Below are 111,852 nucleotides of genomic sequence, written 5' to 3'. Positions count from 1 at the left end.
GCCTGCGAGACCTTGCGTTCGCGCTTCTTCGGCGCGTACACACCGCCCAGCGCCTCCCTGCGGGCCGTCAGTTCGACTTCCGGCACCAGGAGTTCGATGGTGCGGCCGGGGATGTCGATGCGGATGCGGTCGCCGTCCTCGACGAGGGCGATGGTGCCGCCGGAGGCCGCCTCGGGCGAGGCGTGCCCGATGGACAGGCCGGACGTGCCGCCGGAGAAGCGGCCGTCGGTGACCAGCGCGCACGCCTTGCCCAGGCCGCGGCCCTTGAGGAAGGACGTCGGGTAGAGCATCTCCTGCATACCGGGGCCGCCCTTGGGGCCCTCGTAGCGGATGACGACGACGTCGCCCTCCTTGATCTGCTTGCCGAGGATCTTCTCGACGGCCTCCTCCTGCGACTCGCAGACCACGGCCGGGCCCTCGAACGTCCAGATCGACTCGTCGACGCCCGCGGTCTTCACCACGCAGCCGTCCTCGGCGAGGTTGCCCTTGAGGACCGCCAGGCCGCCGTCGGCGGAGTAGGCGTGGGCGAAGTCGCGGATGCAGCCGCCCGCGGCGTCCACGTCGAGGCTGTCCCAGCGCTCGGACTGGGAGAAGGCGGTGGCGGAGCGCTTGCAGCCGGGGGCCGCGTGCCACAGCTCGACGGCCTCGGGGGACAGTGAGCCCCCGCGCACGTCCCGCCCGTCCGCCGCCCGGCCGCCGTCCCTCAAGGACGTGGCTCCGCCACGGATGTCCCATTTGTCGAGCCAGTCCGCCATCGAGGAGCTGTGCACGGTGTGCACGTCCTCGTTGAGCAGCCCCGCCCGGTACAGCTCACCCAGGATGGCGGGGATGCCACCCGCCCGGTGCACGTCCTCCATGTAGTACGTGCCGCCGGGGGCGACGTTCGGGGCGACCTTGGCCAGGCAGGGCACCCGGCGCGAGACGGCGTTGATGTCGTCCAGGTCGAAGCCGAGACCGGCCTCCTGGGCGGCGGCGAGCAGGTGCAGGATCGTGTTGGTCGAGCCGCCCATGGCGATGTCCAGGGCCATGGCGTTCTCGAAGGCGGCGCGGGAGCCGATGCTGCGCGGCAGCACGGTCGCGTCGTCCTGGTCGTAGTACCGCTTGGTGATCTCCACGACCGTACGGCCGGCGTTCTCGTACAGCGCGCGGCGGGCGGTGTGGGTGGCCAGCACCGTGCCGTTGCCGGGCAGCGACAGGCCGATGGCCTCGGTCAGGCAGTTCATCGAGTTGGCGGTGAACATGCCGGAACAGGAGCCGCAGGTCGGGCAGGCGTTGTCCTCGATACGGAGGATGTCCTCGTCCGAGACGCTCTCGTCGACCGCGTCGGAGATCGCGTTGACCAGGTCCAGCTTGCGGACCGTGCCGTCGACGAGGGTGGCGCGGCCGGCCTCCATGGGGCCGCCGGAGACGAAGACGGCGGGGATGTTCAGCCGCATCGCGGCCATCAGCATCCCCGGGGTGATCTTGTCGCAGTTGGAGATGCAGATCAGCGCGTCCGCGCAGTGCGCCTCGGCCATGTACTCGACGGAGTCGGCGATCAGGTCGCGGGACGGCAGGGAGTAGAGCATCCCGCCGTGGCCCATGGCGATGCCGTCGTCCACCGCGATGGTGTTGAACTCGCGGGCGATGCCGCCGGCCTCCTTGATCGCCTCACTGACGATCCGGCCGACCGGCTGGAGGTGGGTGTGGCCCGGTACGAACTCGGTGAAGCTGTTGGCCACGGCGATGACGGGCTTGCCGAAGTCCTCGCGCGCTACGCCCGACGCCTGCATGAGCGCGCGGGCGCCGGCCATGTTGCGGCCATGGGTGACGGTGCGGGACCTCAGCTCGGGCACGTGGATCCACTCCTCGGGTGCGTCTGACTCCGTGCGCGATGTCTGGTGCGTACGGAGTCCGTCGAGCCTACGCCCCGGCTCCAAGATCTGGACAGGGAATCCGGCATGTGAGACGCGCGACCGCTGTGCGGACAGGGCCGCCGGCGCGCCCGCGGTCCGGCGCGGTGCGCGGGCGCCGGGGGCACGGGCCGTACCCCCGGCGCCCGCGCACCGCGCGTCACATCATCACGAACCGGGCACCCAGGTCGGCGACGCCAGGTGCAGCCGGGTGAAGGCCAGCGCCTCCGCGAGGTCCGCCTCCCGCTCGGCCGCGGACAGAGCGCGCCGGGTGTTGACCTCGACGACGATGTGCCCGTCGAAGCCGGTGGCGGCGAGCCGCTCCAGCAGTTCGGCGCAGGGCTGCGAGCCGCGGCCCGGCACCAGGTGCTCGTCCTTGTTGGAGCCGTTGCCGTCGGCGAGGTGGATGTGCGCCAGGCGCTCGCCCATCCGGTCGACCATGTGCAGGGCGTCGCTGCGCGAGGTGGCGGTGTGCGAGAGGTCGACGGTGAAGTGCCGGTAGTCGTCCTTGGTCGGGTCCCAGTCCGGCGCGTACGCCAGCATCTCGCGGTCCCGGTAGCGCCACGGGTACATGTTCTCGACGGCGAACCGTACGTCCGTCTCGCTCTCCATCCGCCACACTCCGCGTACGAACTCGCGGGCGTAGTTGCGCTGCCACCGGAAGGGCGGATGGACGACCACCGTCGAGGCGCCGAGCTTCTCCGCGGCGTTGCGAGCGCGCTGCAGCTTCACCCAGGGGTCCGTGGACCACACCCGCTGCGTGATCAGCAGGCACGGCGCGTGCACGGCCAGGATCGGCACCCCGTGGTAGTCGGAGAGCCGGCGCAGCGCCTCGATGTCCTGGCTGACCGGGTCGGTCCACACCATGACCTCGACGCCGTCGTAGCCCAGGCGCGCGGCGATCTCGAAGGCCGTCGCCGTCGACTCCGGATACACCGAGGCCGTGGACAGGGCGACCTTCGCATCCGGGATGCGCACCACTGGCTCCGTCACGAGGGACAGGGTACGGGCCGCCGCCGACGGGTGTCGGCCGCGCCCCTACCTCGCGGGCAGGTGGTCGAGGTGGCGCAGGATCACGCCCTCGCGCAGCGCCCACGGGCAGATCTCCAGCGTGCGCACGCCGAACAGGTCCATCCCGGCCTCCGCCACCAGCGCCCCGGCGAGCAACTGGCGCGAGCGGCCCTCGGAGACGCCGGGCAGTGCGGCGCGCTGCGCCCCGGTCATCCCCGCCAGCCGCGGCACCCACTCCGCCAGCGCCTTGCGGTCCAGCTCACGCTGGGCGTAGAGGCCGTCGGCGGCCCGGGCGGCGCCGGCGATACGGGCCAGTTGCTTGAGGGTCTTGGACGTGCCGACGACGTGGTCGGGCGTGCCGAAGCGCGTGAAATCGCTCACCACCCGGGCGATTTCGGCCCGTACGCGCTTGCGCAGCGCCCGTATGTCCTCCGCCTCCGGCGGGTCGCCCGGCAGGTCGGCCGCGGTGAGCCGGCCCGCGCCCAACGGCAGCGACACCGCGGCGTCCGGCTCCTCGTCCAGCCCGTACGCGATCTCCAGCGAGCCGCCGCCGATGTCCAGCACCAGCAGCCGCCCCGCCGACCAGCCGAACCAGCGGCGGGCCGCGAGGAACGTCAGCCGGGCCTCGTCCTCGCCGGACAGCACCCGCAGCCCGACGCCGGTCTCCAGGGCGACCCGGCGCAGCACGTCCTCCCCGTTGGACGCCTCACGCACCGCGGAGGTGGCGAACGGCAGGACGTCCTCGACGCCCTTGTCCTCCGCCACCTCGACCGCGGTCCGCACCGTCGCCACGAGCCGCTCCACCCCCGCGTCGCCGATCGCGCCGTCCTCGTCGAGGAGTTCGGCCAGCCGCAGCTCCGCCTTGTGCGAGTAGGCGGGCAGTGGACGCGCGCCCGGGTGCGCGTCCATCACCAGCAGATGGACCGTGTTCGACCCCACATCGAGGACTCCGAGTCTCATACCGTCGAACCTACTGCGGGCGGCCGGGAACCGACGGCGAGCCCCCGACCACGGGGGCGTCTCGCGGGGCGGTGGCCGCCTTAGGCTGGAGTGGTGGCTAAGACGAACAAGGCGAAGCAGGAAAAAGCCCTGAAGAAGGCGGAAAAGCAGCGTGCTGCGCGTGCGGCGCAGGAGGCGCAAGGGGCTCGGGCCGACGAGGTCGGCGGTCTGGACTTCGCCCGCGCCTGGGTCACCTTCCCCGACCCGGCCGACGACGAGCAGGTCTTCCGCTGCGACCTGACCTGGCTCACCTCCCGCTGGACGTGCATCTTCGGCAGCGGCTGCAAGGGCATCGAGGCGGGGCGCGCGGACGACGGCTGCTGCACGCTCGGGGCGCACTTCTCCGACGAGGAGGACGAGCAGCGGGTCGCGGAACACGTGGCACGCCTCACACCGGACCTGTGGCAGTTCCACGACGTCGGTACGTCCACGGGCTGGACCCAGGAGGACGAGGACGGCGACCGTCAGACCCGGCGCTGGAAGGGCTCGTGCATCTTCCAGAACCGCCCCGGCTTCCCGGCCGGCGCCGGCTGCTCGCTGCACATCCTCGCGCTGCGCGAGGGCCGCGAGCCCCTGGAGACCAAGCCGGACGTCTGCTGGCAGCTCCCGGTCCGCCGCACGTACGACTGGATCGACCGCCCCGACGACACCCGCGTCCTCCAGGTCACCATCGGCGAGTACGACCGCCGCGGCTGGGGCCCCGGCGGCCACGACCTGCACTGGTGGTGCACGTCGGCGACGTCCGCACACGGCGCGGGCGAGCCGGTCTATGTGTCCTACGGGCCCGAACTCACCGAACTGATGGGCAAGGAGGGCTACGACCGCCTCGTGGAACTCTGCCAGGAGCGGATGGCGGCGACGCTCCCGATGGCACCGCACCCGGCGGACCCGAAGTAGCCCGGCCCGGCGGACCCGAAGTGGCCGCTCCCGGATGGGCCGACGTGGTCGCCATCGGCGGGTCCGACGTGGTCGCGATCGGCGGGTCCGACGTGGCTGCGACCAGGTGGCTCGGGGTAGCGGCATCTGGCGGGGCCCTGCCGGGGACGGGGCTCCTGGCGGGGCAGAGGCTGGAGTCCGGGGCAGAGGCTAGGGGCCGGGGCAGGGGCTGGAGTCGGGGACAGAGGCTAAGGGCAGAGGCCGGAGTCCGGGGCAGGGGGACGTACGGAGGTGGCGCGCGGGGGCAGGCGGGACGGTAGCCGGATCTGCGGGCCCGGTGGGGTGGCCGGTGGATCTGGTGGGTCGGCCGGTGGGTCCGGTGGTCCGGTCTGCGGGTCGGGTGGGGCGGCCCGTGAGCGCGGGCGGTCGGGACGCCCGGTCAAGCGGGCGGGCGGGGCGGGCGGTCAAGCGGGCGGTCAGCCGGGCGGTCCGGACGGGCTGGGGGACGGGGACGGCTCCGTCGTCGGTTCCTGCGGGGCGGGCGTGGGGGTCGGTGTGGGGGACGCCGGGGGCTCGCCGGCCGGCTCCCGCGTCGGCTTCGGCGTCGTCGGACCGGGCCGCGGGCCGGATGGCGTCGGCCTCGGGTGCCCCGGCCAGGGGCCGCCGCTCCCCTGGCCCCACCCTTCCAGCGTCACCGTCGTGCCCCCGGGGGCCAGGGTGACCCGCGCGTTCCAGTAGCCGTCCGGCTCCCGGCCGTGGTCGACGGAGACCGTGACCGTGGTGGACTCCCCCGGCCACAGCACGCCTGCCGTGGCGCTCAGCCGGAGCCACGGCGCGCCCGCCCGTGCCGACCAGCGGACCGGCGCGGCGCCGGAGGCAGTGAGGGTGACGGCCGTGCCGCCGCCCCGCGGTGCGGCGGTGACGGTCAGCCGCCCGGGGCCGGTGCCGGAGCGGTCCGGTTCGCCGGGCCGCAGCAGGGTGCCGTCCGCGCCGACGACCTGCACCGAGACGTCGGGGACGTCGGACCAGCCGCTCGCCGACAAGGGGTGTGACGCGGCGGGGGTGCGCGCGCTGCCCGCGTTCTCGTACGGATGGCCGTCGAACGGGGCGGAGCCCGGCTCGCCGGCCGTCACCGCCGGGCTCTCGCTCTCGCCGGTCAGGGGCGCGCCCCGGTAGGCGGCCCACAGGGCGAGCACCGGCGCGGCCAGGACGGTGGCGATCACGGTGGTGGTCACGGCCCGGGTCCGCAGCCGGCGTCTGCGGGCCGCCGGGTCCTTGGGGCGGACGGGGAATCCGCGCCGGTCGTAGCGTGGAGAACCGTTTACGCCACTCGTGCGCCCCGCGCGCCCGGAGCGTACCGGCGCGCCCGCGCCCGCCACCCCTTCGGCACGCCCCGAACGCGAACCCAGCGCCGCCGTCATGGCTGTGTGCACGGCCGCGCGCGGGGCGGTGGCCCACGGCAGCGCGTCGTGGTCGAGGGGCGCGGTGCCCGGCCAGGGCCCGTGGGCGGTGGCCCGCTCGGCCGTACGGCGGCACTCCGCGCAGTCGTCCACATGCCGGACCAGCTCCCGGCGCAGGGCCACGCCGAGCAGCATCTGGGTGTCGGCGGCGAGCTGCGCGACGTCCGGGCAGCGGCCGAACTCGACGACGGCGAGCGCGGCCCGGGTGCGCTCGACCTCGCAGGCGGCGGCGGCCAGGAGGGCGCGGGTGGCGTCGGTGTCGCCGCCGAGGACGGCCGCGACCTCCTCGGGGGACAGGCGGTGGCGTACCGACAGCTCCAGCGCCTCGCGCTGCTCGGGGGTCGTCCCGGCGGCTTCGGGCCAGGCCAGGGCCGCCAGTTCGCGGCGCTGCCGGGCCGCGTCGGCGGACTCGCCGGACGGCCCGCCGCCGGGCGCGGTGCCCAGGCCGGACGATGCTCCGGTGCCGTACGTCGTGCCCGTGCCGGCCGGGGCGCCCGCGCGGGGGGCCCCGGCGGGCTCGCGGTCCGGGCCGCCGTCCTGCGCGCGGTCGGTCAGCCGGCGCAGGCAGGCCCACCGGGCCAGCGCGTACAGCCAGGACCGGTACAGGCCGGGGTCGGGCGGCCGGCGGCCGTGGTGCCGTTCGGCGACGGCGAGCACCTCGCCCAGGACGGCGGTCGCCGCGTCGTGCTCGCACAGGACGGACAGGCAGTAGGTGAACAGCCCGTCGAGGTGGGGCTCGTACCGCTCGGGAAACCACGGCCGGTGGTGGCGCTGAGCACCGTCGTGCGCCCGGTGTGCGCCGGTGGCGTGCATGGGGTGATCGGACCTGCTGCTCATCACCCGGCGACGGTAGGCGGATGGTGCAGGCACAATCGCGCCGCACGGACACTTTTAATCCATACGGGTGACGTTCTCCCTCAAAAGAGGACACGAGAGCCGGGTTTCACGAGCGGTACGGGCCTTCACACCCCGCGCACAGGCCACGAACGGTGCCACGCCACGCCCGCGCACCCGCCGCTCACGGCCCCCCCGGCGGCCACCCGGCCGCGTCCCTTCCGCCCACCACGCCGTGCCTCTCCCGCCCACCGCGCCGCACCTCCCCCGCCCACCGCCGAGCGTTGTCACACCCCGCGACTACGGTGAGCACCATGGCAACTCGTAGATCCTCGGCCAAGGAGCGGCCCTCGTACCGCTGCACCGAATGCGGCTGGACCACCGCGAAGTGGCTCGGCCGCTGCCCGGAGTGCCAGGCGTGGGGCACGGTCGAGGAGTTCGGCGGCGCGCCCGCCGTCCGTACGACCGCGCCGGGCCGCGTCACCACGGCCGCGCTGCCCATCGGCCAGGTCGACGTCCGCCGGGCGACCGCCCGCTCGACCGGCGTCGCCGAGCTGGACCGTGTGCTGGGCGGCGGCCTGGTGCCGGGCGCCGTGGTGCTGCTCGCCGGTGAGCCCGGCGTCGGCAAGTCCACCCTGCTGCTGGACGTGGCCGCCAAGGCGGCGAGCACCGACCACCGCACGCTGTATGTGACGGGTGAGGAGTCCGCGAGCCAGGTGCGGCTGCGCGCCGACCGCATCGGCGCCATCGACGACCACCTCTATCTCGCCGCCGAGACCGACCTGTCCGCCGTCCTGGGCCATCTGGACACGGTCAAGCCGTCGCTGCTGATCGTGGACTCCGTCCAGACCGTGGCCTCGCCCGAGATCGACGGCGCGCCCGGCGGCATGGCCCAGGTCCGCGAGGTCGCGGGCGCCCTGATCCGGGCGTCCAAGGAGCGCGGCATGGCCACCCTGCTGGTGGGCCACGTCACCAAGGACGGCGCCATCGCGGGCCCCCGCCTCCTGGAGCACCTCGTCGACGTCGTACTGAACTTCGAAGGCGACCGGCACGCCCGGCTGCGCCTGGTGCGCGGCGTGAAGAACCGCTACGGCACCACCGACGAGGTCGGCTGCTTCGAGCTGCACGACGAGGGGATCACCGGCCTCGCCGACCCGTCCGGCCTCTTCCTGACCCGCCGCGACGAGCCGGTGCCCGGTACGTGCCTGACGGTCACCCTGGAGGGCCGCCGCCCGCTGGTCGCCGAGGTGCAGGCGCTGACGGTGGACACGCAGATCCCCTCCCCCCGCCGCACCACGTCCGGCCTGGAGACCTCCCGCGTCTCGATGATGCTGGCCGTCCTGGAGCAGCGCGGGCGCATCGCGGCCCTCGGCAAGCGCGACATCTACAGCGCCACGGTCGGCGGTGTGAAGCTGACCGAGCCGGCCGCCGACCTCGCCGTGGCGCTCGCGCTGGCCAGCGCGGCCAGTGACACCCCGCTGCCGAAGAACCTGGTCGCGATCGGCGAGGTGGGCCTGGCGGGCGAGGTCAGGCGGGTGACGGGCGTACAGCGCCGGCTGGCCGAGGCGGCCCGGCTCGGTTTCACCCACGCCCTGGTCCCGGCCGACCCGGGCAAGATCCCGGCGGGGATGCGGGTGCTGGAGGTGGCCGATGTCGGCGAGGCGCTGCGGGTTCTGCCCAAGCGGCCGCGCCGGGAGCCGCCGCGCGAGAAGGCGGCGGCCGAATAGCGCCGGTCTCCGGCGAGGCGCGCGGCGTCCGAGCACCCGTGGACAGGCGCGGGCGCGCGGCAAACCGCCCGCCTCGCGGGCGGCCGCCATGACTTTGCAGACAGCCCCTAGCCTGGGCGCCGGTAGACTTTGCCCCGGTCTCGCCTGTCAATGAAGTCATGCCGTCGGCCCGCGCAGCCCGTGAGCTGCGTGACCAAGGCATCTGCCGGGCGGCCTGCGGCACCGACAGACCTTGCGACGGAGGAGTGCAGTGGCAGCCAACGACCGGGCATCGTCGTCGGGTGGCAGGTCCGGTTGGGGGCCGCCCGCCCGGAGGTCGGGCGACGGCGGTACGGAAGGTCTGATGCGGGCCTCGCTGAGCGCCGTGGCGCCCGGTACGGCGCTGCGCGACGGCCTGGAGCGCATTCTGCGCGGCAACACGGGCGGTCTGATCGTCCTCGGGTTCGACAAGACCGTCGAGTCGATGTGCACCGGTGGCTTCGTGCTGGACGTGGAGTTCTCGGCGACCCGGCTGCGCGAGCTGTGCAAGCTGGACGGCGCGCTGGTCCTGGACAAGGACATCACCAAGATCATGCGGGCCGGTGTGCAGCTCGTCCCGGACGCCTCCATCCCCACCGAGGAGACCGGCACCCGCCACCGCACCGCGCAGCGCGTCTCGATACAGGCCGGTTTCCCGGTCGTCTCGGTCAGCCAGTCGATGCGTCTGATCGCGCTGTACGTGGACGGTGAGCGCCGCGTCCTGGAGGAGTCGGCGGCGATCCTGTCCCGGGCCAACCAGGCGCTGGCGACGCTGGAGCGCTACAAGCTCCGCCTGGACGAGGTCGCCGGCACGCTGTCCGCGCTGGAGATCGAGGACCTGGTCACGGTCCGGGACGTCACCGCGGTGGCCCAGCGGCTGGAGATGGTGCGCCGCATCGCGACCGAGATCGCCGAGTACGTGGTCGAGCTGGGCACGGACGGCCGGCTGCTCTCCCTCCAGTTGGACGAGCTGATCGCGGGCGTCGAGCCGGAGCGCGAGCTGGTCGCCCGCGACTACGTGCCCGAGCCGACCGCCAAGCGTTCCCGTACGGTGCCGGAGGCGCTGTCCGAGCTGGACGCGCTCAGCCACGCGGAGCTGCTGGAACTGCCCATCGTGGCGCGTGCGCTGGGCTACAGCGGCTCGCCCGAGACGCTGGACTCGGCGGTCTCGCCGCGCGGCTTCCGGCTGCTGGCGAAGGTGCCGCGGCTGCCGGGCGCGGTCATCGACCGGCTGGTGGACCACTTCGGCGGGCTGCAGAAGCTGCTCGCGGCGAGCGTGGACGACCTCCAGGCGGTGGACGGGGTCGGCGAGGCCCGCGCCCGGTCCGTGCGCGAGGGCCTGTCCCGGCTGGCGGAGTCGTCGATCCTCGAACGGTACGTGTAGGGCTCGAAGCGGCGGACCGCGTGCGGGCGTCCGTACGCCCGCACGCGGCTGGACGGGGGCCGGGGCCGGGCGACGCACCTTGGTGGTGCGTCCGGCGGTCACCCGCCGCCCGGCCTCACCTCACGCCCGCAGGAACGCTTCTTCCCTCTCCGGCGCCAGCCCGACCGGCTGCCGGGCCCGCAGCGGGGGCGGACCGTCCAGTCCCCGCAGCCACGCCCAGGTGTCGGCCACCGTCTCCGCGACCGGCCGGCAGCGCAGGCCCGCCCCGTGTGCCTTGGTCACGTCGCCGCGGTGGATGGCGTCGTACAGCTCGCCCGGCGGCAGCCAGATGGGCAGCTCCGTCCAGGGGGCCAGGCCGGCTGCGAGGATCTCTTCCGGCCCGGCCCAGCGCAGCTCGGCATCGGATCCGGTGACCTCCACACAGGCCTGGAGCAGCTCGCCCATCGTGGCGTGCCCCGGCTCGCTGATGAGGTTGTACGGGCCGGACAGCCCGGCCTCCGCGGCGTGCAGGATCCACGCGGCCAGGTCACGGGCGTCGATGTACTGAAGGCCCAGGTCCCGCGGGCCCGGCGCGAGCACCGGTCCGCCGCGGGCGATGCGGGTCAGCCACCAGGGGAGCCGGCCGATGTTCTCCCAGGGGCCGAGGATCAGTCCGGCGCGGGCCAGCACCGTCCGGTCGTCGCCGAAGGCCGCGAGCGCGGCCAGTTCCCCGCCGCGCTTGTCCTGCGCGTACGCCACCGCGTCCGCGTCCGGGGAGCCGTCCACCAGCGGGGCGCCCTCGGTGTGCCCGGGCCCGGCCGGGTGTGCGTACACCGACCCGGTGGACACGTACACGTACCGTCCGGCCCGGCCGGCCAGCATCCGGGCGGTGTCGCGCACCGCGGTCGGCGCCCAGGCCCAGGTGTCCACGACGACGTCCCAGGTGCCGTCGGCGAGCGCGGCGAGACCGGCCGCGTCGGTGCGGTCGCCGTGCACGACGGCCGTTCCCGGCACCGGGGCGTGCCGCCCTCGGTGGAAGACCGTGACCTGCCAGCCGCGGGCCAGCGCGGCCTCGGTGACCGCGCGCCCCACGAACTCCGTTCCGCCCAGCATGAGTAGTTTCATGGAGCCGACTGTGCCCGATCATGAGCGGCCGCGGAACGGCTGCACGCTCACAGCGCAATCGCCACCGTCACGGAACCGGACTCCGTTGCCGAGCGGGCCGCTTGGCGGTGGGTCAGCCCTTGGCCAGCTCGAAGGAGGCGCGGACCGCGTCCAGCCCGCCCACCTTGGCCTCGACCTGGTACGTACCGGGCCCGACGGCCTCGGCGGCCGGTGTCGCGCACTCCGAGGTGCTGGGCTTGCGGTCCCATTCCACGGTCCGCTTGACCGAACCGCCCGCCGGCACCTGTACGGGTGCGGTGCCGCCGCTGCCGGCCGGGCAGTCGCCGGAGGACCACACCCGCTCGTCGTCGGCGGGGCCGGTGATGGTGAGGGCGGCGTAGCCGCGCCCCAGGTCCACCTTGCAGGCGCTGTCGGCCGAGTTCTCGATCGTGACCTCGAACGTGGGCCGCTCACCCGGCTCGTACGTCTCCTTGAGGCTGCGCAGCTTCAACTCGGTGGTGCCTGGAGCGCAGTTCGCGAGCGCCGTGCCGGCCGGTACGGTCCCGCCGCCCTCGCCTATGGGCGCACCGTCGCCGGTGCCGGGGGCGCCACCGCTGCCGCCCGCACCGCCGGTGCCGCCCCCGGCGCCGCTGCCGCCCGCGCCGCCGGAGCCGCCGCCACTGCCCGACTCGTCGCGGCCGCCGGGTTTTTGGTCGATCCCGGAATCCGTGGCGTTCGGGCCGGGCGTGATGGACGTCGCGGGCCCCGGCCCGCCCGGGCCCTTGCCCTCGTCGCCGGTCTTCCCGTCGTTGCCGGTCCAGTTGAGGGCCCACACCACCAACAGGACGAGCACGACGAGGACGGCCAGCGCAACGGCCCTCCGCCGCCAATAGATGGAGGAGGGAAGCGGCCCGATCGGATTGCGCAGAGATCCCACGCGGAAACTCTACGAGAGATCAGGTGTCACACCGGCCAGTACCCGCCGCGCGACGCCGCAACTTTTCACATCATCTTCCCGGAACGGGGCCCCGGCGGTGCCGGTGCCGCAGTCACGTGGTGACCCACAGTGGCCCGCTGCCCGGGCCCGCGGCCCCGCCGACCGGCCCGCTTCCGTCAGCAGTACCCCTCGACGATGGTCAGGTGCGGCTTTCCCGTAACAGTCCGTACCGTATGCGTTCATGTACAGCACCGATCTCTATCGCGACGTCACCGACTTCGCGCACGACACTCCCGGCTGGGTCCACTCGCTGGCCGCAGCCGGCACCGAAGGCGGCATCCTGCTGCTCATGGCCCTGGCCGTACTGGCCTGGTGGCGGTCCCGGAAGGGGGAGCAGCGGCTGGTCGCGCTCGCGATCCTGGTGCCGATCGCCACGGCGATCGCGTACCTCGTAAGTGAGATCGTCAAGAGCTTCGTGGACGAGGAGCGGCCCTGCCGGGCCGTGGCGGGCGCCGCCACCTCCATAGTCCAGTGCCCGCCGCCGGGCGACTGGTCCTTCCCGAGCAACCACTCCACGATCGCGGCGGCCCTGGCCGTCGGCATCGTGTTCGCCTGGCGCGCGGCGGCCTGGCTGGTGCTGCCGATCGCCCTGCTGACCGGCTTCTCGCGGGTGTTCGTCGGTGCGCACTACCCGCACGACGTGGTGGCCGGCCTGGCGCTGGGCACCCTGACCGCCACGCTGTGCGTGTCGCTGCTCGCCCGGCCGCTGACCTCCCTGGTCGTACGCGTGGGCACGGGGCGCTGGAAGATGCTGGTACGGGCGTAGCCGGTCCTTGAAGACAGGGGCGCCCCTCGGGGTGCCCCGGCGGGCACGTGCCCGTGGTGGCGCCGTGTCCGTGGCGGCGCGCCGTAACCGTGGCGGCGCCCCGTATCCGTGAAAGCGCCGCGGTCCGAACCCCTTACAGCGCGTGCCATTCCTCCTTGTGCCCGAAGCCGCGGCCGTTGTCGATCAACCGCAGCCAGTCCGGACGGACTTCCCAGAGTGCGGTGCGTTCCAGGGCCGCGGTGAGCCGGCCGTCGGCCGCGACGAACGGGAAGCGCTCCAGATACGTACGCCACCCGGCCGCGCGGTCCGCGCCCGCCAGCCGATGGCAGCGGCCCCGGCCTTGCACCCCGGTCAGCGCGGTCCACTCCTGGCCGTCGCGCTGGGCCGTGAAGGCGACGCGCGCGCCGGTACCGGCGTCGGCGGCCCGCGCGAAGGCCCGGCCGTGCCGGGTCGACTCGGCGGTGACGAGGACGAGCGAGGGCGCCGGCCCGTGCGCGGTGGCGTAGAGCACGGCGCACGCCTGCGGTCCCTCGTCGTCGGTGTACGCGAGGGTCAGCGTCGTGTGCGCGGCCAGGGCCCGGCGGATCGTGCCCGGGCAGTCGCTTGCGGTGGTCATCGCGGTTCTCCCGCCGGTTTTGTGGGTGTCCCCGTCCTGGGGGCATGGGGGGCATGGGGGCATGGGGCCACTGGGGGCATGGGGACATCCTCGTCGCTCCGTCTCGGGGGCCGGCCACCGGCCCGGGGGGGGACAGCGGGCGTTCCGGCCGGAGTGCTCGGGCCGGGACGTTCCGGCCGGGGGCGCGGACGGGCCGGGGCTTTTCGGCCGGGGACTCGGGCGTTCCGACGGGTGCCCGGGCGGGCCGGGGTCTTGGACAGGCGTTCCCGCGAGCGGGTGGGCGCGTCGTGGCGCGCGCCCGGTGCGTTTCACGGCGGAGCGCCGTCGTGCCAGGATCGGCAGTGCCATGACTTCCACTCCTGCCGCCACCGGCGCCGCCGCTGTCACCGCCGTCAACGAAGCCGCCGAAGGGGCCCGGCTGCACGGCCCCGTCACCGACTGGTTCGACGAGCACGCCCGCGATCTGCCCTGGCGCCGCCCCGAGGCGGGCGCCTGGGGCGTGATGGTGAGCGAGTTCATGCTGCAGCAGACGCCGGTCAGCAGAGTGCTGCCCGTGTACGAACAGTGGCTGGCGCGCTGGCCGCGCCCCGCCGACCTGGCCGCCGAGCCGCCCGGTGAGGCGGTGCGCGCCTGGGGCCGCCTCGGCTATCCGCGCCGCGCGCTGCGCCTGCACGCCGCCGCCTCCGCCATACAGGAACGTCACGGCGGGGACGTACCGCGCGAGCACGCCCAGCTCCTGGCGCTGCCGGGCGTCGGTGAGTACACGGCGGCGGCCGTGGCGTCCTTCGCCTACGGGCAGCGGCATGCCGTACTGGACACCAACGTCCGCCGGGTGTTCGCGCGCGCCGTCACCGGACAGCAGTACCCGCCGAACGCCACGACCGCCGCCGAGCGCAAGCTGGCCCGCGCGCTGCTGCCGCAGGACGAGGAGACCGCCGCCAAGTGGGCTGCCGCCACGATGGAGCTGGGCGCGCTGGTGTGCACCGCCCGCGGCCCGGAGTGTGTGCGCTGCCCGATCTCCGCGCAGTGCGCCTGGCGGCTGGCGGGGTCGCCCGCGCATGACGGGCCGCCGCGCCGCGGCCAGACGTACGCCGGTACGGACCGCCAGGTGCGCGGCAAGCTCCTCGCCGTCCTGCGGGAGGCCGTCGGGCCCGTGCCGCAGGCCGTGCTGGACACGGTGTGGGACGAGCCGGTGCAGCGCGCGCGGGCGCTCGACGGTCTCGTCGCGGACGGCCTGGTGGAGCCGCTGTCCGGCGGCATGTACCGCCTGCCGCTCGGCCGGAGCACGTCCTGACGTCGGACCCGCGACGCGGACCGTGACGAGGGCCGTGATGACCGTACGGTGACAACGACGCGGACCGTGACACGGGCCATGACGTGGACCGTGATGACCGTACGGTGACAACGGAGCGGCGCCGCGGGCCGCGTCGCGTCGGACGACGGCGGTCCTAGCTCTTGCGGCCGCCCCCGCTGTCCCCCGGGAGGATGACCCGTTCCGGGCCCCGGTCGGCCGGAGGTATGACCCCCGGCGGGCTGTTACACAACCGACGGTTTTCCGTGCACTCCCTGTGGGGCCCACGCACATTACGCCGCAACACCCCCTCCGTAGCGTCTTCCTCGTGCTGGAGATGACCACCAGCGCGGTCAACGTGGGGAAGCGCAAGCGGATCGGAGGCGTCGGGATGGCGACCAGCGGCGGCAAGGTACTGGACTTCGAAGAGTACGTGCGGACGCGGCAGGAGGCCCTGCTGCGCAGCGCCCGGCGCCTGGTACCCGACCCGGTCGACGCCCAGGACCTGCTCCAGACGGCCCTGGTCCGCACGTACGGGCGCTGGGACGGCATCGCCGACAAGTCGCTCGCCGACGCCTACCTCCGCCGCGTCATGATCAACACCCGTACGGAGTGGTGGCGCGCCCGCAAGCTGGAGGAGGTGCCCACCGAGCAGCTCCCGGACGCCAGCGTCGACGACGGCACCGAGCAGCGCGCCGACCGTGCGCTGCTGATGGACATCCTCGGGGTGCTCGCGCCCAAGCAGCGCAGCGTGGTCGTGCTGCGACACTGGGAGCAGATGAGCACCGAGGAGACCGCGGCGGCGCTGGGCATGTCCACCGGTACGGTCAAGAGCACGCTGCACCGGGCCCTGGCCCGGCTGCGCCAGGAGCTGGAGAATCGCGACATCGACGCGCGGATGCTGGAGCGCGGCGAGCAGGAGCGGGAGCGGTGCGCGGCCTGACCGGCTGCGGTACCGGCGGCTCAGCCAGAGGGACTGTGAGCGGGAGCGGTTTGACCAGGAACAGGCCGGCCGGAAGCAGGTCGGCCCAGAGCACGCCGGCCGGGCCCCCGCCGGCCGGCGGCGCCGTGCCCGGGGCGGGACCCACCCGATTCGTACGGAGGGGAATCGGGCCGGTCGCCGGATGGCGGGCCGGCCTCGGGCGGGCCACCGCCCGGCGGTCCCGGCCGGGCAGGCCGGGACCGGAGCGCCCGGCGCCCGAGCGGGGGCGCCGCGCACCCAGGGGCCGGTTCCGGTCCCGGCGGGCCCGGACCATCCGGACGAGCGGCGGAGCGGCCATCGCATCGGTGGCCGCCCTGTCGCTGTTGCTGGCGGGCTGCAACCCCGGCGGCGAGGGCGTACGGACCGAGGGCACGGCCAGCAGCGCCCCGGCGCCCACGAACAGGTCGGCCCACGCGTCGTCCCCGTCCCCCTCGGCGTCGGCCTCGTACCAGAAGGTTGACGCGGTGGGGCTGATGAAGCGCGATCCGAAGGTCGGCGCCGACGTCAAGAAGTCGCTCGGCAAGCCGTGCGCGGCGGAGGAGTACCCGGTCGAGGTCACCTACGCCCCGCTCACCCACGGCAAGGCGCCCGATGTCGTGGTGAACGTGATGACCTGCGCGGACTCCGTCGGCATCGGCTCGTACGTCTACCGCAAGCAAGGCGGCGCGTACGAGAATGTCTTCGCCGACGAACAGCCTTCGGTCTACGCCGGCGTCAACAAGGGTGAACTTGAGGTCTCCAAGCAGACCTACAACACCGGCGACAAGGTGTGCTGCGCTTCCGGCGAGGATGTGATGACCTACCGCTGGACGGGTAGCCGCTTCGTCGAGTACGCCCGGTACCACACCGACTACAGCAAGACCGGGAACACGGAATCCGCGTTCCCGCAACCAGCACCGGAGGATTGAGAACGCCGCATGGCCGATACCCATGTGCTCTTCGTCGAGGACGACGACGTCATCCGCGAGGCGACGCAGCTCGCCCTGGAGCGGGACGGCTTCGTGGTCACCGCCATGCCCGACGGCCTGGCGGGGCTTGAGGCGTTCCGCGCCGACCGGCCCGACATCGCCCTGCTGGACGTGATGGTGCCGGGCCTGGACGGCGTCAGCCTGTGCCGGCGCATCCGGGACGAGTCGACCGTCCCGGTGATCATGCTGTCGGCGCGGGCCGACTCCATCGACGTGGTGCTGGGCCTGGAGGCCGGTGCCGACGACTACGTCACCAAACCGTTCGACGGCGCCGTGCTGGTCGCCCGCATCCGCGCGGTGCTGCGCCGCTTCGGGCACGCCTCGGGGCCGGACGGCTCGGGCGCCGCCGCCCCGGACGCCGCCGGGCCCGCCGAGGCCGTGCTGCGCTTCGGTGACCTGGAGGTCGACACGGAGGGCATGGAGGTGCGCAAAGGCGGTCAGCCGGTCGCGCTGACGCCCACCGAGATGCGCCTGCTGCTGGAGTTCTCGAACTCGCCCGGCACGGTCCTCTCCCGCGACCGGCTGCTGGAGCGGGTCTGGGACTACGGCTGGGGCGGTGACACCCGGGTCGTGGACGTCCACGTCCAGCGGCTTCGCGGCAAGATCGGCCAGGACCGGATCGAGACGGTCCGCGGCTTCGGTTACAAGCTGAGAGGCTGACTCCTGCGGTGGTCAGGCTCGCCCTGCGTACCGGGCTGAGGTGGAAGCTCAGCGCCGCGATCGCGCTCGTCGGAGCGCTGGTCGCGATCGCGCTGAGCCTCGTCGTGCACAACGCGGCCCGCGGTTCGATGCTGGACAACAGCCGCGACGTGCAGACCGAACGCCTCAACTTCACGCAGAAGATCTACGAATCCACGCACCAGCTCCGCTTCGGCGCCAAGCTGGACGACGCCGCGCTGCCGAAGGAACTCCGGGACGAGGTCACCAAGGGGAAGCGGGCGACATACCTGGAGGACACCGGCCAGACCACGCCCAAGGTGTGGGCCGCGGCGCCGGTCGCGGGCGGCCGGGTGCTGTCCATCCAGGGCTACTTCCCCGACCGGTTCGCCGTCCTCGACGACCTCGACCAGGCGCTGCTGATCGGCTCGACGGCGGTCGTGGTCGGCGGCTGCGCGCTCGGCGTGCTGATCGGCGGACGGCTGTCCCAGCGGCTGCGCAAGGCCGCGGCGGCGGCCGGCAAGCTGGCCGACGGCGACACCTCCGTACGCATCCGCGACGAGGTCGGCGGCCGCATCCGGGACGAGACGGACGACCTGGCCTGGGCGGTGGACGCGATGTCCGACGCGCTCCAAAAGCGCATCGAGGCGGAGCGCCGGGTGACCGCCGACATCGCCCACGAGCTGCGCACCCCGGTCACCGGGCTGCTCACCGCGGCCGAGCTGCTGCCGCCGGGCCGCCCCTCGGAGCTGGTACGGGACCGGGCGCAGGCGATGCGCACCCTCGTGGAGGACGTGCTGGAGGTGGCCCGGCTGGACGGCTACGCGGAGCGGGCCGAACTCCAGGACGTGGCGCTCGGCGAATTCGTCACCCGGCGGGTGCGGGCCCTGAACTCCGACATCAAGATCGAGATCCTGCGGGACGCCGAGGTCTCCACCGACCCGCGGCGCCTGGAACGCATCCTGGGCAATCTCATCGCGAACGCCGCCCGGCACGGCAGGCCGCCGATCGAGGTGACCGTCGAGGGGCGGGTCGTGCGCGTCCGCGACCACGGTCCGGGCTTTCCCGAGGCGCTGCTGCGCGAGGGCCCGAGCCGCTTCCGCACCGGCAGCAGCGACCGGGCCGGGCGCGGCCACGGGCTCGGCCTGACCATCGCGGCGGGCCAGGCCCGGGTGCTGGGCGCCCGGCTGACCTTCCGCAACGCGGACGAGCTGACGGACGGGTCGACCGGAGCGGTGTCCGTGCTGTGGCTGCCGGAGAACGCGCCGACCAACACGGGCAGCTTCCCGGTCATCCAGCTCCCGGACCGGTGACGGGGCGAGGGCCTGGCCGGGCCGGGCGGCGGCCGGTGCCGCCTCTCCCTCCCGTACGGCGCCTGCCCCTCCCGTACGGCGCCAGCGCGCGGCTCACCCCTCCACGCAGTCGCCCCAGTCCTTGCCCAGGTCGAGCTGTTCGTTCTTCTGGGTCAGCGAGAACCAGTTGCCGGAGTCGTCGCGGAATATCGCCTCGATGCCGTACGGGCGCTCCTGCGGCTCCTGGAGGAACTCCACGCCCTTGGCCTTCAGCGCCGTGTAATCGGCCATGACGTCGTCCGTGGCCAGCACCCCGGCGCCCATCAGCCCCTTGCTCACCAGTTGCTTGAGCAGCTCGCCGGCCTCCGGGTCCAGGCCGGGCGGGCCGGGGACCATCAGGGTCAGCTCGACCTCCGGCTGGTCCTTGGCGCCGACGGTCAGCCAGCGCATCCCGCCCTCGCCGCCCATCCGCATGTCCGTACGGACTTCGAGCCCGAGCCGGTCCGTGTAGAACTCCTTCGCCCGGTCCTGGTCGAGGACCCAGACGGTGGTGATGGCAAGTCCCTTGATCATGATGCGCCTCCGTCGTTCACCACGCCGGCCGTGCGCGCCGTCCCGCAGGCCGCCGCCCCGTCGCCGTTCGTCTTCCGATGCTGACACGCACCACTGACAACGGCCCGGCGGCGGCCGCCCGGCCCGTACGGCAGCGGCCCCCGGCGCGTACGCCGGGGGCCGCTGGCCAGGTGATTCCGTACCGGATCAGACGGCTTCCGCCACCGGAGCCCGGCCCTTCACGGCGTCGCCGCCGCTCTACCGGCCCTCGGCCGGCTCGGCGGGGCCGCCGCGCAGCGGCACCTCCTTGAGGAACCAGGCCGCGGCGAAACCGATGACGCTGATCAGCGCGCCCCACAGGAAGACCTGGTGGGTGCCGCCGGAGACCGCGTGCAGGTACGCGTCCTTGACCGCGCCCGGCAGCTTCTCCAGGGCCTTCGGGTCCATCTGGGCACCGCCCGCGGTCGCCTTCGCGCCCGCGGCGCCGAGCCGCTCGGCCATCACGTCCTGCACCCGGTTGTTGAAGATCGCTCCGAAGATCGCGACACCGAAGGAGCCGCCGATCGTACGGAAGAGGGTGGCGGACGAGGAGCCGACGCCCATGTCCTTCATCTCGACGCTGTTCTGCGCGATCAGCATCGTGGTCTGCATCAGGAAGCCCATGCCGGCACCGAGCACCGCCATGTACAGACCCGAGGTGAAGCGGGTGGTGCCGGTGTCCATCAGGGACAGCAGCGCGAGCCCGGCGGTGATCAGCGCGCCGCCGCCCACCACGAAGATCTTGTACTTGCCGGTGCTGGTGGTGACCCGGCCCGCGACCAGCGAGACGGCCATCATCGCGAGCAGCATCGGCAGGAGCAGCAGCCCGGAGTTGGTCGCCGAGGCGCCCTGCACGGTCTGCTGGAACAGCGGCAGGAAGGTCATCGACCCGAACATCACGAAGCCGACCAGGAAGCCGATGACCGTGACGAGGCTGAAGTTGCCGTTGCGGAAGATGTGCAGCGGCAGCACGGGCTCGCGGACCTTGGTCTCGGTGAGGACGAAGGCCAGCAGGGCGACGACGCCGACCGCGCCGAGCCCGATGATCTGGCCCGACAGCCAGTCGTACTCGGTGCCGCCCCAGGTGGTGATGAGCACCAGCGAGGTGATGCCGACGGTGAGCAGGACGGCGCCCACGTAGTCGATGCGCGCCTGCGTCCGCTTCTTGGGCAGGTGGAGCACCGCGGTCACCATGACCAGGGCGATCGCGCCCAGCGGCAGGTTGATGTAGAAGCTCCAGCGCCAGCCGAGGTGGTCGGTGATGGTGCCGCCGACCAGCGGCCCGCCGATCATGGCGACGGCCATGACGCCGGCCATCATGCCCTGGTACTTGCCGCGCTCGCGCGGCGGGACCAGGTCACCGATGATGGCCATGACGCCGACCATCAGACCGCCCGCGCCCAGGCCCTGGACGGCGCGGAAGCCGATCAACTGGCCCATGTCCTGGGCCATGCCGGACAGCGCGGAGCCGATCAGGAAGATCACTATGGACGCCAGGAAGACGCCCTTACGGCCGTAGAGGTCGCCCAGCTTGCCCCAGATCGGGGTCGAGGCGGCGGTCGCGAGCGTGTACGCGGTCACCACCCAGGACAGGTGGCTGAGCCCGCCCAGTTCGCCGACGATCGTGGGCATGGCCGTGCCCACGATCATGTTGTCCAGCATCGCGAGCAGCATCGCGATCATCAGCGCGAACAGCACCATGCGGACGCTGGCCGGCTGCTTCCCAGCGGTTTCCGCCGGTTCGGTTATTTCCCCCGCTGGGGTCGCTTTCGTCTGCGACATCCCCATTTTCGCTTCTCCCACTTACTTGCCGCCCGGCTAGTTCAGTACAGTGAAGAAGGTAAGCAACGAACTAGCCGGGCGTCAAGTAAGTTAATGAGGGCCGCACGGCCACCGGCCCGGACGATCGACGCAGGAGAACAGCAGCATGGGCACACCGCACGCGCGCAGGGGCAACACCCGCCAGCGCATCCAGGACATCGCCCTGGAGCTGTTCGCCGAGCAGGGGTACGAGAAGACCTCGCTGCGCGAGATCGCCGAGCGGCTCGATGTCACGAAGGCGGCGCTCTACTACCACTTCAAGACCAAGGAAGACATCGTCATCAGCCTCTTCCAGGACCTGGCGCGGCCGATCGACGACCTGGTCGAGTGGGCCGGCGCGCAGCCGCGCACCCTGGAGACCAAGCACGAGGTGCTGCGCCGCTACAGCGAGGCCCTGCGCTCCGCCGAGCCCCTCTTCCGCTTCATGCAGGAGAACCAGGCGACCGTACGGGACCTGAGCATCGGCGAGACCTTCAAGCAGCGCATGCTCCGGCTGACCGGGCTGCTCAGGGAGCCGGAGGCGGAGCTGACGGACCAGGTGCGCTGCATCACCGCGATCTTCTCGATGCACGCGGGCCTGTTCGCCATGCAGAACGTCGAAGGCGACCCCGAGGACAAGCGCAAGGCCATCCTGGAGGTCGCCACCGAACTGATCACCGCGGCCCAGCCGCCGCACCTCGGCTAGTACTGCCTGACGGCAGGGGCCACCCGCCGCCTCCCCGACGGCAGGGACCAGGGGCCACCCGCCGCCTCCCCGGTGGGGGGGACCAGGGATCACACGCCGTCGCCGCGCGCCTTCAGGAAGGCGGTCGGCTCGACGCCGGAGCCGTAGTTCGGGCCGGTGCGGACCTCGAAGTGCAGGTGCGGGCCGGTCGAGTTGCCGGTGCTGCCGGACTTCGCGATCTCCTGGCCGGTCTCCACGGTCTGGCCCGGCTTGACCTCGGTGCTGGTCAGGTGCGCGTACTGGGTGTACGTACCGCTGTCGTGCTTGATCACGATCGCGTTGCCGTACGCGGGACCGTCGCCGCCGCCGTTCGGGCCGGCCTTGACCACGGTGCCCCCGTGCACGGCGTGCACGGCGGTGCCGCTGGGCACCACGAAGTCCTGACCGCTGTGGTTGTGGGACCAGTGCTTGCCGGCCAGCCCGAAGGTCATGCCGAGCTTGTAGTCGTCCACCGGCTTCACCCAGGAGCGGGCCTTCTCCTCGGCGGCCTTCTTGGCCTTCTCGGCCTGCTGCTTCTCCGCCTCGGCGGCCTTCTTCTGCGCGTCGGCCTGTGCGGCCACCGAGGAACGGATGTCGGACGTCAGCCCGTCCAGCGCGATCGACTGCGCGTCGCTCCCGGCCGCCACGGCCACCCCGGCGCCCATGGCCGCGGAGATGCCCAGGCCCGCCGCGAGCACGGAGGTGCGGGTACGGAGAACGGACTTCTTCGTCGGGCGGTGCAGGGGGTGGTGCTTCGTCATGCGGGAACTACCTCCGGGAAAAGACGGGGTCCCGGCCGTCGACCGGGATCGCCCCACCTTGGTAACCCGAATCCGACATGCTGCCAATACCCCTATCTACTACCCCATACCGTAGGAAAAGCCGGGGAAACAGAGACCCGCGACTACCCTCACCCCCGGGCCCCAAACCCTGTGGCCACCTCCCCCTTCCGGTCGGTCCACACCCGCGCCATCACCCTCCTGACCTGTGGGTTTTCCCAAGCGTTCGGAGTTGCCGAACACCCCGGGACCCCCCTGGCCGCACCGCGCCGTTCACCGCGCCGCTCCCCGCCCGCCGCACCTGGTGTACCGCCCGCTATTCCTCGTAGTAGGCACCGGAAGGCCTGTGCGGCATGTCACCGCGCCCCGGCTTTCCCCCGCTTCCCGGTGGGCCTTTCGCCTGCCCGCAGCGGGACCAAAGGCCCGTGGGGAAAGGCCGCGTACGCGCTTGGGCCCCGTACGGCCTCGCTCGCCGGTGCGGGCCCCCGGAGCCGCCGTCTCCTCTAGGCTTGAAGTCCACGGCGCCCGGCCCGGCCGGCGTCGACCAGGTGATGGGGGATCACCACATGGACCCGATGATCATCATGGCCCGGCTCCTTCCGAAAGTCGTCGCCCCGCTCATCAAGAAGCTCCTCGTCCGCCCCGGTCCCGGCGCCTTCCTGGTGAACCGGCCCCTACGGATCCGCGGCCTGGTCTCCTTCCGGGGCGAGCACCGCACCCTCCAGGAACGCGACGTACGGCGCATCGCCGCCAAGCTGGTCGACCGGGCCGTGACCCCGCTGCCCGGCGCCACCGGCGCGGAGCTGGAGCGGCCCGTGGCCCCCGACGAGGACCCCGCCGTGGCGGACGCCCTCTTCCGTACGCTCTGGGCGCTCGGCGACATCGACCTGGAGATCGTGCAGAACGCCCGGCTGGAAGCGGCCGAGCTGGCCCGGCGATTACGCCACGCCGCCCCGGACGCCGCCCGCGGCCTGACCGGCGACGGCACCGAACTGCACGGCATCCTGCTGGACACCGCCGCGCTGCACATCCTGGAGTTCTTCACCCGGCTGTCCGGCTTCACCACGCGCACCCTCGTCGAGAACCGGCACGCCCTCGGCAGGCTCGACGACGCCGTCGGCGCGCTGGCCGCCCGGCTGCCGTCCCGCTCCGCCGAGGACGCCGCCTTCGAGGCGCGCTACGCCCACGACACCGCCGTCCTCCACAACCACCTGACCATCTTCGGCATCGATCTCGCGCACTCCCCGGACAGTTGGCCCCTCGACGCCGCCTACCTGGGCCTGCGCTGCGAGGCGGAGCCGGCGGCCGCGGACCGCGGCGGCCCCCCGGAGCCCGCCGTCCCCGCCGAGCACGCCCTGTCCGGCCGGCGCCGGATCCTCGTACGGGGCGTGGCCGGCTCCGGCAAGACCACCCTGCTCCAGTGGCTGGCCGTCGCCACCGCCCGCGGCGAGCTGCCCGCCTCGCTCCGCCCCGCCCTGTACGGCCGTGTGCCCTTCCTCCTGCCGGTGCGCCGCTTCGCCCGGCGCGGCCTGCCCTCCCCCGGCGACTTCCTCGCGGCGGTCGGCTATCCGGGCGCCGAGGCCCAGCCGCCGGGCTGGGCCGACCGCGTCCTGCGGGCCGGCCGGGCGCTGCTGCTGATCGACGGCGTGGACGAGGCACCCGAGGACGAGCGCGAGAGGCTGCGCCGCAAGCTCCGGGACTGGACCGCCCTGTACCCGGGCAACGTCTGGATCGTCACTTCCCGCCCCTCCGCCGTGCGCGCCGACTGGCTGACGGCCGACGGCTTCGCCGAACTGTCGCTGGCCCCGATGAGCCGCGAGGACATCGCCGCGTTCATCCAGCGCTGGCACCGCGCCGCGGCCCAGCCGGACCCGGACGACCTGGACCGCCTCCCGCACTACGAACGGACCCTGCTCAACGCCGTACGCATCACCCGCGACCTGGGCCGGCTCGCCACCAACCCGCTGATGTGCGGCATGCTCTGCGCGCTGCACCGCGACCGCCGGGGCTATCTGCCCGACGGTCGCAAGGAGTTGTACGAGGCCGCCCTGTCGATGCTGCTGGAGCGGCGGGACCGGGAGCGGGCCATGGTCCCCACGGACGGCATCGACCTGCCGCGTCAGCCCAAGATCCAGCTCCTGCAGAAGCTGGCCCACTGGATGCTGGTCAACGGGCACTCGGAGATGGACCGCAAGGTCGCCGTCGACACGCTCGCGCAGCATCTGCCGGCCATCCCCGACGCCGCGCGCCAGGGCGGCGCCGAGGAGGTCTACCGCCACCTGCTGAACCGCACCGGGCTGCTGCGCGAACCGGCCCCGGGCACGGTCGACTTCGTGCACCGCACCTTCCAGGACTTCCTGGCCGCCCGCGCCACCGTCCAGCGCCACGACTTCGGACTGCTGCTCAACCACGCCCATCTCTCCGAGTGGGAGGACGTCATCCGGATGGCCGTGGCGCTGGCCCGCCCCGACGAGTGCGCGGCGCTGCTGAACGGCCTGCTGGCCCCGCGTCCCGGCATCCGGGCCGCGGAGGCCCGGCACCGCAAGCTGCTCGCCGCGGCCTGCGTGGAGCACGCCACCGAACTCGACCCGGAGGTGCGCCAGCGGGTGCGGCGCTTCACCCGCGACATGGTGCGCCCCGGCACCGTGGCCGGGGCCCGCGCGCTGGGCTGGATCGGCCCGATCGTCCTGGAGATGCTGCCGGAGCCGGCCGAGGTCTCGGACGGTGAGGCGTATCTGCTCGCCGTCACGGCCACCTCCATCGCCGACGACATGGCGATCGACTATCTGACCGGGCTGCGCAAGCGCGCGTACCACGACGTACGGGCGCAGCTCGCCGGTGCCTGGCGGCGGTACGACACCGCCCGCTACGCCCGGGAGATCATTGCCCACCTGGACCCGGACGGGCTGTTCTTCCCCGTGGCGGACGCGGAGGAGCTGCACGCCTTGCGGGAACTCGGCGGCCGGCCGTGTCTCCAGGTCGCCGGGGAGTTCACCGCGGCCGAGCTGATCGACGGCATCGTCCCGGCGGACGGCCTGGTCCGGCTCTGGCTGGCGTACGACCTCGGGACATCGATGGAGTGGCTGGCCGCTTTTCCCCGGCTGGAGGAGCTGTGGGTCAGCCGCCGGCTGCCGCCCGTCACCGGCGTACCGGACGGGATCCGCGTCATCGAGCTGTGATATCGCTGCCCTAAAGGGCTGCCGGCCTGCCTTACCGGGCCCCGGTCCACCGCGTCGCCTTGAAGTTCCCGGGTCATCGGAATATCCCGGTCCGTATTCGCGCGGGCACTGCCGGGGCAATCCGGAACGGCGTTTTCCCTTTACACCCGGGGCGCCCGGCGCAATAGCCCGCGCCGCTTCCGCACCGGAGCGGAAGGCCCCGCGTCCCGGCGTTACGGATATCCGCCCGTACCCGGCACGGAAAAACACTTCCGCACGCGCCTCCGGGCGCCCCGTACCACCATCGGATACGACAACGCCGCGGCCCGGAACCTGTTTCCAGGTCCCGGGCCGCGGCGTGAGCCGTACCGGTCAGGCGCGGGGCGCCCGGCCCGCACGGCCGGGCGTCAGGCGTCCTTCGACAGGTCCGGGCCGCCGGCCGCGGACTCGACGGGCGGGGCGTCCGGCAGGGCCGCCTTCTCCTCGCCGCGGAAGGTGAACTTGGCGTTCTCACCCTCACCCTCGATGTCGACGACCACGATGTGGCCGGGGCGCAGCTCGCTGAAGAGGATCTTCTCCGAGAGAGCGTCCTCGATCTCGCGCTGAATGGTCCGGCGCAGCGGGCGGGCGCCCAGCACCGGGTCGTAGCCGCGCTTGGCGAGCAGCTTCTTGGCCTCACCGCTGAGCTCGATGCCCATGTCGCGGTCCTTCAGGCGCTCGTCCACCTTGGCGATCATGAGGTCGACGATCTGGATGATGTCTTCCTCGGTGAGCTGGTGGAAGACCACGGTGTCGTCGACACGGTTGAGGAACTCGGGCCGGAAGTGCTGCTTCAGCTCTTCGTTGACCTTGTTCTTCATCCGCTCATAGCTGCTCTTGGTGTCGCCCTGGGCGGCGAAGCCCAGGTTGAAGCCCTTGGAGATGTCCCGGGTCCCGAGGTTGGTCGTCATGATGATGACCGTGTTCTTGAAGTCCACCACCCGGCCCTGGGAGTCGGTCAGCCGACCGTCCTCCAGGATCTGCAGCAGGGAGTTGAAGATGTCGGGGTGGGCCTTCTCCACCTCGTCGAACAGCACGACCGAGAACGGCTTGCGGCGCACCTTCTCGGTGAGCTGGCCGCCCTCCTCGTAGCCGACGTAGCCGGGAGGCGAGCCGAAGAGCCGGGAGACCGTGTGCTTCTCGCTGAACTCCGACATGTCGAGGGAGATCATCGCGTCCTCGTCGCCGAAGAGGAACTCGGCGAGCGTCTTGGACAGCTCGGTCTTACCGACACCGGACGGACCGGCGAAGATGAACGAGCCACCGGGGCGCTTGGGGTCCTTCAGACCGGCCCGCGTACGGCGGATGGCCTGCGAGAGCGCCTTGATGGCGTCCTTCTGGCCGATGACGCGCTTGTGGAGCTCGTCCTCCATCCGCAGCAGCCGCGAGGACTCCTCCTCGGTGAGCTTGAAGACCGGGATGCCGGTCGCCGTGGCCAGGACCTCGGCGATCAGCTCGCCGTCGACCTCGGCGACGACGTCCATGTCGCCGGCCTTCCACTCCTTCTCCCGCTTCGCCTTCGCGGCCAGGAGCTGCTTCTCCTTGTCGCGCAGGCCCGCGGCCATCTCGAAGTCCTGCGAGTCGATCGCGGACTCCTTCTCCCGGCGCACGTCGGCGATCTTCTCGTCGAACTCGCGGAGGTCCGGCGGCGCGGTCATCCGGCGGATGCGCATCCGGGAACCGGCCTCGTCGATCAGGTCGATCGCCTTGTCCGGCAGGAAGCGGTCGGAGATGTAGCGGTCGGCCAACTGGGCGGCCTGGACCAGGGCCTCGTCCGTGATGGAGACGCGGTGGTGCGCCTCGTAACGGTCGCGCAGGCCCTTGAGGATCTCGATGGTGTGCGGCAGCGACGGCTCCGCGACCTGGATGGGCTGGAAGCGGCGCTCCAGGGCCGCGTCCTTCTCCAGGTACTTGCGGTACTCGTCGAGCGTGGTCGCACCGATGGTCTGCAGCTCGCCTCGCGCCAGCATGGGCTTGAGGATGCTCGCGGCGTCGATCGCGCCCTCGGCGGCGCCCGCACCCACCAGGGTGTGGAGCTCGTCGATGAACAGGATGATGTCGCCGCGGGTGCGGATCTCCTTGAGCACCTTCTTCAGGCGCTCCTCGAAGTCACCGCGGTAGCGGGAGCCGGCGACCAGGGCGCCCAGGTCCAGGGTGTAGAGGTGCTTGTCCTTGAGGGTCTCGGGCACCTCGCCCTTGACGATGGCCTGGGCCAGGCCCTCGACGACCGCCGTCTTGCCGACGCCGGGCTCGCCGATGAGGACCGGGTTGTTCTTGGTACGGCGGGACAGCACCTGCATGACCCGCTCGATCTCCTTCTCGCGCCCGATGACCGGGTCGAGCTTGGTCTCGCGAGCGGCCTGCGTCAGGTTGCGGCCGAACTGGTCCAGGACGAGCGAGGTCGAGGGGGTGCCCTCGGCCGGGCCGCCGGCGGTGGCGGCCTCCTTGCCCTGGTAACCGGAGAGCAACTGGATGACCTGCTGCCGCACCCGGTTCAGATCGGCGCCCAGCTTCACCAGGACCTGGGCGGCGACGCCCTCGCCCTCGCGGATCAGGCCGAGCAGGATGTGCTCCGTACCGATGTAATTGTGGCCGAGCTGAAGGGCCTCGCGGAGCGACAGCTCCAGGACCTTCTTCGCACGGGGGGTGAAGGGGATGTGGCCGGACGGGGCCTGCTGCCCCTGGCCGATGATCTCCTCCACCTGCTGGCGGACCGCCTCGAGCGAAATCCCGAGGCTCTCCAGGGCCTTAGCGGCGACACCCTCACCCTCGTGGATCAGGCCCAGGAGGATGTGCTCGGTGCCGATGTAGTTGTGGTTGAGCATCCGGGCTTCTTCCTGAGCCAGGACGACAACCCGCCGCGCACGGTCGGTGAACCTCTCGAACATCGTTAATCGCTCCTCAGAGCGGTCAGGCAGTTAGGGGTCGGTCCCCTCCCTGTCCTTCCGCATGCTAGTCCCGTGGGACGGGACAGCTCATTCCAACTGCCGACATCCGTCCGGATCACCCCCGCGACGGCGGGGAAATCTGCTGCCGAACAGCCGACATCTGCTCCAACCCGATGGTGCGAGACGATGTTCCCGCAGGCCAGGCATATACGCCCCGGGCCAGTACGCCCGTGGCGAACGCACCCGTCACCGACACGCCCGCCCGGAGCCCGCCGCCGCTCCGCGAAACGCGCTGCGCACGCCCCTGCGCCGTCTCTCCCCACTGGGGGTTTCTTACCCGCCGCCACGGACAGTCCATGCGGCGCGGGCCCGTTCCATCCGCTATGGGCGAACACCCGAGCGCCGGCGAATGCGCCGTCACGCCCCCGCACACCCCCTTCCGTGGCGACAGTACGTACCCGTATGTCAACCAAGCGTAACTTCTCGGGGATTCGCGAGTTGCTCCCGGTATGCCCGTCGCGCTCCCGCGCTCCCGTTTCCCCCTCGCCGCCGTACGGCACTGGTACGAGGACGAGCTGCGCTGGCCGACCACCGGCACGGAGCCGGTGGAGCTGCTGACCGGGGTGCGCTTCGACGCCCTCGACCTGCCCGCCGACGCCGGCCGGGCCGTGCTGGGGCGGGTGGGCCCCACGGGGCCCGTGGCGATCGACCGCAGTGGCTCCGCCGGTCCCAGGATGCTCGTGCTCGTGGCCGCGGGCGCCGCGGAGGAGCTGCCGGAGCTTCTGGAATGGCTGGAATGGGGCTCACTGGGGCTGGATCTGACCGCGCGCGGCACCGGGGACCGGATGCCCGCGCCGGCACCGCCCCCGCCGTCACCGCGGACGAGGTGGCCGTACGGATCCGGTCCACGGGAGGCCGCCGGGTGGGTGCGGCCTCCCGAGCCGGGACGCGAGGTCGAGGCGACTCTGCCCACCACGGGGACAGGGGCAGGGCGCGGGGGCCGCGGTGTTCCCCTCGCGGATCGCCAGGGGCGCGCCCCCGACCTCGTACGACTCGTGAGCGCGGCGGCCACGGAATGCCACCGGGCCCGCTTGTTGCGCGGTCGTCAAGCTCGAAGACAAACGGATTGCGGGTACGACGGTCAGCCGTTCGCCTTCTCGAACGCCTCACGGATCTCCGCGGGCACACGGCCGCGGTCATTGACGTTGTAGCCGTTCTCCTTGGCCCATGCGCGGATCTTCGCGGTGTCCGGGCTGCCGCCGGAAGACGCGCGCGCCTTGCCGCGGCCACCGGAACGGCCACCGGTCTTGCGGCCCGCCTTCACGAACTCGGCCAGCGACTCACGCAGCTTCTGCGCGTTGTCGTCGGACAGGTCGATCTCGTAGGACTTGCCGTCGAGAGCGAACGTCACGGTCTCATGGGCCTCGCCGCCGTTGAGGTCGTCGACAAGAAGAACCTGAACCTTCTGTGCCACCGGTTTCCCTTTCATCGAATGCGGATTACGACGGAAAGCAAACCGCTTTTCCGGGGAAAACACAAACCCCTGGGTAGGGTTCAGTTGCTCCGCAGCCGGGGAACGCTTGCTTCCACAGCTATGAGATAGGGGCGCGATTCGGACATAGAAGGCCGATCACAGGTGCAGAAGCATCCGGCTGTTGCCCAGGGTGTTGGGCTTCACTCGTTCGAGACCGAGGAACTCGGCAACGCCCTCGTCATAGGAACGCAGCAGCTCGCTGTAGACATCCCCGTCGACGGGCGTCTCACCGATCTCCACGAACCCGTGCTTGGCGAAGAAGTCCACTTCGAAGGTGAGGCAGAAAATGCGCCGCACTCCGAGCCAGCCCGCGGTGCGCAGCAGCTTGTCGAGGACTTGGTGACCGACTCCGGTGCCCTTGTGCCGCGGGTGCACCGCCAATGTGCGCACCTCGGCCAGGTCTTCCCACATGACGTGCAGCGCCCCGCAGCCGACGACCTCGGCGTCCTCGTCCCGCTCGGCGACCCAGAACTCCTGGATGTCCTCGTAAAGCGTCACGGTGGCTTTGTCGAGGAGGATGCCGTCCGTGGAGTAGGCGTCGATGAGCCGGCGTACGGCCGGTACATCGCTGGTCCTGGCACGGCGGACGGTGAGTCCATTAGTCAGCGGCGGCATGGCGCGACGCTATCGCCCCGGGTCACCCGATCCCGCCGCGGGTACTTCCCCCGCGTCCGCAGCCGCCTCTTCGGCCTGTTCCGGGGGGCCGGAAGGTTCCCGCGCGCGTTCCGCGGCCGGTTCGCCGGCGCGTTCCCCGGGGGCCGGCCGTTCCGCCGGTACGGGCGGTTCGCGTTCGTCGCGGGCGGCCCGCGGCGGGGCCGGTGCGGGTTCCGCCGGTTCGTCGCCCTGCACCATACGGACGGCATCCCTGAGGGCATGGCGCTGTTCCGGCGACATCATCCCGAAGAAGGCCACCAGGGCCGCCGCGGGGTTGTCACTCGCGGACCACGCTTCGTTCATCAGTGCGGCCGAGTAGGCGGCACGAGTGGAGACCGCCTCATATCGATAGGCGCGCCCTTCGGCTTCCCGCCGCACCCAGCCCTTCTGATGGAGGTTGTCCAATACGGTCATCACCGTTGTGTAGGCGATCGACCGTTCCTTCTGCAGATCTTCCAGGACTTCCCGAACGGTGACCGGGCGGTTCCACTCCCACACCCGCGTCATGACCGCGTCTTCCAGATCACCCAAGCGTCGTGGCACACCAGCACAATAGTGGGAGATGTCGCGAATGCCGGTTCTTACCCGGTTGATTTACCCCGGAAAAAGGCGATACGGCCCGAGATGCGCAATCTCGGGCCGTACAGGACGTGTGCGGTACGCACGGCCGGCCAGGCCGCCGAACGGATGGACGAACACCGTCGGGGTCCGGGGCCGGGCGGGAGCGGCCGGGGCGGGCCCGGCCGGCGCCGGTCAGGCGCTGTGGGCCTTGGGCTCCTGGCGCGCGCCCTCGGCGCGGGCCAGCGCGGCGTCGACCGCCGCGTCCTCCTTGGACTTGTTCTCCCCGCCCTGGCTCTTCACGATCGTCACGATGAGCGCGACGAACGCCACGGCCATCACCATGGGCGGTACCAGCGCTGCGACGTAATCCATGACCAGGGGCCTCCTTCGGGAGTGAGGCTTCCAGAGTACGCAGCGCTCACGCGGACCGGGCCGCGGGGGGCGGCACGGGCTTGCGGCGCGGCGGGAAGACCTCGCCCGGCGTGGGCACGGGGCGGCCGGGGCGCGGCGGCCTCGGCTGCGGGCCCGGCGCGGGCCGCGGGGCGGGCTCGGGCTCCGGCTCGTCCGCGGTCCTGCCTCCCGGGAGGGCGTGCAGACGGGCCCGTACGGAGCGCTCGGCGAGGCTCTCGCAGCGGCGCAGCAGGGCGGTACGGCGCGCGTGCTCGGCCGGCCCCTGCTGCCGCACGCCGCACAGGGAGCGCAGGGCGGCGAGGTCGGCGGGGCCGGGGTCGTAGCCGACCGCCAGGGCCTCCTGGAGCTGCCCCAGATAGCCCTGGGAGGAGCCGGGCAGGGCCTCCCGGTAGCGGGCGAGGTCGGCGAGGAGAAAGGCCCGCAGCCGCCCGCCCTCGCGCGCCGCCTCGTCCACCGCCTCGGCCAGCCGCAGGTACTCCTGGACCTCTTGGGCGCCGTCGGCGTCGTAGCCCGCCGGGGCACCGGTCGTGTGGCGCGTCGGCTGGAGAGCGGCGGCGAGCGCGCGCCGCAGGACGCGCAACTCGTCGGCGCTGAAGGCCATACCGCCGCGTGATCCGTATGGCATAGGCATGGGCCGACCTTACGCCGACGCCGGACAAAATCCGCTTAACACCATTAGAAAGTCGCAAGTGACGCGTAACTCACTTTAAGCAACAAAAGCCACTTCAGGCTGAACGATGCCCATAAGACGCTCGACCGGACATTTCACGCCATGGGTGCGCACGGTCCGGGCGGGCCCACCCGACGGGTCCGCCCGCCCCGTACGGCTCAACCCCGGGGAACGTTGCGCTCGTACACCAGGCGCAGACCGATCAGCGTGAGCCACGGCTCGTGCTCGTCGATGACCGAGGACTCGCCGAGCACCATGGGCGCCAGCCCGCCGGTGGCGATCACCGTCACGTCGTCCGGGTCGTCCGCCAGCTCCCGCGCCATGCGCTGGACGACACCGTCCACCTGCCCCGCGAAGCCGTAAAGGATGCCGGACTGCATGGCCTCGACGGTGTTCTTGCCGATCACGCTGCGCGGCCGGGCCAGCTCGATCTTGCGGAGCTGGGCGCCCTTCACGCCGAGCGCGTCCACCGAGATCTCGATGCCGGGCGCGATCACGCCGCCGACGTACTCGCCGCGCGCGCTGACCGCGTCGAACGTCGTGGCCGTACCGAAGTCGACCACCACGGCCGGACCGCCGTACAGCTCCACGGCCGCCAGCGCGTTGATGATCCGGTCGGCGCCGACCTCCTTCGGGTTGTCCATCAGGATCGGCACGCCCGTCTTGACGCCGGGCTCGACCAGGATGGCCGGGACGTCCCCGTAGTAGCGCCGGGTGACCTCGCGCAGCTCGTGCAGGACCGAGGGGACGGTGGAGCAGATGGCGATGCCCTCGATGCCGTCGCCCAGTTCCTCGCCCAGCAGCGGGTGGGTGCCCATCAGGCCCTGAAGGAGCACCGCGAGTTCGTCGGCGGTGCGGCGGGCGTCGGTGGAGATCCGCCAGTGCTCGACGATCTCCTCGCCGTCGAACAGGCCGAGGACGGTGTGGGTGTTGCCTACGTCGATGGTGAGCAGCATCTGCGTCAGCGCTCCTCACGCAGGTCGAGACCGATGTCGAGGACCGGGGAGGAGTGGGTGAGCGCGCCCACGGCCAGGTAGTCCACACCGGTTTCGGCGTAGCCGCGGGCGGTGTCGAGGGTGAGCCGTCCGGAGGACTCCAGGACCGCCTTCCCGGCCACCAGCGCCACCGCCTCGCGGGTCTGCTCGGGGGTGAAGTTGTCCAGCAGGATCAGGTCGGCGCCCTCGGCGAGGATCGGCGGGATCTGGTCCAGCCGGTCGACCTCCACCTCGATCGGCACGCCCGGGAACCGGTCGCGTACGGCCTTGAACGCCTCGGCCACGCCGCCCGCCGCGACGACGTGGTTGTCCTTGATCAGGGCCGCGTCCGACAGCGACATACGGTGGTTGACGCCGCCGCCGCAGCGCACCGCGAACTTCTCCAGGGCGCGCAGTCCGGGCGTCGTCTTGCGGGTGTCGCGGACCTTGGCGCCGGTGCCCTCCAGGACGTCGGCCCAGGCGCGGGTGGCGGTGGCGATGCCGGACAGGCGGCACAGCAGGTTCAGGGCGCCGCGCTCGCCGGTCAGCAGGTCGCGGGTGCGGGTGGTGACGCTGAGCAGCTTCTGGCCGGCCTCGACGCGGTCGCCGTCCTCGACGTGCCGCTCGACCTCGAACTCCGCGGTGCACACGATGGACAGCACCGCCTCGGCGATCCGCAGTCCGGCCACGGTGCCCGCCTGACGGGCGGTGAAGTCGCCGGTGGCGACGGCGTCTTCGGGGACGGTGGCGACGGTGGTGACGTCCACGCCCCCGTCGAGGTCCTCCTCGACGGCCAGGTGGGCGATGTCCTCGACCTGTACGGGGTCCAGCCCGGAGGCGGCCAGGAGGGCCGCGAGGTCGGGGTCCAGGCCGCAGGCGAGCGGGTCGGGTTCGTACCCGCCGCCGCAGCCGCAGGAGTCGCCGCAGCCGCCTTCCGCGACCGGGTCCGCGTCCTGGCCCGGCCGGTCGATCTGGTGCAGGGAGAGGTCGTCGGGGGTGCTCACTGGGTCGGCTCCGTTTCGGGCGCGGGTGCGGCGGTCGTCGCGGGGAACGCGGCGGTGTCGGTCGTACGGATGTGCAGGCTGTGCGGCAGGCGGTGGGTGACCCGGAAGTGGCGCTGCCAGGTGGCGTCGTCCCGGTCGGCGTGGTCCTCGCGCCAGTGGCAGCCGCGGGTCTCCTCGCGGCGCAGCGCGCCGGCGACCAGCACCCTGGCCACCAGGAGCAGGTTGGTGGCCTCCCACGCCTCGACACCGGGCTCGGCGGGCTTGTGGCCGTCGGTGGGGGCCGGGGTGGTGGCGGGGGCCGGTTCGGCGGTGGCGGTGGCCGGTTCCGGGGCGGTGGCCGCTTCGGCGGTGCGCTGGAGCCGGGCGAGGGCGGTGGCGGCCTCGGCGAGGCTGGCGGCGGAGCGCAGCACGCCGGCGCCCGCGGTCATGATCCGCTGGATCACGGGCCGCGTCTCGGGGGCGAGCAGCGGTACGGGGACGGCGGCGGGCGCGACGGCGGGGCCGGGACGGCGGGCGGGCGCGGCCGTGATGGCGTCCGCGATGCGCTCGGCGAAGACCAGCCCCTCCAGGAGGGAGTTGGAGGCCAGCCGGTTGGCGCCGTGCACGCCGGTGCACGCGACCTCGCCGCACGCGTACAGGCCCGGCACGGTGGTCCGGCCGTACAGGTCGGTCCGTACGCCGCCGGAGGCGTAGTGCGCGGCGGGCGCGACCGGGATCGGCGCGGTGACCGGGTCGATGCCGTGGGCGCGGCAGGCGGCGAGGATGGTCGGGAAGCGCTGCTCCCACATGGCGGCGCCGAAGTGCCGGGCGTCCAGGTACATGTGTTCGGTGCCCTGTTCCTGGGCGCGGCGCGTGATGGCCTTGGCGACGATGTCGCGCGGGGCCAGCTCGGCGAGTTCGTGCTGCCCGAGCATGAAGCGGACGCCGTCGGCGTCCACCAGATGGGCGCCCTCGCCGCGTACCGCCTCCGAGATCAGCGGCTGCTGGCCCTCCGCGTCCGGGCCGAGGTAGAGCACCGTCGGGTGGAACTGGACGAATTCCAGGTCGGAGACCTCGGCGCCGGCGCGCAGCGCGAGGGCGACGCCGTCGCCGGTGGAGACCGCCGGGTTGGTGGTCGCGGCGAAGACCTGGCCCATGCCGCCGGTGGCCAGGACCACCGCGGGGGCGTGCACCGCGCCCACGCCGTCGTGCTGGCCCTCCCCCATCACGTGCAGGGTGACACCTGCCGTACGGCCGTCGGCGTCCGTGAGCAGGTCCAGGACGAGGGCGTTCTCGATGGTGCGCAGGCCCTGGGAGCGGACGGCGTCGACCAGGGCGCGGGAGATCTCGGCGCCGGTCGCGTCGCCGCCCGCGTGCGCTATGCGGCGGCGGTGGTGCCCGCCCTCACGGCCGAGGGCTATGTCGTCGGTGCCGGGCGCGGTGTCGAAGCGCGCGCCGGTGGCGATGAGGCGGCGGACGGCGCCCGGACCTTCGGTGACCAGGACCCGTACGGCGGCCTCGTCGCACAGCCCGGCGCCCGCGACGAGGGTGTCCTCCAGGTGCTGCTCGGGGGTGTCGCCCTCGCCGAGCGCCGCGGCGACGCCGCCCTGGGCCCAGCGCGTGGAGCCGTCGTCCAGGCGGGCCTTGGTCACCACGACGGTACGGCGGCCGGCGGCAGCGCAGCGCAGCGCAGCGGTCAGGCCCGCGACCCCGGAGCCGACCACGACGACATCGGCCTCGATGGACCAGCCGGGGGCGGGCGCCTGGAGGCGGGGGGTGGGGGTGGCGTGGCCGGTGGGGGTGTTGTGATCGGCGGGGTCGGCGGGGTCGGCGGGGTTGGCGGGGTGGCTGGTGGGGTCGGTGCTGTGGTGGGTGCCGGGGCCAGTGGGGCCGGTGTCGGTGCCGTTGGGGCCGGGGCTGGTGGGGCCGGTGCCGTTCATCGGGGCGCTCCGAACGTGAGGCGAATGTTGTCGATGAGGCGGGTGGTGCCGACCTTGGCGGCCACCGCGAGAACGGCCTCCCCCTCGTACGCGTCCGCAACCTCGGTGAAGTCGGACGGGTCGACGAGCGCCACGTAGTCGAGCACCAGCGGCGGGTCGAGACGGGCGGCGTCCTCCAGGACCGTACGGGCCGCCGCGCGCGCCACCGAGGGGCCCCGCGGCGGGGTCGCGGCGGCGTGCGCGAGGGCGTGCGCGTCGGCCGCCGCGCGGTCCTCCCCGAGGGCGGCGAGCGCCGCGGAACGGTCGTGCGCCCGGTGGGCCGGGTGCGCCGCGTACGAGGCACGGTCCCGCAGGGTCTCCTCGGCGGCGAGCCGGTCCCGGGCCGCGAACAGGGCCCGGGACAGCACCGACGCGGTACGCCGCTCCGTCTCCGAGAGGTAGCGGTTGCGGCTGGACAGGGCCAGGCCGTCGTCCTCACGGACGGTGGGGACGCCGACGATCCGTACGTCGAAGTTCAGATCGGCCACCATGCGCTCGACGACGGCCAGTTGCTGCGCGTCCTTCTGGCCGAACAGGGCCACGTCGGGGCGGGTGAGATGCAGCAGTTTGCCGACGACGGTCAGTACGCCGTCGAAGTGGCCGGGCCTGCTGGCCCCTTCCAGAAGGTCACCCATGGGGCCGGCGCTTATTCGGACCTGCGGCGCGCCGCCCGGGTAGACCTCGCCGGCGGAGGGCGCGAAGACGGCGTCCGCGCCGGCCGCGCCGGCCAGCGCGAGGTCCGCCTCCAGGGTGCGCGGATAGCGGTCGAGGTCCTCACCGGCGCCGAACTGGAGCGGGTTGACGAAGACCGTGACGACGACCTGCCCGTCGGGGCCGACCCGCTCGCGGGCGGCGCGGACCAGCGCCGCGTGCCCCTCGTGCAGGGCGCCCATGGTCATGACGACGGCCCGCTGACCGGAGGAGCCGGAGGGGCCGGAGGAGCCGGAGGGGCCGGAGGGGCCGGAGGGGCCGGAGGGGCCGGACAGGGCACGCAGTTCGGCCGCGGTGTGCACCAGACGCGTGCGCGGGGCGTTCATCGGTCGCCTTCTTCGGGGTGGCCGGTGGGGGGATCGTCGGGGCCCGGTCCCTCCTGGCCGCCGGCGGCGGCGTTGCCGACGTTCGCCAGGACGCCCAGCAGGTCCTCGGCCAGCTCCGGCTTCAGCAGGCCGTGCGCCAGGGCGCGGTCGGCCGTCGTACGGGCCATGGCGAGATACCCCGCGACGCTCTGCGGCGCGTGCTTGCGCAACTCCGCGACGTGCGCGGCGACGGTGCCCGCGTCCCCGCGGGCGACCGGACCGGTCAGGGCCGCGTCCCCGGAGCGCAGCGCGTTGTCCAGGGCCGCGCCCAGCAGCGGGCCGAGCATCCGGTCGGGCGCGCCGACCCCGGCCTCCCGCAGCAGTTCCATGGCCTGTGCCACCAGGGTGACCAGGTGGTTCGCGCCGATGGCGAGAGCCGCGTGGTAGAGCGGGCGGGCGCCCTCCTCGATCCACTCCGGTTCCCCGCCCATCTCGATGACCAGCGCCTCGGCGGCCATCCGCAGCGGCTCGGGCGCCGTGATCCCGAAGGAACAGCCGGCCAGCCGCTGCACGTCGACGCGCGTACCGGTGAAGGTCATGGCGGGGTGCAGGGCGAGCGGGAGGGCGCCGGCGCGGGTCGCCGGATCGAGGACGGCCGCCCCGAACCGCCCCGACGTGTGGACGAGCAACTGGCCCGGCCGTACGGCGCCGGTCTCGGCGAGGCCCGCGACGAGTCCCGGCAGGGCGTCGTCGGGCACCGTGAGCAGCACCAATTCGGCGCGCCGGAGCACCTCGGCCGGGGGGACGACCGGCACGTCGGGCAGGAGCGCCGCCGCGCGCCGTACGGAGGCGTCGGAGACACCGGACACGGCGACCGGCCGGTGCCCGGCGAGCTGGAGTGACGCGGCGAGGGCAGGGCCGACGCGACCTGCGCCGACGACTCCGACGGTCAGCCGGGCGGGGCGGTCCTGGGCCTCGGTGGGTGGGGTTGTGTTCACGCGGCGATGGCCTTCCGTTCCAGTCCGCGGGGGGTACCGGACGATTCGTTGGCCATGCTACGCGAGTGTTTCCGGCGCTCTTGAGAGCCGTACGCAGGGTGAGACGGGCGTCTCGAACCGCGCCGCCGGGCGCGTTACCGGCGGTTTTCCACAGGCCCGGCGGAGGCGCGCGAGGGTTGTCCACAGGGGTCGCCGAGACGGGCGGGACCCGGCATGGTGGGTGTGGAGGCGGAAGCGGAGGACGGATCGAGGGGAGGGTGGGACAGCGGCTCGGCCGGGGCGGGGTGGACGGTCCGGTGCGGGGACACGGTCCGGTGCGGGCGGTCGGTCCGGTGAGAGTGAACGGGGCGTACCGGCCGTCGGGCGAGGGCTCGGCGTACGGCACGGCGGATGCGGGCCAGGGGGCGGTCTCCGGGGGCGGTGACCACGGCCTGGAAGCGCAGCCACCGGCGTATCTCCCGTACGACCTGGGCATCGCCGGCACCAGGGAGGACGGGGGCGCTCTCGCCGCGCTGGGCGGCACGGTAGGCGTCGAGCATGTGCTGCTGGGATGCGTTCATGGCCACCACAGTGGGGCTGCCCGGCGGCAGGTGCCCCATCGATTGACGGGAGCCGTCAATCGACGACACCGCAGGTCGTGGGCTCACGCAGGATTGATGCCGGGGGTGGGGTGGGGGGGGAGGGTGGGGAGTGCTGCCCCGGGCGGGTGGCCTGTGCCGGGTGGGCCATCCCGGGCGGGGGGTGGGCTGTGCCGGGCGGGGCGGCTCCGGCGGGTGGCCTGTGTCGGGCGGGTGGGCCACCCCGGGCGGCTCGGGCGGGCTGCCCTGGGCGGGGCGGGGCAGGCTGGGCAGGTCAGGCCGGGGCGAGCTGTGTCCAGGCGAGCTATGCCGGGTGGGGGGGCGGGGTGGGCGAGGGGAGGGGGAGGGGAGGGCCCCGGAAGGCGAGAGTCACGGCCCCCTGAAAACGGGAGTCGAGGGGGCGAGGACCACGGGCGCGCAATGCGAGCGCTCGGGCCGGGACACGAGCCGGACCAGACGTGAGCCGGACCGGACATGGACCGGACCAGACGTGAGCCGGACCGGACATGGACCGGACCAGGCACGGTCCGGACCAGGCACGGTCCGGACCGGACATGGACCGGACCGGCCATGAGCTGAATGACATGTGCGGCATCAATGCCGCACGCGGAGTGGGAACGGGGAGAGATACATGAGTGTGTGGATCGACGTCGCGGGGCTGCCCGCAGAGCGGATGGTGTTCAGCCCTTCGCCGCTCGCCGAGCTGGGTTCCGCCCTGCACGCGCTCGCCGAGCCCGGCCACCACCCCGGTCTGGACGGCTGGACGACCGCGACGGCCGGTGCGCTCAAGCCCGACCTGGCCGACCGGCTGTGCGACGCGGACTTCCTGTGGGGGCCGACATTCTCCGACGTGACGATGCCGTTCGCCGCGCTGGCGGACACCGCCGGGCAGCCCGGCGCGACGCTCACCGAGGACCTGGACCTGCTCGACCGGCTCGACGACGAACTGTTCGTGAACGCCGCGCTGGAGATCAACTGCACCAGCGCGTACTGCCGCGGCGGCCCGTCGCCGCTGGTGGACGCCGAGTCGCGGCAGCGGGCGCTGGAGCGGGCCACCGCGCGCGGCCCCCAGCAGGCCGGCTTCGCGCAGCGGCTGCTCGCCGACCCGCCCGCCGTACGGGCCTGGATCCGCCGGCTGCTGGAGGACTGCGAGCAGGCGTTCTTCGCGGACGTCTGGCAGCGGGTACGCGTCCACCTCGCCGCGGACGCGCGTCACAAGTCCGAGGTGCTGCGCCACAAGGGCCTGGTGGAGGCGCTGGCCGAGGTGTCGTCCGCGGTGACCCTGGACGAGCCGCGGTCGCGCATCGTGGTCGACAAGCTGTCCCACGGCCACGGCACGGCCGTGGACCCGGCGGTCGGCACCGGGATCACCTTCGTCCCCACCTCGTTCGGCTGGCCGCACCTGAGTGTGCTGCACGCGCGGGGCTGGCGCCCGGTGATCCACTACCCCGTCGCGGCCCCCGAGCCGACCGGTTCCGCCTCGGTCGCCCTGGTCGAGTCCCGGCTCGAAGCGCTCGCCCACCCGATGCGGATACGGATGTGCCGCCACCTGGCCCGCACCGCCTACACGACCGGGGAACTGGCCACCGCGCTCGGCATCTCCGCGCCGGAGGTGTCCCGGCACCTCGCCGTCCTCAAGAAGGCCGGACTGCTCCAGACCCGCCGCCGCGGCCGGTACGTCCTGCACCAGTTGGATGTCCGGGTGGTGGCGCGCCTGGGCAGCGACTTCCTGGAGGGCGTGCTGCGCTGACGAGCGGCCGGGGTGGTGCGCCCACGGCTGGGCCCGGGCCCCGGGTGCGCCCACGGCTTGGCCCCCGGTCCCGGCCCGGCACCCGGGCCCGTACGCCCTTACGCCCCCGCGCCGCCCCCGGCCCGTACGAGCCCCGTCTCGTACGCGAGCACCACCGCCTGCACCCGGTCCCGCAGCTCCAACTTGGTGAGGATCCGGCCCACATGCGTCTTGACCGTGGCCTCCGACAGCACGAGCCGCGCCGCGATCTCGCCGTTCGAAAGCCCCTGGGCCACCAGCAGCAGCACCTCCCGCTCGCGCTCGGTGAGCCGTCCGATCTCCGGCCGGACCGGCTCGGCGGCGGTCGTCGGCAGCATCGGCGTGAACCGGTCCAGCAGTCGGCGGGTGGTCGAGGGCGCGACCACCGCGTCGCCGCTCTGGACCGCGCGGATCGCGGCGAGCAGTTCGCTCGGCGGCACGTCCTTCAGCATGAAACCGCTGGCCCCCGCCTTGAGCGCGGAGAAGGCGTACTCGTCCAGGTCGAAGGTGGTCAGGATGAGCACCTTCGGCGCGTCCTCCTGCTGCCCGCCCGCGCAGATCCGGCGGGTGGTCTCCACGCCGTCCAGGTGCGGCATCCGCACGTCCATCAGGATCACGTCGACCTTGGTGGACCGCAGCACCTCCAGGGCCTCCACCCCGTCACCGGCCTCGGCGACGACCTCCATGTCGGGCTGGGCGGCCAGCACCATGCGGAAACCGGTGCGCAGCAACATCTGGTCGTCGACGAGCATCACGCGGACAGTCATGGCAGGGGGTCCCTTTCAACGGCGGTGCGGGTGGCGGAGCCGGTGGTCCCGGCGCCGGGAGGGCCGGCCGACGACGGCGCGGCAACAGGGTACGTACGGGAGGAGCCGCACCGGAGCGGACGGCCGACGGAGGGCCACAACGGCTGGGTGGACGGGCGGTAGGGGCCGGGCGTACGACGAGCGGTAGCGGCCGGGCACACGGACGCAGCGGACGGGCCGAAGCGGACAGAGGGGCAGACGCCAACGGCCGGGCGGACGAACAACGACAACGGCCGGGCACGCGGGCCGAACCGGACGGGCCACACCGGACAGACCGCGGCACACGCACCCAGCACACGCCCCCCAGCACACGGACCGCCAACCGCCCGGACCGCCAACCCAGCCGACCCCCGGCCCACCGACCCACCAACCGGCCCCACCCGAAACAGCCGAACCCCCCACCCCCGCCCCGCCTCACTGCCCCGACTTCAGCGGCAGGACCGCGCGGATCCGGAAGCCTCCTCCCGGCCGCGGCCCGGCGTCCAGGCTGCCGCCGACCATGCCGACGCGTTCGCGCATGCCGATGAGGCCGTGGCCGAGGCCGTCCGTCCCGCCGCCCTCGTACAGCTCGTGCCGGGCGCCGCGCCCGTCGTCCTCGACCAGCAGGTCCAGCTCGGCGTCCTGGTACGCGAGACGGACGGTGGCGCCGACGTCCGGGCCGCCGTGCTTGCGGGTGTTCGTCAGCGCTTCCTGCACGATGCGGTACGCGGTGAGTTCGACGCCGCTGGGCAGCGGGCGCGGTTCGCCCGCCACCTGGAAGTCGACCGGCAGGCCGGCCCCCCGCACCTGGTCGATCAGGTCGGCGAGCTGCTCGACGCCGGGCTGCGGTACGTACTCGCCGCTCTCGGGCTGTTCGCCGGTGCGCAGCACGCCGAGCAGCCGCCGCATCTCGGCCAGCGCCTGCCGGCCGGTGCCGGAGATCGTCTCCAGGGCCTGCTTGGCCTGCTCGGGCGCGGCGTCCAGGACGTAGGCGGCGCCGTCGGCCTGGACCACCATCACGGAGACGTTGTGGGCGACGACGTCGTGCAGCTCGCGGGCGATGCGGGCGCGCTCGGCGGCCACCGCGATCCGCGACTGCGTCTCGCGCTCCTTCTCCAGCCGGGCGGCCTTCTCCTCAAGCTGGGCCCAGTACGCGCGGCGGGTGCGGACCGAGTCGCCGAGCACCCACGCCAGCACGAAGGGGACGGTGAGCAGGCCCATGATGAACAGCCCTTCCCACAGGCTGCGCTGTGGGGCCTGGCCGTTGCTGAAACGGACCGTGCAGAGCGAGGGGCCGATCAGCGCCCCGATGAGGGCGGTGCGTGAAGCCCAGCGCCTGGTACCCGAGGCGACCGTGTAAATGGTCGCCAGCATCGCAAAGTTGGACACGTTGGGCGGCACGTCGAACGTGACCTGGCAGATCCCCACCAGGATGGCCAGCAGCATCATCTTCTCGGGCGCCTTGCGCCGCAGGGCGACGGTGAGGCACATCGCGGGGACGACGAGGGCTTCCAGGATCGTCTTGCGGTCGCTCTGGACATCCACCGACGCCACCAGCATCAGACAGTTGAACCCGAACAGGAGGACGGCCCAGAAGGTGTCCACCCCTGTCGGATGCCTGCGGAAGAAGTCGTAGAGACGCTGCACGTCACCCAGCGTAGGCAGGGCGTATAGGTGTACGGGTCAACCGGACGGGCGATCCTCGGGGACGGGAGTACTCCGCAAGGTGGAGACGGGCCTGCCACCGGCGCCGACGGCCCTGTTCGGCGGCCATGTGCGGGGGGGGGGCGGCTCCATGGCGTACGCCGCCGCCGGGGCCCGCGTACCGTGGTGCGGTGACACACGACTGGAGCGGCTGGCGGGACGCGACGGAACGGGCCCTGTACGGCCCCGGCGGCTTCTACGCCGATGGCGACGGGCCGGGCCCCGCCGGCCATTTCCGTACCTCCGTGCACGTCTCTCCCCGCTACGCCGAGGCGCTCGCCACGCTGCTGTGCCGCGTCGACGCGTCCTTGGGCCGTCCGGCGGAGCTGGCACTGATCGATGTGGGCGCCGGGCGTGGCGAACTGCTGAGCGGGGTGCTGGCGGCGCTCCCCGAGCCGGTGTGCGCTCGCGTGCGCCCGTACGCCGTCGAACGCGCCCCCCGGCCCGCCGGTCTCGACGGCCGTGTCACCTGGCTCGCGGAGCTGCCCGCGCCCGGCTCCCTGACGGGTCTGCTCTTCGCCAACGAGTGGCTCGACAACGTCCCCGTCGATGTCGCCGAGACCGACGAGGACGGTGTGCCGCGGTACGTGCTGGTCCGCCCGGACGGTACCGAGCGCCTCGGCGATCCGGTCACCGGCACGGACGCCGAGTGGCTCATCCGGTGGTGGCCCCTGGAGACCACCGTTCCGGGCCCGCACGCCCCTGCGAACCCGCGCACCCCTGCGGACCCGCGCGCCGCTCCGGGCCCCGGCGCCTCCCGCGCCGCCGCTCCCGCTCCCGCCCCCGGCCTGCGCGCCGAGATCGGCCGGCCGCGCGACGCCGCCTGGGCCCGCGCGGTCAGCACCTTGCGCGCCGGGCTCGCCGCCACCGCCGACTACGCGCACACCCGCGACACCCGCCCGCCCTTCGGCACCCTCACCGGCTTCCGCGAAGGCCGCGAGGTCCGCCCCGTACCCGACGGCACCTGCGACATCACCGCCCATGTCGCCCTCGACGCCTGTGCGGGCCCCGGTGCCGAACACCTCACCCAGCGGCAGGCCCTGCACGCCCTCGGCGTGGCCGGCAGCCGCCCGCCGCTCGCCCTCGCGTCCAGTGACCCGGCCGCCTACGTACGGGCCCTCGGCTCGGCGGGCGCGGCGGCGGAGCTGACCGATCCGGCCGGTCTGGGTTCCTTCGGCTGGCTCCTGCAACCGGTCGGCGGCGGCTGTACGGGCCTGCTCACCCGGTGATCCCGGGCGGTGCCGCCGCGGCTCGGGCGGTGCCGCCGCGGCCTCGGCCCGCACCATCGGCGGACCTGCTCACCCTCGGCGGTCCTGCTCCCCCGGTGCCCTCGGGCCCGAGCCGTACCGGCACCCGCCCCGCGCCACCAACGCCACCGGCCTGGCCCCCACCCCGCGCCCGTCACCGCCCCCGACCCAGCCCGGCCCGACCGCCCCGTTCCGACCGGCCCGACCCGACCAGCCCGACCCGGCGCCCCCATGGCCCCGCAGTGACCGCTGGCCGCCGCCCGCTCCCGCCCGGCCGAACTGCAAGACTGTCCCCATGACGGAGACCACGGTCGGCATCGGCGGCGCGGCGGAGAGCACCGACATGGTGCTGAACATCGGCCCGCAGCACCCCTCCACGCATGGCGTGCTGCGGCTGCGCATCGTCCTGGACGGCGAGCGCATCCAGCACGCCGAACCCGTGATCGGCTATATGCACCGCGGCGCCGAGAAGCTCTTCGAGGCGCGCGACTACCGCCAGATCATCATGCTCGCCAACCGCCACGACTGGCTGTCGGCGTTCTCCAACGAGCTGGGTGTGGTCCTCGGTGTGGAGCGGATGCTCGGCATGGAGGTCCCCGAGCGCGCCGTGTGGACCCGTACGCTGCTCGCCGAGCTGAACCGGGTCCTCAACCACCTGATGTTCCTCGGCTCCTACCCCCTGGAGCTGGGCGGCATCACGCCCGTCTTCCACGCCTTCCGCGAGCGCGAAGAGCTCCAGAACGTGATGGAGGAGATCTCCGGCGGCCGGATGCACTACATGTTCAACCGCGTCGGCGGCCTCAAGGAGGACCTGCCGGCCGGCTGGCTCGGCCGCGCCCGGCACGCCGTCTCCGAGGTCCGCTCCCGGATGGACGTCTTCGACCGGCTGGTCCTCGGCAACGAGATCTTCCGCGGCCGCACCCGCGGCATCGGCGTACTGAGCCGCGAGGCGGTGCACGCGTACGGCGTCTCCGGGCCGATCGCCCGCGCCTCCGGCGTCGACTTCGACCTGCGCCGCGACGAGCCGTACCTCGCGTACGCCGAACTCCAGGACACGCTGAAGGTGGTGACCCGCGAGGAGGGCGACTGCCTGGCCCGCTTCGAGTGCCTGCTGGAGCAGACGCACAACTCCCTGGATCTGGCCGACGCCTGCCTGGACCGGATCGCGGAGCTGCCGCCCGGCCCGATCAACCAGCGTCTGCCGAAGGTCCTGAAGGCCCCCGAGGGCGCGACCTACGCCTGGACCGAGAACCCGCTCGGCATCAACGGCTACTACCTGGTCTCCAAGGGCGAGAAGACCCCGTACCGCCTCAAGCTCCGCTCGGCGTCGTACAACAACATCCAGGCGCTGACCGAACTGCTGCCGGGGACGCTCGTCGCCGACATGGTCGCCATCCTCGGCTCACTGTTCTTCGTGGTCGGCGACATCGACAAGTAGCCGGAGCCGGGCGGGAGACGGCACCGGGCGCAAGACGGCGCCAAGCGGGAGACGCGGCCAGGCGGCAGACAGGGCCAAGCGGAAGACGCCACCGGACGTGACACGAGGCCGTACAGCGCGATCCGGAAGCTACGTACGCGGCTTCGGTTTCGGCTTCGGCCCCTCCCGGTGCCACGCCGTGATGCCCAGCTCGCCGGTGGTCCCGAGGTCGATCAGCTCCCGGACGAGCTGCGGGCGCCCGCCGCCCTCGGCCGGGGTGAGGGCCAGGAACGCGCCGTTCACGGCGGGGCCCGTCACGTCCGTCACGCGGTTGCGCCACATGAGTACGGCCCGGACGTGCTCGCCCGGCCGGAGCGTGACGGTCTCCGGGCCGACGTCGTCCACGACGTCCGAGCCGTGGTCGACCTGCACGTCCAGCGGCTTGCGGTCCTCGTCCAGGACCCGGACGCCCGCGTAACCGTTCACCTGGTACGGGCGCTTCCCGCAGTTGGTCAGGGTGATGCCCATCGCGCGGGTGCCCATGGCGGCGTCCACCCGGGAGCCCTTGATGACGACGCCGTCCTCGGGGCAGGCGGGCGCGGTCCGGGAGGGCGCGGGCTTGGCCGGCGGCACCTGTGCCTCGGGCTCGGCCCCGGCCGCGCAGCCGGTCCCGGCGAACGCCGCGACGCCCAGCACGGCCGCCAGCAGCGTCCGCGTCACCGGCCGGGCCGCTCTCCTGGTGCCCGCTCCTGCCACTGCCCCACCCCGCGTCCGGCCCGGCGCCCGCGGGTCCCCGTACGGTGTGCGGTGTCCGGCGTGCGGCTGCTCATGCTGATCAAGTCGGCGCCAGCGTACCCGTACGGGAACGGCGCCGGCCCGGGCGCCCGCGCCGCCCGCATCCGGGCCTGTCACGCCCCGGACAGCGCCCGGCACTCCGCCGCCCGCCCCGCCAGGCGGGGCCGGGCCGGGCTGGGTCACGCGGCCGCGAGGAGGGCGGACGCCACCGCCTTGGCGCGGTGCGCGGGTGCCGCCGAGCGTTCGCGCAGGGCGGTTACCTGGGCTCCGTCGATCAGCAGGACGAGTTGCTCGGCCAGCTCCCGGGTGCCGTGCGCATACCCGGCCGCGGTGAGCAGTTCGGCGACGTACGAGGTCATCGTGCGCTTGTGGGCGGCGGCCGCACGGTGCGCGGCGCTGGCCGGGTCCGCGATCTCGACCATCGTGTTGATGGCGGCGCAGCCGCGGTAGTCGTCGGAGGAGAAGCGTTCGGCGAGGGCGTCGAAGAGGGCGAGCGGTGTGCCGCCGCGCTCGGCGACCGCGGCGTGCAGCCAGTCGAACCAGCGCCGGCCGTACCCGTCGATCATGGCTACGACCAGGTCGTCCTTGCTCGCGAAGTGCCGGTAGAACGAGGCCCGGCCCACCCCCGAGGTGGCGAGCAGCCGCTCCACGCCGACGGCGCGGATGCCCTCGGCGTAGAAGAGGTCCTCGGCTGCCCTGACGAGTCGTTCCCGGGCGTTGGTCGGCATACGGCCACGATAGCCAACCTTGACTCCATACGGAACCGATCGGTACTGTCTCGCGTTCCAGCAGACGGTACCGATCGGTACCATTACTCGGAGCCGGAGACCGCATGTCCCGCAACAGCGCGACCGATGAACCGCCGCCGTCCCCCACGCCGTTCCCGCCGCCCGCGCCGCCCGCGCCGCCTGCGGAGTCAGCGGCGCGCCCCGGGAGCGCGGTGGTGCCGCCCGTCCCCGGCACGGGAAACTGGCGTGTTCACGGAGCCCTGCTCGCCCTCGGAACGTTCGTCGTCGGCACCGACGCCTTCGTGATCGCCGGCGTCCTGCCCGACATCGCCGCCGACCTGCACATCGGGCTCGGCGCCGCCGGTCAGCTCGTCACCGTCTTCGCCCTCGCCTATGCGGTGCTCTCGCCGCTCCTCGCGGCGCTCACCGCCGGCTGGTCCCGGCGTACGGTCCTGATCACCGCGCTGATCGTCTTCGCACTCGGCAACGCGGCCACCGCGCTCGCCCCCAGCTACCCGCCGGCCCTGGCCGCCCGCGTCATCGCGGCGGCCGGCGCCGCGCTCTACACCCCGAACGCCTCGGCCACCGCCGCGGCCCTCGCGGGCGAGGCGGCCCGCGGACGTGCCTTCGCCCTGGTGAACACCGGGCTGACCTCGGCGCTGATCCTCGGGGCGCCGCTCGGCACCGCCATCGGCGGCGCGTACGGCTGGCGCACCACGATGTGGCTGGTCACCGCCCTGCCCCTGCTCGTCGTGCCGCTGCTCGCCGCCCGGCTGCCCCGCGTCCACACCGACACGCCCCGCGGCCTGCGCCGACGGCTCGCCCCACTGGCGGACCACGGCGTCCTGTACACGCTCGTCGTCACCGTCGTGGTGTTCGTCGGCATCTACATCCCCTTCGAGTACATCAGCGCCGTCTACGGGCCCGCGCTCGGTCATGGCGGTACGGGGAACGGCGGGGGCACAGCGGACGGAGCGGGTGGCGGAGACGGTCTGACGGCCGTCCTGCTGCTGGTCTTCGGCATCACCGGTACGGCGGGGAACCTGGTCGCCGGGCGCCTCGCCGACCGCTTCGGCCCGCGGCGGGTGGTCCTCGGCGCCGCGCTCGCGCTCACCGCGGTCTTCGGACTCGTACCGCTGAGCCGGGAGTGGCTGCCCGCCGCGCTGGTCGCGGTGGCGGTCTCCGGCTGGGTGTCGTTCTCGGTGACCACTCCGCAACAGCACCGGATCGCCGCGCTCGCCCCGCAGGCCCAGTCCGTGGCCGTCTCCCTCAACGCGGCCGCCATCTACCTCGCCGTGTCCCTGGCGGGCGGCCTGGGCGGCATCGGGCTGGAGACGGTGGGCGCGGCCCGGCTGCCGTGGCTGGCCGCCGGGTTCACCCTGGCCGCGGCCGTCCTGACGGCCGTACACCGGCCGAGGCGGATGGGGTGAGGGGCGGGACGGGCGAGGGCGAAGGGGGTGAGGGGCGAGACGGGCGAGGGGCGTACGGCGGGCCAGGCGTGCGCCGGGCGAGACGTACGGCGGGAGCCCCGTGACCGCGTCGTGGCGGCCCTGTCGGAACAGCCGGCCGTGACGACATGGCCATGCCCGAACAACCGGGCCGAAACAGCCGCCCACACAGCGGCCGGGCGCCCTGGACACGACGATGCGCCCGGCAGTGGCCTGCCTGCTGAAGGGCAGGGCCGCCACCACCGGGCGCACCGTCACGGACACGCGCGGACGCGTGCCCGCTGTCGCGGGGTCAGGAGGAAACCGCGCTGCGCAGTTCCGCCATGTCGATCTGCTCGGTCTCGTCGTGCGCGGTCAGGTCGATGACCTCGCCGCTGTCGGCGTCCGCAGCCGCAGCCGCAGCCGCAGCCGCGTCAGCATCCTCGGCCGTCTCGCCGTCCGCCGTCCCGGCCTTCGCCTCGGCCTTCACACCGGACCTGCCCTTGCCCGGCTTCCCGAGCTTCCCGGACTGCACGGGCTTCCCAGGCTCCCCGGACTGCACGGGCTTTCCGGTCTCCACGGACTTCCCGGACTGCACCTCGTCCGTCGTACGGGCCCGGCCGAGCGCCGACTGTTCGGCGACCGCCTCGTCGCCGACCACGTCGGCGAGGTCCTCCTCCAGTTCCCGTACCGGCTTCGGGCGTCGCGACACGGTCGACGGCACGCCCGTGCCCGGTCCGGTCCGCGGCTCCGCGTCCGGTACGGCGCCGGTGCCGGTGGCCGTCCCGAAGAAGTCGAAGCCGCCCTGCACCCGGGAGGCGGGCAGGCGCTGGGCCCGTACGGGCGCGATGACGGCCGCGGCGGCCGGAACCGAACGCAGCCCGGACGCCATCCCCGCACCCCGCTGCCCGGCTTCCTTCCCGGCACCCGTACCGATGGCCGTGTCAGCGGCGGTATCTGCGCCCTTGCCTGCACCCTTGCTGACAGTCGCGTCAGCGGCCGCGCCGACAGCCGCGTCGGCAGTCCCGGAAGCGGCAGGATCGGAGACGGCAGACCCGGAGTCCGCGGGCCCGGACGCGGCAGCCCCGGAGCCCGCGGGCCCGGACGCGGCGGGCTCGGGCGCGCCACGCTTCCGCGCCCCCGGCTTCGGCCCTCCGGGCTTCGGGGCGGCGGCCGTACGGGCTCGGCCGTGCGCGGCCGGACGCTCCGTGGCCGCCCCGGGATTCCCCTGGCCGTCCTCACCGTCCCGGGCCTGTGCGCTCTCCGCCTGGCGGGCCGCGTTGCGCGGCAACTGCCGCAGCGCTTCCGCCGCCCGGTGGTACATCACCGCGGTGAGCACGCCCGGCGCGCTGCCGTCCGGACCCGCCGCGGATCCGGCCGTCAGCTCCCTGGCGGGCGAGCCGGTCTCGATCGCGAGCAGCCTGCGGCCCTCCAGCGCGCTGGCGCGCTCGGTCTCGGCGGTGGCGTAGCGGCGCAGCAGCTCGGCGTGCTCGCTGCGCAGCCGGGCCAGCTCGGCCCGCTTGGACCGCAGCTTGGTGTCCAGCTTGCCGCGTATCCCGCGGGACTCCTCAAGGTCCGTTTCCAGCTCGGCTATGCGTTCGTCGGTCTTCCACTCGTCCCGCAACCGGGCGTTCTTCAGCTCGGCGACGCTCTTGCCTGCCGTACGGTCCCAGGCGCGCAGCAGCACGGAACCGGTGACCGCGGCGGCCGCCGCGCCCGTGGCGAGCACGCGCTGTGCCAGGTCGTCACCGACGAACCAGACGCCCGAGGCGCAGGCTAGGGACGCACCGGCGACCGTGACGGGGGGAAGAAGCCGGTGCAGGGGTGGCGAATGGCGGTGGCGTCCTCGTGGCATGGCCTGAAACTTACCGTGCGTGCGGGACCTATGGGGCCCCGCCCGCCGGTTCGTTTCCCGGTGGTTACTTCTTCGCCAGTCCCTTCGACTCCAGATATGCGCGCGCCACATCCGTGGGCTTCTGCCGTTCCGCGTCGACCTTGCGGTTCAGATCGATCAGATCGTCGGTCGTCAGCTTGTCCGTGAGCTTGCCGAGAGCCGCCTCGATCTCCTTGTCGCCGGCGCTCTTGGCATTCACCACGGGCAGCACATTGTCGGCATTCTGCAGCTTCTTGTCGTCCTTCAGCAGGACCAGTCCGAAGTTGTCGAGTGTGGCGTCCGTCGTCGTGGTCAGCACCATCTGGTCCGTGCCGTCCTTGACGGCCTGCTTGGCCTGGGTGGTGCCGACCCCCTTCGGGTCGATGCCCGTCACATCTATGCCGTACACCTTCTCCAGGCCCGGCTTGCAGAACGGCCGTGTCTCGCACTCCTCGCCCGCTGCCAACTTGATCTTCTGCTTGGACCGGCCGAGGTCGGAGAGCGTCTTGAGGTGGTACCGGTCGGCGAATTCCTTGGTCACCGCGAACGCGTTCTGGTCCGTCGCCGCGCCGGCCGGCAGCACCTTCAGTCCGCGGGGCTCCGCGAGTGCCTTCAGCGCGGTGACCGTCCTGCCGATGTCACTGGAGGCGACGGGCTTCGCGTCCGGCCCGTTCTTCTTGGCGTTGAGGAATTCGGCGAGGGTCGAGGCATATTCCGGTACGACGTCGATCTGGCCCTTCTCCAGCGCCGGCTCGTACAGCTCACGATTGGCGAGCGTCTTGACGGTCGCGTGGTATCCCGCATCGGAAAGGATCTTGGAATAGATCTCCGCGAGCACCTTCGACTCGGTGAAACCGGCCGAGCCGATGACGATGTCCCCCTTCCCGCCACCGCTCTCGGCGCCGCCCTTCTCCTCCAGGCTCTTCCCCCCGCAGGCGGCCAGCCCACCCGCCAGCGCGACCACGGTGCCCACGGCGAGCGCGGTCCGCGCCGTACGGGACGGTCTCCGGCCGTGGGTGTGGGTGGGGCGGTGGCGCTGGCTGTTCGGGTCCTGGTTCATACCGGTTCACCATCCAATGAGGAGAAAAAAGTTCATGTGCGGGCACGGCTGCGGGTGCGGGTGCGCGGGAGGCCAGGGGTCGGTCGGCAGCCTCGTCGCTGGGTCAGGGCACCCCGTCCACCCGGCCCACCCCGTCAGCGCGCTCTTCGGGCTCACGCGGGACTCCCGGCCCTGGCCGCGTCGTCACCCGTCGCCCGGGCCTTCCGGCCGCCGGTCCCGGGGCCACGGCCCCGGCCTTGGCCCCGCCCCCGCCCCCGCCCCCGGCTCCGGCTCCGGCGCATCGGGTCGAAGGCCCGGTCCGTCAGGATCAGCAGCCCTTCGACCAGCAGCGCCAGTACGGCGACCAGCACCGCGCCCGCGACCACCTGCGGGGTGTTGTAGTTGCCGAAGCCGGCGGTGATGATGCGGCCGATGCCGCCGCCGCCCGCGAGCGCGGCCAGCGTCGCCGTGGCCACCACCTGGACGCCGGCCGACCGCAGGCCCGTCATGATCAGCGGGTAGGCGAGGGGCAGCTCGACCCGCAGCAGCAACTGCCGCCCGGACATGCCCATTCCGCGCGCCGCCTCGACCACGTCCCGGTCGGCCTCCCGCATCCCCACGTACGCGTTGGTCAGCAGCGGCGGCACCGCGAACAGCACCAGCGCGATGATCGTCGGCCAGTCCCCCGCCGTCCCCAGCGGACTGAGCGTCAGCAGGACCAGTACGGCGAACGTCGGGACCGCACGCCCCACGTTGGAGATGTTGACCGCCAGCGCCCCGCCCTTGCCGATGTGGCCCAGACACAGGGCGACCGGCAGGGCTATGAGGCAGGAGATCGCCAGGCACATCGCGCTGAGGTAGACATGTTCGCCGAGGCGGTGCCACACCCCTTTCTCACCAACCCAGTTGGCCGAGGCCGCCAGCCAGTCCCAAGCGCCCGTCATCGCGTCCATCGCCTCACACCACCGCCTTCTTCGCCCGGCCCGCCGTCCGCCGCTCGCGCCGCGCGCGCGACCGCGCCCGCGCCTGCGCCCGGGTCCACGGCGTCAGCAGCCGCTGAAGGCCGATCAACAGCACGTCGGCGACCACCGCCAGCAGCACACACAGCACCGAGGCCGTCAGCACCTCCGCCTTGAAGAAGCCCTCCATGCCGCTGGATATGAGGTTCCCTAGGCCGCCGTAGCCGACCACGGCGCCGATCGTCGTCATCGCGACCGTCGAGACCGTCGCGATACGCAACCCGGCCGTCAACGCGGGGAGTGCCAGCGGGAGTTCGACACCGAACAGCAGCTTCACGGGGCCGTAGCCCATACCGCGCGCCGCCTCGCGGACCTCCTGCGGCACCGACTCCAGGCCGGCGAGGATGTTGCGCACCAGGATCGTCAGCGAATACAGCACCAGGCCCGTGACGACCACGGCGGCCGAGACACCGAAAACCGGGGTCAGCAGGGCGAACATCGCCAGCGACGGCACCGTGTACAGAACCGTCGTCAGGCCGAGGACCGGGCCCGCGGCGGCCCGCCAGCGGCGGGCCAGGAGCGCCAGCGGAAAGGCGATCAGCAGCCCGATGACGACGGACACCAGCGTGATCCCCACATGCTGGACGGTCGCGTCCAGCAACTCCTGGCTGCGCGTCCGGACATACTCACCGCAGATCCAGTCGTTCGCCTCCAGGCAGCTCTGCGCACTCACCCGCGGTCACCTCCCCCGCCCTGTCGCTCACATTTTCGGTGACTGTCTGCGACCCTATCCCCCACCACTGACAATCCGACCGGCCCGCCATCCAGTCGTCACAAGTCACACGCGACGGGACGGATTCCGCGGGCAGGGGCCGAAGGGCACAGCGCGCCTACCCGGCCGGCGACCGTCCACACTGGGGAACCACCATGATCCGATTCGAGCACGTCACCAAGAGCTACGCCGACGGCACCACCGCCGTCGACGACCTCTCGTTCGAGGTCGCGGAGGGCGAGCTGGTCACGCTCGTCGGGCCGTCGGGCTGTGGCAAGACCACGACGATGAAGATGGTCAACCGGCTCATCGAACCGACCAGCGGCCACATCTACCTCGACGGTGCCGACATATCGACCATCGACCCCGTCGAACTGCGCCGCCGTATCGGCTACGTCATCCAGCAGGTCGGTCTCTTCCCGCACAAGACCGTGCTGGACAACACCGCGACCGTCCCGCACCTGCTCGGCTGGCCGCGCAAGAAGGCCAGGGACCGCGCCGCCGAACTCCTCGACCTGGTCGGCCTGGACCCCGCGCAGTACGGGGACCGCTACCCCGACCAGCTCTCCGGCGGGCAGCGCCAGCGCGTCGGCGTCGCCCGCGCGCTCGCCGCCGACCCGCCCGTCCTGCTGATGGACGAGCCGTTCGGCGCGGTCGACCCGGTCGTGCGCGAGCACCTCCAGACGGAGTTTTTGCGCCTGCAGTCCACGCTCCACAAGACCGTGCTCTTCGTCACCCACGACATCGAGGAAGCGGTACGGCTCGGTGACCGCATCGCCGTCTACGGGGCCGGCCGCGTCGAGCAGTTCGACACCCCGGCCACGGTGCTGGGCGCGCCGGCCACCCCGTACGTCGCGGAGTTCGTCGGCGCGGACCGCGGGCTCAAGCGGCTCTCGGTGACACCGATCGAGACCGGCGACCTGGAGCAGCCGCCGGTGGTCCGGCTCGACGACGACGCGGCGCGGGCCGCGGCACGGCTCGCCGAGGAGGGTGCGGCGTGGGCCGTGGTCCTCGACGCGGACGGCGGCCTGCACGGTTGGGTCTCGGCGGCGGGGCTGGAGGCCGCCGGCGCCGGGCGCGCCGAGGGTTCCGGGAAGCCGGCGGGCGGGCGGGACGTGCGGGATCACGCTCGGCGCATGGACGCGTGGCTGCCGCTCGGGGCGCCGTTGAAGCAGGCGTTCAGCACGATGCTCCAGCACGACGCCGGGTGGATCGCGGTGCTGGAGGAAGAACGGTTCCTCGGCGTACTGACGCCGACCGGGCTGCATGCCGCACTGCGGCGGTCCACGGCGGCCGACGCGGGGCACGCGGCGCGTGATGAGGTCGTGGTGGAGAGCGTGCCCAGTGCGTAGCCGCGGGGCAGTTCGCGGGCAGGAGGGAGCGCGGCGGCTCGCGCAGCAGGAAGACGGGCGGCGGCTCGCGCGGCGCGAGGACGGGAGCCGGCCCGGGCCGCCACCCGGGCACGGACCGGTTCGGACCGGTCCGGGTCGGCTCGGACCGGTTCGCCCCGTCCGGACCAGGGACATCGCAACCCGGCGGCCACTCGCCCTCGAACGCCGGACGGCTGACGGCTGACGGCTGACGGCTGACGGCTGACGGCTGACGGCTGACGGCTGACGGCTGACGGCTGACGCTCCACCTCGCCGTCACACCCCGCCCCGCCACCCCGGGCCCTGAAAAGCCCTACGCCGCGCTGGCTCCCGCCTCGTCGTCGTCCTCCGGGAGCTTGCACACGCGCTCCAGGAAGAGGGCGGCCGCCACCACGGCCGCGCCGGCCAGGACCGAGAGGCCCGCGTGGATGGCCTGGTCGCGGCGGGGCTCGACGTCGAGGCCCGTGGTCAGCAGGAAGACGCCGACGCCGCCGTACAGACCGGCCACCAGGGCGGCCACCAGGGCGCTCGCCTGACCGAAGACGACGGCGCGGGCGGCGACCAGCGGGTCGACGCCCCGGGCGTCGGGCCGGCGCTCGCGCTGGGCCTTCAGACGGGAGCGCAGGGACACGGCGGTGGCGGCCAGGACGGCGGCGATCAGGGCCAGTACGACGGGGGCGGCCACCGGCACGCCGGGGAGCGTGCCGAAGGAGTCCCACAGCCTGGCGCCGGCCCAGGCCAGCACCCCGGCCGCCAGGAACAGCCCGACCAGCACCTTGATGTGTAGCTGCTTCACCGAGCGTTCGCCCCTTGTGCCTTCGTCCTCGTATGTGTGGTGCGGTATGCGGATATGCGCATGGTCCCGCGGAGTTGGTGCGCAGACGGCAGGTCCGGTGCCGTACGGGCCGTCCGAAGACGCTCGCGTCCGTACCCACCGGCCCAACGACTATTCGGGCAGCCGCAGTTCCAGGTCCACCCGCGGCAGGACGCCCTCGCGGCCGACGGCCGAGAGCAGTTCCGCCACCGTGCCGCGGCCCGGGACCTCCGCCTCCGGGTCGACGTCGTGCCACGGCACCAGCACGAAGGCGCGCTCATGGGCCCGCGGGTGGGGCAGGGTCAGCAGCGGGTCCTCGGAGACGACGTCCTGGTACGCCAGGATGTCGACGTCGATCGTGCGCGGCCCCCAGCGCTCGTCGCGGACCCGCTCGAAGGCCTCCTCGATGGCGTGTCCGCGCTCCAGCAGCGAGGTGGGCGGCAGGGTCGTCTTGATGAGCACCACCGCGTTGAAGTACGTCGGCTGCGAGCCCGGGTCGACGCCCCACGGCTCGGTCTCGTACACCGGCGAGACGGCCTTGACGCGGACACCCGGGGTGTCCTCCAGCGCGTCGATGGCGCCCTGAAGGGTCTCCAGGCGGTTGCCGAGGTTGCTGCCGAGGGAGATCACGGCGCGTTTCGGGTTGGAGAGCGTCACGTCCGCGGCGTCCACCCGCTCCACCACGGACGTGGGCACCGGCTGCACGGTCGGGTCACTGCTGGTCATACTCGGCTCCGGGTGATGGTGATGGTCACGTCGTCAAAGGGGACGGTGATCGGGGCGTCCGGCTTGTGGACGACCACCTCCACCTCCTGCACCCCCTCGTGCTTGAGGCACTGGCCGGCGATGCGCTCCGCGAGCGTCTCGATGAGGTCGACGGGCTCGCCCTCCACGACGGCCACGACCTCCTCCGCCACGACGCCGTAATGCACGGTCTTCGCGAGGTCGTCGGTCGCCGCGGCCGGGCGGGTGTCCAGGCCCAGCACCAGGTCCACGATGAAGGTCTGCCCCTCTTCGCGTTCCCGGGGAAAGACCCCGTGGTGCCCTCGGGCCTTCAGCCCACGCAGCGCGACACGATCCACGCGAATCACACTCCCACTGGTCCCATTGGCACCTCTGGTACCACTGATCGTCGGAATTGCGGGCGGGGACCAGAGACTCGTCCGGCATGCCGCCCCATCATCGAATCTACCTGCGAGCACCGACAGTGCTTGCCCACGGGGGCCATGGACAACGCCCCCGTACGACTGCTAGGCGGCTCTGCTGGGGCGTTCACGCAGTCGTCCGCGCGGCCACTACCCGTGGGCCCGCGGTCCCACCCCTACCCGTGCGGCACTTGGCTCGAACGGGTGCGCCGAAGTCGACCCTGCTGACGCTTCCCGCTGACGGACCCGGCGGCGCCGCCGCAGGCCGCCGGCCTGGCGACGGTCACCGTATGTCCACGGAACGGCCACACAGCCCCGCAGGAACCGCGCGAAGACTTCACCCGAGTTTCACGTTCAGACCCCGCCGCCCACGCCTCCGGCGCCCGGCCCGTCGCCGTCGCCGGCATCCCCGTCCCCGTCCTCGTCGTCCTGGTCCGCCAGGACGGGAGAGCCGTGGTGCGACCAGACCCGCCAGCCCTCCTCCGTACGCCGGAAGACGTTGGTCGCGACGACGAGCTGGCCGATCAGCGGCCCGACCGAGCCGTCCTCCTCCGCGGGCCCGCCGCTGAGGATGTTCTCGGTGCAGGTGACCAGCGCGGTGTCGCCGAGGACGTCGATCTCCACATCCGTCAGGAAGAACTGGATGTACTCGGTGTTCGCCATGATCAGGGCGTACGAGCGCAGTACCTCGCCGCGCCCGCGCAGCACCGGCCAGCCCGGGTGCACCACGCTCACCTGGCCGTCCATCCACATCTCGGACATGGCCGCGTGGTCACCGCGCTCCATGGCCTCGTACAGGTCGGTGTTCGCCTGCTCGACCAGTTCGATGTCCGTACGTGGACTCACACCGCTCCCGTCGCGTCCGCCGCACCCGCGGCGCCCGTCACACTCGTCCCGCCCGTCCGTACCGCCGCGCCCTCCACGGCACGGGCGACCCGCACCGCGTCCGCGCTCGCGCGCACCTCGTGCACCCGCACCGCCCAGGCTCCCTCCCGCGCGACCATCGCCGACACCGCGGCCGTCGCCGCGTCCCGCTCGCGGGCGGGCGGCGGAGCGGCCTGGGTGTCCCCTGCCAGCACCCTGCCCAGGAAACGTTTGCGCGAAGCGGCCACCAGCAGCGGGCGGCCCAGCTCCCGCAGCCGCGCCAGGTGCGCGATCAGCGCGAGGTCGTGCCCGGCCTCCTTGGCGAAGCCCAGTCCCGGGTCGACGACGATGCGCTCGGGGCCGATGCCGCCGTCGACCGCCCGGTCCAGGCTCTGGCGCAGCTCGCCGAGCACCTCGGAGACGACGTCCCCGTACACGGCCCGGTTGTTCATGTCGATGGACCGGCCGCGCCAGTGCATGACCACGAACGGCACCCCGGCCGCGGCGACCACCGGCACCATCGCCGGGTCGGCCGCGCCCGCGCTGACGTCGTTGACCAGCCGCGCGCCGGCCGCCACGGCCTGCTCGGCCACCGAGGCGCGCATGGTGTCCACGGACACCACGGCCCCGGCGGCGCACAGCTCCCGTACGACGGGGACGACCCGGCGCAGTTCCTCCGCCTCGTCCACCCGGGCCGCGCCGGGACGCGTCGACTCGCCGCCCACGTCCACCAGGTCGGCGCCCTGCGCCACCAGGTCCAGGCCGTGCTTGACGGCCAGCTCGGTGTCGAACCACTGCCCGCCGTCGGAGAACGAGTCGGGCGTCACGTTCACCACGCCCATCACCGCGCAGCGGTCCCAGTCCGGAAGTCCGGCCACCCGGCCGCGCAAGGTACTCATGTCCCCAGCCTAGGCGTCCGCGGTACGGGGGCCGCCCACCCCCGGGCGGGGCGGGCGGCAGTCCCGGGGCGCGGCGTCGCTACGCCGCCGGCTCGACGGCGTCCGCGCTGATCGGCGCCTTGGTGTGCGCGCACGGGCGCGGCTCGGGAGCCTTCTTGCGGCGCAGCGCGCGGGGCAGGCCCAGCTCCAGGTAGCCCTCGGCCTGGAGCGCGGCCAGGCCGATGCGCGGGATGTCCCGGCTGTTGCGGAAGACCACGAAGCGGGGCTCCCAGCGCGGGCGGAACTTGTCGTTGAACTTGTACAGCGACTCGATCTGGTACCAGCGGGACAGGAAGATCAGCATGCCGCGCCAGATCCGGATGACCGGCCCCGCGCCCAGCTTCTCGCCGCGCTCCAGGGAGGAGCGGAAGACCGCGAAGTTCAGCGACACCTGCTTGATCTTCAGGTCCGGGGCCGCCTGGAGGGAGGCGACGATCAGCAGCTCGTTCATGCCGGGGTCGGCGGCGCGGTCGCGGCGCATCAGCTCCAGCGAGATGCCGTCCTTGCCCCACGGTACGTAGTGCTGCATGGCCTTCAGGTCGCCGAACGGGCCGGGCTCCGCGCCCTCGGCCGGCGCCAGGTGGGCGGTGGCGATCACCGCGTCGCCGTCCCGCTCCGCGTCGATGCGGCCCAGCGCCATGGAGAAGCCGCGCTCGGTGTCGGTGTCGCGCCAGGCGTCGGCGGCCTTCTGGACGCGCGCCAGCTCCTCGGGCGCCAGGTCGCGCACGCGCCGGACCCGGGTCTCGTAACCGTTGCGCTCGATGCGCTTGACCATCTGGCGTACGTTGCGCATCGACCGGCCGGTGAGGGTGAAGTCCGCCACGTCGACTATCGCCTCGTCGCCCAGCTCCAGCGCGTCCATGCCGGTCTCGCGGGTCCAGACCTGGCCGCCGGTCTCGCTGCACCCGGTGACGGCGGGGGTCCAGGAGTGCGCGCGGGCCTCCTCCATGAAGCGCTCGATGGCGCCCGGCCAGGCCTCCACATCGCCGATCGGGTCGCCGCTGGCGAGCATCACGCCGGATATCACCCGGTAGCAGACGGCGGCCTTGCCGGTCGGCGAGAAGACCACGCCCTTGTCGCGGCGGAGCGCGAAGTAGCCGAGGGAGTCGCGGCCGCCGTGCCTGGCGAGCAGCTCCCGGAGCTGTTCCTCGTCCTGCTCGGTGAGCCGGGCGGCCGGGTGCTCGGGGCGGAAGGCCAGGTAGGCGGTGGTGGCGACGGTCAGCAGGCCGAGCGCGCCGAGGGAGTAGCCGACGGTGTAGTCGACGTCGTTCACGTACCGGACCGGGCCCTCGAAGCCGAAGAGGCCCCACATGACGTGCTTGAGCCGCTCCCACACCGTCGGATCGCCGACGATCTTGTGCGGGTGGGAGTTCACGATCACCAGGCCGAGGCCGAAACTGATGCCGCCGAGGGCGATGAGGTTCAGCAGCGCCTTCACCCGGCTGCGCGGGTCCGGCAGGGCCCCGAAGGCGCGCCGGTGCCACACCAGGAAGGCCAGCAGGGCCAGCGAGAGGGCCGCTCCGACGATGGAGTGGCGGTAGACGAGCTGGGCCGCGATGCCCACCGGGAGCAGCGCGACGGCCGCCACCCAGGCCCGGCGCTTACGCCGTTTGAGCCCGTGGGCGAGCATCAGCAGCAGGATTCCGACGACGATGGAGGAGGCCGCTGCCAGAGCGCTCACGGTGCCCGGCAGGACCTCCGCCAGGGCATGGAGCCTGCTGTGCCGGAAGCGGGGAAAGAGCCCGGCAACCAGGTTCAGCAGTCCGACGACCGCTCCGGCCGTCCCCACCAATGGCGGCACCTTTTCCGGGCGGGGGCCGCGCAGCCAGCGTGGCGGACGCCACGCAACCGTCCCGGACTTTTCGCCATCTAGCCTGTCAGACATTACTTTCCCGTCGCCCCGGTCGAGAGAACGTGCGAGTCTTAGTCGCAGCATCTGGACTTTTGCGCCCTGTATGACGGCGTTTCAGGGCCCGGGGTTCCATCTGCGGCACGGATGACCGGCCGCCCGGAAGAAAGCACCACATGGGTCTCACCAGCAAAAAAGTGCTGCTCTTGGCCGTCCTTTTCGCGGTAGCACTCTTTGTTCTCACCATCTGGCTGTGGCCGCGCCTGTCCCGGCAGAACTGGCGCACGGTCCTCGGCCGCATCGGCCTGCTGCTGGCGACCCAGCTCTCGATCTTCGCCTCGATCGGCCTCTTCGCGAACAACTCGTTCGGTTTCTACGCATCGTGGGCGGACCTGTTCGGCCAGGAACAGGAGCCGGGCGTGGTGACGAATTACGAGACCGGGCCGAACGGCACCAAGCTGAAGATGCTCGGCAGCGAGCACGTCGGCGTACCCGGCGGGTCGAAACCGCAGGTGGGCGGCCGGATAGACCAGGTCGTGCTCAAGGGCGAGAAATCCAAGATCAACAGCCCGGCCTTCGTGTACCTGCCGCCGCAGTACTTCCAGCCGAAGTACGCGAAGAAGCGCTTCCCCGCCTCCGTGGTGCTGACCGGCTACCCGGGCACCGCACAGGCCCTCTACAAGAAGCTGCACTTCCCGCAGACCCAGCACGAGCTGGTCCGCAAGAAGAAGATGCAGCCGACGATACTGGTGATGATGCGCCCGACCGTGGTGCCGCCGCGGGACACCGAGTGCGTGGACATACCGAACGGTCCGCAGACCGAGACGTTCTTCACCCATGACGTGCGGCACGGCATAGCCAGCCACTACCGGGTGGGCACCGACGCCAGGAACTGGGGCGTCATGGGGGACTCCACGGGCGGCTACTGCGCCCTGAAGATGCCGATGCGCCACCCGCAGGCCTACTCCACCGGCGTGGCCCTCTCCGGGGCGTACAAGGCCCCGCTCGACGCCTCGACCGGCGCGCTCTTCGGCGGCGACAAGCAACTGGAGCGGGAGAACAACCTGCTGTGGCGGCAGCAGAACCTGCCCGCGGCCCCGGTGAACCTCCTCGTCACCTCCAGCAAGCAGGGCGAGGACAACTACAAGGACACGCTGAAGTTCATCCAGCAGACCAAGTCCCCCGGCCGGATCGCGTCGATCATCCTCGACAGCGGCGGCCACAACTTCAACACCTGGCGCCGTGAGATACCCGCCGCCTTGGAGTGGCTGGGCGGCCACCTCAAGGCGTAGCGGGACCACCGCCCCTGGGGGCTGTGCACGACGCGGGCGGGGCCCGGTGGATGTCCACCGGGCCCCGCCCGCGTTCCACGGCGGCTCGGCCGTCCGTGACGGCTCAGCGGGCCAGGATCAGGCTCATCGCCTCGGCGCGGGTCGAGGCGTCCCGCAACTGGCCGCGTACGGCCGAGGTGGTCGTCTTGGCGCCCGGCTTGCGTATTCCGCGCACCGACATGCACATGTGCTCGGCCTCGATCACCACGATGGCGCCGCGGGCCTCCAGGATGCGCATCAGGGAGTCCGCGATCTGCGTGGTGAGGCGTTCCTGCACCTGCGGGCGGCGGGCGAAGACCTCGACGAGGCGGGCCAGCTTGGACAGGCCGGTGATCTTGCCGTTGTCGGCCGGGATGTAGCCGACGTGCGCGACGCCGTGGAAGGGCAGCAGGTGGTGCTCGCACAGCGAGACGATCTCGATGTCCTTGACCAGCACCATCTCGTCGTGACCGAGGTCGAAGGTGGTCGTCAGGACGTCCTCGGGCTCTTGGCGCAGGCCGGCCAGGATCTCCTTGTACGCCCGCGCTACCCGCGCCGGCGTCTCCAGCAGGCCCTCCCGGTCCGGGTCCTCGCCGACAGCGATCAGCAGCTCACGCACGGCGTTCTCGGCGCGCTTCTCGTCGAACTCGCCGATCGTGCCGTCGCCGTCCAGCGTCACCGGATCGGTCATCTCGTGCCTCGTTCCTGTTGCGCCCGCTCCACACGCGGAGTACCACACGTCCAGGCTAGAACCCGTGAGGCGCCACATTCATTCCGGGGCCGCTGTGGGCCCCTGCCGCGTCCGGCGCACCGGGCCGCCGACGACGAGCACCGGGCCCGTACGGAAGATTCCGTACGGGCCCGGTGTGCTTCCGGGCGGACCCGGTCGCGAGGTGCTGCCACCGCTCGGTGCGCGGTCAGACCTCGGGGTTCTTCTGGTCCTCGGCGGCCTCGGTCTTGTCCGTCGAGACGGTCGTCGAGGGGGCGGAGCCGTTGGCCGGCGCCAGCTCCTTCGGCGACAGCACCGGCGGGCGCGTCGACGGCGTACGCCGCGAGGAGCCGGTCCACGCCGGGCGGGCCGGGCGCTTGACGATGTGCTTGAAGACCTCGGCGACCTCTTCCTTGTTCAGCGTCTCCTTCTCCAGGAGCTGCAGAACCAGGTTGTCGAGCACGTCGCGGTTCTCGACCAGGATCTCCCACGCCTCGTTGTGCGCGGTCTCGATGAGCTTCTTGACCTCTTCGTCGACCAGCGCGGCGACCTCTTCGGAGTAGTCGCGCTGGTGGCCCATCTCACGGCCGAGGAACGGCTCGGAGTTGTCGGAGCCGAACTTGATCGCGCCGAGCCGCTCGGTCATGCCGTACTGGGTGACCATGGCACGGGCCGTCGCGGTCGCCTTCTCGATGTCGTTCGCGGCGCCGGTGGTCGGGTCGTGGAAGACCAGTTCCTCGGCCGCGCGGCCACCGAGCATGTACGCGAGCTGGTCGAGCATCTCGTTGCGCGTGGTCGAGTACTTGTCCTCGTCCGGGAGGACCATGGTGTAGCCCAGGGCCCGGCCGCGGGACAGGATCGTGATCTTGTGGACCGGGTCCGAGTTCGGGGAAGCGGCCGCGACCAGGGCGTGTCCGCCCTCGTGGTACGCGGTGATCTTCTTTTCCTTCTCGGACATGATGCGGGTCCGCTTCTGCGGTCCGGCCACCACGCGGTCGATCGCCTCGTCCAGGAACTTGTTGTCGATCAGCTTGGCGTCGCTGCGGGCCGTCAGCAGGGCGGCCTCGTTCAGTACGTTCGACAGGTCGGCACCGGTGAAGCCGGGGGTGCGCTTGGCGACGGCCGACAGGTCGACGTCCGGCGCGACCGGCTTGCCCTTCTGGTGGACCTTGAGGATCTCCAGACGGCCCTGCATGTCCGGGCGGTCGACGGCGATCTGCCGGTCGAACCGGCCGGGGCGCAGCAGCGCCGGGTCCAGGATGTCCGGACGGTTCGTGGCGGCGATCAGGATGACACCGCCCTTGACGTCGAAGCCGTCCATCTCGACGAGGAGCTGGTTCAGCGTCTGCTCGCGCTCGTCGTGGCCGCCGCCGAGGCCCGCGCCGCGGTGCCGGCCGACGGCGTCGATCTCGTCGACGAAGACGATCGCCGGGGCGTTCGCCTTGGCCTGTTCGAACAGGTCGCGGACCCGGGAGGCACCGACACCGACGAACATCTCGACGAAGTCGGAGCCGGAGATCGAGTAGAACGGCACGCCCGCCTCGCCGGCGACGGCGCGCGCGAGCAGCGTCTTGCCCGTACCCGGCGGGCCGTACAGCAGCACGCCCTTGGGGATCTTGGCGCCGACGGCCTGGAACTTCGAGGGCTCCTGGAGGAACTCCTTGATCTCCTGGAGCTCCTCGACCGCCTCGTCCGACCCAGCGACGTCCGAGAACGTCGTCTTCGGTGTGTCCTTGGTGATCAGCTTGGCCTTGGACTTCCCGAAGTTCATCACCCGGGAGCCGCCGCCCTGCGTCTGATTCAGCAGGAACAGGAAGACGACCGGGATGAGGATGAAGGGAAGCAGCGTCACCAGCATGCTGAGGAACGGGTTCTGCTTCGACGGGGAGACGGTGTAACCGTCCTTGATCTCGCCGGTCTGGTACCTGGCCTGCAGAGTCTTGGCCAGGTCGACGCCCTGGTCGCCGATGTAGCTCGCCTGGAGCTTGTTGGAGCCGTCGACCTTGTTGTCGCCCGACAGCTCGACCTTGATCTTGTTCTCGTCGCCGGTCGTCAGCTCGGCGGATTTCACCTTGTTGTCAGTGATCGCCTTGACGACCTGACCGGTGTCCACCGTCTTGTAGCCGCCGGACGAGCCGACGACCTGCATCAACACGACCACGGCGAGGACGGCCAGCACGATCCACATGACCGGCCCACGGAAGTATCGCTTCACGTCCATCCATACGGAGCCGTCCGGCCCCGTCCCTCCTGCCACAGTGAGGCACAACAGCCCTGTGGAGGGCTGGTCGTGCGTACGGTGTATTACTGGCCCGAAAAAAGACTGACCTTCGGACGGTACCCCAGCATTGTCACCCGACGACGCCGCCCACGGTTAACAATGCAGCTTCGGATGCCGTTCTCCCTGCTCCAACGGCGGGAGACCGCACAGGGTTCCCGCCGCCGGGCAGCGGTCGGTCCGGGGCCCCGGCCGCGTTCGGACGGCGGCCGGGCGGGCCGGCGCCGCTCAGCCGCCGTAGACGTGCGGCGCGAGCGTGCCCACGAACGGCAGGTTGCGGTACTTCTCCGCGAAGTCCAGGCCGTAGCCGACGACGAACTCGTTGGGGATGTCGAAGCCGATCCACTTCACATCGATGGAGACCTTCGCCGCGTCCGGCTTGCGCAGCAGCGTGCACACCTCAAGGCTGGCGGGCTCGCGGGAGCCGAGGTTCGACAGCAGCCAGGACAGCGTCAGGCCGGAGTCGATGATGTCCTCGACGATCAGGACGTGCTTGCCCTTGATGTCGGTGTCCAGGTCCTTGAGGATGCGGACCACTCCGGAGGACTGGGTGCCCGCGCCGTACGACGACACGGCCATCCAGTCCATCGTGACGGGGTTGGACAGCGCGCGCGCCAGGTCCGCCATGACCATCACGGCGCCCTTGAGGACGCCGACCAGGAGCAGGTCCTTGCCCGCGTACTCCGCGTCGATCTTCGCAGCCAGCTCCGCCAGCTTCGCGTCGATCTCTTCCTTGCTGATGAGCACCGACTGAAGGTCGGAACCCATGTCCTTGTCGTCCACCCGTGCCACTCTCGCTCGGTTCGGTGTCGTGAGACTCGTGAAGCGGGGCGGTGCCCTTCGGTGTCCTGCGGCTCAGCCCTGCCGGATCACCAGTCTGCCACCCTGCCGTCGCACACCCACGCGCCCGGGGAGGTTGACGGTGCCCTGACCCCGCCATCCGGTGATCAGCCGGTCCACTTCCTCGATGTGGCGGGCGAAGAGCGAACCGGCCGGAGCGCCCGCCGCGATGGCGGCCCGGCGCAGCACCCGGCGGCGGACGGCCGCGGGCAGCGCGTACAGCGCGGTGGTGTCGAGGGTGCCGCGCTCGTCGAGGACCGTGCGCTCGGCGTCGGCGGCCCAGGAGTCCAGGGCGTCGGCGTCGTCCCGGGAGAGCTGCGCCGTACGGGCCAGGGCCTCCACGACGCCCTTGCCGAGCGCCTTCTCCAGCGCGGGCAGGCCCTCGTGGCGCAGCCGGGAGCGCGTGTAGAGGGGGTCGGAGTTGTGCGGGTCCTCCCAGACGGGCAGCGACTGGATCAGACACGCCTTACGGGCGGTCTGCCGGTCGACCTCCAGGAACGGACGGCGGTAGCGGCCGCCGCGGCCGGCCTTCGCCGCCATGCCGGACAGCGAGCGGGTGCCGGAGCCGCGGGCGAGCCCCAGCAGGACCGTCTCTGCCTGATCGTCGCGGGTGTGGCCGAGGAGGACGGCGGCAGCGCCGTGCCGCTCCGCGGCGGCGTCCAGCGCGGCGTAGCGGGCGTCGCGGGCGGCGGCCTCGGGCCCGCCCGCGCGGCCCACCTCGACGGCCACCGCGTCGACCGGGTCCAGGCCGAGGGAGCGCATCCGCAGCACGACCTCGGCGGCGCGGATGTCGGAGCCGTCCTGCAGGCCGTGATCGACGGTGATGCCGCCGGCCCGTACGCCCAGCCGGGGCGCTTCGAAGGCCAGTGCGGAGGCGAGTGCCATGGAGTCGGCGCCGCCGGAGCACGCGACGAGCACCAGTGGGGGCCCGGCCGCGGCGGCGGACGTCAGCGGCGCCCCGGCGGGCCGCGCGGGGCCCGCGGTGACCGGCTGCTGCGCGGCGGGCGCGGGCGCCGGGGAGTGCGAGGTGTGGTGGTTCAGTACGTCGTGAAGCACGCGGCGGACCGCCACGCGTATCGCGGCGACCGCTGGATGGGGACCCATGTCCGTTTCCAATCGTCAGCTTGGGGGCCTCGGGCCGTCTACGGCTTTTTCGTCACACAGAGTGCCTAGATGGTGACAGAGACGAGCAGTTCCCCGAGCATTGCACGCCTATCCAGCAGTCACGGTCCCTCAGAAGAGTGATTGAGGGGAGCGTTCGCCCGCCGCGCGGTGCGCCCGGCTCACACCTTCGGCCCGCCGGGCTCCTCCCCCTAGCGGTGCACCCGCGCGACCCAGTCCGCCGGTTTGGCGATCTCCTGTTTCGTCGGCAGCGTGTTCGGCGACGTCCACACCCGGTTGAAGCCGTCCATGCCGACCTCGTCGACCACCGCCCGCACGAACCGCTCGCCGTCCCGGTACTGGCGCAGCTTCGCGTCCAGGCCCAGCAGCTTGCGCAGCGCCTGGTCGAGCCGGCCCGCGCCGCTGGCCCGCCGCTTCTGGAACTTCTCGCGGATCTCCGCGACGGACGGCACCACGTCCGGGCCGACACCGTCCATCACGTAGTCGGCGTGCCCCTCCAGGAGCGACATCACCGCGGTCAGCCGGGCCAGGATCTCCCGCTGCGCCGGGGTCTGCACCAGGTCGACGAAGCTGCGCCCGCCGTCGTCGCCCTCCTCGCCCTCCGGGCGTCCGCCGGTCAGCGACTGGACGGCCTCCCGCAGCCGCTCCAGCAGCGTGCCCGGGTCGATCTCGGTCTCGCCGAGGAAGGACTGGATCTCGCCCTCGATGTGGTCGCGCAGCCAGGGCACGGCCGTGAACTGCGTACGGTGTGTCTCCTCGTGCAGGCAGACCCACATACGGAAGTCGTGCGGGTCCACCTCCAGCTCCCGCTCGACGTGGACGATGTTCGGCGCGACGAGCAGCAGCCGGCCGCCCCGCGCCGCGGCCGGCAGGTCCCGGGAGGCGGGCGCGAAGGTCTCGTACTGGCCGAGGACCCGCGAGGCCAGGAACGACAGCAGCATCCCCAGCTCCACACCGGTCACCTTGCCGCCGACGGCGCCCAGCACCGCGCCGCCCGGCACGGAGGAGCGACGTTCCTCCATCTTCTGCAGCAGTGGCTTGAGCACCGCCCGGAAGCCGGCCACGTTGGCCTTGATCCAGCCCGGCCGGTCCACGACCAGGACGGGCGTGTCCTGGGGGTGTTCCGCACCCGGCTCCCCTTCCGTCTCCCCCTCCGCCTGCGGCGGCACCATGCGGGTGAACGCCCGCACGTGCTCCTCGGAGGACTTCGCGTGCCGTCGCAGTTCGGCGACGATCGCCCGCGCCTCGTCCCGGCTCACCTCTGGCCCCGGCCGTACGAACCGGGTCGCGGTCGCTACCGCGAGATTCCAGTCGACCATCTCCACACCACCGATGCTCGTCATGGGTTCACGGTACGTGGGCGCATCCGCTGGGGGTAGCGCGGCGCCCCTCGGGGCGCGGTTGTCCGGGCCGCCGGCGCGGGTCGCCTGCGGCGGGCCGGGCGGGTCGGCGGTGCCGGATCGCTGTCGGGTGCCGTGCCGTTTGCCTGCGGCGAGCCGGGCCGGGTCGCCGGTACCGGTGCGCTTTCGAATGCCGCGCCGTTCGCGCCTGCGGCGGGCTGGGGCCGCTGCCGGGCGCCCGCGGCGAGCCGGGCCGGGTCGCCGGTACCGGTGCGCTTTCGAGTGCCGCGCCGTTCGCGCCTGCGGCGGGCTGGGGCCGCTGCGCGGGGCTGCCAAGGTTCGGGGGCGGGCCTGCGCGGCAGGCCGCTCCGGCCCGCCCCCTTCCGTGGTGGGTGGAGAGAAGGGTGGTGGGGGCTGCTGCCGGTGGCCTGGTGGCGCCTGGTGTCAGCGGCAGCCGCAGTTCGCCACCGCTGTGGCCATCCGGTCCAGGGCCTGTTGGGCGGACTGGGGGTCCGTGGTGTTGTTGGTCATGAAGGCGAAGAGAAGGAGTCGGCCGTCGGCGTCCACGACCGTGCCGGCCAGGGTGTTCACGCCGGTCAGGGTGCCGGTCTTGGCTCGTACGGTGCCTGCGCCCGCCTTTTCGCTCGCGTAGCGGCCGCTGAGGGTGCCGGTGAATCCGGCGACCGGGAGGCCGGTGGCGATCGGCCGTAGTTCGGGGTGGTCGGCGGAGGTGGCCAGGACGAGCAGGCGGGAGAGCAGGGCCGCCGAGACCTTGTCGTCGCGGTCCAGTCCGCTGCCGTCCTCGAAGGCGGCGCCGGAGAGCGGGAGTCCGAGGTTCGCCAGGGTCTTGTGGACGGCCCGGCCCGCGCCTTCGAAGCCGGCCGGCTCCCCGGTGGCCAGGGCCGTCTGGCGGGCCAGTGCCTCGGCGATGTCGTTGTCGCTGTGGGTCAGCATCCGTTCGACGAGCCCGGACAGCGGCAGCGAGCGGGTGGTGGCGAGGCGGCGGGCCTTGGCGGGGGCGGTGGTCTTCGCGGGGGCGCCCTCGACCGTGATGCCGCGGTCCGCGAGCAGCTCGGCGAAGGTGCGGGCGGCGGTCGCGGACGGGTCGGTGTCGCGCGGCGCCGGTCCGGACCGGGTCTCGTCGAGGCGTCCCTCGTCGGCCATGAGGGGGGTGACGGGGGCGATGTTCTCGTTGGGACTTATGGGGTGGAGGACGGGGCCGGTGTAGGCCGAGGTGTCGTATCCGAGCCGGACCTTTCCGGTGTGCTGCTTCTTGAGCGCGCGGGCGGTGTCGTCGGCCAGCGCGCGCAGGCTCGCGGGCTGGTCCTGGGTGTCCGGTTCCGGGGCGCGGGCGGTGAGGGTGGGGTCGCCGCCTCCGACGAGAACGACGGTGCCGCCGGTGCCCTCGACCACGGTGGTGTCGATGCGGTGCTCGGGGCCGAGCGCGGAGAGCGCGGCGGTGGCGATGGCCAGTTTGACCGTCGAGGCCGGGGTGGCGCTCCGCCCGGACTCGGCGCCGTACAGCTCACGGCCGGTGGCGGCGTCCACGACGGAGGCGGTGCACAGCGAGCCGAGCGCCGGGTCCTTCATGAGCGGGGCGAGGGCGCGGGCCAGGCCGTCGGCGCTGGGCGGCGGCGGGGTGCCGTCGCGCGTGGGGGCGCCGAGCGCGGCCAGGACGGGCGGCGCCGTGGGCGTACGGTCGGGGCCGCCCGGAACGTGATGCTCGCCACGCGTACCGCCGGGCGCCGCGGCGCGGGCCCGCTCCGCCGTACGCTGACCGGAGTCCCACGGACCGGCCGCCGCCACCGCTCCGGCCGCGACCAGCAGGCCCAGGACGGTGGAGCTGGCCGTCAGCCGTACGGTCTGCCGCTGCTGCCTGGAGGCGGACCACCAGGCGGTACGGGCGGATTCCGTGGCGGACCGGTAGGCCGAACGCGCCGAGCCGGCCGCCGAACGGGTCATGGACACGGCGGCGGACCCCGCCGACCGCGCCGAGCCCGTCGCCGACCTGGCGGAACGTTGCGCCAACCGCTGCGCGGCCTGCCACCTGACCAGCCACGACCTGGTCTCCGGCACTTAGGACCAGCCCCTTTCGCCACCACACACCTGCGTGGGGGACACTTAATCACCAGACGTATGTGTTGATCATGGAGGAGCCACCCGTGGAGTTCGACGTCACCATCGAGATCCCGAAGGGTTCGCGGAACAAGTACGAGGTGGACCACGAGACCGGACGGATCCGCCTCGACCGTCGACTCTTCACCTCGACCAGCTACCCGGCCGACTACGGCTTCGTCGAGAACACCCTCGGCGAGGACGGCGACCCGCTGGACGCGCTGGTCATCCTGGACGAGCCGACGTTCCCCGGATGCCTGATCAAGTGCCGCGCCATCGGCATGTTCCGGATGACCGACGAGGCAGGCGGCGACGACAAGCTGCTGTGCGTCCCGGCGTCCGACCCGCGCGTGGAGCACCTGCGCGACATCCACCACGTGTCGGAGTTCGACCGCCTGGAGATCCAGCACTTCTTCGAGGTCTACAAGGACCTGGAGCCGGGCAAGTCGGTCGAGGGCGCTGACTGGGTCGGCCGCGCCGAGGCCGAGGCCGAGATCGAGGCGTCCTTCAAGCGCCTGGAGGCGCAGGGCGGCGCTCACCACTGAGTCCCGCGGCTCTTGCCGTACGCGAACGGGCGGCACCCCTTCGGTGGGGTGCCGCCCGTCGTCGTGTCACGGCGCGACCGGGGCGCCGGCCCGAAGCGTTCGCGGTGTGGCGGTCACCGCTCGGGTGCGGGGGCGAGCGCCGCGGGAGTCTTCCCGGGCAGCTTCGGCCGCTCCTCGTTCCGGGCGAGGACGTAGAGGAGTGCCGGGTGGGTGGCGCCGAAGGCCAGCACGAAGCGGTTGAGGCCCATGAACTGCCCGATTCCCAGGTGGAACAGCGTCATCGAGCCGAGCCAGGCCTTGGCCGCGGGCTTCGGCAGCACGAAGACCAGCGGGAAGGCGACCTCCGCGGCGACCGTGCCCCAGGTGACGGCCTTGCCCACCGCCGGGTACTTGTGCACGAGCTTGAAGACGCGCTGGTCCCCGTAGTTCTGCGTACGGATGACGCCGCTGAACGCCTCTCCGCTGAGCCAGGTGGGGGACACCAGCTTGACCACGCCGGACGCGACGTAGGAGATCGTCGTCTCCAGGGCCAGCGCGCGCATGGCCACGTCGCGGGCCTTCTCGTCGTCCTTGAAGGTGCCGGTCGAGGCCAGGACGACATTGATGACTTGCTGGAGCTGGTCGGCACCGTCCCCGCCGAAGGGCGTGTGCAGCCGGCCGGCCGCGCCTGTCGCCGCCAGGACGGCACTGCCCGCCGCGCGGACACCGCGCTTGTGGCCCCAGATCAGCGTGGCGGCCGAAGCCCCCGCCTGTACGCCGTAAAGGGCGACTGCGGCCTTCTTGGAGCTGAGCGCGCGGGTCAGCCGGGGAAAGCGTTTGGCGAACTTGGGACGCATGCTTTCGAGCTGGCCGCTCAGCAGCTCGCCGTCCTCGAACTTACGGTGCTGGCTCAGCATTTCCAGTGCGGAGACCAGCGTACCCAGCGAAGCCACTCGGCGAGCCGTGACCTCGGGTGGAGCGCTGAGAAACATGGGCGCGTGCTCCCTGTGCATCGATATGTGTACGGCGGCTGACAGAGGGCGGGGGCACGGCAGGCGTTCCGGCCTGCCGTGCCCCCGCCTCGTTCAATCAGCCCGCGACGTTGTGGGTGACCTTGTCGAGCGCCACCGCGGTCGCCGAGGTCGCCGCGAAACCGACCGGCGTGGCCTCCGGGGTCGCGATGGTGGCGAGCGGGGTGACCATGGTCGGGGTCGAGTCGGCGCCGATACGGCCCGGCTTCACGTCGGCAAGCTCGGCGTTCGCGAAATCAGCCAGGATGGACATATTTACTTCTTTCTCTCGAATTCTCACAGTGAGCAACTCCAGCCATTCGGCGGGAGGGCACGGACTCACGCGGCACGGGTACTGCCGAGTGAGTTCGCGGCTTCCAGCCGAGAGGGCCCCCGAGCCCTCTAGGCGGCGACCGGAAGAGTCTCCGGGTGCGACATTCCGGCCCCGGCCAGCGGCATTTCCTCGGAGACGAAGAAAGGCTCGATCTGCCGGTGGTCCGGGGCGGTGAGATAGGAGTGCATCAGCAGGAACTGACAGTGCGAGGCGCCTTCGGCGTGCGGCAGGTGCTGCTGGATGTAGCGGGAGAGCAGCCGGTAGCCGGGCGACCACACCACGGGGGCCATCTCCGACCCGGCGGCCGCCGCGCGAGCACGGATCCCCTGGATCGCGTCGAACAGGGCCTTCGGGGACCGGTTACGGGCGTTCCAGGCCAGGGCGTACCAGGGCCGGTTACGGGTGACCGTGATCTCCTGCCACTCACCGGGCTTGCCGTCCGTGACGTCCCGGTAGAGCAGGTGGCAGTCCTTGACTCCGGGGTTCGGCCCGAAGAAGCGCCAGTTCGGCGTCGGAATCCGCAGCTTCCCGCACCACAGGATGGTGTCGAAGCGGGTCTCGGGCAGTTGGGCCGCGGCCGTCGCGACGAGCCAGGCGGCGAGCGAGGCCGTGACGGCGGCCGTCTTCACCCGTTCCGTGTTCACGTTCACGCTGCCCTCAGCTCCTCTCCCGCACCGGTCCGCTCGGTCGGCGGGTCGGCGGCGATCGCCTCCGCCACCTGCTCGGCGTACCCCCGGACGGAGAGGATTGTCTCGTGGTCGGAGCCGTCGACGAAGCGGTGCCGGGACCTCTCCGAGAGGGCGGTCATCTTGGCCTGGACGACGCGGTGCGCGTCGTTGTCCCCGTGGTTGTTCTCCGCCGTGACCACGGTCAGCGGGCAGTCCAGGGACGTGAGTTCCGGGTAGGTCATCGCGTCCCGGTAGTCCCGCAGGGCCAGGGCCCAGGTGCGGGGCTCCGTCAGGAAGGCCCGGGAACTCCGGTTGATGTCCGGCCGGAAGGTCTCGTGCTTGTTCAGGGCGGGGCGGAAGGCGGCCACGCCCGCCATCGCGTACACCCGCTCCATGATCATCGACTGCCGGGACCAGCGGTCCACTTCCGAGCGCCGGGAACTGCGCAGATGCGCCACGTCGGTGGCGTCGACCATGACCACCCCGGTCACGCCTTCCGTCGCTCCGGGATGCAGCGACGCATAGGCGGCGACGAGATATCCGCCGAGGGAATGACCGGCCAGCACCAGCGGAAGGCCGGCGGCATAGGTCTCGCGCAATTCCTGCAACAGCGCGAAATGGTGGTCCAAGCCGTAATCGGCGGCGGGCGTGCTGAGCCCGTAACCGGGACGGTTGAAGCGCACGTACCCCATGTCCTGGGGAAGTGCTCCGCAGACCCAGTCCCAGTATTCGTGGGGCGTCCCCAGCCCGTTGTCGAGCAGTACGACGCGCCGGGCCCGAGGAGGAATACTGACATCGACCTCCACCAGGCTTCCGTCGGGTCTTTCGTGCGTCATGTAGCGACGCGCACGTTCACGTCTGCCGGTGCATCGCATGACCGCGCCGGACAGCAGACTCGCGCCGGCCAGTCCGGCAATACCTATGCCGAACTGGCGCTCCAAAGACGCCACATTCCCTCCCCCGTGATGCGAAGTGACTGATGCCGGGAAAGCTAGCACGCAGTGCCGGGGTAAAATAATGAGTTACTTGAATCTTGAGTCCGGGTGGGCCTTCCCCCGCGCATCGGGGCACGGCCGGCCGTACTGCGGCCGTACTTCCGGAGTTCTATGTACAGCTCGCCTATCGTGGCCTTCAGTGTGGCGATTTCTTGAGTCAGCTCCGCTATCCGGGAAGCGTCCTCGGCGTCCCTGCCGCCTTCCCCGGCAAGGCCGGTGCGGGCTCCCTCAAGAAACTGGCGGCGCCAGTTTGATACCGACTGCTCGGAGACACCGGCGTTCCGCGCGGCCTCCGCCGCGGTCAGTTCACCGTTCAGCACTCTCAGCACCAGGGCGAACTTCTGATCTGTCGGCAATATCGGCGGACGTCCCACGTCGAGCCCCCTTCTGTCATCCGCGTCTCGGTGTCTGCTGCCCTCAGGGCTTGACGTAGCAACAGATGAACAGCGGGGCGCGGTCGCTGTAGGGGGTGCCGTCCCACCGCGACAGGTGGGCCTCGGGCTCCAGCCCGGCCGCGCGGGCGTAGTCGTCCACCTCCTCGGGCGTGGTCAGCCGGGTGAGTTCGTTGCCCACCCGGGTGGTGCCGTCGGCCTGGTACAGGATGTGCGAGCAGTGCCACAGGTCGTCGGCGAGCAGGGTGGAGTGGGTCTGCACGCCCGTCCCCGGCTCCGGGTAGGGCACGAAGTAGGTGGTGCGGGTCAGCCCCTCGTGCAGTGCCAGGACCGGGGGCTTGTTGTGCGTCTCGATCACCAGCCGGCCGCCGGGGACGAGCAGGTCGGCCGCTCGCTGTACGGCCCGCCGCTGGTCCTCGGCAGTGGTCAGGACCGACAGGGTCGCGCATACGCAGTACACCAGCCCGTACCGGGATTCCGAGGTGTAGGTGCGTATGTCCCCGTGCACCGGGGTGACGTCCTCGCCGTCCTTCAGTTTGCCGCGCAGCGCGTCCAGCATTTCCGGCGAGGAGTCCACGCCGGTCACCTGGCCGATGCGCCGGGAGAGCGGAATGGCGATCCGCCCCGTACCGACGCCGAATTCGATGGTTCCCGCCTCCGGCGCGGGGTGGCGGGCCAGTAGCCCCTCCACCGCCTCGGCGGTCAGCCGGTCGTCCGGGAGCAGCCGGTCGTACCAGCCCTCGAACTGCCGGCCGTAGCCAATGTCCTCAACCCCGTTGTCCACCCGTTTCCCCTTCTCTTTGTCCCCACTGTCATGCCGATGGGAGCGTCGAGACGCAGGGGCGCCGGAACGGAAGGGGACCTGAATACGTCAACAAGGCCGACCGCGGGGGGAACCGCGGCCATCTGCATGGCTGGCAGGCCTGCAGAGCCCATACGTCCAGCGGTAGCGCCTCAACGATGCATGTGGGGGGACAGCGCTTCATTCGCCACCGTATCAAACGGACATGCGCACCGTTTAGCGGCGCATTACGTCCCTCTTACAGACAAGGCCCTTCTGGGGTTTTTGCACGCTGCGTTCACCTTTGCGACCTTCCGGGCAAGGGCGCGGATACGTCAACCGCCGCGCGTTATCACCGGGTTGAGTGCGGAGCCGTCAGTCCGGTCGCGCCGGAGTGCGTGAGGTCCGCACCACGGCCCTTAACGTAAACAGCGGGGAAACCCCGGTAAATGTTTGGCATATGGCGGCCACGCCCGACAACGCGACTGGGGCGGCGTGAAGTTGGCGCCCCCGGCCCGTTAAGAAAAAGATATGGGCGCTGCCGTCGTCAACGGTTCCGTGCACCTCGGGCCGTCACCGCTCCGGGCGCCAGGCCGGGCGCGTCACGTGTCCCGAAGCGGTGCCGTAGCGCGGAAAGCGCGGCCAGATAGCCGGACATGCCGTGCACGCTGGGCCCCGGAGGGGTGGCCGCGGAGCACAGGAAGACGCCGGGCAGCGGCGTGCGGTACGGGTCGAGACGGGGCACGGGCCGCGCGAGGCTCTGGTACAGCGTCATCGCGCCGGAACCGATGTCCCCGCCGACGTAGTTGGGGTTGTAGTGCTCGTACGCGGCGGCGGGCACGGAGCGGTGCGCGACGACCGTGTCCCGGAATCCGGGGGCGTAGCGCTCGATGCGCGCACAGACGCGTTCGTAGGGGTCGCCGGGGTCCCCGTTCGGTACGTGCGCGTACGCCCACACCGGGCGCTTACCGGGGAGCGCGCGTCCCGGGTCGGCCACCGCCGGGTCCACGAGGAGGACGAAGGGTTCCCTGGTGCGTACTCCGCGTGCGTTCGCCGTCTCCTGCCGGACCATCTCGGCATGTGTGCCCCCCAGGTGCACCGTTCCGGCGCGGCCCACCGCCGGGTCGGACCAGGGGATCGGCTCGGAGACCAGGAAGTCGACCTTGGCGGCCCCCGGCCCGTACCGGAACCGCTCCAGAGCGCGCGCGTAGGCGCGGGGCAGCCGGTCGCCCGCGAGGGCCAGGAAGCCCTTGGGGCTGGTGTCGAGCAGCACCGCTCGCGCACCGCGCAGTTCCGCCAGGTCGCGGATGGGGTGCCCGGTGTGGAAGACGCCGCCGTGCCCGGCGATGTCCTCGGCCATCGCGTCCGCGATACGGCCACTGCCACCCCGCGGCAGCGGCCACCCCGTACCGTGCGCCAGGTGGCCGAGCAGCATGGCCACCGCGCCGGACGCGAGGCTCGGCAGCTTGCCGACCGCGTGCGCGGCGACACCGGTGAGCAGGGCGGCCGCCTCATCACTCCGGAACCGTGCCGCGCCCAGCGCGCTGCCGTGGAGCGCCACCCGCCGCGCCAGCAGCAGGGCGGCCGCGGGGTCGCGCGGCAGACTGCGCTGTCCGGAGAGGATCAGCTCGACGACCGCTTCGCTGTGCTTCAGCAGCGGGCCCATCAGCCGCCGCCAGCGGGGGCCGTCGGGGCCCAGGTGCTCACAGGTCGCGTCCAGTGACCGGTACGCCAGGGCCGCGCGGCCCCCGTCCAGCGGATGGGCGTAGCTGATCTCGGGATGCAGCAGCTCGACCCCGCGGGCCGCCAGGTCGAACGCGCGGAAGAACGGCGAAGCGGCGGCCATGGGGTGGACGGCGGAGCAGATGTCGTGCACGACACCGGTGTCGAAGAGGGAGGCGGTGCGCAGCCCTCCCCCGAGGGTTTCGGCCGCCTCGTGCAGTTCCACGCGCAGGCCGGCCCGGGCCAGGACCACGCCGGCCGCGAGGCCGTTGGGGCCGGTGCCCACGATGGCGACGTCGGGGGTACTCATCGCTGGTCCTCACTTTTGACGGGCTGGAGCCGCATCGTCTGCTCGCCGGGGCGGGCCGCCGGGGGCCCGTACGGGAAGGAGAGCGCGGGCGCCTCCGGTTCGCGGCGCGGGCGGCCGGCCGCCGTGGCGACGAGGCCGGACCCGGCGTGCAGTTGCGATCCCGCCAGCCGCCGGTACAGCTCGTCGCGCTCCATCAGGTCCTCGTGCGCGCCGGTGGCCCGGACGCCGCCGCCCTCCAGCACCACGATCTTCTCGGCGTCGATCACCGTGGATATCCGGTGGGCGATGGCGACGACCGCACACTGCCGGGAGACCCGGCGCAACACGTCACGGAAGTCGCGTTCGGAGTCCGAGTCCAGGTGGGAGGTGGCCTCGTCCAGCAGCATGACCGCGGGCCTCTGCAGCAGCGTACGGGCGATGCACAGGCGCTGGCGCTGGCCGCCGGACAGTCCGCTGCCCTGGTCACCGAGTTCGGTGTCGAGGCCCTGCGGGAGACCGGCGACCACCGTGGTGAGACCGGCCATCGCCACCGCCTCCTGGATGGCGGCCTCATCGGCGTCGGGGTTGGCGTAGGTCAGGTTCTCCCGCACGGTGCCGCGCATGGCGGCGCTGTCCTGCTGGACGTAGCCGACCAGCCCTCGGACGGTGTCGAGCGGCAACGCGTCGATCGGCTGCCCGCCGAGCAGGATGCGGCCGCCGTCCACCGGGTGGAAGCGCTCGATCAACTGGAACAGGGTGGTCTTGCCCGCGCCCGAAGGCCCGACCACCGCCGTCAGCCCGCGCGCCGGCACGCTGAGCGTGACGCCGTGGAGGACCTGCGTCCGGTCATCGCGCGGCCCGCGCCGGTAGCCGAACCGTACGTCGCGGAACTCGACCGCCGGCCGGTCCCGGGCCGGCGACATGTCGGGCGCCGGGTGCCGCGCCCCGTGCCCCGCGTCCGCCGTCCCGTCGCCTTCCTGGGGCAGACCGGCCAGCTCGTCGACCCGGCGGACGGCGGCGCGGCCCTGGACGAACTGGCCCACCGCCATGAAGAACATCACCAGCGGTGACACGAGCTGGAACAGATACATGATGAACGTGGTCAGGACGGCCATGGTCATCTCGCCGCGCGCCACCCAGGTCATGCCGACCCCCACGACGACGGCGAGCGCGCCCTGTGTGCCGACGTTCATCGAAGGGACCAGCAGGGCGTTGTAGGCGTTGACGCGAATACCCGAGCGCCGCGCTTTGCCGGCCAGCCGGCCGATGCGGAGGGTTTCGCGGGATTCGGCGCGGGACGCCTTGACCGTGGGCAGGGCGGAGAGCACACGCTGCATGTCGCTGCCGAATTCGCCGGTGTCGTCCCGGTTCTGCAAGGCGGCTTTGCGCAGCTTGCGAGCGAGCGCCAGGGAGACGACGGCGGCGGCCCCGAGACAGCCCAGGGTGATGAGCATCAGCCAGGGATCGATGAGGAACATCAGGACGACGCCGCCGGTCACGGTGGCGCCGCTGGTGACCAACTGCGTGAGGCTCTGCGAGAGGGCGACCTTCACCATCGAGGTGTCGGTGACCGCGCGGGTGAGGACATCGCCCTGCGGACGTTTGCCGAACGCCGTGAGATCGGCCCGCAGCAGCCGTCCGGTCACGAGCTGCCGGACGCCGTGGACGATGTTCTCCCCGGCCCGCCCGATGACGTAGGACTGGAGCGAGGAGAAGAGCGCTCCCGCGCAGAAGAGTCCGACGAGCCGGGCGATGGGCGGGGCCAGCGGGTCACCCGCACCCGCCGCGCCGATCAGTTTCCCGATGGCCCAGGGCTGAGCGAGTGAGGCGGCCACTCCCAGCAGGCCGAGGAGCACTCCGACGAGCAGCAGCGTGGTGTGCTGCTTGAATACGCTCGCCACCGCCCCGGTGCTTTTCCCGGCCCCGGTGCTTTTCTCGTTCCCGGTGTTTTTCCCGGCCCCGGTGGCTCTTGAGGCCCTGGCGCTTCTTCCGGCCCCGTCCGTTTTCGGCCGCGCGTTGTCGGCGTGACTCGCCATGAGTGCTCCCCCTGCTGTGACGACAGCCGCACCGCACGCGCGGCGAAGAGAACATCCCTGCCTCGTGGGAATCCGTCATCAAGTTGCCCGAAGCTAGCACGCGGCCCGGCGTCAAGTTATGCGTTAGTTGGTCCGCCGGCGTACGCCTCGGGGAGCGGAAGGGGCCGTACGCGACCGGCGTCAGTTAATTGCTTTGTTGTTTACTTGGCGCGCATTCCGGGAGGCGCAGGTATGGGTCTCCACCGCCCGGTACGGCGCAATGGCGGGGCGGCCGGCGCGGGGAGCGTCACCAGTGCCGCGCCGACGTCAGGAAACGCGCACCGCCGTCAAAAGCACCGCCGCCGAAAGCCGCGCACCGCCGTCACAAGCCGCGCACCGCCATCCGGGGCCGCACACCGCCCTCAGCAACCGCACGCCTCCCGCAGAAACCCCGCCCCGCTCAGAAACCGCGCGTCCGCTTCGCGGCGCGCCGTTCGCCCGGCTCCTCCTGGGTGGCGCCGGGGGCCCTCATGAAGAGGCGGGCCACCTCGCCACCGAGGTTCACGCCGACGGCAATGGCCAGGGCCAGCGACGCGGCCTTGATGAGCGACGAGACGCCGGGCCCGATGTCGCCCTGAGCGAAGTTGAGCAGGCCGAAGTATGTCGCGCTACCGGGCAGCAGCGGCCCGATCGCGGCGGTCACGTACGGCAGCGCGGACGCGTACCGGTAGCGGCTCAGAAGCTGGCCGAAGAGGCCGACGAGGCCGGCCGCGATGGCCGTGGCGGGGACCGCGTTCATGCCGCTGACGTTGGCGAGCGCGCCGTACACGACCCATGCGACGCCTCCGTTGAGGGTGGCGAGCAGCACGGTGTGACGTTCCTGCTGGAGCAGTACGCAGAAGGCCAGCGCCAGCAGCATGGCGGCCGCGATCTGTACCGGCGGGTCGTTGAACAGGGCGAATCCGGCCGCCGGGTAGAGATACTCCGGGTTGAGCTGGAGCCCGATGTAGAGCGCGGCGAGCACGCCGATGACGATGCCGACGATCAGATAGCCGACTTCCAGCAGCCGGGCCGAGGCCGTGATGTAGTACCCCGTCAGGCCGTCCTGCACGGCCGCCACCAGCGCCCGCCCGGGGATCAGCGCGAACAGGCCACCGGTGATCACTGCGGACGCCTGCACGGCGACGTGCGAGAAGCTGAGGGCCACCCCTATGGCGGCCGGCGGCATGGCGGCGACCACGAACTGGTAGAACTCCGGCAGCCCGCGGCTGGACGCCAGCCAGGCCAGCCGGTCGCCGAGCATCGAGCCGATCGCGGCCGCGATGAAGACGATCAGCCCGCCGCCGACCAGCATGCTCGCCGCGCCGGACAGCAGCCCGGAGGCGAGGGTGAGCGCCCAGCTCGGGTAGGGGTGGCGGTTACGCCGTATCTCGGCCAGGCCGCGGTACGCCTCCTCCAGGGTGATGCCTTCGGAGGTGATGTCGTCGACGAGACGGAAGACCGCGGAGAGCCGGGTGTAGTCCACGCCGCGCCGCCGTACCGTACGGCTGGCCGTCACCGGGTCGTCGACCAGCGACGGCTGGTAGGAGATCGACAGCAGCGTGAAGGTGACGGTGGGCTCGACGCGCTCCAGCCCGTACGCGTGTGCGACGCCGAACATCGCGGCTTCCACGTCCTCCGCGCCCTCGCCGCCCGCCAGCAGGATCTCGCCGATCCGCAGCGTCAGGTCGAGGACGCGCGGCACCGCGGGCCCGCTCTCCTCGGCGCGCTCCGCCCGCTCGGGGACCGGCCGCTCGCCGACCGGCATCCGCAGCATGGTGCGCATCCGGTCCTGCCAGGGCGTCTGCTTGGTCAGGCTGATGACGGGGATGCCGTGCGGCGGCGTGAAGGCGGGCCAGCCCGCCGGGGTCCGGTCGGGGAACGGCTGCTGGCCGGTCGTGCTGCTGGTGCCGGCGGGCGGGGTGAAGGCGGAGCCTTCCGGCTCGGCCGGTGCTTCGGTCTTCAGCCCCTCCGGGAGGGCGAACTCGGAGGTGGGGTGCTCCTCCTCCGGCACCTGCGGGTACGGCATGCCGACCGGCGGAGTGAAGGCGCTGCGCGCCTCGTCCGACTGTGGCTTGCGGTCCTCGGACTGCTCGCTGGTGCCGTCTGTTCCATTGCTGGCGCTGTGCGCGCCTTTGACGCCGTTCACGCCGTTCTTCCCGTTCGTGCCGTTGGTTCCGCGCTGGCCCCGCTGTGCGTCCGACGCCACGTCTCGCTCCTCGTACGCCTCGCCTCCTGCCGACCGTCAAGGACACGATGCCTGATGGGCGGCGGGGGCGCGCGTGGCGGGGCCCTTACTGAGGTTCATATGGGCTGCGTGTGTCCCCTGCTCCTCAGGGGAAACCCGTGAATCCCGGCGCGGCACTCGCCGGCGGCGCCGGACGAAGGCCGCAAGGACCGCCGTACGGAGACCGCCAGGATCTCCGTACGGAAGACCGCCAGGACCGCCGCACGGGACCGCCGGGACCGCCGCACAGGATCCGTACGGAGATCACCACGTCCACCGTACGAAACCGCCGGAACCTCCCTACGAAGGTCACCGGACGCGGTCGGCGGCGGTACGCCGGTCGGCTCAGCGCTTGGCGTGCCGGCCGCGGCGGCCGTCGTTGCCGGGCTGGCGGGGCGGCTGCACGGCGCCCGTCGGGTCGTACGGCTCCTGGGCAGCGGCCTTCTTGTTCTTGCCGCGGGCGCGCAGGTACTCGATGACGATCGGGACGACCGAGATCAGCACGATCGCGACCAGGATCAGCTCGATGTGCTTGTGGACGAACTCGATGTTGCCCAGGGAAGCACCGAGAAGGGTGACACCGGCACCCCAGAGGGTGCCGCCGATGACGTTGAAGGTGATGAACGAGCGGTAGTTCATCTTGCTCACGCCCGCGATGATGGGCGTGAAGGTCCGGACGATCGGCACGAAGCGGGCCAGGATCAGCGACTTCGGGCCGTGCTTCTCGAAGAACTCGTGCGCCTTCTCCACGTTCTCCTGCTTGAAGAGCTTGGAGTCCGGGCGCTTGAAGAGCGCGGGCCCGACCTTGCGGCCGAAGAGATAGCCCGCCTGGTCACCGAGGACCGCCGCGAGCACGATCAGCAGGCACACCAGCCACAGCGGCTTGTCCAGCTTGTTGGTCGTCACCAGCAGGCCGGTGGTGAACAGGAGCGAGTCGCCCGGCAGGAAGAATCCGATCAGCAGGCCGGACTCCGCGAAGACGATGATCAGCACGCCGATCAGCCCGAATGTGCCGATCAGATAGTCCGGGTCCAGCCACTGGGGGCCGAGCGCGAGAGTATTCACGGGGTGAAGGCTCCTGGGTCGAGGGCGCCGGATCGTGCGGTGCGACGGGATGCAGGCGCAGTGTGCGGCCCAAAGCTATCAACGCCGGATGACGGGGCATGGTTCCAGCCGCCCGCCGCGGCCTCCGTCCGGCCTCGGGCACGGCCTCCGCCGCCGCCGTACGGGAGCCCCAGCCGCCACCGCGGGAGGGCCCCTCTTCCGCTCTTCCGGTCTTCCGGCCTTCCGGTCTTCCGGTCTTCCGGTCTTCCGGCCACCGTGGCCGGACACAGCCGCTTCGGTCCTCCAGGAGTGCCCCTCCCTCATGAGACGCTCCCCGCGAGGAGCCGGCCTCCAGGCGGCTCACCGCACGGAGGGACAGGACACACGATGGGCATCGAGGAGTTCGGCGGCGGCCAGGCCGCGCAGGCCGACGTACTGGTGGTGACGACCAACGACGTCCCCGGATACGAGGTGCAGCGGGTCGTCGGCGAGGTCTTCGGCCTGACGGTGCGCTCCCGCCACCTGGGCAGCCAGATCGGGGCCGGGCTGAAGTCGATGATCGGCGGCGAGCTGAAGGGCCTGACGAAGACGCTCGTGGAGACCCGCAACCAGGCGATGGAACGGCTGGTGGAGCAGGCGCGGGTGCGCGGCGCGAACGCGGTGCTGATGTTCCGCTTCGACGTGACGGAGGCGGCGGACGTGGGCACGGAGGTCTGCGCGTACGGCACCGCCGTCGTGATCGCCCCGAAGAACGCCTGAGCACAGCCGGCCGCCGGTACGGCCGTACGGGCCAGGGGGCGCGCTCCCCGGGCCCGTACGGTCTCAGCTCTTGCGCGCCGCGTTGGCCAGCATCGCGTCGCGCAGGTAGACGGCCAGCCCCGGCCGGATGGCCTCGTAGGTGGCGGTGAAGCGCTCGTCCGCGACGTACATCTCACCGAGGCAGGTGTGCATCTCGTACGAGCAGTCGTAGTAGCCGGACGAGATGAACCGCCGGTGCTCCTCGGCGACGTCCATCGCCTCCTCCGAGTCGGCCGGCACCCCGCGCTCCATGGTGTCGGCCATCTTCCGGTGGATGGTGTCGAACTCCTCCGTCAGCCGCTTCCAGTCCTCCTTGGTGTACGAGGCCGTACGGCGCTGTGACTCCTGGTACGCGTCGGTACTCCCCCACCGCTCGCGGACCTCGTCCGCGTAGTCGTCCGGGTCGAAGTCCCCGAAGACCTCGAACTTCTCCTCGGGGGTCAGGTTGACGCCCATCTTGCGTGCCTCCATCGCGTGTTCGACGGCGACGGCCATCGCCTGGAGCTTGCCGATCCGGGCGCTCAGCAGCGCGTGCTGCCGCCGCAGGTGTTCCTGCGGGTCGGCGTCCGGATCGTCCAGAAGGGCCGCCACCTCGTCGAGCGGGAAGCCGAGCTCCCGGTAGAACATGATCTGCTGGAGCCGGTCGAGATCGTCGTCGTGGTAACGCCGGTGCCCGGCGTGATTGCGCTCACCCGGCACCAGCAGCCCGATCTCGTCGTAATGGTGCAGAGTGCGCACCGTCACCCCGGCGAAGCCGGCCACCTGTCCCACCGAATAGTCCATCCTCCCCGCCCTCCCTCCTTCTCGGTACGCACTTCACGATGAGTCCTCACGCCACGTGAGGTGCAAGTCCGCATACCGGAAACCGGTGGGACACCGGAGACACCAGTGGCATCCTGCCGCCATGCTGGGGATAACCGATCTTCCGACCTACCTGGCGGGCCTCGCGCTCATCATTCTGCTGCCGGGCCCGAACTCGCTGTACGTCGTCTCCGTGGCGGCCCGCCGCGGCCCGCGCGTCGCCTACCGCGCGGCGGCCGGCGTGCTGTGCGGCGACACCGTACTGATGACCCTGTCCGCGGGTGGCGTGGCCTCGCTCCTCCAGGCCAGCCCGGTCCTCTTCACCCTCGTGAAGTTCGCGGGCGCGGGCTACCTGACGTGGCTGGCGGTGGGGATGCTGCGCGGCGCGTGGTCACTGTGGCGCGACCGCGGGGCCGCGAAGGCGCTCCGCGAGAAGGCCGAGGGCACCGGGGAGGGCACCGGCGAGGCCGCCGGGGAGGCCGGGGGCACCGGAGGCACCGGGGAGGCGAAGGCGCCCCGGGAACGCCCGTACCGCCGGGCGCTGGTCATCAGCCTCCTCAACCCCAAGGCGATCCTCTTCTTCATCTCCTTCTTCGTCCAGTTCGTCGACCCGAACTACACCCACCCCGTCCTGTCCTTCCTCACCCTCGGCGCCTGGGCCCAGCTCTTCAGCATCACCTACCTCTCCCTCCTCATCTTCAGCGGCACCTACCTGGCCGCCACCTTCCGCCGCCGCAAACGCCTCACGGCAGGCCTGTCGGCAGGCGCGGGCGCAGCCTTCCTCGGCTTCGCGGCCAAGCTGTCACTGGCGAGCGCGGGGTGAGGGGCGGGCGCGACTGCACGAGGGCCTACACGGCCCGGTAACGCCCCATCGTGACGCGAGTGCCTCGACCAGGCACAGGCCGCGCCCCGACTCGTCCGGAGCGGGCAACCGCAGGGGCCGACTGCCCGGCGCGTCGTCCCATACGGTCACGTGTACGCGGCTGTGCTGCACGGACACGTCCAACGGGAAAACGTCCGTCCAGGTACGCGAGAGCGATCAGCCCGCCGATATCGCCGCCACGACGCCCGGGGGGTTCCGCTCCTTCATCCTCGACCGGACGCCCCGGCGCCCCCGGCCCGGCAGATTGTCGGGCGGTACCTGGGGGCGGCCGGGGCAAGTCCGTACGGGCCGAGCGAGCCGGGGGCCGAGCGAGCCGGGGCGGTCCGGGCGGTCCGGGCGGTCCGGGCGGTCCGGGCCGGATCAGACCGCGGCGGCCTCGATGAGGACGTACGGGTCCGGAGCCGGGAGCGGGGTGAGGCCGGTGATCTTGAAGCCGGTCCTGGCGCACAGGTCCTCGAAGTCGGCGCGGGTGCGCTCCCGGCCGCCGACGTTGACCAGCATGTTCAGGTCGCTCATGTAGGGCAGGGCCGACGCGCCGGGCTGTACCGTGTCGGTGAGCACCGGCTCGATGATCAGCAGTCGGCCGTCCGCGGGGAGCACCTGCCGGATGTGGCCCAGGATCCGGACGCACTGCTCGTCGTTCCAGTCGTGGATGACGCTCTTGAGCAGGTACAGGTCACCGCCGGGCGGCGCGGCGGCGAAGAAGTCGCCGGTCTCCAGCGTGACGCGGTCGGCGACCCCCTCGGCGGCCAGTTTCGCGGCGGCCTGCGCGTGGCCTTCCGCGGTGTCGTAGATCATGCCGCGCGGCGCGGGATGGGCCCGCAGGATCGCGGCGAGCAGGGTGCCGTCGCCGCCGCCCACGTCGACGATGGTGGTGAAGCGGCCGAAGTCATAGTGGGGCGGTACGTCCTGGGCGGCGATCCGGGTGCCCTGGCCCATCGCGGTGTTGAACACCTCCGACAGCTCCGGTTCCCCCTTGAGGTGGCTGAAGAAGTCCGTACCGAAGATCAGGTCGAAGGCGGGCGCGCCGCTGCGGACACTGTCCTCCATGCGCTCCCGGGCGCGGGTCATGATCGGCTCGCTGAAGATCCGGGCCAGCGCGGCCATGGAGTCCGGGGTGTCACCGCGCAGCAGCGCCCCGGCGGCGGTGGCCTCAAAGACCCCCGCCTCGTGCTCGATGAGCAGGTCCAGGGAGGCCAGGGCGCGCAACAGGCGCAGCATGGCCTGCGGGTGGGTGCCGCACGCGGCCGCCACGTCGGCCGCCGTACGGGTGCCGTCGCCGATGCGGTCCAGCACGCCCATCCGGACGGCGGTCCCCACGGCGTAGGTGGCCAACTGTCCGAACAGCAGCCGGGTGACCGTGCCACGGGCCTCGCGTTCCGGGGTCGCCCGTTCCTCGTTCGCTTCCACGTCCGCTCCTTCGAGTCGCCTCGGAAACCGCCCCCGCACCGGACCGCGGCCGGATGACGGCACGGCGGGGCCGACGGACCGTTCCCCCGTCCCGCGCGTCAAGTTAGGCAAGCCTAAGTTCCCACGCGAGTTGGCGCAATACACGGTCAATACACCTGCGAACCCCAGTCGTTGACGCTTCACCCACTGGACGCGGGGGCGGAGAGGTGTGTGTCGTCACGCCGGAGGAACTGGTCCGCCACGTCGCCCGGGCGCCCCTCCGTCCTGCGCGTCCCCTGCCGCGACGGCTACTCGCGCGATCCCAGCGTCCCGTTCCCGGCCGGCCCGGAGCGGTCGTTGCCGAAACCGCCCCAGGAGAGCGGCCCTTGGTGGCCGGGCAGGCAAGGGCGCGTCGTTCCACCACCGCGGGTGGCGGGGCGCGTCGCCGGGCATCACCCGCGCGAGTGGCACTACGGTCCGTTCGCGGGACGCGTGGCCACGAACGCGTACACGATCCGGTCCATGGGAGCAGCGATGGCCGCAGAAGCCGAGCAGGGGCGGGGAGAGCGGGCCACCCCGGAGAACTGGATGTGCCGACCGCCGAACGGCTGGACGTACGACCAGGTGAAGGAGTTGGTGCGGAGCCTCGTCGGCGGGTAGGCGTCAGTGGGCCCTCAGCGCCCCAGTCGCCCGAACCTCCGCACCGCCAGCGGGAAGAACACCGCCAGCAGGGCCAGCGGCCAGACGACTGCCAGCAGTTCCGTGTGCTGGGACGCCCAGCCGTCCCCCACCCACCGCGGGTTGGCGAAGAGTTCGCGTACCGCGCCCGCCGTCGCGGACATCGGGTTCCACTCGGCGACGGCGCCCAGCCAGCCGGGCATCGAGGCGGGTGAGACGAAGGCGCCGGAGAGGAATCCGACGGGCCACACCAGGATCTGTACGGCCTGGACGAGTTCGGGCTTGCCGGCCACCAGGGCCAGGTGGATGCCGATCCACAGCATCGCGAAGCGCAGCAGGAGCAGCAGCCCCACCGCGTGCAGCGCGGCGCCGAAGCCGCCGTGCCAGCGCCAGCCCATCGCCAGCCCGGCGCCGGTCATCACCAGCAGGCTCACCGCCGACTCCAGCATGTCCAGGACGCTGCGGCCGATCAGGACGGCCGACGGGGCCATCGGCATGGACCGGAAGCGGTCGATGACGCCCTTGTTGAGGTCCTGGGTGACCGCGACCATCGTCGATTCCAGGCCGAACGCCATGGTCAGCGCGAGCATCCCGGGGACCAGGTACTCCTTGTAGTCGCCGCCGCCCGGCAGCGCCATCCCGCCGCCGAGGAAGTAGCCGAACATCACCAGCATCATCACGGGGAAGACCAGCCCGACGACGACCTGGACGGGCTGCCGCGCCCAGTGGGCCAGGCCGCGGCGGGTCATGGTCCACGAGTCGGCGAGCACCCATCCGGCCGTACGGGCCGGGGCCCCGGGGCTCGGCGCGGGCGCAGGTGCCGTGGCGGTGCTCATACGGTCGTCTCCTCCTTGGCGGGCCGGTGGGTCAGGTGCAGGAACACCTCGTCGAGGGTGGGGCGGCGCAGCGCGATGTCCTGCGCGTCGATACCGGCTGCCGCCAAGTCCCGTACGGTCTCGGTGAGGGCCGCCATCCGGTCGGTGACCGGCGCGCTGACCCGCCGGGCGTCCGCGTCGGTGACGACGGCTCCGGCGACGGCGCCGAGGACGGCCGCCGCACGCCCGAGGTCGTCCTGGTCGTGCAGGACCACGTCGATCCGGTCGCCGCCCACCTCGGCCTTGAGTTCGTCGGCCGTGCCGTCCGCGATGATCCGCCCGTCGTCGACGACGGAGATCCGGTCGGCGAGCCGGTCGGCCTCCTCCAGGTACTGCGTGGTCAGCAGGACGGTCGTGCCGCCGTCCACCAGGGAGCGCACCGCCTGCCACACCTCGGTGCGGCCGCGCGGGTCCAGGCCGGTGGTCGGCTCGTCGAGGAAGAGGATGCGCGGCGACATGATCAGGCTGGCGGCCAGGTCGAGGCGGCGCCGCATCCCGCCGCTGTACCGGCCGACCGCCTTCTTGCCGGTGTCGGCCAGCGCGAACCGTTCCAGCAGCTCGGCGGCGCGGGCCGCCGCGGCGCGCCCTCCCAGGTGGTAGAGCCGGCCGAACATCTCCAGGTTCTGCCGGCCGCTGAGCTCCTCGTCGACGGCGGCGTGCTGGCCGAGCAGTCCGATCCGTACGCGCACCTCGTCGGGCCGACGCAGGACGTCGAAGCCGGCGACCCGCGCGGTACCGGCGTCGGGGCGCAGCAGGGTGGACAGGATGCGGACGAGGGTGGTCTTGCCGGCGCCGTTCGGGCCGAGGACGCCGTGCACGGTGCCGCGGGGCACGGTCAGGTCGAGGCCGTCCAGGGCGGCCTTGCGCCCGTACGTCTTGCGCAGCCCTTCGACCGCGATGGCGGGGGTGGGCGAGGGGGTGCGGCCGTGGTCAGGAGTGGGGGCGGAAGCGGGGCCGGGAACGGGGGCTGGCGTGGGGCTCAAGGTGCCTCCTCCAGGGAGGTAGCCAAGTTTGACTACGTGGATGGAAGGTAGCCCCGGTCGGGTAGGTGGTCAAACTTGACTATGCGCTCTACGGGACCTCGGGGCCGCACTCCGGACCGGGCTCGCCCGTGGCGAACGGGTTCTCCTGGCCCTCCGCGAGCACCCCCACGAACGGCTCACCCTCACCCGCGAAGACGTACGCCCCGCCCTCGATCCGCTCGATCAGACCCCGCGTCCACTCGGCACCGCTGTCCGCCGCGTTCACCCACATGTTCATGAGTTCGCCGATGTGGCCGAGCTGCTCCGGGCCGTCCTCCGGCGTGTAGTACTCGGTGACCGAGTGCCGCCACTCCTCCAGACCCCGCACCCGCTCCTTCAGCAGGGCCACGGCCTCCGCGCGCGGCAGGTCGACGATGAAGCCGACCGCCGCGCTCAGCTCGTCGACCTTGCGGTCGTGCCGGGACAGCGACTCGCGCAGCAGCTTGAAGAACTCCTCGGTACCCGCATCGGTCAGCTCGTACTCCGTACGCGGCGGACCGCCGGCCGGGCTGGGCGCGATGTCGTGCGCGAGCATCAGCCCCTGCTTGGCCATCTGCTTGAGCGCGTGGTAGATCGACCCCGGTTTGGCGTTGGACCACTCGTGGGCGCCCCAGTACTCCAGGTCGTTGCGCACCTGGTACCCGTGCGCCCGCCCGTGCTGGCGCACGGCCCCCAGAACCAACAGCCGGATCGCCGACATCGTTTCCTCGCATCCTTCACACTCGCGCTGCGGCCAGCCTAGACCGCCTACCTATTCAAGTTTGATTACCCCCTGCGGGCGTCCTACGCTCGCCGGCATGGCCGAGACCGTGATTCCGATCCTCCCGTGCCCCTCCATCGACGAACTCCTCGACTTCTACCGGGCCCTCGGATTCGAGGTGACCTCGTACCAGAAGAGCCCGAACCCGTGCTGCGGCGTCCGTCTGCGCGGCATCGAGCTGCAATTCTTCGGGCTGAAGTCGCACGACCCCGCCACGTCGTACAGCACCTGCTACGTCCTGACCGACGACGTGGACGGACTCCACGCGTCCTTCCGCGCGGGCCTGAAAGCCGCGCTCGGCAAGGTGCCGACCCGCGGCCTGCCGCGGATCGGGGCGCTGAAGGACATGTCGTACGGCGTGCGGCAGTTCCTGATGACCGACCCCGGCGGCAACTGCATACGGATCGGTCAGCCCATCGCGGACGGCTTCGAGCACTCGGCCGTCCCGAAGGAGCGCTACGCGCGGGCCCTGCACCAGGCGACGCTGATCGGCGAGTCCAAGGGTGACCACGCCGCGGCGGCCCGCATCATCGACCGGGCCTTGGAGGGCCGGACGGCGGGGGGCGGTACGGCGGGAAGCGGTACGCCGGAGGGCCGGACGGCGGGAAGCGGTACGCCGGAAGGCCGGACGGCGGGAAGCGGTACGGCTCAGAGCCGTACGGCCGACGCCGGGCCGTCCCCGCTTCAGCTCGTACGGCTCCTCGTGCTGCGTGCCGAAATGGCTGCCCAGTTGGACGGCGCACCGGCGGCCGCCGCCTGGCTCGACCGCGCGGAGGCGGTCACACTCGGCGACGCGGACCGGCAGGCGGCGCGCGACGCGCTGCGCCGGGCGGCCGACCTGCGCGCCGAGGGGAGCTGAGGGGTGCCGGGCCAGGCACCGGTCCGAGACCGCCTCAGCCCCGCGCCGCCCGCTCCTCGTCGACCAGGGTGAAGGCGGTCTTGCCGTCCAGGGACTCGCGGATGATGTCCGCGTGCCCGGCGTGCCGGGCGACTTCCTCGATCAGGTGCAGCAGCAGCCAGCGCATCGACTGCTCCGCCTTCGGGGGGTACCAGGGCGCCTCGGGGAGCGGGAAGGTGGCGTTCAGGTCCGGCAGCGACCGGATGAACTCTTCGGTCCTACGGGCCGTCTCATCCCAGAAGGCGAGGATCGACGCGACGGTCTCCGGGCCCTCCAGCCGGAAGCTGAGGTGCCAGGTGTCCATGTCGCGCTCGATGGAGTGCGGCTTCTGCTGAGCGGTCTCCACCCAGCCCTGCTCGACCTCCGCGACATGCTTGATCAGGCCGGACAGCGACAGTTCACTGGCGGACGGCCGCTGCGCGGCCTGTTCGTCGGTGAGGCCGAGTACGGACCGGCGCAGACCTCCGCGCTGCGCCTCCAGGAAGGCCAGGAGCGCTCCGCGCTCGTCACCGTGGGCTTCGGCCGGGACGTGGGTGGGCATGGGGTCCGCCTTTCGAGAGGGCCGCGGCGCTGCTGCCGCGGCCCGACACGACGAACGTTACGAAGAGTTGAGGACAGGCACTGTCCTCAACCCGCCCGGAATTCAGAACGGGAACCGCGACCGCCCGTGCTGGATGGAGATCCACTTGGTGGTGGTGAACGACTCCACCATCGCGTCGCCGTTCAGCCGCCCCAGCCCGGAGGCCTTCTCGCCGCCGAACGGCACGATCGGCTCGTCGTGCACCGTCCCGTCATTGATGTGGATCATGCCGGTCTCGACGCGCTTGGCGAAACGCACGCCCCGCTCGATGTCGGCGGTGTGCACCGCGCCGCTGAGCCCGTACGGCGAGGCGTTGGTGATCCGTACGGCCTCCTCGTCGCCGTCGAACGGCACCAGCGACACGACCGGGCCGAAGATCTCCTGACTGAGCGCGACGGAGCCCTCCGGCAGCCCGGACAGGACGGTCGGCGCGACCAGGGTGCCCCGCACCGTGCCGTGCACGAGCGCGGTGCCGCCCTCGGCGACGGCCCGGTCCACCACCGCGGCGACGGCCTCCGCCTGCCCTTCGTTGATCAGCGGGCCGATGTGGGTGGCCGGATCGCTCGGGTCGCCGACCTTCAGGGACTTGACCTTGGCGACGAACTTCTCGGTGAACTCCCGCTCCACCGCCCGGTCGAGGAGCACCCGGTTGGCTGCCATGCAGACCTGTCCCTGGTGCACGAAGCGGCTGAAGACGGCGGCGTCCACCGCGTAGTCGAGGTCGGCGTCGTCCAGGACGACCAGCGCGCTGTTGCCGCCCAGTTCCAGGATCGTGCGCTTGAAGTGGGAGGCGGCGACGGTCGCGACGTGCCGGCCGACCTTCTCGGAGCCGGTGAAGGAGATGACCTTCGGCACCGGGTGTTCGATGAGCGCGTCACCGATCTCCGCGATGTCGGTCACCACGACGTTCAGCAGCCCCGGGGGCAGCCCGGCCTCCTCGAAGACCTTCGCGACCAGGCCGCCGCCGCAGATCGGGGTGTTCTGGTGCGGCTTGAGCACCACGGCGTTGCCGAGCGCGAGCGCGGGCGCCACCGACTTGACCGACAGCAGGAAGGGGAAATTGAACGGGCTGATGACGCCCACGACACCGACCGGGAGCCGGTAGAGCCGGTTTTCCTTGCCGTCCACCGGGGACGGCAGAATGCGGCCCTCGGCCCGCAGCGACAGTTGGATCGCCTCCCGCAGGAATTCCCGGACCAGGTGCAGTTCGAAAGCCACCTTGGCGGCCGTGCCGCCGACCTCCGCGGTGATGGCGGCGCCGAGTTCCCGCTCCCGGTCGTCGATGATCCGCAGCGCGCGTTCGAAGACCAGCCGGCGGGTGTACGGGTTGGTGGCTCCCCACTCCCCCTGGGCGCGCTCGGCGGCACGGTAGGCCTGGTCGATCTCGTCGACCGTGGCCACGGTTATCGACGCCAGCTTCTCCCCGTCGTAGGGATTGAAATCGACGATGTCCCACGAGCCGCTTCCGGCCCGCCATGCGCCGTCGATGTACTGATACGCCAACTCGTCGAAGTAGGACATGCGAAATCCCAATCTGGAGGACTGGGCGCCGGTCGCAGCGCCCTAGCCGGGGGGTGCTGACTCCTGATGGGAACTCATGCTACCTACGGGTTAAGTCAGTTGGAGTAGACCACGTATCAGGTCTCTGGTCTCGGCCGGATTCGGACTGTCCTCCTGGAGGCGGCCCATGACCCGTGCGTACTGGGCGACCTCGTCACGCTTGTCGAGGTAGAGCGCGCTGGTGAGCTGCTCCAGGTACACGACGTCGGGCAGACCGGGCTCCGGGAAGCCGAGCGTGGTGAAGGCACCGCTCTCCCCCGCGTGCCCGCCGAAGCTGAACGGCATCACCTGTAGCCGCACGTTCGGGCGCTCGGAGAGTTCGATCAGATGCCGCAACTGGCCGCGCATCACTTCCCGGTCACCGTACGGGCGGCGCAGCGCCGCCTCGTCGAGCACGCAGTGGAACTCCGGCGGACGCTCCGCCAGCAACAACTTCTGCCGCTCCAGGCGCAGCGCGACCCGGCGGTCGATCTCCGCGTCGCTCGCCCCCGGCATACCGCGCCGGACGACCGCGTGCGCGTACTCCTGCGTTTGCAGAAGCCCGTGCACGAACTGCACCTCGTAGGCCCGGATGAGGGAAGCGGCCCCCTCCAGGCCCACATATGTCTGAAACCAGCCGGGCAGCACGTCGCCGTAACTGTGCCACCAGCCCGCGACGTTGGCCTCCCGGGCCAGCACCAACAGGGCCCCGCGCTCCTGCGGATCGGTCACGCCGTACAGCGTGAGCAGGTCCTCCACGTCCCGTGCCTTGAAGCTGACCCGGCCCAGTTCCATCCGGCTGATCTTCGACTCGGACGCGCGGATGGAGTAGCCGGCCGCTTCGCGGGTGATTCCACGCGATTCGCGCAGCCTGCGGAGCTGTGCCCCCAGCAGGATGCGCCGCACCACGGACCCGCTCGATTCGCTTGCGGACACCTTTGTGACCCTCCCATGGCCCACCCCGTCCAACAGTGGCCCGCAGTCTGCCACGTCCGGGCTTCGTTGCGTGCTCATCCGGTTACGGATGCGGGAGGTCCGGGCAGCCGCTCCACAAGAACACGTAGGAAGAAATACGCGCGAAGCGGCACGCCGACCTACAAACGGGGCGCGTGCACGTGCATCTGCCCTTGCATCTGGCGTACGCATTGGGAACCATGGGCAGCGCACACATGCACGCTCGTGAAAGATCCGCCAGACCGCCAGATCCGGCTGCCGGCCAGGGTCATGACGACCGCGAACGCCAGGAGTGCCTCGCATGGGGACCAAGGTTTTGACCATGCTTCAGCCGTTATGGCAGGGCTTTCCTCCTGTCGACCCCCCGGCCGTCTCCGGATCCGTCTCCTACTCGCTGGCCCCCCGGTACGAATCGGTGCGCGGCGCACGGCACTTCACCCGCGAGACCCTGTGCCGGTGGGAGCTGGAGGAGATCTTCGACAGCGTCGCCCTGGTCGTCTCCGAACTGGTCACCAACGCCCTGCGGCACGCCACGCCGGCCGGTGCCACCGGCCCGTACGAGCCGCTCTTCGACCCGGGCGCCCCGCCCGCCCGGCTGCACCTGATGCGGTGGTCGTCCCGGCTGGTGTGCGCGGTGCGCGACGCCGACGACGCGCCCCCGGAGGCCGCGGAGGCCGACGCCGGCGCGGAGTCGGGACGCGGCCTGTACCTGGTCGACTCCTTCAGCGACGGATGGGGCTGGCATCCGCTGGCCGGCGCACCGCACGGAAAGGTCGTGTGGGCGCAGTTCCGGCTGCCCTGAGCGGCGGGCGCTCCGGGGCCTCGGGGGCACGGGGCCCGGGGGCCACGGAGCCTCCGCCGGCCTGCCCGGACGGCCGGGACCGTCCGGGCAGGCGCGCCGGGGCGCGCGTCCGGTTCCGGTCAGTCCCGCACCAGGTGGTCGAACTCGCCGTCCTTGACGCCCAGGATCATCGCCTCGACCTCGGCCGGGGTGTAGACGAGCGCCGGCCCGCCCGGGAAGCGGGAGTTGCGTACGGCGATCTCGCCGCCCGGCAGCCGCGCGAACTCCACGCAGGACCCCTGCGAATTGCTGTGCCGGCTCTTCTGCCAGGTCACACCGTGGAGATCCGTTGCGGCCATGCCGTTGTATGCGTCGGGCACAGGTGTCTCCCGGTGGATGCGGTGGTCAGCGGTGACGGGTCGTGGCGCGCTGAGTGTCCGGCGGTCGGTGATGGGTTGTCAGCAGCAGTGCGCACAACGGGGACCGGTGTCAACTGCAACTGGTGGGGATCATAGCTGCGTTCATATGCTGATGCATGGTCGGATGCACGTGCACGACGGCCCGTGGCAGCCCGGTCACAGCTCGTCGCACACCACACCACGGCGCCCCACCCCGAATACCCCCGGTAACCGCGACGAGCCTCCCGCAACACCTTCAGGTGCCGCGGGAGGCTCGCCCGGAAGCAGCCCCCTCACTTGGAGGAGTACGGCAGCAACGCCATCTCCCGGGCGTTCTTGATCGCGCGCGCGAGCTGCCGCTGTTGCTGCGCGCTCACCCGCGTGACCCGGCGACTGCGGATCTTGCCGCGATCGGAGATGAACTTCCGCAGCAGGTCGGTGTCCTTGTAGTCGATGTAGGTGATGCCCGCGGCGTCCAGCGGGTTGGGACGCGGCGCGGTCTTCTTGCGGGGGTCGTGGCGGCGGGGCATGCGAGGCTCCTGACGGTGTACGGGCGGGCGGCGGCCCAAGGCGGGCGGTGTACGGGCGGGCGGTGGGCCGGGGCGGGCGGGCCGCAGGGTGCGGGCTCGGCGGGCCGGTTACGGCAACGACAGCGACCACCGCGGCCGACGGCCTTCTGCGGCCACAGCGCCAAGGGCCTCCTGCGGCCACGACGGCCAACGGCTCGGCCACAGCGGCCAACAGCACTCCTACGGAACGGGATCGAGCAGCTCGTCGAACGCGGGAGCCAGCCGCTTCCACGCCCGCGGCCCGCCCGCGTACTCCTCGTCCGTCAGCAGGCAGGACTCCAGCAGCGACGTCAGCCCGTCCCGGTCCAGCCCCGGCGAGGTGAAGACGAGGTGCTGCGCGCGGTCGCCGTGCTCGGGGTGCCAGTCCAGGGCGGCCGCGGCGCGGCGTACCGGCGGCACCAGCTCCCAGGCGGCGTCCGGCAGCGCGGCCAGCCAGGGCCCGGCGTTCTCGACGCACAGGGCGCCGCCCGCCGCGTCCCAGGACAGCAGGGTGTCCGGCCGGTCCGCCAGCCAGAAGCGGCCCCGGCTGCGGGTCGCCACGCAGGTCAGGTCCTCCAGCGCCGCGTACAGCCGGGCCGGGTGGAAGGGCCGGTCGCGGTGCCAGACGAGCGTCCCGACACCGTCCGCGTCGGCCTCCTGCGGGAGCAGCGCGCACGCCGGATGCTGCCGGGCGGCGGCCGCCTCCACGTCGAACCCGGCGAGCGCCGCCGCGGCCAGCTCCCCCGGGGAGTCGGCGTCCACCAGCCGGGCCGTGGGGTGCAGTTGGGCGAGCAGCGCCAGGTCGGCCGCGTCGCCCTCCTCCTCGCCCGGTACGACGGCGAGCGCGGGCGGGTACTCCAACTGCCGGGCCCAGGTGTCCGCGACGGTCCGCTGGTCGGAGGCGGCCGCGGCGAGTCCGGCCTCGGCCAGGTCGTCCCCGCAGCCCAGGTACGGCAGCAGCAGCGCCGGGTCGACGGCGGTGAGCACGCCGGTCAGCGCGAGCGCCTCGCCGCCGCAGGCGGTGACGACCTCGGCCATGGCCTTGGGCTCCACGGAGTCCCACAGTTCGACGACGGCCAGCCGGCAGGTACGGCCGGCGGCCAGCCGCTCCAGCTCGGGCACCAGGTCCTCGCGGAGCGCACAGCAGGCGCAGTCGTTGACCAGCGGCGCCTCGCCCGTGTCGAGCACGCCCCCGGCGTCCCGCACGGTCCGGCGAACCGTTCCCTCAGCGGCGGAGGCGAGGTCGTGGTGGAGCGCGACGCTGCCGGGTACGGCGCGCAGCAGCCGCTCCACGGCGGTCCGGCGGGCGTCCGAGTGCAGCCCGCCGACGATCACCACGGACAGCCGCTCCCCGAAGCCGCCCCCGGGACCGCCGGAGCCGCCGGGTGCGCCCTCCTTCGACGGGCCGCCCATCAGCGGGCCCCGCGCTTCCCGTAACGGCGCTCGAACCGCTCGACGCGGCCCGCGGTGTCCAGCACGCGCGCCGTTCCCGTGTAGAAGGGGTGGCTCGCCGAGGAGATCTCGACGTCGATGACCGGGTAGGTGTTGCCGTCCTCCCACTCGACCGTCTTGTCGCTGGTGGCGGTCGACCGGGTCAGGAAGGCGTAGTCGGCGGCCCGGTCACGGAAGACGACGGGCCCGTAGGCGGGGTGGATTCCAGGCTTCATGACGCTGCTCAGCGCTCCTCTCGGAAGTCGACATGGCGGCCGGCGACCGGATCGTACTTCTTCAGCACCAGCCGGTCGGGGTGGTTACGGCGGTTCTTGCGGGTGACGTAGGTGTAGCCGGTGCCGGCGGTGGACCGGAGCTTGATCACGGGTCGTAGTTCGTTGCGGGCCATGGGCGCTACTATACAGAAATGGTTTCCATTTTCATTAGGAGGTCCTGACCTTGTCCGCCCACTGCCAGCTCACCGGCCGCGGTCCCGGCTTCGGCAAATCCGTCTCGCACTCCCACCGCCGCACGTCCCGGCGCTTCGACCCCAACATCCAGCGCAAGCGCTACTGGCTGGCGAGCGAGGGCCGGCACGTCCGCCTCACGCTCAGCGCGAAGGGGATCAAGACCGTGGACACGATCGGGATCGAGGCGGCCGTCGCCCGGATCCGCGCACGAGGGGAGCGGGTCTGATGGCCAAGAAGAGCAAGATCGCGAAGAACGAGAAGCGGCGCGCGACGGTGGCGCGCTACGCCGCCCGGCGGGCCCTGCTGAAGACCGTGATCCGCAGCCCGCACACCCCGGAGGAGGAGCGGCTGGCCGCCCGGCGCGAACTCACCCGCCAGCCGCGCGACGCGAGCGCCACCCGTGTACGCAACCGCGACAGCGTCGACGGCCGCCCGCGCGGCTACTTCCGCGCCTTCGGCCTCTCCCGGGTCAAGCTCCGCGAGCAGGCGCACGCGGGGTTCCTGCCGGGGGTTCGGAAGTCGAGCTGGTAGGGCGGATGCGCAGCCACGGGCCCGCTCCCGGGGCCAGGGACCCGGGAGCGGGCCCGTGGGGCCGCGCGGCTCAGAACCGCGCATCTTGGGGCCGCGGTCGTTCTGGGCGGTGGACTGCGAGGTCACCTCGCCGACCAGCATCACCGGCGACGGGCCGTGGTACTCCAGGGTGTCGCTGAAGCTGCCCTTGGGGCGATGACCGGGTCGGGGACGACCATTCCGGTGACGGAGGCCCCGGGCACCTTCAGGCCGAGCCCGGTGCGGGTGCGGAGTGTCGCGTCCTTGCGGCGGCCCGTCACCCGGTCCGCGACTTCCGCCACGATCTCCTCGTGCTCGCCGTTGGCGGGTGGTACCACGCGGATGCTGCCTTCGATCAGCTCCACGCGCCATCCCTCGGGGGCTGCCGCGTTCAAAGCTTCGAAGGCTTCCTCGACCGATGCGGCCGCGGCGTCGTCACCGATTGCATGCGGACTGCGCTCTGGGGCTGCCAATGCCACGGCACCTCCTTCGTGCGGAGCGACGCTGCCAGCTAAGCGACACCACGCGGGCATTCGGGTGACTCTTCACTCGAACGAGCGTGCCCTCCCCTTCGTCCACGTCAGCTATCCCCGCCCTCGTCGATCAGGCGGCGGACCTCGCGGTCGATGAGGCCGAGGCGGGCCTCGGCGACCAGCGGGACGGCGCGGCGCTGGCGGCGGGCCTCGGAGAGGTCGATGTCCACCGTGACCAGGGCGGTCTCCCACTTCGGCGCCTGCGCCACCACCGTGCCGCGCGGGTCCACCACCCGTGAGCCGCCCCAGAAGGCGGCGCCGTGCTCGTTGCCCACGCGGTTGACGAAGACGATCCAGCACTGGAGCATCCGCGCCGTGTAGGAGAGCAGGGTGTCCCAGTACGAGCCGGTGTCCATGGCCTCCGGGTCGAGACTGGCCGCGCTGTTGGTGGGGACGAACAGCACCTCGGCGCCGTCCTGCACGGCGATCCAGGGCAGCACCGGCTGCCAGGCGTCGTTGCAGACCAGCGTCGCCCCACGGCCGCCGCTGGGGGACTTCGTCAGGCCGTACGCGCGCAGCGACTGGCCCGGGCTGACGTGCTTGCGCTCCTCCCAGGACAGGTAGTTCGGGAGGTAGAGCTTGCGGTGCGCGTGCAGCAGCGCGCCGCCGGCGTAGTAGGCGGCGGTGTTGTAGGCGCGCAGCGAGGTGTGTTCGTGGAAGCCCACGAGGACGTCCGGGCCGAGCAGGCTCAGGTCGCGCAGTCTCGGGTCCTGGGCCTCGACCGAGGCGTCCCTGGGCAGGGCGCCGAGGTGGTAGCCGTGCAGGCTCAGTTCGGGAAAGACGACCAGGTCGGCGCCCTGTTCCGCGGACTTCCCGACCTCCTCCCGGGCGGTGGCGAGGTTCGCGTCGACCTCGCCCAGCACGCAGTCCGTCTGTGCCAGCGCCACCCGCATGCCCGCACCTCGCTCCGTCGGCCGCCACGCCCACCGGGACGGCGCACGGAGGGCGGTACACCCGCTTTACGCAATGTTTGCGGTGGTACGGGCGATACGTAGCCATGCTGACAGAGGATGCGGGGGCGGGCCTGTTCGCGGAAGCCCGGACCCACGCCCCACCCGGCACGCCCGGCACACCCGGCGCATCAGGCGGATCAGGCGCATCAGGCGCGGAGGAACTCCTCCATCGTGGTGGCCAGCGCCACCGGCGCCTCGTGCATCGGATAGTGCCCCGACCCCTCGATCGTGACGACCTCGGCCCGGGGGTACCACCGCTGCCAGGTCTCCCGCATGAGGCCGGCGGTCAGCGCGAGGTCGTACGCGCCGACGACCACCCGTACGGGAACGGAGTACCGCTTCGCCGCGTCCGCGACCGCCTCCGAGAGGTCGAGCTGCTGCCAGCTCGCGAGATAGGCGGCGTGTGCCTCCGCCCGGGAGATGTCGAGGGAGTGGCGCACCATGCGGTCCAGCCAGATCCGGCTCGCGCGGTGGCCCGTCACCAGGTCGATGATGGCGCGCCGCTTGTCCGGGTCCGTCGAGGCCCCGTAGAAGAGCTGGTGCGTCGCGTCGTCCATGGGGTACGCGCCGGCGGGGACCGGCGCGATGCCGAGCATCCGGTTCACCCGATGGGGCGCGCGGACCAGCACCTGCTGCATGGCCTTGGCGCCCATCGAGTGGCCCACCAGGGAGAACCGCTCCCAGCCGAGCTGGTCGGCGAGGGCCAGCGCGTCGTCGGCGGTCTCCGGCAGGTCGAAGCGGCCCGGTACGTACTTGCGGTCGCCGTAGCCACGGCAGTCGAGGAAGGCGTATGTGAAGGCCGTACGGTCGAGGAAGTCCAGGACGGAGCCCCAGCCGGCCGAGGTGCCGAACCAGTCGTGGAGGACGATCACCGGGTGCGGTCCTGAACCGATGGCGCGGTGCGCGATGGCCATACGGGCGACTCCCTTGTCTGCCGTGGGCGGGGTGCGGGTGCGGGTGCGGAGGGGGATGCGGATGCGCGTGTGGACGCGGGTGCGTGACCTGGGTCGGCGCGCGCATTCTCCCCTTAGTCCGGTGGGCCGGGAAGGGGAGGTATCCGGCCAACGTCAGGGTTGACGGCACGACTTGACGGGGGCCGGGCGCGGGGCGCCGGCACTCACCGGCCCGCGTGGGGAGCGGGCGGCCGGGCTGTGTGGGGCCCGAGGTGGGAAAGTGAACGTATGCGGTGGGTGGTAGGGGGAACCGGTGACGGGGGCGTGGCGGCGTGTGCCGTGGACGGGGCCGGGCGTCCGGTGGGGCCCCCGGTCCGGGCGGGGAGCGTGGCGGAGGCCGTCCGCGCGCGTCCGGACGCGGAGCGGTGGGTGTGGCGGTCGACCGCGGAGACGTACCGGAAGCTGCTCGCGGCCGGCGTCCGCGTCGATCGGTGTTACGACGTCGAGGCGGCCGAGGCGCTGCTGATCGGGCACGAGGAGGGCCAGTCGGGCCAGCCGCGGTCGCTCGCCGCGGCGTGGGCGCGGCGGCACCGGCTGCCGGTGCCCGACGACCCGCCGGCGCGGGGCGCGGAGACCCAGCCGTCGCTGTTCGACCCGGGCCCGGTGCCGCTGCCGCCGGGAGTGGACGAGTTCACGGCGTTGCTGGAGGTGTACGCCGGGCAACTGGAGCGCACCGAGCGGGCCGAGCACCCGGACCGGATGCGGCTGCTGCTGGCCGCCGAGTCGGCCGGGATGCTCGTCGCCGCGGAGATGCGGCGGGCCGGGCTGCCGTGGCGGGCGGACGTGCACCGGGAGCTGCTGGACGAGCTGCTCGGCGAGCGCTACCCGGGCGGCCTGGAGCCGCGCCGGATGGCGGAGCTGGCCGAGGAGGTCTCGCGGGCGTTCGGGGAGGGCGTACGGGTGCGCCCGGATCTGCCGGGCGAGATCGTCAAGGCGTTCGCCGGTGCGGGCATCACGCTGCGTTCGACCCGTAAGTGGGAGTTGCAGGAGGTGCGGCATCCGGCGGTGGCGCCGCTGCTGGCGTACAAGAGCCTGTACCGGCTGCACACGGCGCACGGCTGGGCGTGGTTGCAGCAGTGGGTGCACGAGGGCCGTTTCCGCCCGGAGTACCTGCCCGGGGGCACGGTCTCGGGCCGCTGGACGACCAACGGCGGCGGCGCGCTCCAGATCCCGAAGGTGGTGCGCAGGGCCGTGGTGGCCGATCCGGGCCGCCGGCTGGTGGTCGCGGACGCGCAGCAGATGGAGCCGCGGGTGCTGGCGGCGGTCTCCCGGGACCGGGGGCTGATGGAGGTGGCGGGCAGCGGCCGTGACCTGTACGCCGACCTGGCGGCGCGGGCCTTCGGGGGCGACCGGGCGCAGGCGAAGCTGGCGCTGCTGGGAGCCGTTTACGGCCAGACGTCCGGCGATGCCCTCAAGCACCTGGCGGACCTGCGGCGGCGGTATCCGGACGCGGTGGAGTACGTGGACGCGGCGGCCCGCGCGGGCGAGGAGGGCCGTCTCGTACGGACGTGGCTGGGGCGTACCTGTCCGCCCGCCTCCGTCGCGCCGCCCGATGAGGCGGGCCTGCCGCAGGAGGAGGCCCCGGCGTACGGCAGTACGGCGGGTGCCCGGGCCCGTGGGCGGTTCACCCGGAACTTCGTGGTGCAGGGCAGTGCCGCCGACTGGGCGCTGCTGATGCTGGCCGCGCTGCGCCGTTCGCTGGCGCCGCTCGGGGCGGAGCTGGTCTTCTTCCAGCACGACGAGGTGATCGTGCACGCTCCCGAGGAGGAGGCCGGGACGGTGGCGGAGGCCATCGCGGAGGCCGCCGAGCTGGCGGGCCGTATCGCCTTCGGGGAGACGCCGGTGCGGTTCCCGTTCAGTACGGCGGTGGTGGAGTGTTATGCCGATGCGAAGTGAGACGGCGGGGTAGGCGGGGAAAGGCAGCGGGGCGAGCGAGAGGGTCGGGGAGAGGAGTGAGTGCCTGCCGTGGACGTGCATCCTGAGCTTGCGCCCGTACTGGAGCAGTTGCCCTTGCTCCTCGATCCGTACGCCGACATCGCGGGCACCCGCGCCGGTATGCACGCGCTCGCCCGCCACTTCCCGGCGGACCGCGCCGGGGTGACGAGCGAGCGGTTCGCGGTGCCGCGGCCGGACGGTTCGCGGCTGGCCGTGGAGGTCTACCGGCCGGCGGACGTGCCGGGACCGCTGCCCGGGGTGCTGCAGTTCCACGGTGGCGGTTACACGTTCGGGCAGGCGCCGCCCGGCGCGGACCGGACGGCGATCGCGCTGGTCCACGAGGTGCGGGCCGCGGTGGTCTCGGTGGACTACCGCCTCGCTCCGGAGCACCCGTGCCCGGCGGCGGTGGAGGACTGCTTCCTCGCCCTGGAGTGGATCGCCGGGCAGGCCGCGGCCGTCGGTGTCGACCCCGCGCGCCTCGCGGTCGGCGGGCAGTCCGCCGGGGGCGGGCTCGCCGCCGCCGTCGCGCTGATGGCGCGCGACCGGGGCGGCCCGGCCCTGGTCCACCAGTCGCTGGTCGTGCCCGACCTGGACGACACGGCCGGTACGGTCCGGACGCCCGCGGACGCCGACCCGCGGCTGCCGGACGGCGCGTTCATCCAGCGGGGCTGGCGGCATTACGCGCCCGAGGGGGCGGCCACGCATCCGTACGCGGCGGCGGCCCGCGCCACCGACCTGCGCGGCCTGCCCGCCGCCTGCGTCGTCGTCTGCGGTCTCGATCCGCTGCGGGACACCGGGCTCGCCTACGCCCGCCGGCTGATGGACGCCGGCGTCCAGGTCACGCTGCACCACGTACCGGGGGCCTGGCACGGTTTCGAGATGTTCGCGCCGGACTCCCGCCTCGCACGGGAGATGACGGCCCGCTGGACGGGGCTGCTGCGCACCGCGCTCCATCGCGGCGACCTCGGGGTGCCCACGCCATAGACTCGGCGGACAGCCGAGAACGTACGGAAAGGGAACAGCGTTGGCCGACACCGGAGGGACTCCAGACGCCTCGGCACCGGCCACGGGAGCGGACCGGCCCGCGGGGTCCGGCGAGAGTGCCGAGTCTGTGGGCTCCGTTGAGTCTGTTGGGGCCACTGCGTCTGTTGGGACCACTGCGTCTGTTGGGGCCGCCGAGTCCGGTGCGGTCGCGAAGGGCGGGCGAGCCGCCAAGAGCGGCGGGACGCCGGCCGCGGCGCCCGAGGGCAAGCTGGGGCCCAAGGAGCGGCGCAAGCGGATCGCGGACCGGGTGCTGGCCGAGGGTCAGGTGAGCATCGAGGAACTGGTGCAGGAGCTGGGCGTCAGCCAGATGACGGTCCACCGCGACCTGGACTCCCTGGAGCACCAGGGCTGGCTGCGCAAGGTGCGCGGCGGGGCGACCGCCGCGCCCAACGCCCTGTTCGAGTCCAACGCGCGCTGGCGCGGCAACGAGCAGGTGGCGGCGAAGGAGGCGATCTGCGCGGCGGCGCTGGCCATCGCCGAGCCCGGTCAGGCCGTGATCATCGACGACTCCAGTACGGCGCTGCCGCTGGCCCGCTCGCTCGCCTCGCGCGGCGCGTACACGGTCATCACCAACTCGCTCCAGGTCATCAACGAGCTGGCCGAGGAGCCCGACATCCGGGTGATCGCACTGGGCGGGGAGTACCACGCCGCCTTCAACGCCTTCCTCGGCATGTCCACGGCCGACATCGCCCGCAGCTTCCGCGCCGATGTCGCGTTCCTGTCCACCTCCGCCGTCGACAACGGCCACTGCTACCACCAGGCCCAGGAGAACGTCCTGGTCAAACGGGCGTTGATGGCCGCGGCCCGGCGCAAGGTGCTGCTGGTGGACCACTCCAAGTTCGGCCGTCAGGCACTGTACGAGCTGGCGCCGCTGGCCGACTTCGATCTCGTCATCTCCGACGAACAGCTTCCGCAGGAAGAGCGGGACGCGCTGCAATCCCTGGGCGTACGGTACGAGTTGGCCACGGAGGGGGCACACCGGGCATGAGCGCGGGGCGGGAGCGGGAAACCGGCGGGCGGGGCCCGGCGGGGACGGGCCCGGTGGAGGCACAGACGGGCCCGGTGGAGACCGGCCGGGTGGAGCCGGAGACGGGCCCGGTGGAGGTGGAGGCGGGCTCGGCGGGGACCGAAACGCGCCCCCCGGCAGTGGGCGGCTTCGAGCGGGTGAATCCGCCCGAGCTGGCGCCGCCGACCGGCTTCAGCCACGCCGTACGGGCCGCGCCCGGCACGATCGTCTTCCTGGCCGGCCAGACCGCGCTCGACGGGACGGGCCGGATCGTCGGTGCCGGTATCGTCGAGCAGTTCGAACGGGCGCTGACCAACCTCCTGGCCGCGGCGCGGGCCGCCGGCGCGGGCCCCGGCGACCTGGCCAAACTGACCGTCTTCGCCGTGGATGTGGCCGACTACCGCGGCAACGCGGCGGCCATCGGCCGGGTGTGGAAGCGGCTGGTCGGCGCCGACTACCCGGCGATGGCGGTCATCGGCGCGACGCGGTTGTGGGACGAGGCGGCACTCGTGGAGATCGAGGGGTGCGCGGTCGTCCGGTAGGCGCGGCCGGGTGCTGAGGTGGGGTGTACGGGCCCGCCCACCGCACGTTTCACGCCACCGGCTGTTCCCGGTGGAACGCCACCAGGTCGGCCGCGTCCCGCTCGTCCAGTGCGAGCCCGAAGTCCGCCTCCAGTACGGCCGGGATCTCCTCGGGCGGGACCTGGCGCACCACGCGGGACCAGTCGGGCCGGGTCAGGGTCAGCTCCGTACCGATCAGGGTGCGCCGCAGGTCCGGGCCCGGCTGCTGGATCACCATGCGGCCGGTGAACGGCGAGCGCGGGTGGGTGGAGATGTAGTAGTTGAAGACGCCGTAATCGGCCGGGTGACGGGCCTCCGGGCCGAACGCGTACAGGTCGAACCAGCCGTCCTCGTGCCGCGAGCGCAGCACCCAGGTGCCGTCCTCCCCTTCCCGCACCAGGCCGAACGTCCAGCCACCCTGCCGGACCTCGACGCCGTCCCGCAGCGGCACCGGCTCCAGCAGCGCCTCGCCGCCGAAGCCCACGTCGGTGATCCACTCCTCTCCGTCCAGCTCCACCTTGAGCAGGGCGTGGGTGACCGGGCGGATCTTGGTCTCCCCCATCCGGATACGGGCGCCCAGCCCCGAGAGCCGGAAGCCGAAGCGGTCCAGCGCGGCGGCGTACAGCAGGTTCTGCTCGTAGCAGTAGCCGCCGCGGCGGCGGCCGACCATCTTCTCCTGGAGGGACTTCAGGTCGAGCGGGACCGGCCGCCCCAGGACGATCTCCAGGTTCTCGAAGGCGAAAGTGGCGGCGTGCCGGGCGTGCAGTTCCCGCAGGGCGGCCACCGTCGGCACGCGCTCGCCCGCGTACCCGGTCCGGGCGAGGTACGCGTCGAGGTCCAGTTGGCCCCCGCTCCAGGTGGTGTCGCTCATGGTCGGTCCCTGCTCCTTCTGTGCCCTGGGCCACGCCCTGCGACGGGGCCCCGCGCCACGCCCCCGGGGCTGCTGCTCACCCGCGGTCGGCGAAGCGCCGCCCCTGCGACCTTACGAGACGGGCGGAGCCGGGCGCGCGTCCGCCTCACCACGCCGCTGCCGTGCGGCGGACAGCCGTACGGCGCACCGGCGTACCGGCGTACCGGCGTCCCGCAGGGAGCCACGGCGTCGCACACCAGAGGCCCCCAGCCGCGCGAACGGAACCCCGTCGATTCCCGACCAGAGCCCGATTCCCGATTCCCTCAGACGATGACGCCGTCGAAGCCGTAAGCGGAAGCGATCCGCGCGTAGTTCCGCAGCGGCACGTCCCAGGCGAAGACCTCCATCCGGCGGCCGTGTACGCCGCGCAGCCGGTGGACGGCGGACACGTACTGCGCGTCCACCTTGGACAACTGAGGATTGATCTGGTCGACGTAGCGCGTGTACGACGCGAGCGCGTTCAGCGGCGGGTTGCCCAGGAACCCCGTCCGGACGCCCGGCACCAGGCGGTGCACCGTCCGCACGCTGCTCGCGCTGAAGCTCTGCACCACCAGGCGGCGGCGTACATGCCCCCGGTCGAGCCAGCCCGCGCCCGACAGCTCCTTGACGATGCGCGCCTCGATACCGGGGTAGAGCTGCGGATTCTTGATCTCCAGCAGCAGCCGCAGATCGTGGTCCTCCATGCGTCTCAGGAACTCCGCGAGGGTCGGCACGCGTTCACGCGCGAAACGCTTGCCGAACCAGCTCCCGGCGTCCAGCCGCGCGATCTCGGCGGCCGTGAAGTCCTGCACCCGCCAGGGGGCGCGCTGGGGGAACACGCGCCGGGCGTTGGTGGTCCGCGTCAGCGTGGGGTCGTGCATCACCACCAGCTTCCCGTCCCGGGTCTGCTGCACATCGTTCTCGACCCACTTGAAGCCCTGGCGGTCCGCGGCGTCCACGGCGGCGAGGGTGTTCTCCGGCGCCACCTGGGAAGCGCCCCGGTGGGCGACGACGACCGGGCCGTTGAGCCAGGGAATGTCCATGACACCGACGAGCGGAGCCGTCACCCGACCGGCGGCACTCGAACTGGCATTCGCGCTGCCTGCGTACGCGGGTGCCAGGGTCGCAACCAGCAGTGCGCATCCGGTGGCCGCCGCGAGACGGAACGATCTCTGGTTCATCAGGGCCTCCCGGGCACGCCCACCACAGACAGCAACGACTGCGACACCCTTGCCCCAATATGCCCTTAAGCATTCAAGAATGCCGCCATGCGGGGGCGCGCGCCTGGGGCGTGCGCCGGGGGGGAGGGGTCTGAACGAGGCGGCCGGGGAGCCGGTGCGGTCCGGTGTGACGTTTTCCGGGGGGTGACGACCGGTCAGTCGTTGCCGGCGAGGTCGGTCACTCGTCGTCGGCGATGACCAGCCGGTACCGCTCCTCGCCCGTACCGCTTCCCTCCCTGACTCCGGCTTCGACTCCGTGCCCGGCTCCGGCTCCGCTTTCGGCTCCGGTGGTGTCTCGCCGCACCAGCCCGCCGGTGGGCGCCGCGAAGTGACTCCCGAGCATCAGCGCACCGCTCCGCGCCACCTCGTCGAACAGCCACCGGCGCGTCCGTACGGCTTCCTCCGGGTCGATGTCGACGCTGCTGCACAACTGAGGGTGCGCCAGTTGCACCGGGTGGTGCACGCAGTCGCCGGTGATGATCGCCGACTCGCCCTGGCCGTGCAGGACGACCGCGCTCTGGCCGGGCGTATGGCCGGGCGCCGGAACGAGGGAGAGGCCCGGGAGGATCTCCGTGCCGGGAGCGGTGACGTCGATCAGGTCCAGCAGGCCGTGTTCCCGTACGGGCTCGACCGAGTCGCGGAACATCTGGCGGCGGCTCTCTTCCATCTCGACGCCGGACCAATAGGCGTATTCGGCACGGGAGGTGAGGTAGCGGGCGTTCGCAAACGTCGGCTGCCAGGTGCCGTCGGGCGCGAGGCGGGTGTTCCAGCCGACGTGGTCCGCGTGGAGGTGGGTGAGGAGCACGTAGTCGATCCGCTCCGGCGGGAATCCCGCGGCGGTGAGCCGGTCGAGGTAGGGCGTGTCGAGCTGGTGCCAGGCGGGGTTGGCACGCGTCTTGCCGTTGCCGATACCGGTGTCGACCAGGACGCGCAGACCGTCGATCTCCAGCGCGAAGGTGTGCACGGCGGCGCGCAGGGTGCCGTCGGGGCGCGCGAACGCCGGGGCGAGCCAGGGCACTTCGGAGACGAGGTCCGGCGTCGCCCCGGGGAGCAGCCAGGCACCGGTCTCGGGCGGCAGCGCGACTTCGTCGATGCGGTGCACGACGATGTCGCCGACGTTCCAGGAGTTCGCAGGGCGGGGGGACATGGGGCCTCCGGAAGGGGCGGGAGTGGACCGGGCCCGGCCGAGCCGGACTGGGCTGGGGGTCGGCCAGGACTGGGGGTCGGCCAGGGCTACCGGGGCGGAACCGGACGCGGCCCATCACCGCCTCCCCCCGGCCTGCCCCACCCCGGCAACCAAAAGCTAAATATTTGCCTTAACCGAGCCTAGCCCCCTACGCTCCATAAACGCAAAGTCTTAGCGTTAACGCTCACCCCCACGATCCGCCCACCCCATCCCCGTCTCAGCCCCATCCCCCTCCCCACGGAGGCGCCATGCCCGCTCCCACCCTCTCCCCCGAAGACATCGCCCGCCTGGCCCGCCGGGCCGGCCTGCCGCTCCCCGAGCACCGCCTGGCCGACGTCACCGCCACGGTGAACGCCATCGACAGCGTCCTCAGCTCCCTGCGCACCCTGCCCCCGGGCGACACCCCACCCGCCCCCGCCTTCAGCGCCGTCCCCCGCCCCGCCGTCCCCCGGAAGAGCTCATGACGCACACCCTTCCCCTCACCGAAGCCGCCCGCCTCATCGCGGACCGCGCCCTTTCCCCCGTCGAACTCACCACCTCCGTCCTCGATCGGATCGCCGCCGTGGACCCGAAGGCCGGCGCGTTCGTGACGGTGACCGGCGAAGCGGCGCTCCGCTCAGCGGCCGAGGCCGAACGGGAGATCGCCGCCGGGCACCACCGCGGCCCGCTGCACGGCGTCCCCGTGGCGCTGAAGGACCTGATCGACGTGGCCGGCGTACCGACCACGGCCAGTTCCCGGGTGCGGGCCGACCACACGCCGGACGCGGACGCCGCCGTGACGGAGCGGCTCCGGGCAGCCGGCGCGGTGCTGATCGGCAAGACCCACACCCACGAGTTCGCGTACGGCCTGACCACCCCGCAGACCCGTAACGCCTGGTCACCCGAGCACGTCGCCGGTGGCTCCAGCGGCGGTTCGGCGGCCGCCGTCGCCGCCGGCACGGCCACCTTCGCCCTCGGCACCGACACCGGCGGCTCGATCCGCGTCCCCGCCGCCCTCAACCACGTCGTCGGTCTGAAGCCGACGTACGGCCTGATCTCCCGGCACGGTGTGACGTCCCTGTCGTGGTCGCTGGACCACGTCGGCCCCCTCACCCGTACGGTCGGCGACGCGGCGCTGGTCCTCCAGGCGCTCGCCGGGCACGACCCGCGCGACCCGGCGTCCCTCGATCACCCCCGCGAGGACTACACCCGCGCGCTCGGCAAGCCGGTCACCGGCCTGCGCATCGGCGTTCCCGTCAACTACTACTTCGACCGCGTACAGCCCCGGGTGGCGGCCGCGGTCCGCGCCGCCGTCGACGCGCTCACCGCGCTCGGCGCCACCGCCGTACCCGTGCACGTACCGATGACGGAGTACGTCCAGGCCGTCCAGTGGGGGCACATGGTCCCCGAGGCCACGGCGTACCACCAGGACACGCTGCGGACCGTCCCCGACCTGTACTCCGACGACGTACGCATACTCCTGGAAGCCGGCGAATTCTTCCCCGCGACCGACTACATCCGCGCCCAGCGCACCCGCACCCTGATGCACCGGGCCTGGCTGGACCTCTTCGACGGCACCAGCGCCCCGGACGGCATCGACGGCACCGGCGGCCCGCGCGACCCGAACGGCATCGACGTACTCGCCGCCCCCACCGTCCCCGCCACCGCCGCCCTCGCCGGCCAGCCGACGTTCACCTGGCCCGACGGCACCACCGAACCGGTCTCCGACGCCTACGTACGCCTCTCCGCCCCCGCCAACCTCACCGGCTTCCCCGCCCTCTCCCTCCCCGTCGGCTTCGACGACCAGGGTCTGCCCATCGGCATGCAGCTCATCGGCCGCCCGCTGGCCGAGTCCACCCTTCTGCACCTCGCCCACGCGTACGAGACCGCTCACCGGCCGGTGCCGGTGGTGGCACCGGCGTAGCCATCAGCCGGGCAGCAGCCGGGCCACCAGGCTCCCGACATAATCCGCGGCGGGCCCGGCCCCGGGTGCCCCACCCGGCCCCGCCTTCTTCTCCCCCGCTCCGGTTTCCGGCCCCGGCCGGAACAGGATCCGGTACATCATCGGCGCCACGAGGTGGTCCATCACCACCTCCGGCTCCGGCGTCGTCTCGCCCCGCCCGCGCGCCCGGTCCAGAACGATCCGTACCTGCTCGGCCGCGTACTCGGAACACTGCCCGGCATTGCTGCCGTCCGGATCACCCGCCAGCGCGTCCCGGATGTACGCACGGCCGGCCGACGACGCCATCTCCTCCAGGAACTGCTCGGCCCAGGCGTTGAGATCGGCCCGCAGCGAACCGTGATCCTGCGGCGCCCCCTCCGGCCGCAACCGCTCCACCGCCACGTCCGACAGCAGTTCCTGCAGGTCACCCCACCGCCGGTACACGGTCGACGGTGTGACCCCGGCCCGCGCCGCGACCAGCGGCACCGTCAGCCCGTCCCGCCCCCGCTCGGCGATCAGCTCCCGTACGGCCCGGTGCACCGACTCCTGCACCCGCGCACTACGCCCACCGGGCCGGGCAGCCTTCTTGCTCCCCTTGGCCACAGTCCCAGCCCCGGCCCCGGAACCCTCATTCACACTGCCACTCACCCCTTCACCTTAACGCTAAATCTTTGCGCAACCCGGAAAGCGAGCCACCCCGAACACCACGCTCGGCCCGCTGGGGATGTCACCTGGCGAGGGCGTAGCAGAAGGCCGCGGTGCAGGCGGCGTACTGGGTGAACATGAAGGCTCGGTACGGGAGGCGGCTGCGGTTGCGGGGCTCGCTGGAGGACGTGGTGGCGGTCAGGGCGGCCGTGGCCAGGGCGCCGCACAGGAGGAGGAGTGCGGAGGGGAGGAGGACCGGGACGGCGGTGGCGGCGACGGCGGTGTAGGCCACGCCGAGGAGGAGGGGGTTGATCGCGCAGATCATCCGGGCCCGCCGCTCGCCCCATCGGATGAGCGCCGTGCGCCGGCCGGCCGCGGCGTCTCCAGCCAGGTCGGACAGGTCTTTCACCATCGCGCCGACCGCCCCCATCCACAGCGTCATCACGGTGCCGAAGACCAGCACCGGCAGGGCGGCACGGCTCCCCCCGCCCGCGCAGGCCCAGCCCGCGGCGAAGGTCAGGCCGCCGAGCGCCAGGATGCAGAGCACGGCGGTGGAGGTTCGGCGTTTCAGGGCGATCCGAGGGGCCGAGTACGCGTAGCCGCAGAGGAGTTGGGCGGCGACGAGCGCGGTGAGGTACGGCACCGGGCCGAGCGCCGCGAGGAGCAGGGCCAGGGCGGCCAGGCCCCAGGCGATCACCTTGGCCCGCTCCGGGGAGAGGCGGCCGCTGGAGATGGGGCGGCCGTTGCTGTTCAGCCGGTCCTCGGGCGCGTCGTGCACGCCGTTGATGAGGTAGACGTACGTCGTCGCGCAGGTCCAGGCGGCTGCGGCGACGGCGAACGCGGCGGGGCCGGCCGACGCCGCCGGCTCCGCCAGCAGGAACGCCGTCGAAAAACGCAGCAGGAAGATGATCTGTACGGAGGGCCTGGCCTCTGTGAGGCACAGGAGAAGCGATAGGGGTATTGCCTGGGGTTTTTCCGGCGATCTCGTAGTTGGCACGAGAAAAGAATCCTATGGGGTCAAGAGTGCGCCCTCGTACGTTGGGGTCGCCGGAGCCTTCTGGTGCTTGTTCCTGAGTCTGTTTCCGGAACTGTTCCAGGGGTCTGTTCGTGGACTGTCCTGGTCAGTCCTTGATTTCGCAGATGACGGCGCCGGAGGAGAGGGCGGCGCCGACTTCGGCGGTCAGGCCCTTGATGGTGCCGGTGCGGTGGGCGTTG

105 protein-coding genes (1 of these 105 only partly in view) are annotated in these 111,852 nt (G+C 72.3%); 32 read left to right on the top strand and 73 right to left on the bottom strand.

All coding sequences use genetic code 11. The features are described from left to right. The 3 genes from ilvD to ACH4EB_RS30800 form a co-directional block, all read right to left on the bottom strand. On the bottom strand, positions 1-1,835 hold the 5' portion of the coding sequence (gene ilvD, locus ACH4EB_RS30810) for a dihydroxy-acid dehydratase (RefSeq protein ID WP_398351304.1). The gene continues 73 nt to the left of window position 1, outside the view; the window shows 1,835 of its 1,908 coding nt (coding positions 1-1,835); its start codon is at positions 1,833-1,835; the stop codon falls past the left edge of the window. A 225-nt stretch (positions 1,836-2,060) separates the two neighbouring features. After that, the gene (locus ACH4EB_RS30805) at positions 2,061-2,873 is read right to left on the bottom strand and encodes a sugar phosphate isomerase/epimerase (protein WP_360136801.1); all 813 of its coding nucleotides are present in this window, start codon (positions 2,871-2,873) and stop codon (positions 2,061-2,063) included. A 57-nt stretch (positions 2,874-2,930) separates the two neighbouring features. Next, the gene (locus ACH4EB_RS30800; RefSeq protein ID WP_398351303.1) at positions 2,931-3,863 is read right to left on the bottom strand and encodes a Ppx/GppA family phosphatase; all 933 of its coding nucleotides are present in this window, start codon (positions 3,861-3,863) and stop codon (positions 2,931-2,933) included. Between the two features lie 93 nt (positions 3,864-3,956). Here ACH4EB_RS30800 and ACH4EB_RS30795 point away from each other — a divergent pair, with 93 nt between their 5' ends. After that, a complete protein-coding gene (locus tag ACH4EB_RS30795) occupies positions 3,957-4,799 on the top strand; it encodes a hypothetical protein (RefSeq protein WP_398351302.1) in 843 nt (280 codons plus the stop codon). A 455-nt stretch (positions 4,800-5,254) separates the two neighbouring features. Here ACH4EB_RS30795 and ACH4EB_RS30790 read toward each other — a convergent pair whose 3' ends face one another. Beyond that, positions 5,255-7,075, bottom strand: coding sequence for a sigma-70 family RNA polymerase sigma factor (locus ACH4EB_RS30790; protein WP_398351301.1), 1,821 nt, complete (start codon positions 7,073-7,075; stop codon positions 5,255-5,257). Between the two features lie 311 nt (positions 7,076-7,386). On the opposite strand from ACH4EB_RS30790, the gene radA reads away from it, so the two are divergent. Together radA and disA are read left to right on the top strand one after the other, a co-directional pair. Next, positions 7,387-8,799 carry a DNA repair protein RadA gene (gene radA / locus ACH4EB_RS30785; protein WP_398351300.1) on the top strand — a complete coding sequence of 471 codons (1,413 nt, stop codon included), beginning with the start codon at positions 7,387-7,389 and terminating at the stop codon, positions 8,797-8,799. Positions 8,800-9,049: 250 nt separating this feature from the next. Further along, positions 9,050-10,201, top strand: a complete 1,152-nt coding sequence (disA, locus tag ACH4EB_RS30780; RefSeq protein WP_398351298.1) for a DNA integrity scanning diadenylate cyclase DisA — start codon at positions 9,050-9,052, stop codon at positions 10,199-10,201. Positions 10,202-10,321: 120 nt separating this feature from the next. Here the strand turns inward: disA and ACH4EB_RS30775 are convergent, their stop codons facing one another. Then, on the bottom strand, positions 10,322-11,305 hold the full coding sequence (locus tag ACH4EB_RS30775) for an NAD-dependent epimerase/dehydratase family protein (RefSeq protein ID WP_398351296.1): 984 nt from the start codon (positions 11,303-11,305) through the stop codon (positions 10,322-10,324). 112 nt (positions 11,306-11,417) lie between these two features. Beyond that, positions 11,418-12,221, bottom strand: coding sequence for a hypothetical protein (locus ACH4EB_RS30770; RefSeq protein WP_398351295.1), 804 nt, complete (start codon positions 12,219-12,221; stop codon positions 11,418-11,420). 241 nt (positions 12,222-12,462) lie between these two features. Between ACH4EB_RS30770 and ACH4EB_RS30765 the strand changes: the two genes are divergently transcribed. Next, on the top strand, positions 12,463-13,047 hold the full coding sequence (locus ACH4EB_RS30765; RefSeq protein ID WP_398351294.1) for a phosphatase PAP2 family protein: 585 nt from the start codon (positions 12,463-12,465) through the stop codon (positions 13,045-13,047). A 133-nt stretch (positions 13,048-13,180) separates the two neighbouring features. On the opposite strand, the gene ACH4EB_RS30760 is transcribed toward ACH4EB_RS30765, so the two are convergent. Continuing rightward, positions 13,181-13,663, bottom strand: a complete 483-nt coding sequence (locus ACH4EB_RS30760; protein WP_398351292.1) for a pyridoxamine 5'-phosphate oxidase — start codon at positions 13,661-13,663, stop codon at positions 13,181-13,183. Positions 13,664-14,009: 346 nt separating this feature from the next. Between ACH4EB_RS30760 and ACH4EB_RS30755 the strand changes: the two genes are divergently transcribed. From ACH4EB_RS30755 to cseC, 5 genes are all read left to right on the top strand, one after another. Beyond that, positions 14,010-14,957, top strand: coding sequence for an A/G-specific adenine glycosylase (locus tag ACH4EB_RS30755; RefSeq protein ID WP_398351290.1), 948 nt, complete (start codon positions 14,010-14,012; stop codon positions 14,955-14,957). A gap of 388 nt (positions 14,958-15,345) precedes the next feature. Then, on the top strand, positions 15,346-15,897 hold the full coding sequence (locus ACH4EB_RS30750) for a SigE family RNA polymerase sigma factor (RefSeq protein ID WP_030023568.1): 552 nt from the start codon (positions 15,346-15,348) through the stop codon (positions 15,895-15,897). A 344-nt stretch (positions 15,898-16,241) separates the two neighbouring features. After that, on the top strand, positions 16,242-16,844 hold the full coding sequence (locus tag ACH4EB_RS30745) for a hypothetical protein (RefSeq protein ID WP_398351288.1): 603 nt from the start codon (positions 16,242-16,244) through the stop codon (positions 16,842-16,844). Positions 16,845-16,853: 9 nt separating this feature from the next. Next, a complete protein-coding gene (gene cseB / locus ACH4EB_RS30740) occupies positions 16,854-17,564 on the top strand; it encodes a two-component system response regulator CseB (RefSeq protein WP_398351287.1) in 711 nt (236 codons plus the stop codon). 8 nt (positions 17,565-17,572) lie between these two features. Then, positions 17,573-18,874, top strand: coding sequence for a two-component system sensor histidine kinase CseC (gene cseC, locus ACH4EB_RS30735; protein WP_398351285.1), 1,302 nt, complete (start codon positions 17,573-17,575; stop codon positions 18,872-18,874). A gap of 93 nt (positions 18,875-18,967) precedes the next feature. Here cseC and ACH4EB_RS30730 read toward each other — a convergent pair whose 3' ends face one another. After that, entirely contained in the window at positions 18,968-19,426 is a 459-nt protein-coding gene (locus ACH4EB_RS30730) for a VOC family protein (protein ID WP_398351284.1), read from the bottom strand. Between the two features lie 237 nt (positions 19,427-19,663). Continuing rightward, a complete protein-coding gene (locus ACH4EB_RS30725) occupies positions 19,664-21,226 on the bottom strand; it encodes an MDR family MFS transporter (RefSeq protein WP_398351282.1) in 1,563 nt (520 codons plus the stop codon). Between the two features lie 145 nt (positions 21,227-21,371). Here ACH4EB_RS30725 and ACH4EB_RS30720 point away from each other — a divergent pair, with 145 nt between their 5' ends. Further along, on the top strand, positions 21,372-21,950 hold the full coding sequence (locus tag ACH4EB_RS30720) for a TetR/AcrR family transcriptional regulator (protein ID WP_398351280.1): 579 nt from the start codon (positions 21,372-21,374) through the stop codon (positions 21,948-21,950). Positions 21,951-22,039: 89 nt separating this feature from the next. Here ACH4EB_RS30720 and ACH4EB_RS30715 read toward each other — a convergent pair whose 3' ends face one another. Beyond that, complete coding sequence (locus tag ACH4EB_RS30715) at positions 22,040-22,729, bottom strand: M23 family metallopeptidase (protein WP_398351279.1); 690 nt, start codon at positions 22,727-22,729, stop codon at positions 22,040-22,042. A gap of 527 nt (positions 22,730-23,256) precedes the next feature. On the opposite strand from ACH4EB_RS30715, the gene ACH4EB_RS30710 reads away from it, so the two are divergent. Beyond that, the gene (locus ACH4EB_RS30710) at positions 23,257-25,926 is read left to right on the top strand and encodes an NACHT domain-containing protein (RefSeq protein WP_398351277.1); all 2,670 of its coding nucleotides are present in this window, start codon (positions 23,257-23,259) and stop codon (positions 25,924-25,926) included. Between the two features lie 386 nt (positions 25,927-26,312). Here ACH4EB_RS30710 and ACH4EB_RS30705 read toward each other — a convergent pair whose 3' ends face one another. Beyond that, a complete protein-coding gene (locus ACH4EB_RS30705) occupies positions 26,313-28,832 on the bottom strand; it encodes an ATP-dependent Clp protease ATP-binding subunit (RefSeq protein ID WP_398351275.1) in 2,520 nt (839 codons plus the stop codon). Between the two features lie 509 nt (positions 28,833-29,341). Here ACH4EB_RS30705 and ACH4EB_RS30700 point away from each other — a divergent pair. Continuing rightward, the gene (locus tag ACH4EB_RS30700; RefSeq protein WP_398351273.1) at positions 29,342-30,043 is read left to right on the top strand and encodes an SCO3374 family protein; all 702 of its coding nucleotides are present in this window, start codon (positions 29,342-29,344) and stop codon (positions 30,041-30,043) included. Here ACH4EB_RS30700 and ACH4EB_RS30695 read toward each other — a convergent pair. The 11 genes from ACH4EB_RS30695 to ACH4EB_RS30645 form a co-directional block, all read right to left on the bottom strand. Further along, positions 29,974-30,306 carry an Lsr2 family protein gene (locus ACH4EB_RS30695; protein ID WP_073760606.1) on the bottom strand — a complete coding sequence of 111 codons (333 nt, stop codon included), beginning with the start codon at positions 30,304-30,306 and terminating at the stop codon, positions 29,974-29,976. The two genes, ACH4EB_RS30700 and ACH4EB_RS30695, sit on opposite strands and share 70 nt — an antisense overlap. A gap of 156 nt (positions 30,307-30,462) precedes the next feature. Beyond that, on the bottom strand, positions 30,463-30,981 hold the full coding sequence (locus ACH4EB_RS30690) for an amino-acid N-acetyltransferase (RefSeq protein WP_398351271.1): 519 nt from the start codon (positions 30,979-30,981) through the stop codon (positions 30,463-30,465). Between the two features lie 9 nt (positions 30,982-30,990). Continuing rightward, a complete protein-coding gene (locus tag ACH4EB_RS30685) occupies positions 30,991-31,527 on the bottom strand; it encodes a BlaI/MecI/CopY family transcriptional regulator (RefSeq protein ID WP_398351324.1) in 537 nt (178 codons plus the stop codon). Positions 31,528-31,773: 246 nt separating this feature from the next. Further along, positions 31,774-31,953, bottom strand: a complete 180-nt coding sequence (locus tag ACH4EB_RS30680; RefSeq protein WP_398351270.1) for a hypothetical protein — start codon at positions 31,951-31,953, stop codon at positions 31,774-31,776. A gap of 46 nt (positions 31,954-31,999) precedes the next feature. Next, the gene (locus ACH4EB_RS30675) at positions 32,000-32,623 is read right to left on the bottom strand and encodes a hypothetical protein (protein ID WP_398351268.1); all 624 of its coding nucleotides are present in this window, start codon (positions 32,621-32,623) and stop codon (positions 32,000-32,002) included. A gap of 197 nt (positions 32,624-32,820) precedes the next feature. Next, the gene (locus tag ACH4EB_RS30670) at positions 32,821-33,618 is read right to left on the bottom strand and encodes a type III pantothenate kinase (protein ID WP_398351267.1); all 798 of its coding nucleotides are present in this window, start codon (positions 33,616-33,618) and stop codon (positions 32,821-32,823) included. Positions 33,619-33,623: 5 nt separating this feature from the next. Continuing rightward, positions 33,624-34,640: a carboxylating nicotinate-nucleotide diphosphorylase gene (gene nadC / locus ACH4EB_RS30665; protein WP_398351266.1), complete on the bottom strand. Its 1,017-nt coding sequence runs from the start codon at positions 34,638-34,640 to the stop codon at positions 33,624-33,626. After that, positions 34,637-36,559: an L-aspartate oxidase gene (locus ACH4EB_RS30660; RefSeq protein ID WP_398351265.1), complete on the bottom strand. Its 1,923-nt coding sequence runs from the start codon at positions 36,557-36,559 to the stop codon at positions 34,637-34,639. The genes nadC and ACH4EB_RS30660 overlap by 4 nt, the downstream gene beginning before the upstream one ends. Beyond that, entirely contained in the window at positions 36,556-37,635 is a 1,080-nt protein-coding gene (gene panC, locus ACH4EB_RS30655) for a pantoate--beta-alanine ligase (RefSeq protein WP_398351264.1), read from the bottom strand. The genes ACH4EB_RS30660 and panC overlap by 4 nt, the downstream gene beginning before the upstream one ends. Then, a complete protein-coding gene (locus tag ACH4EB_RS30650; protein ID WP_398351263.1) occupies positions 37,632-38,612 on the bottom strand; it encodes a Rossmann-like and DUF2520 domain-containing protein in 981 nt (326 codons plus the stop codon). Before ACH4EB_RS30650 ends, panC begins: the two co-directional genes overlap by 4 nt. 134 nt (positions 38,613-38,746) lie before the next feature. Then, on the bottom strand, positions 38,747-39,172 hold the full coding sequence (locus ACH4EB_RS30645; protein WP_398351262.1) for a hypothetical protein: 426 nt from the start codon (positions 39,170-39,172) through the stop codon (positions 38,747-38,749). A gap of 655 nt (positions 39,173-39,827) precedes the next feature. Between ACH4EB_RS30645 and ACH4EB_RS30640 the strand changes: the two genes are divergently transcribed. Continuing rightward, a complete protein-coding gene (locus ACH4EB_RS30640) occupies positions 39,828-40,940 on the top strand; it encodes a DUF5937 family protein (protein WP_398351322.1) in 1,113 nt (370 codons plus the stop codon). 98 nt (positions 40,941-41,038) lie between these two features. Here ACH4EB_RS30640 and ACH4EB_RS30635 read toward each other — a convergent pair whose 3' ends face one another. Together ACH4EB_RS30635 and ACH4EB_RS30630 are read right to left on the bottom strand one after the other, a co-directional pair. Beyond that, positions 41,039-41,725: a response regulator gene (locus tag ACH4EB_RS30635; protein WP_398351261.1), complete on the bottom strand. Its 687-nt coding sequence runs from the start codon at positions 41,723-41,725 to the stop codon at positions 41,039-41,041. A gap of 453 nt (positions 41,726-42,178) precedes the next feature. Then, entirely contained in the window at positions 42,179-43,390 is a 1,212-nt protein-coding gene (locus ACH4EB_RS30630) for a sensor histidine kinase (protein WP_398351260.1), read from the bottom strand. Positions 43,391-43,578: 188 nt separating this feature from the next. Here ACH4EB_RS30630 and ACH4EB_RS30625 point away from each other — a divergent pair, with 188 nt between their 5' ends. Next, positions 43,579-44,676, top strand: a complete 1,098-nt coding sequence (locus tag ACH4EB_RS30625; protein ID WP_398351259.1) for an SAM-dependent methyltransferase — start codon at positions 43,579-43,581, stop codon at positions 44,674-44,676. A 313-nt stretch (positions 44,677-44,989) separates the two neighbouring features. Further along, positions 44,990-46,132, top strand: coding sequence for an NADH-quinone oxidoreductase subunit D (locus tag ACH4EB_RS30620; RefSeq protein WP_398351257.1), 1,143 nt, complete (start codon positions 44,990-44,992; stop codon positions 46,130-46,132). Positions 46,133-46,261: 129 nt separating this feature from the next. Here ACH4EB_RS30620 and ACH4EB_RS30615 read toward each other — a convergent pair whose 3' ends face one another. Then, a complete protein-coding gene (locus ACH4EB_RS30615; protein ID WP_398351255.1) occupies positions 46,262-46,831 on the bottom strand; it encodes a DUF4232 domain-containing protein in 570 nt (189 codons plus the stop codon). A 254-nt stretch (positions 46,832-47,085) separates the two neighbouring features. Further along, positions 47,086-47,634 carry a TetR/AcrR family transcriptional regulator gene (locus tag ACH4EB_RS30610; protein ID WP_398351253.1) on the bottom strand — a complete coding sequence of 183 codons (549 nt, stop codon included), beginning with the start codon at positions 47,632-47,634 and terminating at the stop codon, positions 47,086-47,088. Positions 47,635-47,738: 104 nt separating this feature from the next. On the opposite strand from ACH4EB_RS30610, the gene ACH4EB_RS30605 reads away from it, so the two are divergent. Then, entirely contained in the window at positions 47,739-49,064 is a 1,326-nt protein-coding gene (locus ACH4EB_RS30605; protein WP_398351251.1) for an MFS transporter, read from the top strand. A gap of 310 nt (positions 49,065-49,374) precedes the next feature. On the opposite strand, the gene ACH4EB_RS30600 is transcribed toward ACH4EB_RS30605, so the two are convergent. The 4 genes from ACH4EB_RS30600 to ACH4EB_RS30585 all read right to left on the bottom strand — a co-directional run bounded on the left by ACH4EB_RS30600 (position 49,375) and on the right by ACH4EB_RS30585 (position 53,665). Then, positions 49,375-50,916, bottom strand: coding sequence for a hypothetical protein (locus tag ACH4EB_RS30600; RefSeq protein ID WP_398351249.1), 1,542 nt, complete (start codon positions 50,914-50,916; stop codon positions 49,375-49,377). Positions 50,917-50,980: 64 nt separating this feature from the next. Beyond that, entirely contained in the window at positions 50,981-51,994 is a 1,014-nt protein-coding gene (locus ACH4EB_RS30595; RefSeq protein WP_398351248.1) for an ABC transporter substrate-binding protein, read from the bottom strand. 152 nt (positions 51,995-52,146) lie between these two features. Further along, positions 52,147-52,926, bottom strand: coding sequence for an ABC transporter permease (locus tag ACH4EB_RS30590; RefSeq protein ID WP_398351246.1), 780 nt, complete (start codon positions 52,924-52,926; stop codon positions 52,147-52,149). Positions 52,927-52,930: 4 nt separating this feature from the next. Next, a complete protein-coding gene (locus ACH4EB_RS30585) occupies positions 52,931-53,665 on the bottom strand; it encodes an ABC transporter permease (protein WP_398351245.1) in 735 nt (244 codons plus the stop codon). Positions 53,666-53,859: 194 nt separating this feature from the next. Between ACH4EB_RS30585 and ACH4EB_RS30580 the strand changes: the two genes are divergently transcribed. After that, the gene (locus ACH4EB_RS30580) at positions 53,860-55,056 is read left to right on the top strand and encodes an ABC transporter ATP-binding protein (protein WP_398351243.1); all 1,197 of its coding nucleotides are present in this window, start codon (positions 53,860-53,862) and stop codon (positions 55,054-55,056) included. A gap of 331 nt (positions 55,057-55,387) precedes the next feature. Here ACH4EB_RS30580 and ACH4EB_RS30575 read toward each other — a convergent pair whose 3' ends face one another. The 6 genes from ACH4EB_RS30575 to ACH4EB_RS30550 form a co-directional block, all read right to left on the bottom strand. Then, the gene (locus ACH4EB_RS30575) at positions 55,388-55,870 is read right to left on the bottom strand and encodes a DUF3180 domain-containing protein (RefSeq protein WP_398351242.1); all 483 of its coding nucleotides are present in this window, start codon (positions 55,868-55,870) and stop codon (positions 55,388-55,390) included. A gap of 150 nt (positions 55,871-56,020) precedes the next feature. Further along, the gene (folK, locus tag ACH4EB_RS30570) at positions 56,021-56,614 is read right to left on the bottom strand and encodes a 2-amino-4-hydroxy-6-hydroxymethyldihydropteridine diphosphokinase (protein WP_398351241.1); all 594 of its coding nucleotides are present in this window, start codon (positions 56,612-56,614) and stop codon (positions 56,021-56,023) included. Continuing rightward, positions 56,611-56,970: a dihydroneopterin aldolase gene (gene folB, locus ACH4EB_RS30565; RefSeq protein ID WP_030019216.1), complete on the bottom strand. Its 360-nt coding sequence runs from the start codon at positions 56,968-56,970 to the stop codon at positions 56,611-56,613. The genes folK and folB overlap by 4 nt, the downstream gene beginning before the upstream one ends. A gap of 417 nt (positions 56,971-57,387) precedes the next feature. Beyond that, positions 57,388-57,879 carry a nuclear transport factor 2 family protein gene (locus ACH4EB_RS30560; protein WP_398351239.1) on the bottom strand — a complete coding sequence of 164 codons (492 nt, stop codon included), beginning with the start codon at positions 57,877-57,879 and terminating at the stop codon, positions 57,388-57,390. Continuing rightward, the gene (folP, locus tag ACH4EB_RS30555) at positions 57,876-58,796 is read right to left on the bottom strand and encodes a dihydropteroate synthase (RefSeq protein ID WP_398351237.1); all 921 of its coding nucleotides are present in this window, start codon (positions 58,794-58,796) and stop codon (positions 57,876-57,878) included. The genes ACH4EB_RS30560 and folP overlap by 4 nt, the downstream gene beginning before the upstream one ends. 79 nt (positions 58,797-58,875) lie before the next feature. Further along, positions 58,876-60,720, bottom strand: a complete 1,845-nt coding sequence (locus ACH4EB_RS30550; protein ID WP_398351236.1) for a phosphatidylglycerol lysyltransferase domain-containing protein — start codon at positions 60,718-60,720, stop codon at positions 58,876-58,878. 140 nt (positions 60,721-60,860) lie between these two features. Here ACH4EB_RS30550 and ACH4EB_RS30545 point away from each other — a divergent pair, with 140 nt between their 5' ends. Continuing rightward, complete coding sequence (locus ACH4EB_RS30545) at positions 60,861-61,976, top strand: alpha/beta hydrolase-fold protein (RefSeq protein ID WP_398351235.1); 1,116 nt, start codon at positions 60,861-60,863, stop codon at positions 61,974-61,976. 103 nt (positions 61,977-62,079) lie between these two features. On the opposite strand, the gene folE is transcribed toward ACH4EB_RS30545, so the two are convergent. From folE to dacB, 6 genes are all read right to left on the bottom strand, one after another. Next, positions 62,080-62,685: a GTP cyclohydrolase I FolE gene (gene folE / locus ACH4EB_RS30540; protein WP_398351234.1), complete on the bottom strand. Its 606-nt coding sequence runs from the start codon at positions 62,683-62,685 to the stop codon at positions 62,080-62,082. Between the two features lie 226 nt (positions 62,686-62,911). Then, positions 62,912-64,924, bottom strand: a complete 2,013-nt coding sequence (gene ftsH / locus ACH4EB_RS30535) for an ATP-dependent zinc metalloprotease FtsH (RefSeq protein WP_398351232.1) — start codon at positions 64,922-64,924, stop codon at positions 62,912-62,914. Positions 64,925-65,209: 285 nt separating this feature from the next. After that, positions 65,210-65,749, bottom strand: coding sequence for a hypoxanthine phosphoribosyltransferase (hpt, locus tag ACH4EB_RS30530; RefSeq protein ID WP_398351321.1), 540 nt, complete (start codon positions 65,747-65,749; stop codon positions 65,210-65,212). Between the two features lie 87 nt (positions 65,750-65,836). Continuing rightward, a complete protein-coding gene (gene tilS, locus ACH4EB_RS30525) occupies positions 65,837-66,925 on the bottom strand; it encodes a tRNA lysidine(34) synthetase TilS (protein ID WP_398351230.1) in 1,089 nt (362 codons plus the stop codon). Between the two features lie 209 nt (positions 66,926-67,134). Beyond that, entirely contained in the window at positions 67,135-68,286 is a 1,152-nt protein-coding gene (locus ACH4EB_RS30520; RefSeq protein WP_398351228.1) for a zinc-dependent metalloprotease, read from the bottom strand. 441 nt (positions 68,287-68,727) lie between these two features. Continuing rightward, complete coding sequence (gene dacB, locus ACH4EB_RS30515) at positions 68,728-70,245, bottom strand: D-alanyl-D-alanine carboxypeptidase/D-alanyl-D-alanine-endopeptidase (protein ID WP_398351319.1); 1,518 nt, start codon at positions 70,243-70,245, stop codon at positions 68,728-68,730. Between the two features lie 200 nt (positions 70,246-70,445). On the opposite strand from dacB, the gene ACH4EB_RS30510 reads away from it, so the two are divergent. Beyond that, positions 70,446-70,943: an inorganic diphosphatase gene (locus ACH4EB_RS30510; protein WP_004571927.1), complete on the top strand. Its 498-nt coding sequence runs from the start codon at positions 70,446-70,448 to the stop codon at positions 70,941-70,943. Between the two features lie 113 nt (positions 70,944-71,056). Here the strand turns inward: ACH4EB_RS30510 and ACH4EB_RS30505 are convergent, their stop codons facing one another. The 10 genes from ACH4EB_RS30505 to ACH4EB_RS30460 form a co-directional block, all read right to left on the bottom strand. Then, a complete protein-coding gene (locus tag ACH4EB_RS30505; protein WP_398351227.1) occupies positions 71,057-71,875 on the bottom strand; it encodes a hypothetical protein in 819 nt (272 codons plus the stop codon). Positions 71,876-72,011: 136 nt separating this feature from the next. After that, the gene (locus tag ACH4EB_RS30500) at positions 72,012-72,206 is read right to left on the bottom strand and encodes a linaridin family RiPP (protein WP_398351225.1); all 195 of its coding nucleotides are present in this window, start codon (positions 72,204-72,206) and stop codon (positions 72,012-72,014) included. 128 nt (positions 72,207-72,334) lie between these two features. Then, positions 72,335-72,916, bottom strand: a complete 582-nt coding sequence (locus tag ACH4EB_RS30495) for a hypothetical protein (protein ID WP_398351223.1) — start codon at positions 72,914-72,916, stop codon at positions 72,335-72,337. Further along, positions 72,913-73,770, bottom strand: a complete 858-nt coding sequence (locus ACH4EB_RS30490) for an alpha/beta fold hydrolase (protein WP_398351221.1) — start codon at positions 73,768-73,770, stop codon at positions 72,913-72,915. The genes ACH4EB_RS30495 and ACH4EB_RS30490 overlap by 4 nt, the downstream gene beginning before the upstream one ends. Positions 73,771-73,925: 155 nt before the next feature. Beyond that, on the bottom strand, positions 73,926-74,249 hold the full coding sequence (locus ACH4EB_RS30485; RefSeq protein ID WP_398351317.1) for a transposase: 324 nt from the start codon (positions 74,247-74,249) through the stop codon (positions 73,926-73,928). Between the two features lie 97 nt (positions 74,250-74,346). Then, positions 74,347-75,105 carry a class I SAM-dependent DNA methyltransferase gene (locus ACH4EB_RS30480; protein WP_398351220.1) on the bottom strand — a complete coding sequence of 253 codons (759 nt, stop codon included), beginning with the start codon at positions 75,103-75,105 and terminating at the stop codon, positions 74,347-74,349. 544 nt (positions 75,106-75,649) lie between these two features. Continuing rightward, a complete protein-coding gene (locus ACH4EB_RS30475) occupies positions 75,650-77,134 on the bottom strand; it encodes a phytoene desaturase family protein (RefSeq protein ID WP_398351218.1) in 1,485 nt (494 codons plus the stop codon). After that, entirely contained in the window at positions 77,131-79,014 is a 1,884-nt protein-coding gene (locus ACH4EB_RS30470) for an ABC transporter ATP-binding protein (RefSeq protein WP_398351217.1), read from the bottom strand. The genes ACH4EB_RS30475 and ACH4EB_RS30470 overlap by 4 nt, the downstream gene beginning before the upstream one ends. Before the next feature lie 574 nt (positions 79,015-79,588). After that, a complete protein-coding gene (locus ACH4EB_RS30465) occupies positions 79,589-81,376 on the bottom strand; it encodes a threonine/serine exporter ThrE family protein (RefSeq protein ID WP_398351216.1) in 1,788 nt (595 codons plus the stop codon). A 363-nt stretch (positions 81,377-81,739) separates the two neighbouring features. After that, a complete protein-coding gene (locus tag ACH4EB_RS30460; protein ID WP_398351215.1) occupies positions 81,740-82,459 on the bottom strand; it encodes a DedA family protein in 720 nt (239 codons plus the stop codon). 366 nt (positions 82,460-82,825) lie between these two features. Between ACH4EB_RS30460 and ACH4EB_RS30455 the strand changes: the two genes are divergently transcribed. Continuing rightward, complete coding sequence (locus tag ACH4EB_RS30455) at positions 82,826-83,197, top strand: YbjQ family protein (protein ID WP_398351213.1); 372 nt, start codon at positions 82,826-82,828, stop codon at positions 83,195-83,197. Between the two features lie 63 nt (positions 83,198-83,260). On the opposite strand, the gene ACH4EB_RS30450 is transcribed toward ACH4EB_RS30455, so the two are convergent. After that, complete coding sequence (locus ACH4EB_RS30450; protein WP_398351212.1) at positions 83,261-84,019, bottom strand: MerR family transcriptional regulator; 759 nt, start codon at positions 84,017-84,019, stop codon at positions 83,261-83,263. A gap of 121 nt (positions 84,020-84,140) precedes the next feature. On the opposite strand from ACH4EB_RS30450, the gene leuE reads away from it, so the two are divergent. Further along, positions 84,141-84,860 (top strand): leucine efflux protein LeuE, encoded by a 720-nt coding sequence (gene leuE, locus ACH4EB_RS30445; protein ID WP_398351211.1) that lies wholly within the window; start codon positions 84,141-84,143, stop codon positions 84,858-84,860. Between the two features lie 420 nt (positions 84,861-85,280). Here the strand turns inward: leuE and ACH4EB_RS30440 are convergent, their stop codons facing one another. Further along, positions 85,281-86,330: a methyltransferase gene (locus ACH4EB_RS30440; RefSeq protein ID WP_398351210.1), complete on the bottom strand. Its 1,050-nt coding sequence runs from the start codon at positions 86,328-86,330 to the stop codon at positions 85,281-85,283. Positions 86,331-86,831: 501 nt separating this feature from the next. On the opposite strand from ACH4EB_RS30440, the gene ACH4EB_RS30435 reads away from it, so the two are divergent. Continuing rightward, positions 86,832-86,969: a hypothetical protein gene (locus ACH4EB_RS30435; RefSeq protein ID WP_398351209.1), complete on the top strand. Its 138-nt coding sequence runs from the start codon at positions 86,832-86,834 to the stop codon at positions 86,967-86,969. A gap of 14 nt (positions 86,970-86,983) precedes the next feature. Here the strand turns inward: ACH4EB_RS30435 and ACH4EB_RS30430 are convergent, their stop codons facing one another. The 3 genes from ACH4EB_RS30430 to ACH4EB_RS30420 form a co-directional block, all read right to left on the bottom strand. Next, positions 86,984-87,823 (bottom strand): ABC transporter permease, encoded by an 840-nt coding sequence (locus tag ACH4EB_RS30430; protein ID WP_398351208.1) that lies wholly within the window; start codon positions 87,821-87,823, stop codon positions 86,984-86,986. Then, entirely contained in the window at positions 87,820-88,761 is a 942-nt protein-coding gene (locus tag ACH4EB_RS30425) for an ATP-binding cassette domain-containing protein (protein WP_398351316.1), read from the bottom strand. Before ACH4EB_RS30425 ends, ACH4EB_RS30430 begins: the two co-directional genes overlap by 4 nt. A 172-nt stretch (positions 88,762-88,933) precedes the next feature. Next, entirely contained in the window at positions 88,934-89,584 is a 651-nt protein-coding gene (locus tag ACH4EB_RS30420) for a PadR family transcriptional regulator (RefSeq protein ID WP_398351207.1), read from the bottom strand. 97 nt (positions 89,585-89,681) lie between these two features. On the opposite strand from ACH4EB_RS30420, the gene ACH4EB_RS30415 reads away from it, so the two are divergent. After that, positions 89,682-90,503 (top strand): bleomycin resistance protein, encoded by an 822-nt coding sequence (locus ACH4EB_RS30415; RefSeq protein ID WP_398351205.1) that lies wholly within the window; start codon positions 89,682-89,684, stop codon positions 90,501-90,503. Between the two features lie 34 nt (positions 90,504-90,537). Here the strand turns inward: ACH4EB_RS30415 and ACH4EB_RS30410 are convergent, their stop codons facing one another. The 3 genes from ACH4EB_RS30410 to ACH4EB_RS30400 form a co-directional block, all read right to left on the bottom strand. Then, complete coding sequence (locus ACH4EB_RS30410; RefSeq protein ID WP_398351204.1) at positions 90,538-91,083, bottom strand: DinB family protein; 546 nt, start codon at positions 91,081-91,083, stop codon at positions 90,538-90,540. A 102-nt stretch (positions 91,084-91,185) separates the two neighbouring features. Continuing rightward, positions 91,186-92,643 carry an aldehyde dehydrogenase family protein gene (locus tag ACH4EB_RS30405; RefSeq protein ID WP_398351203.1) on the bottom strand — a complete coding sequence of 486 codons (1,458 nt, stop codon included), beginning with the start codon at positions 92,641-92,643 and terminating at the stop codon, positions 91,186-91,188. A gap of 90 nt (positions 92,644-92,733) precedes the next feature. Next, positions 92,734-93,597, bottom strand: a complete 864-nt coding sequence (locus tag ACH4EB_RS30400; protein ID WP_398351202.1) for a helix-turn-helix domain-containing protein — start codon at positions 93,595-93,597, stop codon at positions 92,734-92,736. Between the two features lie 319 nt (positions 93,598-93,916). Between ACH4EB_RS30400 and ACH4EB_RS30395 the strand changes: the two genes are divergently transcribed. Beyond that, entirely contained in the window at positions 93,917-94,417 is a 501-nt protein-coding gene (locus ACH4EB_RS30395; protein ID WP_398351200.1) for an ATP-binding protein, read from the top strand. 119 nt (positions 94,418-94,536) lie between these two features. Here ACH4EB_RS30395 and ACH4EB_RS30390 read toward each other — a convergent pair whose 3' ends face one another. The 5 genes from ACH4EB_RS30390 to rpmG form a co-directional block, all read right to left on the bottom strand. Then, a complete protein-coding gene (locus ACH4EB_RS30390; RefSeq protein WP_398351199.1) occupies positions 94,537-94,776 on the bottom strand; it encodes a DUF397 domain-containing protein in 240 nt (79 codons plus the stop codon). Between the two features lie 311 nt (positions 94,777-95,087). Continuing rightward, positions 95,088-95,324 (bottom strand): 30S ribosomal protein S18, encoded by a 237-nt coding sequence (rpsR, locus tag ACH4EB_RS30385; protein ID WP_398351198.1) that lies wholly within the window; start codon positions 95,322-95,324, stop codon positions 95,088-95,090. A 219-nt stretch (positions 95,325-95,543) separates the two neighbouring features. Beyond that, on the bottom strand, positions 95,544-96,755 hold the full coding sequence (locus ACH4EB_RS30380; protein ID WP_398351197.1) for a GTP-binding protein: 1,212 nt from the start codon (positions 96,753-96,755) through the stop codon (positions 95,544-95,546). Beyond that, positions 96,755-97,009, bottom strand: a complete 255-nt coding sequence (locus ACH4EB_RS30375) for a type B 50S ribosomal protein L31 (RefSeq protein WP_398351196.1) — start codon at positions 97,007-97,009, stop codon at positions 96,755-96,757. Before ACH4EB_RS30375 ends, ACH4EB_RS30380 begins: the two co-directional genes overlap by 1 nt. A gap of 8 nt (positions 97,010-97,017) precedes the next feature. Further along, on the bottom strand, positions 97,018-97,182 hold the full coding sequence (rpmG, locus tag ACH4EB_RS30370; RefSeq protein WP_361155585.1) for a 50S ribosomal protein L33: 165 nt from the start codon (positions 97,180-97,182) through the stop codon (positions 97,018-97,020). A gap of 50 nt (positions 97,183-97,232) precedes the next feature. Between rpmG and rpmB the strand changes: the two genes are divergently transcribed. Next, the gene (gene rpmB / locus ACH4EB_RS30365; RefSeq protein ID WP_398351194.1) at positions 97,233-97,469 is read left to right on the top strand and encodes a 50S ribosomal protein L28; all 237 of its coding nucleotides are present in this window, start codon (positions 97,233-97,235) and stop codon (positions 97,467-97,469) included. Then, positions 97,469-97,774 carry a 30S ribosomal protein S14 gene (rpsN, locus tag ACH4EB_RS30360; RefSeq protein WP_398351193.1) on the top strand — a complete coding sequence of 102 codons (306 nt, stop codon included), beginning with the start codon at positions 97,469-97,471 and terminating at the stop codon, positions 97,772-97,774. The genes rpmB and rpsN overlap by 1 nt, the downstream gene beginning before the upstream one ends. Before the next feature lie 140 nt (positions 97,775-97,914). On the opposite strand, the gene ACH4EB_RS30355 is transcribed toward rpsN, so the two are convergent. The 3 genes from ACH4EB_RS30355 to ACH4EB_RS30345 all read right to left on the bottom strand — a co-directional run bounded on the left by ACH4EB_RS30355 (position 97,915) and on the right by ACH4EB_RS30345 (position 100,192). Further along, positions 97,915-98,271 (bottom strand): hypothetical protein, encoded by a 357-nt coding sequence (locus ACH4EB_RS30355; RefSeq protein ID WP_398351192.1) that lies wholly within the window; start codon positions 98,269-98,271, stop codon positions 97,915-97,917. 101 nt (positions 98,272-98,372) lie between these two features. Next, positions 98,373-99,218: a nitrilase-related carbon-nitrogen hydrolase gene (locus tag ACH4EB_RS30350; RefSeq protein ID WP_398351191.1), complete on the bottom strand. Its 846-nt coding sequence runs from the start codon at positions 99,216-99,218 to the stop codon at positions 98,373-98,375. Between the two features lie 206 nt (positions 99,219-99,424). Then, positions 99,425-100,192: an alpha/beta fold hydrolase gene (locus ACH4EB_RS30345; RefSeq protein WP_398351190.1), complete on the bottom strand. Its 768-nt coding sequence runs from the start codon at positions 100,190-100,192 to the stop codon at positions 99,425-99,427. Positions 100,193-100,459: 267 nt separating this feature from the next. Here ACH4EB_RS30345 and ACH4EB_RS30340 point away from each other — a divergent pair, with 267 nt between their 5' ends. From ACH4EB_RS30340 to ACH4EB_RS30325, 4 genes are all read left to right on the top strand, one after another. Continuing rightward, positions 100,460-102,127 carry a bifunctional 3'-5' exonuclease/DNA polymerase gene (locus ACH4EB_RS30340; RefSeq protein ID WP_398351189.1) on the top strand — a complete coding sequence of 556 codons (1,668 nt, stop codon included), beginning with the start codon at positions 100,460-100,462 and terminating at the stop codon, positions 102,125-102,127. A 69-nt stretch (positions 102,128-102,196) separates the two neighbouring features. Further along, positions 102,197-103,150, top strand: coding sequence for an alpha/beta hydrolase (locus ACH4EB_RS30335; RefSeq protein ID WP_398351188.1), 954 nt, complete (start codon positions 102,197-102,199; stop codon positions 103,148-103,150). A gap of 127 nt (positions 103,151-103,277) precedes the next feature. Beyond that, complete coding sequence (locus ACH4EB_RS30330) at positions 103,278-104,198, top strand: DeoR/GlpR family DNA-binding transcription regulator (RefSeq protein ID WP_398351187.1); 921 nt, start codon at positions 103,278-103,280, stop codon at positions 104,196-104,198. Between the two features lie 116 nt (positions 104,199-104,314). Continuing rightward, positions 104,315-104,758, top strand: coding sequence for a RidA family protein (locus tag ACH4EB_RS30325; RefSeq protein ID WP_398351315.1), 444 nt, complete (start codon positions 104,315-104,317; stop codon positions 104,756-104,758). Between the two features lie 49 nt (positions 104,759-104,807). On the opposite strand, the gene ACH4EB_RS30320 is transcribed toward ACH4EB_RS30325, so the two are convergent. The 3 genes from ACH4EB_RS30320 to ACH4EB_RS30310 form a co-directional block, all read right to left on the bottom strand. Continuing rightward, positions 104,808-105,647, bottom strand: a complete 840-nt coding sequence (locus ACH4EB_RS30320) for an arylamine N-acetyltransferase (RefSeq protein WP_398351186.1) — start codon at positions 105,645-105,647, stop codon at positions 104,808-104,810. A 302-nt stretch (positions 105,648-105,949) separates the two neighbouring features. Then, positions 105,950-106,846: a glycerophosphodiester phosphodiesterase gene (locus ACH4EB_RS30315; RefSeq protein WP_398351185.1), complete on the bottom strand. Its 897-nt coding sequence runs from the start codon at positions 106,844-106,846 to the stop codon at positions 105,950-105,952. Positions 106,847-107,063: 217 nt separating this feature from the next. Beyond that, complete coding sequence (locus ACH4EB_RS30310) at positions 107,064-108,032, bottom strand: MBL fold metallo-hydrolase (protein ID WP_398351183.1); 969 nt, start codon at positions 108,030-108,032, stop codon at positions 107,064-107,066. Between the two features lie 287 nt (positions 108,033-108,319). Between ACH4EB_RS30310 and ACH4EB_RS30305 the strand changes: the two genes are divergently transcribed. Both ACH4EB_RS30305 and ACH4EB_RS30300 read left to right on the top strand, forming a co-directional pair. Further along, complete coding sequence (locus ACH4EB_RS30305) at positions 108,320-108,535, top strand: hypothetical protein (RefSeq protein WP_398351182.1); 216 nt, start codon at positions 108,320-108,322, stop codon at positions 108,533-108,535. Continuing rightward, the gene (locus tag ACH4EB_RS30300; RefSeq protein WP_398351181.1) at positions 108,532-109,974 is read left to right on the top strand and encodes an amidase; all 1,443 of its coding nucleotides are present in this window, start codon (positions 108,532-108,534) and stop codon (positions 109,972-109,974) included. The genes ACH4EB_RS30305 and ACH4EB_RS30300 overlap by 4 nt, the downstream gene beginning before the upstream one ends. A gap of 3 nt (positions 109,975-109,977) precedes the next feature. Here the strand turns inward: ACH4EB_RS30300 and ACH4EB_RS30295 are convergent, their stop codons facing one another. Beyond that, on the bottom strand, positions 109,978-110,544 hold the full coding sequence (locus ACH4EB_RS30295; protein ID WP_398351180.1) for a TetR/AcrR family transcriptional regulator: 567 nt from the start codon (positions 110,542-110,544) through the stop codon (positions 109,978-109,980). Between the two features lie 175 nt (positions 110,545-110,719). Then, entirely contained in the window at positions 110,720-111,634 is a 915-nt protein-coding gene (locus tag ACH4EB_RS30290) for a UbiA family prenyltransferase (RefSeq protein ID WP_398351179.1), read from the bottom strand. Between the last annotated feature and the right edge of the window lie 218 nt (positions 111,635-111,852).

It is taken from the genome of Streptomyces sp. NPDC018045 (assembly GCF_044327445.1).
Taxonomy (GTDB): domain Bacteria; phylum Actinomycetota; class Actinomycetes; order Streptomycetales; family Streptomycetaceae; genus Streptomyces.
The sequence above is the reverse complement of the archived record's forward strand: the minus strand, read 5'-3'. Positions and strand labels throughout refer to the sequence as shown.

Excerpts from the sequence above, each read along its gene's own strand:
- ACH4EB_RS30800 (WP_398351303.1), bottom strand. The coding sequence starts at position 3,863 with ATGAGACTCGGAGTCCTCGATGTGGGGTCGAACACGGTCCATCTGCTG.
- ACH4EB_RS30790 (WP_398351301.1), bottom strand. The coding sequence starts at position 7,075 with ATGAGCAGCAGGTCCGATCACCCCATGCACGCCACCGGCGCACACCGG.
- radA (WP_398351300.1), top strand. The coding sequence starts at position 7,387 with ATGGCAACTCGTAGATCCTCGGCCAAGGAGCGGCCCTCGTACCGCTGC.
- ACH4EB_RS30775 (WP_398351296.1), bottom strand. The coding sequence starts at position 11,305 with ATGAAACTACTCATGCTGGGCGGAACGGAGTTCGTGGGGCGCGCGGTC.
- ACH4EB_RS30765 (WP_398351294.1), top strand. The coding sequence starts at position 12,463 with ATGTACAGCACCGATCTCTATCGCGACGTCACCGACTTCGCGCACGAC.
- ACH4EB_RS30760 (WP_398351292.1), bottom strand. The coding sequence starts at position 13,663 with ATGACCACCGCAAGCGACTGCCCGGGCACGATCCGCCGGGCCCTGGCC.
- ACH4EB_RS30755 (WP_398351290.1), top strand. The coding sequence starts at position 14,010 with ATGACTTCCACTCCTGCCGCCACCGGCGCCGCCGCTGTCACCGCCGTC.
- ACH4EB_RS30750 (WP_030023568.1), top strand. The coding sequence starts at position 15,346 with ATGGCGACCAGCGGCGGCAAGGTACTGGACTTCGAAGAGTACGTGCGG.
- cseB (WP_398351287.1), top strand. The coding sequence starts at position 16,854 with ATGGCCGATACCCATGTGCTCTTCGTCGAGGACGACGACGTCATCCGC.
- ACH4EB_RS30730 (WP_398351284.1), bottom strand. The coding sequence starts at position 19,426 with ATGATCAAGGGACTTGCCATCACCACCGTCTGGGTCCTCGACCAGGAC.
- ACH4EB_RS30725 (WP_398351282.1), bottom strand. The coding sequence starts at position 21,226 with ATGTCGCAGACGAAAGCGACCCCAGCGGGGGAAATAACCGAACCGGCG.
- ACH4EB_RS30720 (WP_398351280.1), top strand. The coding sequence starts at position 21,372 with ATGGGCACACCGCACGCGCGCAGGGGCAACACCCGCCAGCGCATCCAG.
- ACH4EB_RS30715 (WP_398351279.1), bottom strand. The coding sequence starts at position 22,729 with ATGACGAAGCACCACCCCCTGCACCGCCCGACGAAGAAGTCCGTTCTC.
- ACH4EB_RS30705 (WP_398351275.1), bottom strand. The coding sequence starts at position 28,832 with ATGTTCGAGAGGTTCACCGACCGTGCGCGGCGGGTTGTCGTCCTGGCT.
- ACH4EB_RS30700 (WP_398351273.1), top strand. The coding sequence starts at position 29,342 with ATGCCCGTCGCGCTCCCGCGCTCCCGTTTCCCCCTCGCCGCCGTACGG.
- ACH4EB_RS30690 (WP_398351271.1), bottom strand. The coding sequence starts at position 30,981 with ATGCCGCCGCTGACTAATGGACTCACCGTCCGCCGTGCCAGGACCAGC.
- ACH4EB_RS30685 (WP_398351324.1), bottom strand. The coding sequence starts at position 31,527 with ATGACGCGGGTGTGGGAGTGGAACCGCCCGGTCACCGTTCGGGAAGTC.
- ACH4EB_RS30680 (WP_398351270.1), bottom strand. The coding sequence starts at position 31,953 with ATGGATTACGTCGCAGCGCTGGTACCGCCCATGGTGATGGCCGTGGCG.
- ACH4EB_RS30675 (WP_398351268.1), bottom strand. The coding sequence starts at position 32,623 with ATGCCTATGCCATACGGATCACGCGGCGGTATGGCCTTCAGCGCCGAC.
- ACH4EB_RS30670 (WP_398351267.1), bottom strand. The coding sequence starts at position 33,618 with ATGCTGCTCACCATCGACGTAGGCAACACCCACACCGTCCTCGGCCTG.
- ACH4EB_RS30660 (WP_398351265.1), bottom strand. The coding sequence starts at position 36,559 with ATGAACGGCACCGGCCCCACCAGCCCCGGCCCCAACGGCACCGACACC.
- panC (WP_398351264.1), bottom strand. The coding sequence starts at position 37,635 with ATGAACGCCCCGCGCACGCGTCTGGTGCACACCGCGGCCGAACTGCGT.
- ACH4EB_RS30645 (WP_398351262.1), bottom strand. The coding sequence starts at position 39,172 with ATGAACGCATCCCAGCAGCACATGCTCGACGCCTACCGTGCCGCCCAG.
- ACH4EB_RS30635 (WP_398351261.1), bottom strand. The coding sequence starts at position 41,725 with ATGACTGTCCGCGTGATGCTCGTCGACGACCAGATGTTGCTGCGCACC.
- ACH4EB_RS30620 (WP_398351257.1), top strand. The coding sequence starts at position 44,990 with ATGACGGAGACCACGGTCGGCATCGGCGGCGCGGCGGAGAGCACCGAC.
- ACH4EB_RS30610 (WP_398351253.1), bottom strand. The coding sequence starts at position 47,634 with ATGCCGACCAACGCCCGGGAACGACTCGTCAGGGCAGCCGAGGACCTC.
- ACH4EB_RS30605 (WP_398351251.1), top strand. The coding sequence starts at position 47,739 with ATGTCCCGCAACAGCGCGACCGATGAACCGCCGCCGTCCCCCACGCCG.
- ACH4EB_RS30600 (WP_398351249.1), bottom strand. The coding sequence starts at position 50,916 with ATGCCACGAGGACGCCACCGCCATTCGCCACCCCTGCACCGGCTTCTT.
- ACH4EB_RS30595 (WP_398351248.1), bottom strand. The coding sequence starts at position 51,994 with ATGAACCAGGACCCGAACAGCCAGCGCCACCGCCCCACCCACACCCAC.
- ACH4EB_RS30590 (WP_398351246.1), bottom strand. The coding sequence starts at position 52,926 with ATGGACGCGATGACGGGCGCTTGGGACTGGCTGGCGGCCTCGGCCAAC.
- ACH4EB_RS30580 (WP_398351243.1), top strand. The coding sequence starts at position 53,860 with ATGATCCGATTCGAGCACGTCACCAAGAGCTACGCCGACGGCACCACC.
- folK (WP_398351241.1), bottom strand. The coding sequence starts at position 56,614 with ATGACCAGCAGTGACCCGACCGTGCAGCCGGTGCCCACGTCCGTGGTG.
- folP (WP_398351237.1), bottom strand. The coding sequence starts at position 58,796 with ATGAGTACCTTGCGCGGCCGGGTGGCCGGACTTCCGGACTGGGACCGC.
- ACH4EB_RS30550 (WP_398351236.1), bottom strand. The coding sequence starts at position 60,720 with ATGTCTGACAGGCTAGATGGCGAAAAGTCCGGGACGGTTGCGTGGCGT.
- ACH4EB_RS30545 (WP_398351235.1), top strand. The coding sequence starts at position 60,861 with ATGGGTCTCACCAGCAAAAAAGTGCTGCTCTTGGCCGTCCTTTTCGCG.
- folE (WP_398351234.1), bottom strand. The coding sequence starts at position 62,685 with ATGACCGATCCGGTGACGCTGGACGGCGACGGCACGATCGGCGAGTTC.
- ftsH (WP_398351232.1), bottom strand. The coding sequence starts at position 64,924 with ATGGACGTGAAGCGATACTTCCGTGGGCCGGTCATGTGGATCGTGCTG.
- hpt (WP_398351321.1), bottom strand. The coding sequence starts at position 65,749 with ATGGGTTCCGACCTTCAGTCGGTGCTCATCAGCAAGGAAGAGATCGAC.
- tilS (WP_398351230.1), bottom strand. The coding sequence starts at position 66,925 with ATGGGTCCCCATCCAGCGGTCGCCGCGATACGCGTGGCGGTCCGCCGC.
- ACH4EB_RS30520 (WP_398351228.1), bottom strand. The coding sequence starts at position 68,286 with ATGACGAGCATCGGTGGTGTGGAGATGGTCGACTGGAATCTCGCGGTA.
- dacB (WP_398351319.1), bottom strand. The coding sequence starts at position 70,245 with ATGACCCGTTCGGCGGCCGGCTCGGCGCGTTCGGCCTACCGGTCCGCC.
- ACH4EB_RS30500 (WP_398351225.1), bottom strand. The coding sequence starts at position 72,206 with ATGTCCATCCTGGCTGATTTCGCGAACGCCGAGCTTGCCGACGTGAAG.
- ACH4EB_RS30490 (WP_398351221.1), bottom strand. The coding sequence starts at position 73,770 with ATGACGCACGAAAGACCCGACGGAAGCCTGGTGGAGGTCGATGTCAGT.
- ACH4EB_RS30475 (WP_398351218.1), bottom strand. The coding sequence starts at position 77,134 with ATGAGTACCCCCGACGTCGCCATCGTGGGCACCGGCCCCAACGGCCTC.
- ACH4EB_RS30455 (WP_398351213.1), top strand. The coding sequence starts at position 82,826 with ATGGGCATCGAGGAGTTCGGCGGCGGCCAGGCCGCGCAGGCCGACGTA.
- ACH4EB_RS30450 (WP_398351212.1), bottom strand. The coding sequence starts at position 84,019 with ATGGACTATTCGGTGGGACAGGTGGCCGGCTTCGCCGGGGTGACGGTG.
- leuE (WP_398351211.1), top strand. The coding sequence starts at position 84,141 with ATGCTGGGGATAACCGATCTTCCGACCTACCTGGCGGGCCTCGCGCTC.
- ACH4EB_RS30435 (WP_398351209.1), top strand. The coding sequence starts at position 86,832 with ATGGGAGCAGCGATGGCCGCAGAAGCCGAGCAGGGGCGGGGAGAGCGG.
- ACH4EB_RS30430 (WP_398351208.1), bottom strand. The coding sequence starts at position 87,823 with ATGAGCACCGCCACGGCACCTGCGCCCGCGCCGAGCCCCGGGGCCCCG.
- ACH4EB_RS30420 (WP_398351207.1), bottom strand. The coding sequence starts at position 89,584 with ATGTCGGCGATCCGGCTGTTGGTTCTGGGGGCCGTGCGCCAGCACGGG.
- ACH4EB_RS30415 (WP_398351205.1), top strand. The coding sequence starts at position 89,682 with ATGGCCGAGACCGTGATTCCGATCCTCCCGTGCCCCTCCATCGACGAA.
- ACH4EB_RS30410 (WP_398351204.1), bottom strand. The coding sequence starts at position 91,083 with ATGCCCACCCACGTCCCGGCCGAAGCCCACGGTGACGAGCGCGGAGCG.
- ACH4EB_RS30405 (WP_398351203.1), bottom strand. The coding sequence starts at position 92,643 with ATGTCCTACTTCGACGAGTTGGCGTATCAGTACATCGACGGCGCATGG.
- ACH4EB_RS30395 (WP_398351200.1), top strand. The coding sequence starts at position 93,917 with ATGGGGACCAAGGTTTTGACCATGCTTCAGCCGTTATGGCAGGGCTTT.
- rpsR (WP_398351198.1), bottom strand. The coding sequence starts at position 95,324 with ATGCCCCGCCGCCACGACCCCCGCAAGAAGACCGCGCCGCGTCCCAAC.
- ACH4EB_RS30380 (WP_398351197.1), bottom strand. The coding sequence starts at position 96,755 with ATGGGCGGCCCGTCGAAGGAGGGCGCACCCGGCGGCTCCGGCGGTCCC.
- ACH4EB_RS30375 (WP_398351196.1), bottom strand. The coding sequence starts at position 97,009 with ATGAAGCCTGGAATCCACCCCGCCTACGGGCCCGTCGTCTTCCGTGAC.
- rpmG (WP_361155585.1), bottom strand. The coding sequence starts at position 97,182 with ATGGCCCGCAACGAACTACGACCCGTGATCAAGCTCCGGTCCACCGCC.
- rpsN (WP_398351193.1), top strand. The coding sequence starts at position 97,469 with ATGGCCAAGAAGAGCAAGATCGCGAAGAACGAGAAGCGGCGCGCGACG.
- ACH4EB_RS30350 (WP_398351191.1), bottom strand. The coding sequence starts at position 99,218 with ATGCGGGTGGCGCTGGCACAGACGGACTGCGTGCTGGGCGAGGTCGAC.
- ACH4EB_RS30345 (WP_398351190.1), bottom strand. The coding sequence starts at position 100,192 with ATGGCCATCGCGCACCGCGCCATCGGTTCAGGACCGCACCCGGTGATC.
- ACH4EB_RS30340 (WP_398351189.1), top strand. The coding sequence starts at position 100,460 with ATGCGGTGGGTGGTAGGGGGAACCGGTGACGGGGGCGTGGCGGCGTGT.
- ACH4EB_RS30320 (WP_398351186.1), bottom strand. The coding sequence starts at position 105,647 with ATGAGCGACACCACCTGGAGCGGGGGCCAACTGGACCTCGACGCGTAC.
- ACH4EB_RS30315 (WP_398351185.1), bottom strand. The coding sequence starts at position 106,846 with ATGAACCAGAGATCGTTCCGTCTCGCGGCGGCCACCGGATGCGCACTG.
- ACH4EB_RS30310 (WP_398351183.1), bottom strand. The coding sequence starts at position 108,032 with ATGTCCCCCCGCCCTGCGAACTCCTGGAACGTCGGCGACATCGTCGTG.
- ACH4EB_RS30305 (WP_398351182.1), top strand. The coding sequence starts at position 108,320 with ATGCCCGCTCCCACCCTCTCCCCCGAAGACATCGCCCGCCTGGCCCGC.
- ACH4EB_RS30300 (WP_398351181.1), top strand. The coding sequence starts at position 108,532 with ATGACGCACACCCTTCCCCTCACCGAAGCCGCCCGCCTCATCGCGGAC.